The organism is Monashia sp. NPDC004114 (assembly GCF_053603855.1).
Genome location: NZ_JBSGGK010000003.1, coordinates 209,951 through 323,219 on the forward strand (window position 1 = coordinate 209,951; position 113,269 = coordinate 323,219).

The 113,269-nt window shown below is 71.4% G+C and carries 103 protein-coding genes and 2 pseudogenes (2 of these 105 cut by a window edge); 60 read left to right on the forward strand and 45 right to left on the reverse strand.

What is annotated here, in order from left to right; genetic code table 11:
* The 9 genes from ACWEOW_RS05825 to ACWEOW_RS05865 all read left to right on the forward strand — a co-directional run.
* Positions 1-612, forward strand: partial view of an NAD(P)/FAD-dependent oxidoreductase gene (locus ACWEOW_RS05825; protein ID WP_452268223.1) — the final stretch only. Its footprint begins 687 nt before the window's first position; the window shows 612 of its 1,299 coding nt (coding positions 688-1,299); its start codon lies off the left edge, out of view; its stop codon occupies positions 610-612.
* Positions 609-1,364: a DUF1365 domain-containing protein gene (locus ACWEOW_RS05830; protein WP_452268224.1), complete on the forward strand. Its 756-nt coding sequence runs from the start codon at positions 609-611 to the stop codon at positions 1,362-1,364. The genes ACWEOW_RS05825 and ACWEOW_RS05830 overlap by 4 nt, the downstream gene beginning before the upstream one ends.
* Entirely contained in the window at positions 1,361-2,647 is a 1,287-nt protein-coding gene (locus ACWEOW_RS05835) for a class I SAM-dependent methyltransferase (protein ID WP_452268225.1), read from the forward strand. The genes ACWEOW_RS05830 and ACWEOW_RS05835 overlap by 4 nt, the downstream gene beginning before the upstream one ends.
* The gene (locus ACWEOW_RS05840; RefSeq protein WP_452268226.1) at positions 2,644-4,026 is read left to right on the forward strand and encodes a cryptochrome/photolyase family protein; all 1,383 of its coding nucleotides are present in this window, start codon (positions 2,644-2,646) and stop codon (positions 4,024-4,026) included. The genes ACWEOW_RS05835 and ACWEOW_RS05840 overlap by 4 nt, the downstream gene beginning before the upstream one ends.
* Positions 4,027-4,663: 637 nt before the next feature.
* The gene (locus ACWEOW_RS05845) at positions 4,664-5,080 is read left to right on the forward strand and encodes a hypothetical protein (RefSeq protein WP_452268227.1); all 417 of its coding nucleotides are present in this window, start codon (positions 4,664-4,666) and stop codon (positions 5,078-5,080) included.
* Between the two features lie 150 nt (positions 5,081-5,230).
* The gene (locus ACWEOW_RS05850; protein WP_452268228.1) at positions 5,231-5,605 is read left to right on the forward strand and encodes a hypothetical protein; all 375 of its coding nucleotides are present in this window, start codon (positions 5,231-5,233) and stop codon (positions 5,603-5,605) included.
* A gap of 29 nt (positions 5,606-5,634) precedes the next feature.
* Positions 5,635-6,513, forward strand: a complete 879-nt coding sequence (locus ACWEOW_RS05855) for a hypothetical protein (protein WP_452268229.1) — start codon at positions 5,635-5,637, stop codon at positions 6,511-6,513.
* The gene (locus ACWEOW_RS05860) at positions 6,510-7,199 is read left to right on the forward strand and encodes an ABC transporter ATP-binding protein (protein WP_452268230.1); all 690 of its coding nucleotides are present in this window, start codon (positions 6,510-6,512) and stop codon (positions 7,197-7,199) included. The genes ACWEOW_RS05855 and ACWEOW_RS05860 overlap by 4 nt, the downstream gene beginning before the upstream one ends.
* Positions 7,200-7,231: 32 nt before the next feature.
* Positions 7,232-8,341: an ABC transporter permease gene (locus ACWEOW_RS05865; RefSeq protein WP_452268231.1), complete on the forward strand. Its 1,110-nt coding sequence runs from the start codon at positions 7,232-7,234 to the stop codon at positions 8,339-8,341.
* A gap of 5 nt (positions 8,342-8,346) precedes the next feature.
* Here ACWEOW_RS05865 and ACWEOW_RS05870 read toward each other — a convergent pair whose 3' ends face one another.
* A complete protein-coding gene (locus ACWEOW_RS05870; protein WP_452268232.1) occupies positions 8,347-9,306 on the reverse strand; it encodes a GlxA family transcriptional regulator in 960 nt (319 codons plus the stop codon).
* Positions 9,307-9,397: 91 nt separating this feature from the next.
* On the opposite strand from ACWEOW_RS05870, the gene ACWEOW_RS05875 reads away from it, so the two are divergent.
* Positions 9,398-9,559, forward strand: a complete 162-nt coding sequence (locus ACWEOW_RS05875; protein WP_452268233.1) for a hypothetical protein — start codon at positions 9,398-9,400, stop codon at positions 9,557-9,559.
* A 19-nt stretch (positions 9,560-9,578) separates the two neighbouring features.
* Here the strand turns inward: ACWEOW_RS05875 and ACWEOW_RS05880 are convergent, their stop codons facing one another.
* A complete protein-coding gene (locus ACWEOW_RS05880) occupies positions 9,579-10,670 on the reverse strand; it encodes a DMT family transporter (RefSeq protein WP_452268234.1) in 1,092 nt (363 codons plus the stop codon).
* Positions 10,671-10,679: 9 nt separating this feature from the next.
* Positions 10,680-13,397, reverse strand: a complete 2,718-nt coding sequence (locus ACWEOW_RS05885) for an AMP-binding protein (protein WP_452268235.1) — start codon at positions 13,395-13,397, stop codon at positions 10,680-10,682.
* A 358-nt stretch (positions 13,398-13,755) separates the two neighbouring features.
* Here ACWEOW_RS05885 and ACWEOW_RS05890 point away from each other — a divergent pair, with 358 nt between their 5' ends.
* Positions 13,756-14,253, forward strand: a complete 498-nt coding sequence (locus ACWEOW_RS05890; RefSeq protein ID WP_452268236.1) for a cysteine dioxygenase — start codon at positions 13,756-13,758, stop codon at positions 14,251-14,253.
* Positions 14,250-14,639 (forward strand): rhodanese-like domain-containing protein, encoded by a 390-nt coding sequence (locus ACWEOW_RS05895; protein WP_452268237.1) that lies wholly within the window; start codon positions 14,250-14,252, stop codon positions 14,637-14,639. The genes ACWEOW_RS05890 and ACWEOW_RS05895 overlap by 4 nt, the downstream gene beginning before the upstream one ends.
* Here ACWEOW_RS05895 and ACWEOW_RS05900 read toward each other — a convergent pair.
* On the reverse strand, positions 14,596-15,525 hold the full coding sequence (locus ACWEOW_RS05900; protein ID WP_452268238.1) for a LysR family transcriptional regulator ArgP: 930 nt from the start codon (positions 15,523-15,525) through the stop codon (positions 14,596-14,598). The two genes, ACWEOW_RS05895 and ACWEOW_RS05900, sit on opposite strands and share 44 nt — an antisense overlap.
* Positions 15,526-15,595: 70 nt before the next feature.
* Between ACWEOW_RS05900 and ACWEOW_RS05905 the strand changes: the two genes are divergently transcribed.
* From ACWEOW_RS05905 to ACWEOW_RS05925, 5 genes are all read left to right on the forward strand, one after another.
* The gene (locus tag ACWEOW_RS05905) at positions 15,596-16,192 is read left to right on the forward strand and encodes a LysE/ArgO family amino acid transporter (protein WP_452268239.1); all 597 of its coding nucleotides are present in this window, start codon (positions 15,596-15,598) and stop codon (positions 16,190-16,192) included.
* A gap of 146 nt (positions 16,193-16,338) precedes the next feature.
* Positions 16,339-16,500 (forward strand): hypothetical protein, encoded by a 162-nt coding sequence (locus tag ACWEOW_RS05910; protein WP_452268240.1) that lies wholly within the window; start codon positions 16,339-16,341, stop codon positions 16,498-16,500.
* An 84-nt stretch (positions 16,501-16,584) separates the two neighbouring features.
* Positions 16,585-19,533, forward strand: coding sequence for a helix-turn-helix transcriptional regulator (locus ACWEOW_RS05915; RefSeq protein ID WP_452268241.1), 2,949 nt, complete (start codon positions 16,585-16,587; stop codon positions 19,531-19,533).
* A 108-nt stretch (positions 19,534-19,641) separates the two neighbouring features.
* Positions 19,642-20,097 (forward strand): SRPBCC domain-containing protein, encoded by a 456-nt coding sequence (locus tag ACWEOW_RS05920; protein ID WP_452268242.1) that lies wholly within the window; start codon positions 19,642-19,644, stop codon positions 20,095-20,097.
* Positions 20,094-20,438, forward strand: a complete 345-nt coding sequence (locus tag ACWEOW_RS05925; RefSeq protein ID WP_452268243.1) for an ArsR/SmtB family transcription factor — start codon at positions 20,094-20,096, stop codon at positions 20,436-20,438. The genes ACWEOW_RS05920 and ACWEOW_RS05925 overlap by 4 nt, the downstream gene beginning before the upstream one ends.
* Here ACWEOW_RS05925 and ACWEOW_RS05930 read toward each other — a convergent pair.
* A complete protein-coding gene (locus ACWEOW_RS05930; RefSeq protein ID WP_452268244.1) occupies positions 20,435-21,637 on the reverse strand; it encodes an MFS transporter in 1,203 nt (400 codons plus the stop codon). The two genes, ACWEOW_RS05925 and ACWEOW_RS05930, sit on opposite strands and share 4 nt — an antisense overlap.
* A gap of 58 nt (positions 21,638-21,695) precedes the next feature.
* On the opposite strand from ACWEOW_RS05930, the gene ACWEOW_RS05935 reads away from it, so the two are divergent.
* The 11 genes from ACWEOW_RS05935 (at position 21,696) to ACWEOW_RS05985 (ending at position 34,544) form a co-directional block, all read left to right on the forward strand.
* Positions 21,696-22,682 carry an ArsR/SmtB family transcription factor gene (locus ACWEOW_RS05935; protein ID WP_452268245.1) on the forward strand — a complete coding sequence of 329 codons (987 nt, stop codon included), beginning with the start codon at positions 21,696-21,698 and terminating at the stop codon, positions 22,680-22,682.
* Positions 22,683-22,765: 83 nt separating this feature from the next.
* Positions 22,766-23,086, forward strand: a complete 321-nt coding sequence (locus tag ACWEOW_RS05940) for a DUF2853 family protein (protein ID WP_452268246.1) — start codon at positions 22,766-22,768, stop codon at positions 23,084-23,086.
* A gap of 133 nt (positions 23,087-23,219) precedes the next feature.
* On the forward strand, positions 23,220-24,203 hold the full coding sequence (locus ACWEOW_RS05945) for a hypothetical protein (RefSeq protein WP_452268247.1): 984 nt from the start codon (positions 23,220-23,222) through the stop codon (positions 24,201-24,203).
* 52 nt (positions 24,204-24,255) lie between these two features.
* A complete protein-coding gene (locus ACWEOW_RS05950) occupies positions 24,256-24,504 on the forward strand; it encodes a hypothetical protein (RefSeq protein ID WP_452268248.1) in 249 nt (82 codons plus the stop codon).
* 74 nt (positions 24,505-24,578) lie between these two features.
* Positions 24,579-24,794, forward strand: coding sequence for a hypothetical protein (locus tag ACWEOW_RS05955; protein WP_452268249.1), 216 nt, complete (start codon positions 24,579-24,581; stop codon positions 24,792-24,794).
* Between the two features lie 63 nt (positions 24,795-24,857).
* The gene (locus ACWEOW_RS05960) at positions 24,858-27,083 is read left to right on the forward strand and encodes an acyltransferase family protein (RefSeq protein ID WP_452268250.1); all 2,226 of its coding nucleotides are present in this window, start codon (positions 24,858-24,860) and stop codon (positions 27,081-27,083) included.
* A 61-nt stretch (positions 27,084-27,144) separates the two neighbouring features.
* Positions 27,145-28,461 (forward strand): SWIM zinc finger family protein, encoded by a 1,317-nt coding sequence (locus tag ACWEOW_RS05965; RefSeq protein ID WP_452268251.1) that lies wholly within the window; start codon positions 27,145-27,147, stop codon positions 28,459-28,461.
* The gene (locus ACWEOW_RS05970) at positions 28,458-29,975 is read left to right on the forward strand and encodes a DUF5691 domain-containing protein (protein ID WP_452268252.1); all 1,518 of its coding nucleotides are present in this window, start codon (positions 28,458-28,460) and stop codon (positions 29,973-29,975) included. Before ACWEOW_RS05965 ends, ACWEOW_RS05970 begins: the two co-directional genes overlap by 4 nt.
* Positions 29,972-31,069, forward strand: a complete 1,098-nt coding sequence (locus ACWEOW_RS05975; protein ID WP_452268253.1) for an ATP-binding protein — start codon at positions 29,972-29,974, stop codon at positions 31,067-31,069. The genes ACWEOW_RS05970 and ACWEOW_RS05975 overlap by 4 nt, the downstream gene beginning before the upstream one ends.
* A gap of 3 nt (positions 31,070-31,072) precedes the next feature.
* Complete coding sequence (locus ACWEOW_RS05980) at positions 31,073-33,370, forward strand: DUF5682 family protein (protein ID WP_452268254.1); 2,298 nt, start codon at positions 31,073-31,075, stop codon at positions 33,368-33,370.
* Complete coding sequence (locus ACWEOW_RS05985) at positions 33,360-34,544, forward strand: VWA domain-containing protein (RefSeq protein WP_452268255.1); 1,185 nt, start codon at positions 33,360-33,362, stop codon at positions 34,542-34,544. The genes ACWEOW_RS05980 and ACWEOW_RS05985 overlap by 11 nt, the downstream gene beginning before the upstream one ends.
* A 278-nt stretch (positions 34,545-34,822) precedes the next feature.
* Here the strand turns inward: ACWEOW_RS05985 and ACWEOW_RS05990 are convergent, their stop codons facing one another.
* Positions 34,823-35,236, reverse strand: coding sequence for a RidA family protein (locus ACWEOW_RS05990; protein ID WP_452268256.1), 414 nt, complete (start codon positions 35,234-35,236; stop codon positions 34,823-34,825).
* Positions 35,237-35,381: 145 nt separating this feature from the next.
* On the opposite strand from ACWEOW_RS05990, the pseudogene ACWEOW_RS05995 reads away from it, so the two are divergent.
* Positions 35,382-35,702, forward strand: a pseudogene (locus ACWEOW_RS05995) (DUF222 domain-containing protein); the annotation flags it as partial.
* Positions 35,703-36,135: 433 nt separating this feature from the next.
* On the forward strand, positions 36,136-37,167 hold the full coding sequence (locus ACWEOW_RS06000) for an HNH endonuclease signature motif containing protein (protein ID WP_452268257.1): 1,032 nt from the start codon (positions 36,136-36,138) through the stop codon (positions 37,165-37,167).
* A gap of 85 nt (positions 37,168-37,252) precedes the next feature.
* Here the strand turns inward: ACWEOW_RS06000 and ACWEOW_RS06005 are convergent, their stop codons facing one another.
* Positions 37,253-37,855 carry a thymidine kinase gene (locus ACWEOW_RS06005; RefSeq protein ID WP_452268258.1) on the reverse strand — a complete coding sequence of 201 codons (603 nt, stop codon included), beginning with the start codon at positions 37,853-37,855 and terminating at the stop codon, positions 37,253-37,255.
* Between the two features lie 304 nt (positions 37,856-38,159).
* Between ACWEOW_RS06005 and ACWEOW_RS06010 the strand changes: the two genes are divergently transcribed.
* A complete protein-coding gene (locus ACWEOW_RS06010) occupies positions 38,160-43,697 on the forward strand; it encodes an ATP-binding protein (RefSeq protein ID WP_452268259.1) in 5,538 nt (1,845 codons plus the stop codon).
* Between the two features lie 25 nt (positions 43,698-43,722).
* On the opposite strand, the gene ACWEOW_RS06015 is transcribed toward ACWEOW_RS06010, so the two are convergent.
* The gene (locus ACWEOW_RS06015; RefSeq protein ID WP_452268260.1) at positions 43,723-44,565 is read right to left on the reverse strand and encodes an SDR family oxidoreductase; all 843 of its coding nucleotides are present in this window, start codon (positions 44,563-44,565) and stop codon (positions 43,723-43,725) included.
* 93 nt (positions 44,566-44,658) lie between these two features.
* Between ACWEOW_RS06015 and sigJ the strand changes: the two genes are divergently transcribed.
* The 4 genes and pseudogenes from sigJ to ACWEOW_RS06035 all read left to right on the forward strand — a co-directional run bounded on the left by sigJ (position 44,659) and on the right by ACWEOW_RS06035 (position 48,460).
* Entirely contained in the window at positions 44,659-45,537 is an 879-nt protein-coding gene (sigJ, locus tag ACWEOW_RS06020) for an RNA polymerase sigma factor SigJ (RefSeq protein WP_452268261.1), read from the forward strand.
* 64 nt (positions 45,538-45,601) lie between these two features.
* Positions 45,602-46,242 (forward strand): annotated as a pseudogene (locus ACWEOW_RS06025) (enoyl-CoA hydratase/isomerase family protein); the annotation flags it as partial.
* An 83-nt stretch (positions 46,243-46,325) separates the two neighbouring features.
* Positions 46,326-47,849: a fatty acyl-CoA synthetase gene (locus ACWEOW_RS06030; RefSeq protein WP_452268262.1), complete on the forward strand. Its 1,524-nt coding sequence runs from the start codon at positions 46,326-46,328 to the stop codon at positions 47,847-47,849.
* Positions 47,850-47,899: 50 nt separating this feature from the next.
* Positions 47,900-48,460, forward strand: coding sequence for a YbhB/YbcL family Raf kinase inhibitor-like protein (locus ACWEOW_RS06035; RefSeq protein ID WP_452268263.1), 561 nt, complete (start codon positions 47,900-47,902; stop codon positions 48,458-48,460).
* Between the two features lie 17 nt (positions 48,461-48,477).
* On the opposite strand, the gene ACWEOW_RS06040 is transcribed toward ACWEOW_RS06035, so the two are convergent.
* Both ACWEOW_RS06040 and pdxY read right to left on the reverse strand, forming a co-directional pair.
* Complete coding sequence (locus ACWEOW_RS06040) at positions 48,478-49,740, reverse strand: ATP-binding protein (protein ID WP_452268264.1); 1,263 nt, start codon at positions 49,738-49,740, stop codon at positions 48,478-48,480.
* A 292-nt stretch (positions 49,741-50,032) separates the two neighbouring features.
* Positions 50,033-50,881, reverse strand: coding sequence for a pyridoxal kinase PdxY (gene pdxY / locus ACWEOW_RS06045; protein ID WP_452268265.1), 849 nt, complete (start codon positions 50,879-50,881; stop codon positions 50,033-50,035).
* A 72-nt stretch (positions 50,882-50,953) separates the two neighbouring features.
* Here pdxY and ACWEOW_RS06050 point away from each other — a divergent pair, with 72 nt between their 5' ends.
* Complete coding sequence (locus ACWEOW_RS06050) at positions 50,954-51,277, forward strand: rhodanese-like domain-containing protein (protein WP_452268266.1); 324 nt, start codon at positions 50,954-50,956, stop codon at positions 51,275-51,277.
* Between the two features lie 19 nt (positions 51,278-51,296).
* Positions 51,297-51,797: a CD225/dispanin family protein gene (locus ACWEOW_RS06055; RefSeq protein WP_452268267.1), complete on the forward strand. Its 501-nt coding sequence runs from the start codon at positions 51,297-51,299 to the stop codon at positions 51,795-51,797.
* A 46-nt stretch (positions 51,798-51,843) separates the two neighbouring features.
* Here the strand turns inward: ACWEOW_RS06055 and ACWEOW_RS06060 are convergent, their stop codons facing one another.
* The 4 genes from ACWEOW_RS06060 to ACWEOW_RS06075 all read right to left on the reverse strand — a co-directional run bounded on the left by ACWEOW_RS06060 (position 51,844) and on the right by ACWEOW_RS06075 (position 55,930).
* The gene (locus ACWEOW_RS06060; protein WP_452268268.1) at positions 51,844-53,172 is read right to left on the reverse strand and encodes an amidohydrolase family protein; all 1,329 of its coding nucleotides are present in this window, start codon (positions 53,170-53,172) and stop codon (positions 51,844-51,846) included.
* A 126-nt stretch (positions 53,173-53,298) separates the two neighbouring features.
* Positions 53,299-53,946 (reverse strand): hypothetical protein, encoded by a 648-nt coding sequence (locus ACWEOW_RS06065; protein ID WP_452268269.1) that lies wholly within the window; start codon positions 53,944-53,946, stop codon positions 53,299-53,301.
* Between the two features lie 7 nt (positions 53,947-53,953).
* Positions 53,954-54,814, reverse strand: coding sequence for an Fpg/Nei family DNA glycosylase (locus ACWEOW_RS06070; RefSeq protein WP_452268270.1), 861 nt, complete (start codon positions 54,812-54,814; stop codon positions 53,954-53,956).
* Between the two features lie 12 nt (positions 54,815-54,826).
* Positions 54,827-55,930: an App1 family protein gene (locus ACWEOW_RS06075; protein ID WP_452268271.1), complete on the reverse strand. Its 1,104-nt coding sequence runs from the start codon at positions 55,928-55,930 to the stop codon at positions 54,827-54,829.
* Positions 55,931-55,966: 36 nt separating this feature from the next.
* Here ACWEOW_RS06075 and ACWEOW_RS06080 point away from each other — a divergent pair, with 36 nt between their 5' ends.
* The 4 genes from ACWEOW_RS06080 to ACWEOW_RS06095 all read left to right on the forward strand — a co-directional run bounded on the left by ACWEOW_RS06080 (position 55,967) and on the right by ACWEOW_RS06095 (position 60,226).
* Positions 55,967-56,629 (forward strand): N-acetyltransferase, encoded by a 663-nt coding sequence (locus tag ACWEOW_RS06080; protein ID WP_452268272.1) that lies wholly within the window; start codon positions 55,967-55,969, stop codon positions 56,627-56,629.
* A gap of 48 nt (positions 56,630-56,677) precedes the next feature.
* Positions 56,678-57,619, forward strand: a complete 942-nt coding sequence (locus tag ACWEOW_RS06085) for a hypothetical protein (RefSeq protein ID WP_452268273.1) — start codon at positions 56,678-56,680, stop codon at positions 57,617-57,619.
* Between the two features lie 5 nt (positions 57,620-57,624).
* Complete coding sequence (locus ACWEOW_RS06090; RefSeq protein ID WP_452268274.1) at positions 57,625-59,550, forward strand: penicillin-binding transpeptidase domain-containing protein; 1,926 nt, start codon at positions 57,625-57,627, stop codon at positions 59,548-59,550.
* 76 nt (positions 59,551-59,626) lie between these two features.
* Positions 59,627-60,226 (forward strand): hypothetical protein, encoded by a 600-nt coding sequence (locus tag ACWEOW_RS06095; RefSeq protein ID WP_452268275.1) that lies wholly within the window; start codon positions 59,627-59,629, stop codon positions 60,224-60,226.
* A gap of 64 nt (positions 60,227-60,290) precedes the next feature.
* Here the strand turns inward: ACWEOW_RS06095 and ACWEOW_RS06100 are convergent, their stop codons facing one another.
* Together ACWEOW_RS06100 and mobA are read right to left on the reverse strand one after the other, a co-directional pair.
* Entirely contained in the window at positions 60,291-62,348 is a 2,058-nt protein-coding gene (locus ACWEOW_RS06100; protein WP_452268276.1) for a M4 family metallopeptidase, read from the reverse strand.
* 236 nt (positions 62,349-62,584) lie between these two features.
* A complete protein-coding gene (mobA, locus tag ACWEOW_RS06105; protein WP_452268277.1) occupies positions 62,585-63,247 on the reverse strand; it encodes a molybdenum cofactor guanylyltransferase in 663 nt (220 codons plus the stop codon).
* Between the two features lie 37 nt (positions 63,248-63,284).
* On the opposite strand from mobA, the gene fdhD reads away from it, so the two are divergent.
* From fdhD to ACWEOW_RS06120, 3 genes are all read left to right on the forward strand, one after another.
* On the forward strand, positions 63,285-64,133 hold the full coding sequence (gene fdhD / locus ACWEOW_RS06110; protein WP_452268278.1) for a formate dehydrogenase accessory sulfurtransferase FdhD: 849 nt from the start codon (positions 63,285-63,287) through the stop codon (positions 64,131-64,133).
* 68 nt (positions 64,134-64,201) lie between these two features.
* Entirely contained in the window at positions 64,202-64,540 is a 339-nt protein-coding gene (locus ACWEOW_RS06115) for a YciI family protein (protein ID WP_452268279.1), read from the forward strand.
* 15 nt (positions 64,541-64,555) lie between these two features.
* Positions 64,556-65,410 (forward strand): DMT family transporter, encoded by an 855-nt coding sequence (locus ACWEOW_RS06120; protein ID WP_452268280.1) that lies wholly within the window; start codon positions 64,556-64,558, stop codon positions 65,408-65,410.
* Positions 65,411-65,420: 10 nt separating this feature from the next.
* On the opposite strand, the gene ACWEOW_RS06125 is transcribed toward ACWEOW_RS06120, so the two are convergent.
* Entirely contained in the window at positions 65,421-66,614 is a 1,194-nt protein-coding gene (locus ACWEOW_RS06125; protein WP_452268281.1) for a molybdopterin molybdotransferase MoeA, read from the reverse strand.
* Positions 66,615-66,667: 53 nt separating this feature from the next.
* Between ACWEOW_RS06125 and ACWEOW_RS06130 the strand changes: the two genes are divergently transcribed.
* Positions 66,668-67,984 carry a glycoside hydrolase family 1 protein gene (locus tag ACWEOW_RS06130; protein ID WP_452268282.1) on the forward strand — a complete coding sequence of 439 codons (1,317 nt, stop codon included), beginning with the start codon at positions 66,668-66,670 and terminating at the stop codon, positions 67,982-67,984.
* A 21-nt stretch (positions 67,985-68,005) separates the two neighbouring features.
* Here the strand turns inward: ACWEOW_RS06130 and ACWEOW_RS06135 are convergent, their stop codons facing one another.
* The gene (locus ACWEOW_RS06135) at positions 68,006-69,379 is read right to left on the reverse strand and encodes an L-serine ammonia-lyase (protein ID WP_452268283.1); all 1,374 of its coding nucleotides are present in this window, start codon (positions 69,377-69,379) and stop codon (positions 68,006-68,008) included.
* A 259-nt stretch (positions 69,380-69,638) separates the two neighbouring features.
* Between ACWEOW_RS06135 and ACWEOW_RS06140 the strand changes: the two genes are divergently transcribed.
* Both ACWEOW_RS06140 and ACWEOW_RS06145 read left to right on the forward strand, forming a co-directional pair.
* Positions 69,639-70,295 carry a hypothetical protein gene (locus ACWEOW_RS06140; protein WP_452268284.1) on the forward strand — a complete coding sequence of 219 codons (657 nt, stop codon included), beginning with the start codon at positions 69,639-69,641 and terminating at the stop codon, positions 70,293-70,295.
* Positions 70,296-70,363: 68 nt separating this feature from the next.
* Positions 70,364-71,059 (forward strand): class F sortase, encoded by a 696-nt coding sequence (locus ACWEOW_RS06145; RefSeq protein WP_452268285.1) that lies wholly within the window; start codon positions 70,364-70,366, stop codon positions 71,057-71,059.
* A 147-nt stretch (positions 71,060-71,206) separates the two neighbouring features.
* Here the strand turns inward: ACWEOW_RS06145 and ACWEOW_RS06150 are convergent, their stop codons facing one another.
* From ACWEOW_RS06150 to ACWEOW_RS06165, 4 genes are read right to left on the reverse strand one after another with little or no spacing between them, the layout of a single operon-like run.
* Positions 71,207-71,950: an SRPBCC family protein gene (locus ACWEOW_RS06150; RefSeq protein ID WP_452268286.1), complete on the reverse strand. Its 744-nt coding sequence runs from the start codon at positions 71,948-71,950 to the stop codon at positions 71,207-71,209.
* Positions 71,951-71,957: 7 nt separating this feature from the next.
* The gene (locus ACWEOW_RS06155; protein ID WP_452268287.1) at positions 71,958-72,815 is read right to left on the reverse strand and encodes an FAD binding domain-containing protein; all 858 of its coding nucleotides are present in this window, start codon (positions 72,813-72,815) and stop codon (positions 71,958-71,960) included.
* Complete coding sequence (locus ACWEOW_RS06160; protein WP_452268288.1) at positions 72,812-75,259, reverse strand: xanthine dehydrogenase family protein molybdopterin-binding subunit; 2,448 nt, start codon at positions 75,257-75,259, stop codon at positions 72,812-72,814. The genes ACWEOW_RS06155 and ACWEOW_RS06160 overlap by 4 nt, the downstream gene beginning before the upstream one ends.
* The gene (locus ACWEOW_RS06165; protein WP_452268289.1) at positions 75,256-75,786 is read right to left on the reverse strand and encodes a (2Fe-2S)-binding protein; all 531 of its coding nucleotides are present in this window, start codon (positions 75,784-75,786) and stop codon (positions 75,256-75,258) included. Before ACWEOW_RS06165 ends, ACWEOW_RS06160 begins: the two co-directional genes overlap by 4 nt.
* 188 nt (positions 75,787-75,974) lie before the next feature.
* On the opposite strand from ACWEOW_RS06165, the gene mgrA reads away from it, so the two are divergent.
* A complete protein-coding gene (gene mgrA / locus ACWEOW_RS06170; protein WP_452268290.1) occupies positions 75,975-77,018 on the forward strand; it encodes an L-glyceraldehyde 3-phosphate reductase in 1,044 nt (347 codons plus the stop codon).
* Here the strand turns inward: mgrA and ACWEOW_RS06175 are convergent.
* Positions 76,987-77,721 carry a FadR/GntR family transcriptional regulator gene (locus tag ACWEOW_RS06175; RefSeq protein WP_452268291.1) on the reverse strand — a complete coding sequence of 245 codons (735 nt, stop codon included), beginning with the start codon at positions 77,719-77,721 and terminating at the stop codon, positions 76,987-76,989. The two genes, mgrA and ACWEOW_RS06175, sit on opposite strands and share 32 nt — an antisense overlap.
* Before the next feature lie 70 nt (positions 77,722-77,791).
* On the opposite strand from ACWEOW_RS06175, the gene ACWEOW_RS06180 reads away from it, so the two are divergent.
* Positions 77,792-78,205 (forward strand): nuclear transport factor 2 family protein, encoded by a 414-nt coding sequence (locus tag ACWEOW_RS06180; RefSeq protein WP_452268292.1) that lies wholly within the window; start codon positions 77,792-77,794, stop codon positions 78,203-78,205.
* Positions 78,206-78,229: 24 nt separating this feature from the next.
* On the opposite strand, the gene ACWEOW_RS06185 is transcribed toward ACWEOW_RS06180, so the two are convergent.
* The 7 genes from ACWEOW_RS06185 to ACWEOW_RS06215 all read right to left on the reverse strand — a co-directional run bounded on the left by ACWEOW_RS06185 (position 78,230) and on the right by ACWEOW_RS06215 (position 85,648).
* Positions 78,230-79,396, reverse strand: coding sequence for an XdhC family protein (locus tag ACWEOW_RS06185; protein WP_452268293.1), 1,167 nt, complete (start codon positions 79,394-79,396; stop codon positions 78,230-78,232).
* On the reverse strand, positions 79,389-80,516 hold the full coding sequence (locus tag ACWEOW_RS06190; RefSeq protein ID WP_452268294.1) for a vWA domain-containing protein: 1,128 nt from the start codon (positions 80,514-80,516) through the stop codon (positions 79,389-79,391). The genes ACWEOW_RS06185 and ACWEOW_RS06190 overlap by 8 nt, the downstream gene beginning before the upstream one ends.
* 11 nt (positions 80,517-80,527) lie before the next feature.
* Positions 80,528-81,415 (reverse strand): AAA family ATPase, encoded by an 888-nt coding sequence (locus ACWEOW_RS06195; protein WP_452268295.1) that lies wholly within the window; start codon positions 81,413-81,415, stop codon positions 80,528-80,530.
* A gap of 10 nt (positions 81,416-81,425) precedes the next feature.
* Positions 81,426-82,091 carry a nucleotidyltransferase family protein gene (locus ACWEOW_RS06200; RefSeq protein ID WP_452268296.1) on the reverse strand — a complete coding sequence of 222 codons (666 nt, stop codon included), beginning with the start codon at positions 82,089-82,091 and terminating at the stop codon, positions 81,426-81,428.
* A gap of 18 nt (positions 82,092-82,109) precedes the next feature.
* Complete coding sequence (locus ACWEOW_RS06205; RefSeq protein ID WP_452268297.1) at positions 82,110-83,879, reverse strand: ABC transporter substrate-binding protein; 1,770 nt, start codon at positions 83,877-83,879, stop codon at positions 82,110-82,112.
* A 70-nt stretch (positions 83,880-83,949) separates the two neighbouring features.
* On the reverse strand, positions 83,950-84,360 hold the full coding sequence (locus ACWEOW_RS06210) for a hypothetical protein (protein WP_452268298.1): 411 nt from the start codon (positions 84,358-84,360) through the stop codon (positions 83,950-83,952).
* An 88-nt stretch (positions 84,361-84,448) separates the two neighbouring features.
* Positions 84,449-85,648 carry a Gfo/Idh/MocA family protein gene (locus tag ACWEOW_RS06215; RefSeq protein ID WP_452268299.1) on the reverse strand — a complete coding sequence of 400 codons (1,200 nt, stop codon included), beginning with the start codon at positions 85,646-85,648 and terminating at the stop codon, positions 84,449-84,451.
* Between the two features lie 36 nt (positions 85,649-85,684).
* Here ACWEOW_RS06215 and ACWEOW_RS06220 point away from each other — a divergent pair, with 36 nt between their 5' ends.
* On the forward strand, positions 85,685-86,374 hold the full coding sequence (locus ACWEOW_RS06220) for a lysoplasmalogenase (RefSeq protein ID WP_452268300.1): 690 nt from the start codon (positions 85,685-85,687) through the stop codon (positions 86,372-86,374).
* Here ACWEOW_RS06220 and ACWEOW_RS06225 read toward each other — a convergent pair.
* Genes ACWEOW_RS06225 through ACWEOW_RS06250 form a run of 6 tightly spaced genes read right to left on the reverse strand, consistent with a single transcriptional unit; the run spans position 86,340 to position 92,542 of the window.
* Positions 86,340-87,083 (reverse strand): glutamine amidotransferase, encoded by a 744-nt coding sequence (locus ACWEOW_RS06225; RefSeq protein WP_452268301.1) that lies wholly within the window; start codon positions 87,081-87,083, stop codon positions 86,340-86,342. The genes ACWEOW_RS06220 and ACWEOW_RS06225 overlap by 35 nt on opposite strands.
* Complete coding sequence (locus tag ACWEOW_RS06230; RefSeq protein ID WP_452268302.1) at positions 87,080-88,492, reverse strand: M20/M25/M40 family metallo-hydrolase; 1,413 nt, start codon at positions 88,490-88,492, stop codon at positions 87,080-87,082. The genes ACWEOW_RS06225 and ACWEOW_RS06230 overlap by 4 nt, the downstream gene beginning before the upstream one ends.
* Positions 88,492-89,217, reverse strand: coding sequence for an esterase family protein (locus ACWEOW_RS06235; RefSeq protein ID WP_452268303.1), 726 nt, complete (start codon positions 89,215-89,217; stop codon positions 88,492-88,494). The genes ACWEOW_RS06230 and ACWEOW_RS06235 overlap by 1 nt, the downstream gene beginning before the upstream one ends.
* A 25-nt stretch (positions 89,218-89,242) precedes the next feature.
* A complete protein-coding gene (locus ACWEOW_RS06240; RefSeq protein WP_452268304.1) occupies positions 89,243-90,394 on the reverse strand; it encodes an alpha/beta hydrolase-fold protein in 1,152 nt (383 codons plus the stop codon).
* Entirely contained in the window at positions 90,391-91,314 is a 924-nt protein-coding gene (locus ACWEOW_RS06245; RefSeq protein ID WP_452268305.1) for a hypothetical protein, read from the reverse strand. The genes ACWEOW_RS06240 and ACWEOW_RS06245 overlap by 4 nt, the downstream gene beginning before the upstream one ends.
* 4 nt (positions 91,315-91,318) lie before the next feature.
* Positions 91,319-92,542 carry an ATP-grasp domain-containing protein gene (locus tag ACWEOW_RS06250; protein ID WP_452268306.1) on the reverse strand — a complete coding sequence of 408 codons (1,224 nt, stop codon included), beginning with the start codon at positions 92,540-92,542 and terminating at the stop codon, positions 91,319-91,321.
* Between the two features lie 132 nt (positions 92,543-92,674).
* On the opposite strand from ACWEOW_RS06250, the gene ACWEOW_RS06255 reads away from it, so the two are divergent.
* The gene (locus ACWEOW_RS06255) at positions 92,675-93,280 is read left to right on the forward strand and encodes an HdeD family acid-resistance protein (protein WP_452268307.1); all 606 of its coding nucleotides are present in this window, start codon (positions 92,675-92,677) and stop codon (positions 93,278-93,280) included.
* A gap of 85 nt (positions 93,281-93,365) precedes the next feature.
* Here the strand turns inward: ACWEOW_RS06255 and ACWEOW_RS06260 are convergent, their stop codons facing one another.
* A complete protein-coding gene (locus ACWEOW_RS06260) occupies positions 93,366-93,761 on the reverse strand; it encodes a YciI family protein (RefSeq protein ID WP_452268308.1) in 396 nt (131 codons plus the stop codon).
* A gap of 164 nt (positions 93,762-93,925) precedes the next feature.
* Positions 93,926-94,315 (reverse strand): DUF805 domain-containing protein, encoded by a 390-nt coding sequence (locus tag ACWEOW_RS06265; protein ID WP_452268309.1) that lies wholly within the window; start codon positions 94,313-94,315, stop codon positions 93,926-93,928.
* A 215-nt stretch (positions 94,316-94,530) separates the two neighbouring features.
* Here ACWEOW_RS06265 and ACWEOW_RS06270 point away from each other — a divergent pair, with 215 nt between their 5' ends.
* Genes ACWEOW_RS06270 through ACWEOW_RS06280 form a run of 3 tightly spaced genes read left to right on the forward strand, consistent with a single transcriptional unit; the run spans position 94,531 to position 100,849 of the window.
* Positions 94,531-96,180: an NAD(P)-binding protein gene (locus ACWEOW_RS06270; protein WP_452268310.1), complete on the forward strand. Its 1,650-nt coding sequence runs from the start codon at positions 94,531-94,533 to the stop codon at positions 96,178-96,180.
* The gene (gene nifJ, locus ACWEOW_RS06275) at positions 96,177-99,824 is read left to right on the forward strand and encodes a pyruvate:ferredoxin (flavodoxin) oxidoreductase (protein WP_452268311.1); all 3,648 of its coding nucleotides are present in this window, start codon (positions 96,177-96,179) and stop codon (positions 99,822-99,824) included. The genes ACWEOW_RS06270 and nifJ overlap by 4 nt, the downstream gene beginning before the upstream one ends.
* Positions 99,821-100,849: a dihydroorotate dehydrogenase-like protein gene (locus tag ACWEOW_RS06280; RefSeq protein ID WP_452268312.1), complete on the forward strand. Its 1,029-nt coding sequence runs from the start codon at positions 99,821-99,823 to the stop codon at positions 100,847-100,849. The genes nifJ and ACWEOW_RS06280 overlap by 4 nt, the downstream gene beginning before the upstream one ends.
* 3 nt (positions 100,850-100,852) lie before the next feature.
* Here the strand turns inward: ACWEOW_RS06280 and ACWEOW_RS06285 are convergent, their stop codons facing one another.
* Genes ACWEOW_RS06285 through ACWEOW_RS06300 form a run of 4 tightly spaced genes read right to left on the reverse strand, consistent with a single transcriptional unit; the run spans position 100,853 to position 104,317 of the window.
* The gene (locus ACWEOW_RS06285) at positions 100,853-101,467 is read right to left on the reverse strand and encodes a response regulator (RefSeq protein WP_452268313.1); all 615 of its coding nucleotides are present in this window, start codon (positions 101,465-101,467) and stop codon (positions 100,853-100,855) included.
* Complete coding sequence (locus ACWEOW_RS06290) at positions 101,464-102,612, reverse strand: sensor histidine kinase (protein ID WP_452268314.1); 1,149 nt, start codon at positions 102,610-102,612, stop codon at positions 101,464-101,466. The genes ACWEOW_RS06285 and ACWEOW_RS06290 overlap by 4 nt, the downstream gene beginning before the upstream one ends.
* Positions 102,609-103,355 carry an ABC transporter permease gene (locus ACWEOW_RS06295; protein ID WP_452268315.1) on the reverse strand — a complete coding sequence of 249 codons (747 nt, stop codon included), beginning with the start codon at positions 103,353-103,355 and terminating at the stop codon, positions 102,609-102,611. The genes ACWEOW_RS06290 and ACWEOW_RS06295 overlap by 4 nt, the downstream gene beginning before the upstream one ends.
* Positions 103,352-104,317: an ABC transporter ATP-binding protein gene (locus ACWEOW_RS06300; RefSeq protein ID WP_452268316.1), complete on the reverse strand. Its 966-nt coding sequence runs from the start codon at positions 104,315-104,317 to the stop codon at positions 103,352-103,354. Before ACWEOW_RS06300 ends, ACWEOW_RS06295 begins: the two co-directional genes overlap by 4 nt.
* Positions 104,318-104,333: 16 nt before the next feature.
* Between ACWEOW_RS06300 and ACWEOW_RS06305 the strand changes: the two genes are divergently transcribed.
* A complete protein-coding gene (locus tag ACWEOW_RS06305; RefSeq protein ID WP_452268317.1) occupies positions 104,334-104,858 on the forward strand; it encodes an SRPBCC family protein in 525 nt (174 codons plus the stop codon).
* A gap of 108 nt (positions 104,859-104,966) precedes the next feature.
* Here ACWEOW_RS06305 and ACWEOW_RS06310 read toward each other — a convergent pair whose 3' ends face one another.
* Complete coding sequence (locus ACWEOW_RS06310; RefSeq protein WP_452268318.1) at positions 104,967-105,986, reverse strand: LLM class flavin-dependent oxidoreductase; 1,020 nt, start codon at positions 105,984-105,986, stop codon at positions 104,967-104,969.
* A 191-nt stretch (positions 105,987-106,177) separates the two neighbouring features.
* Here ACWEOW_RS06310 and ACWEOW_RS06315 point away from each other — a divergent pair, with 191 nt between their 5' ends.
* From ACWEOW_RS06315 to ACWEOW_RS06335, 5 genes are read left to right on the forward strand one after another with little or no spacing between them, the layout of a single operon-like run.
* The gene (locus ACWEOW_RS06315) at positions 106,178-108,175 is read left to right on the forward strand and encodes an alpha/beta-hydrolase family protein (RefSeq protein ID WP_452268319.1); all 1,998 of its coding nucleotides are present in this window, start codon (positions 106,178-106,180) and stop codon (positions 108,173-108,175) included.
* 59 nt (positions 108,176-108,234) lie between these two features.
* The gene (locus tag ACWEOW_RS06320) at positions 108,235-108,705 is read left to right on the forward strand and encodes a hypothetical protein (protein ID WP_452268320.1); all 471 of its coding nucleotides are present in this window, start codon (positions 108,235-108,237) and stop codon (positions 108,703-108,705) included.
* Positions 108,706-108,718: 13 nt separating this feature from the next.
* Positions 108,719-109,372 carry a vWA domain-containing protein gene (locus ACWEOW_RS06325; protein ID WP_452268321.1) on the forward strand — a complete coding sequence of 218 codons (654 nt, stop codon included), beginning with the start codon at positions 108,719-108,721 and terminating at the stop codon, positions 109,370-109,372.
* Positions 109,373-109,399: 27 nt separating this feature from the next.
* Positions 109,400-109,921 carry a hypothetical protein gene (locus tag ACWEOW_RS06330; RefSeq protein WP_452268322.1) on the forward strand — a complete coding sequence of 174 codons (522 nt, stop codon included), beginning with the start codon at positions 109,400-109,402 and terminating at the stop codon, positions 109,919-109,921.
* A complete protein-coding gene (locus tag ACWEOW_RS06335; RefSeq protein WP_452268323.1) occupies positions 109,918-110,859 on the forward strand; it encodes a phosphotransferase enzyme family protein in 942 nt (313 codons plus the stop codon). Before ACWEOW_RS06330 ends, ACWEOW_RS06335 begins: the two co-directional genes overlap by 4 nt.
* 101 nt (positions 110,860-110,960) lie before the next feature.
* Here ACWEOW_RS06335 and cobA read toward each other — a convergent pair whose 3' ends face one another.
* Positions 110,961-112,172 carry a uroporphyrinogen-III C-methyltransferase gene (gene cobA / locus ACWEOW_RS06340; protein ID WP_452268324.1) on the reverse strand — a complete coding sequence of 404 codons (1,212 nt, stop codon included), beginning with the start codon at positions 112,170-112,172 and terminating at the stop codon, positions 110,961-110,963.
* A gap of 4 nt (positions 112,173-112,176) precedes the next feature.
* On the reverse strand, positions 112,177-113,269 hold the 3' portion of the coding sequence (locus tag ACWEOW_RS06345; protein ID WP_452268325.1) for a sulfate adenylyltransferase subunit 1. Its footprint extends 224 nt past the window's final position; 1,093 of the gene's 1,317 nt are visible here — the last part of the coding sequence; the start codon falls outside the window, past its right edge; it ends in the stop codon at positions 112,177-112,179.

Here is a 113,269-nt window from a genome sequence, read left to right on the forward strand (position 1 = left end):
CTGGCAGCCCGGCTCCCCGCGGTGCGCACCGTCAGCAGGGTCACCGCCCTCACCCGCCACGACGACGGTGTCGACCTCATGGTCGACGGCGCCTCCTGGCCCGGGCGCGCGACGACGTTCGACCGCGTGGTGGTCGCGACCCATGCCGACCAGGCGCTCGACCTGCTGGCCGACGCGACGCCCGAGGAGAAGCGCGATCTGGGAGCAGTCTCCTACTCCCGCAACGCGACCTGGCTGCATCGCGACACGTCGGTCCTGCCCCGGGCACGCCGTGCGAGGGCTTCGTGGAACGTCCGCCTGAGCACCTGCGACGCGCCCTCGCGCGACGTCGCCGTGACGTACTGGATGAACCGGCTGCACACCCTAGACGACACCGACAACCACCTCGTCACGCTCAACCCCGACGGGCAGGTCGACGAGTCGACGGTCACCGCGCGAATGACGTACGAGCACCCGGTCTTCACACGGGCTGCGGTGGAGGCGGCAGCCCGGCTGCGCGTCGCGGGCGGGAACCGACTGGCGTTCGCCGGCGCCTATCTGGGCTGGGGGTTCCACGAAGACGGCTGCCGTTCGGGCGTCGAGGCCGCCGCATCGTTCGGGGTGCGCTGGTGAGCACGTCCTACACACCACCGCCCCTCCCGGCGCTCGTCGAGGGCACCGTGACGCATGCGCGTGCCACGCCGGTCCGCCACCGGTTCACCGACCACCACTACCAGTGGCTCGTAGACGTCGACGATCTCCCGCGGTTCCGCTGGCCCACAAGCGCGTTCGCCAGGTTCAGCCCGCGCGACCATCTCGACGGCGGTCGGCTGGGCGGCGGCATCCGCGGCGACCTCGAGCGCTTCCTGCTGCGCCGCGGCGTCGCCCTCGCTCCCAGCGACCGTGTGCTGATGCTCGCCAACGCTCGTGTGCTCGGCTACACCTTCGACCCGCTGACGGTCTTCTGGTGCCTCCGTCCCGGCGGCACGCTCGTCGCCGCGGTCTTCGAGGTGCACAACACGTACGGCGAGCGCCACGCGTACCTCCTCGAGGTGGACGCCTCCGGCGCCGCAACCGTCGAGAAGGCCTTCTACGTCTCCCCGTTCAACGACGTCACCGGGACGTATGCCGTCCGCCTCGTCCTCGACGAACACACGGTCGGCGTGTGGGTGCGACTCGACCGGGACGGGCGGCGCGTGCTCACCGCAAGCACCTACGGCCGGCCGCTGCCCGCCACACCCCGAAACCTGCTGCGGCTCGTGCGACGCCACGGCCCGATGACCCAGCGCGTCACGGCGCTGATCCGGGTGCACGGCATACGGCTGTGGCTGCGTCGGCTTCCGGTGGTGCCGCGCCCCAGCCACCCGAAGGAGGCTGTCCGATGACCACCGTCCCGTCGAAGCTCGCCCGGCCGATCTGCCTCAGACGGCCTTCGCTGCGGCACTTCTGCCTGCGCGCGGCCATCGCGCGCCACCTCGTGACGGTGGCTGCCCGTCGGGTGCCGGTCGACATCGCCCTCCCGGACGGCACGCTGCTCGGCGGCGGCTCGCGCACCGCTGGCCGCCCCCTGCTCGAGATCGTCCGTCCTGCAATGTTTTTCGAGCGGGTCGCGCACTCGCCGAAGATCGGCATCGCGGAGGGATACATGGCCGGCGACTGGCGCGCGGGCGAGGGCACGGACCTGGCCGACGTCCTGCTGCCCTTCGCCGAGCGGGTGACGACCGCGCTGCCGCCGTGGCTGCTGGCCCTGCGCTCCGTGGCCGACCGCGCCATTCCCGACTCCCAGCGCAACTCACCCTCCGGTTCGCGACGCAACATCGAGGCGCACTACGACCTCTCGAACGACCTCTTCGCAACGTTCCTCGACGAGACGATGACCTACAGCTCGGCTATGTTCGACCGCACGCCCGGGGCGCCTCCGGTCAGCGACCAGGCACTGGCCACGGCCCAGCGCCGGAAGGTCCGGGCCATCCTCGACACCGCGGGGGTCACCGCGGGCACCCAGCTGCTCGAGATCGGCACCGGCTGGGGGGAGCTTGCGGTCGAGGCCGCGGGGCGAGGTGCGAGCGTGACGACGGTGACCCTCTCCACCGAGCAGGCGGCCTTCGCCCGGCACAGGGTCGCAACGGCAGGCCTCAGCGGCCTCGTCGACGTCCGGGTGCAGGACTACCGCGAGGTGCAGGGCCGCTACGACGCGATCGTCAGCGTCGAGATGCTGGAGGCGGTGGGCGAGGAGTTCTGGCCGACCTACTTCGCCGTGCTCGACGAGCGCCTCGCCCCCGGGGGGGTCGTCTCGATCCAGTCGATCCTCATGTCGCACGAGCGGTACCTCGCGACGCGCGGGTCCTACGGGTGGATCCAGAAGCACATCTTCCCCGGCGGGCTCATCCCCAGCCGGCGGGCGATCGACGACGTGACGGCCGCCCACACCACGCTGAGGGTGACCTCGGCCAACGCCTTCGGCCGGGACTACGCCACGACCCTGCGGCGCTGGCGCGAGGCTTTCGCCGAAGGGTGGCCGCAGGTGCGCGCCCTCGGCTTCGACGAGACGTTCCGCCGCATGTGGGAGCTCTACCTGGCGTACTCGGAGGCCGGGTTCGCCTCTGGCTACCTCGACGTCGCCCAGCTCCGCCTCGAGCGGCCGCGAGAGACGGCCCCCGGCCGGTGAGCGAAGGGACGACGACCCCAGGACGCCGCGTCGCGATCCTGTGGTTCCGGCGCGACCTGCGGCTCGGAGACCACCCGGCCCTGCTGGCGGCCGCCGAAGCCGCCGAGGCTGTCCTGCCACTGTTCGTGCTGGACCCGAGGCTGCTGGACCGCCCGAGTCCCAGGTCTCGACGGCTGATCGCCTCCGTCGCCGCACTGGGCAAGGACCTCGGCGGTGCCTTGGTCGTCCGCAGAGGTGACCCCTGCGAGGTGGTGCCGCGGCTGGCCGCCGAGGTCGGCGCCACCGAGGTCCACGTCACGCGCGAGACGACGCCCTACGGACGACGACGGGACGAAGCCGTCGCCACGTTGCTTGCGGCACAAGGCGGCCGGCTCGTCACAACAGGCACCCCGTATGCCGTCGGGCCGGGGACGGTCGTCACGCGCGGCGGGACACCCTTCCGGGTCTTCACACCCTTCGCTCGGGCCTGGCGTGAGCACGGCAGGCCGGCGCCGGCCCCACGCCCGGGACGTGTGTCGTGGTTCCGGGGTCGGGTCGAGTTCGATGCGCTCGAGCTGGAACCGCGCGATGGGGTCGGCGAGGCGTACGCGCTGAAGCGGTGGCGGGCGTTCCTCGAGACCGGACTGACGGCATACGACCGGGAGCGCGACCGGCCTGACCTCGACTCGACGAGTCGTCTCTCAGTGCCACTCAAGTGCGGCGAGCTCCACCCCCGTACCCTCCTCGCCGATATCGACACCCACCCGGATGCGCGGTCGCCCGGCGCTCGACGGTTCGTGACCGAGCTGGTGTGGCGCGAGTTCTACGCCGACGTGCTCTGGCACCGACCCGAGTCCGCTTGGCACGACTGGCGATCCGACCTGTCACGGCTCCCTTACGACACCGGCCCGGACGTCGCTCGGCTGGTCGACGCGTGGCGCAGCGGTCGCACCGGGTACCCCTTCGTCGACGCCGGCATGCGTCAGCTCGGCTCCGAGGGGTGGATGCACAACCGCCTCCGGATGGTCACGGCGAGCTTCCTCACCAAGGACCTTCACGTGTGGTGGCCGGTCGGCGCTCGGCACTTCCTGGACCGCCTGGTCGACGGGGACCTCGCGTCGAACAACCACGGGTGGCAGTGGGTCGCGGGCACCGGCACGGACGCGGCTCCCTACTTCCGCGTGTTCAATCCGGTGGCGCAAGGCCGGGCCTTCGACCCGGACGGCGACTACGTGCGTCGCTGGGTGCCCGAGCTCGCCCACCTGCCCGGTCCGGCCGTGCACGAGCCGTGGAGGCATCCGGACGGGTACGCGCGGGGGTACCCCGAGCGGGTCGTCGACCACGACGCCGAGCGTCGCGAGGCACTCGCCCGCTACCGCGCCGCCCGCGTGACGAGGTGACCTCGGGATCGCTGGGGGAGTATCGCGGAGGCTAGCGAAAACGCTAGACGGGTGGCCATGCTGTTGTGACGGAGCGCCCACTCGACCAGAAGGGTGCGACCCGCCCCGACCCCGCCACACCCACCCCCCGTCGAGTGGGCGCTCGGTCCCACCCGCCCCATGACGCGTGGCCGTGCCCCTGTGACGGAGCGCCCACGCGACCAGAGGGGTGTGACCCGCCAAGACCCCGCCACACCCACCCCCTCGTCGAGTGGGCGCTCGATCCCACCCGCCCCATGACCCGTGGCCGTGTCCCTGTGACGGAGCGCCCACTCGACCAGAGGGGTGCGACCCGCCCCGACCCCGCCACACCCACACCCCGCCACACCCACCCCCCGTCGAGTGGGCGCTCGGTCCCACCCGCCCCATGACCCGTGGCCGTGCCCCTGTGACGGAGCGCCCACTCGACGGGATGGGTGGGCGACCCAGGACTGCCATAGCGGCGAGTTGTCGCGGTAGCGGCAATTCGGCCATTTATAGCTAGCGTCGTTTAACGCCGCCGCTGTACTGAACGCGGGAGTTTCTTGCGTAGTCGCCAAAGGCGTCGTAGGTTCGACCCGCGATGGGCCAAGGGCCCGCACCCACGAGAGGAGACGTTGTGAGGATCTCGACGAGGACGCTGACCGCTGTGGCAGTCTCAGGAGCGCTCGCGCTCACCGTTGCTGTGGGACACGCGTCCGCAGCGAGCGCATCCCGGACGACCACGGTCAGCTGTGACGTGACGATCACGTCGAACCTGGTGACTCTGAACCAGTCGACCGCGACCCCGACTGGCGTCACGTTCAAGCAGAGCTCGACCTCACCTTCGATCAACTCGTACGTCTGGGCCACCGCCTCCACCGGCAACAGCCTGAGCGCAAAGGCCGTCACCAACGGTGGAACGGTCGCCTGGGCGGGCGTCAGGCCGTCGAACTACACCTTCAAGACGCACGTCGTCTCATCGACCAACTGCAACGGTGGTTGGCCCGGCGACGGCAACTCGACGATGTCGTACACGGCCTGGACCAACGTCTGACCGATGGCGGAAGGCTCTAGGGTTGGTCGCCCCGTTCGGGTGCTGGGATGGGTCCTGCTCACAGCACTACTGGCCGCGAGCTGCTCGCCGTCCCGGGAGGGCGAGATGTCCGCTGACGACCCGGTGTTCGCAGGCCTGGACCGAGGCGTCGTGCTGGAGGTGCTGGCCTCACCCGCTGCTCGGTCACGTGTTCAAGGCGACGATGCGGAGACCGCGAGTGCTCGCTATCAGAACATGGTTCGCAACTTCGTTGCGTGTCGCAGCGCACTCGCTGTCTACCAAGAATGGATCCGCGGTGGCGTGGCGCCGACGTTTCCGCGCCAGCCACAACCCGACCACCCAGCTCCCACCGCGCGCGACATGGACAGCGACATCGCCCAGTTCGTCAAAGAGGCCACCAGCGGCGACATCACGTTGCTGCGTGAGGAGCTCACGAGCAACTCAGGTTGCGGCGCCTGGATCCCCGCCCGGACGGGTGACGCCAATGGTCCGACGATCGCAGACGTCGTCAGGGGCAAGGGGTGAGGCTGGGGAGGTCGGCCCCTCCATTCGCGGTGCTTGTCGCCACGACGTTGTGCATCATGCTGGCTGCGTGCACAGCCGGCGACAGGTCGCCACAGCCGCCGCCCACCCAGCGTGACTCGAGCAGCAGCCTCGACGGACTCGCCGTCACGTGGAGCGCCTTCCGGGTGGTGTACCGCCTGGAGGGCGCCACGCAGGCCTCGTCCGAGGTAGGGATCGACGTCCCGACCGGACTGTCGCTGATCGCCTCCGCTCGACCCGGCCAGCAGGTGGCGCCGGGCGACGCTGTGGGTCTCTTTCGGGTCGCGCCGGCCGTGCTGCACGAGCTCGAAGGGGCAGCCGCGCGCGGGACGGTGGCCTCGTCCCGTCTCCAGGCTCTCGAGGCACGTCAAGGCACCGTCCGAGCCGGGGTTCGTGGAACCTTCTCGAAGCTCCCTGACGGCCAGCCAGGCATCCGCAGCCTCGGCCTGGATGCGACCGTGGCCCTCGCCCCGCTCCAGGAGCTGCGCTACCGGGGACTCACCTTCGTCGGCGAGGTCAGCGTGGAAACGGTGCTCGGCCAGCGGCGCGCTCCGTGTAGGGCCGTCTGGGTCGAGTCATCCAAGCCCGACCCGACAGCCTCCGGCGAAGGCAGTCGAAGCACGGTGCACTGCCGGCTGCCGGATGACGTCGAGTCGGTCCCCGGGCTGCCAGTGACGCTCACCCTGACGTCGCCCGAGCTCAAAGGAGTGGTCGCCCTCCCCTCCATCTACGTCGGCCTCGACCACGGCGGAGACAACTACGTCGTCCGGGTCAAGCGCGACACGGCGTGGGTCGAGCGGCCGGTCGTCGTGGGCGCGACCGACGGGGTGCGACGCGTCATCGTCTCAGGCGTGAAGCCCGGCGACATCGTGCTACCTCCGCCTTCATGACCAACCAGCCGGCCGCCGCTGTGCTGGACGAGGTGAGCGTCGAGTTCGACACTCGCCACGACACCTCCTGGGCTCTTCGCTCCCTGTCCCTGACAGTGCCCGCAGCATCATCGACGGCGATCGTGGGCCGGTCGGGCTCGGGCAAGTCGACCCTTGTCTCGGTGATCGCGCTCCTGAGGCGGCCGACCTCGGGCCGGGTGACGGTGTCGGGCAGGCCCACAGCGTCCCTTGGTGACACACAGCTCGCTCGCCTGCGGGCACATTTCGTCGGGACGGTCTTCCAGAGCTTCCACCTGGACCCCGCGATGACGGCGGCGGAGAACGTCATGCTGCCGTGGTACTTCGGCGGACGTGCGTCACGGAGAGATGCACGCTCACGCGCCGCCTTTCTCCTCGACTGTCTGGAGATCGGCGAGCTCGCCTCGCGACGTCCCACCGAGATGTCCGGCGGTCAACAGCAACGGGTCGCGATAGCTCGCGCGTTGTTTCCCGAGCCTCGACTCCTCATCGCCGACGAGCCCACGGGCAACCTCGACGAGCGGACAGCCGAGGTCATCGGCGACCAGATCTTCTCGCTGCCTGCCCTTCTGGGCACGGCGGTGGTCGTGGTGACACATGACGCAGGGATCGCGGCCCGCGCCTCGCGACAGCTGCACCTCTCAGGCGGCGAGCTGTGCACACCATGAGGCCACGCTGGTCCCTCACTCGCCTGGGCCGCATGGCCCTCGCCTCCAACTGGCATGCAAAGCTGAGGTTCACCCTCCTGACGGTGCTCATCGCCATCGGCGTCCTGGTGTTCCTCACGGTCGCCGAGCTGTCGCGCGCCTCCTCGGAAAGCCTCCACGACGCCATCGACAGCGACCTCGGAGCCGCCGGCACCTACCGGATCGAGCCGGCGCCACAGCTCGGCCTCTCGAGGCGTGAGCTCGTCGACAAGGTCGGTCGAGCCGTCGGCGGTCTCACCTCAGCGCCGATGGTCGTCATAGACGCCCTCCCACCCGTGCGGCCAGAGTGCCCGCCCTTCGACACCCTCGGCGACCTCGCCACCTTCGTGATCCGCGATGCGGATGGCGTTGCGAAAGTGCTCGACGCGATCAGCTCCCCCACACAGGCAGACCTGTGCCTGGCCGGCCTGACGGTCCCGCGTACCGCGCTGCGAGGCACCACCGACGAGGAGGCCCGGACCTTCGGCGCGGGCCTCGTGCTCGCGCCGGCCTACGAACACCTCGTCGGCCTGACCTCCACGGCACCTACCCGCAGCATCGTCGTCATCACGACAGGGCGCGTGGAGGACATGGGCGACGAGATCCTCACGGACCTGCGCGGCGCGCTGAGCGACGACGCGGGGCGCGCAGGGATCCCTGACGAGAGCGCCGTCACCGTCAGCCGAGTTGACTCGGGATCGCAGGTGCGGACCGCGTCTGACGGGATCGCGCTGGTATACCTCCTCATCGGATGGGGTGTCCTGCTGATCGGCGGGCTCGGCATCCTCGTGGCAGAGCTCATCGTGCTCCGGGACCGGATGTGGTTCCTCGGGCTGGCCCGAGCCGTCGGCGCGCGGCGGCAGGACATCGCGGTCCTCGTGCTCAGCGACATCGCGCTGGTGCTGGTCGCCGGTTTTGGCGCGGCGGTGCTCGTCGCCCTCGGCACCGGGCCGATCGTCGAGTCGTTCGGTCAGAGGTCTTTCGGCACGCCGTTGGTCCTGCTGCGGTGGGAGGTGACGCCGCGGCTGGTCGCCGGAGCAGCCCTCATGCTCGTCCTCGGCGGCGCCTACCCGGCCTGGCGCGCGACGCGGCTCGATCCACTGGAGGTGCTGGAGCGTCGTTGAGCCGGTCAGGCCACCGGCTGCCGAGCGAACGCTCGGCGGTACTGCACCGGCGGCAGCCCGATCTGCCGCTGGAAGTGGTGGCGCAGCACGGCCGCCGTCGCGAACCCGCTCTCGCGCGCGATCCGCTCGATGTCGAGGTCAGTCGACTCGAGCAGGTACCGTGCGCGCAGCACGCGCTGGCCGGTCAGCCACTTGTGCGGTGTGGTGCCGACCTCCGAGGCGAACCGGCGGGCGAAGGTGCGCTCGGACATGTTCGATCGCAGCGCCAGCGAGGGCACCGAGTGCTCTTCGTCGAGGTGCTCCGAGACCCAGTCGAGGACGTCCTGGAGGCTGTCGCACTGCTCGGCCGGCAGTGGCGTCTCGACATACTGCCGCTGCCCACCTGACCGATGCGGGGGCACGACCATGCGTCGCGCAATCCGGGTGGCGACCTCCGAGCCGAGCTCCTCGCGCACGATGTGGAGGCACGCGTCGATGCCGGCCGCGGTGCCTGCGCTGGTGAGGATCGGTCCGTCCTCGACGTAGAGCACGTCGAGGTCGACGCATGCCTTCGGGTAGCGGTCCTCCAGGAGCCCGGCATACCGCCAGTGCGTCGCACAGTCGCGCCCGTCGAGCAGACCGGCCTCCGCCAGCCAGAACGCGCCGCTGCACACCGACAGGACCCGCGCCCCCCGGTCGACGGCCTCGCGCAGGATCTCGAGCACCTCGGGGCGGAACGGCCCGTCGACCGAACCACCCGGGATGGCGATGAGGTCGGCATCGCGCGCCGCCTCCAGCGAGTGCGTCGCGACGATGCCCATGCCGGTCTTCGTCCGCAGCACCCGCTCCGGCTCGGCCGCGCACACCCGGAAGTCGAACGGTGGGACGCCGTCGTCGGTGCGGTCGATCCCGAAGACCTCGCAGAGCACGGCCAGCTCGAACGGGGCGACGGGCTCCTCGACGATGGCGGCGATGGTGTGCAACATCCCGTCAGTATGCCCACGTTGGCGGGATCTTGTCGAACATCGTCAGTTCTGCCACTCGTGGCTGCATCGTGACGAGCGCAGACTTTCTGCCATGGACATCATCTTCTTCATCCTCATGATCGCGGCCATCATCGCGGCCCTCAGCCCGCACCACCGCCGCACCTACTCCCTCCCGCACGCGCCCTTCGGCAGCGACGTGGAGTCCGACCGGGACCTCCCGCGGGTCCTGCACGACGCGCCACCCACCAAGTGACGCGCCACGCCCCGCCTGCTCACCCGGCCTTGGCACGAGACCTCCGCCGGGTGAGCAGCACACCGAGGATGCACAGCGCACCACCGGCGAACGTCAGCGGCGGCGGCACCTCGTCGAGCAGCGCCCACGCGATGAGCGTGGCGATGAACGGCACGAGGAACGTCGTCAGCGTCAGCTTCCCGGCGTCGCTTCGAGCGAGCGAGTAGGCCCACGTCGAGAAGGCGATGGCCGTCGGGAAGATGCCGAGGTAGGCGATCCAGAGCAGCGAGCTCGGCTCGCTCGTGCGCACGACGTCGACGAGGTCGCCGGCCCAGGGCAGGCACACGACCGCCCCGATGATGCACGCCAGCCAGGTCACCTCGAGCCCGGGCAACCGGCCGAGCAGCGGCTTCTGCGCGAGGACGCCCACGGCATACGTCACCGCCGCGAGCACCGCGAGCCACACCCCCACGGGGTCTCCGGAGCCGCCGGACGAGAAGCCCTGCGCGATGACGACCACGCCCGCGAACCCGACCACCATCCCGATGACGAGCCACCGCGTCATGGCCTCTCCGAGGAACACTGTCGCAAGCAGGGCGACGATGATGGGGCCGATCTGGACGATGAGCGCCGAGGTGCCGGCGTCGATGCGCCGCTCGGCCTCGTTGAGCGCGAGGTTGTAGATCCCGAACCAGGCCACGCCGCAGAGCAGCAGCAGCGGCCAGTCGCGCCGCGACGGCCACCGACGCGGGCGGCGGAACACGAAGACCCCGAGGGCGACGGACGCGATGAGCAGGCGGCCGAGCGAGAGGGCGCCCGGCGGGACGTTGTGGCCCAGGTGCCTGATCGCGACGAACGCCGAGGCCCAGAGCAGCAGGGTGACGGCCACCGCGCCGACCACGAGCCCGCGTGACCGGCGGCGAGCGGGCTCCCTCCCCTCAGGTGGCGCTGCCGCATCCGGCGTCGGGGCAGTGTCATGGATGTCGAAGGAGCGCGTCATGCCCGGTAGACGCGCGGGCGCGCCGTCGCGTGAGGTCGCGATGCCGGTGGCGATGTCGCTTGCGCTGTCGGTCACGGTGTCGGTCACGGTGCCGGTCGCGGTGTCCTTGGGGTCGCGGGCGTCGAGTGTCACCCGACGAACCTAGGTCGCGGGACCGACAGCCGCCGCCCTCATTCCGGTCAGACGTGACCGAATTGCCGCCACGAGCGGCGTGGCCACCTTGGTCCACAGGAACCAGTACGCGACCCCGGCCGCGAGCGAACCGGCGAACGCCGCGACCGGCCGTCCCCACAGCTGCTCGAGCACCTGCCAGTGGATGACGTAGACGAACAGCGAGCTCGCGGCCAGCACCTGGGTGGCGGGAACCAGCCCGCTCGGCATCCTCGTCGTGGGCAGCCAGATCAGCGCGAGCACGCTGGCCAGGGTCAACGCATCGCGGGCCGGGTTGCCGGAGAACGTCCCGACCATCCCCACGGCAGCCACGGTGACCAGCCACCGCTGGCGGCGCGTCTCCACCCGCGCGATGGCCCACCCGAGGAAGAAGAGGAAGAGGACGACCACGGCCGAGCCCTGCATCCTCGGTACCGGCAGCTGGAACAGGTCGAGCCGGAACGTGAAGGCCGCCAGCAGGAGGGCGACCGGCACCCCGAACGGCCAGCGCCGCTCGAGGCGCGCGAAGGCCGGCAGTGCGGTCAGCAGCATCGCGACGAGGAGGGCGAACACGAGAGCCTCGATGAACCAGAAGCGCCAGGGCGGCCCGAGCCGCGCGTCACCGAACACCCAGTTGGCGAGGAACAGGTTGCGCGTCTCGTAGTAGCCCCACACGACGTGAGCCGGCACGATCACCGCCAGGGTCGGTAGCACGACCCGCAGTGTCCCCCGCCCGAGCGCTCTGATGCGCCCGCGGCGACCCGGCGCGGCGAACGCGAAGCGCACCACGTTGAAGCCCACGAGCACGAGCAGCGCGTGGGCCGTGCCCTGGAGCGAGAAGAGGTCGGCATGCGTGCCGACGATGAGCAGGATCGCGACCGCCCTGAGCCACACCGAGGTCTCCACCGTCCGCGGGCGCGACCAGCGCCGGAGCCGGGTCTCGGTCACCCCGTCGACCGGAGCCGCTGCGTCGCTTCGTGGAGCGTGCGCTCTGCGCCGGTATGCCGTCTCGACCGTCCGGGATGAACGCGCGGTCGCCGCGTGGTCACGGCGCGCAACCTCGGCGTCGGCGAGTGCCTGTAGCTCCGCCACCGGTGTCACGTGCCACGACCGCGGAAGGCAGCCGATGAGGGCCTCCAGGCGCAGCGACACCTCGACGTAGGACAGGGAGTCTCCGCCCAGCGACGCGAAGGTGGACCCAGGCCGCACGGACGCGCGGTGGAGGGTGGCGGCATACATCGTCGCGACGGAGCTCGGCTCCGGCGCGGACGCGACGGTCACGGCTGCGGTGGACTCGGCGAGCGCGACGATCGCCGAGTGGTCGACCTTTCCGGTCGGCAGCACGGGATGGTCGTCGACCTGGACGACGGTGACGGCACCGAGGGGCGCGTTCGCGGCGGTGGCCGTCGCGCGCCGGAGGGCCCCGGCATCGAGCCCCCGGCCTCCCAGGCGCCGGCCTCCCACACCCCGTCGGGAGTCGGCACGGGCCGACACGGCGATGAGGCCCTCCCGGCCGGCGACCCTGACGTCACGTCCGCGTGCTCGCAGCGATGCCTCGACCCGGTCGAGGTCGACGCGGTGCCCGAGCACCTTCGCGTAGCGGCTGGTGCGCCCGGTCACCTCGAAGAGGCCGTCCTCGGCGAGCCGGCCCAGGTCACCCGTCCGGAGCCGGTGGACGGTGCGTCCCAGCGCGAGGTCGGCGGGCTTGGTCGCGTAGCCGAGCATGACGTTGGGCCCGGTGAAGACCAGCTCGCCGTCCTTGACCACCAGCTCGGCACCGGCGACGGGTCGCCCGATCGCGCTGGGCCGCGTGGCGGCCAGGTCCGGTGGGAGGTGGGCCATCCGGGCCGTCGCCTCGGTCTGGCCGTACATGACGTGGAAGTCCCACCCCCGGGCCTGCCCCAGCTCGGCCCAGCGGACGACCCGGTCCGGGTCGAGCCGCCCACCCGCCTGCGTCACATACCGCAGGCTCGGCAGGTCACGGTCGGCGAACCCGGCCCGGTCGAGCATCTCGAAGGTCCAGGGCACGCCCGCGAAGGACGTGGCACCGACGTCGGAGACGAGGTCCCAGAAGCACTCGTCGACGACGGAGAGGTCGGTCAGTGCAAGGCTCGCCCCGCGGGCCAGATGGCTGTGCAGGACCGAGAGGCCGTAGCAGTAGTGCATCGGCAGCGACGTTGCGGCACAGTCGGACTCGCGGATCTCGAGGAGGTCGGCGATCTGCGCGGCGTTGGCCGCGAGGTTGGCCCAGGAGAGGCGCACGAGCTTTGGCGACCCGGTGGACCCGCTGGTGCTGAGCAGGAGAGCCAGGTCGGGGTGCAGGTCGACCGCGGGCTCGCTCCGGTGGACGAGGACCCGGCCGTCCGCCGCGATCTCGATGTCGGGGTCGTAGGCCGTGCGCAGCGCGACGCCGGCCTGGCGGTTGCCGCCGTCGACGAGCAGGACGGCGTGGCCCTGGCGAAGTGCAGCGAGATACGCGACGACGGCCTCGAGCCGGTTCGCCCCCTCCACCATGACGAGACGGCGGGCACCGGCGAGCTCGGCGGCCGCCGCGTCGACCAGGTCGCGCAGCTCGCCGCGGGTGACCTCACGCCCGCCGGGCAGGGCGAGCGCGCGGCGCTCGGGGTCGCGGTCGAGGACGTCGAACCACGGCAGTCGCGGACGCAGGGGCGTGTCCGGCGAGGCGGGTGTGGTCGGCGCGAGAGTCACGCGCCTCATTAGATAGGTAAGCCTTACCTAATCGCAACCTCGGCGGACCCCTGCCCGCACTGTTGCGAGCGCGAAATCCATAAGTTACGGTTAGGTTTATGGCAACAAAGACTTATGTTTCTCGGTTGGACGCCGGCCGGTCGACGACCCTGGCCACCGAGAGCACGTCGCGCGCGATGTCCGTCGCGACCGAGGCATGTTGTCGTTGCCGCTGACGCGGACTGCCGCCGCGCGCTCCCACACCCGGTCAGTCTGAGACACCGGGCACCACTGCCTCACCCGCGCCCTGCCTGACGCACCACTGGCGTGCCAGGCGCTCGCTGCCGCCATTGCTCCCCCTTTGACGAAAGGAACTCCCATGTCCCGCGGCGCATCCCGCACCCCGGTCATGCTCGCCGAGACCGCGAGAAACCTGTCACGACAGCGTTCCCTGTGGCAGGGGTTGGTCGACTTCGACCCCGTCACCCGCTACTACGCCCGCCTGCTCGCCGACGCCGACCACGAGGCGTGGCTGCTGACCTGGCTGCCCGGGCAGGGCACCCCGTGGCACGACCACGGCGGCAGCGCCGGCTCGTTCGTCGTGATCCAGGGCGTGCTCACGGAGGAGGTCGCGGGATACCGCACCGCCGTCGACCTCGACGACGTGCGACGCGCGACCGGCCCTGGCATCAGGCTGACGACGGGTGACCAGCGCACCTTCGGGACACGCCACCTGCACCGCGTCACCAACCACGGTCCGGACCCGGCGGTGAGCCTGCACGTCTACGCCCCGAAGCTCACGGCGATGAGGAGCTATCACGACGTCGACGGCGTGCTCGAGCTCGTCGAGGAGTCGAAGGTCGGGGTCGACTGGTGAGCGAGGCGACCCCGACCCCGCACCGCACGATCGACGACGTGCTTGCCGAGGCCAGAGCGCGCCTGCGGCGCCTCACCCCGGAGGAGGCCGAGGCGGCATACGGCGACGGCGCCGTGATCGTGGACATCCGCCCGGCGGCACAGCGGGCGCACGAGGGAGAGCTGCCGATCGCGACCGTCGTCGAGCGCAACGTCCTGGAGTGGCGGTTCGACCCGACGAGCGCCGCGGCGCTCCCCACAGCCGACCATGACCTCCAGGTCATCGTGCTGTGCCAGGAGGGCTACACCTCGAGCCTCGCGGCAGCGTCCCTGCAGGACCTCGGCATCCACCGCGCGACCGATGTCATCGGAGGGTATGCCGCCTGGCGGGCTCGCGCGGGCTCCTGACCGCCCGGGTCGGCGGGTGCCCGGAGGCGGCCGCGCGCCTCACGATGTCGCCGAGGCGGTCGAGGTGCGCCGACTGAAGCCGCCAGCGCTGGAAGTAGAGCGGCACGTCGACACGGTCGCGCATGCCGATCCGGACCACCTCGCCCCGCTCCTCGGCGGGTGCGAGCTGCGTCGGCAGCAGCACGCCCCAGCCGAGCCCCGCGCGGACGGCAGCGACGAAACCCGTCGCGTCGGGGACCGTGTGGGTGGGTGGGGTCACCGTCACGCGGTGTCGGTCGAGGATCCGCTGCTGGAGGTCGTCCTTGTCGTTGAAGCGGACGAGCGGCATTGCAGCCCAGTCGATCCCGCGACGCGTCGTATGCCGCGCCAGCAGCTCCGGCGTCGCCGCGGGCAGGTAGCGCATCGTCACGAGCGGTTCGGTGGAGCAGCCCTGCACCGGCCCCGGGTCCGACGTCACCGCGCCGAGAACCTCGCCCGAGCGGAGCAGCCGCGCCGTGTGGTCCTGGTCCTCGACGTGCAGCCGAAGGGTCACCTCGTCCCAGGTCGCGCACTCGGCCAGCACTGCGGGGAACCAGGTCGCCATCGAGTCGGCGTTGACCGCGACCGGCAGGTCCACCCGTGCACTCGGATCGGGAGCCAGCTGCGCCACGGCCTCGGCTGCGAGGAGCTGCTGCTGCCGGGCGAGCCGGACGAGAGCCTCCCCGGCGGTCGTGGCCCGGCACGGTGTGGTGCGGACGACGACGACCTGGCCGACCTCCGCCTCGAGCGCCCGGATTCGCTGGCTGACCGCCGATGGCGTCAGGTGAAGCGCCCTGGCGGCGCCGTCGAAGGTCCCGGCCTCGACGATGGTCAGGAGCGTGGCGAGCTGTTCGCTGTCGAGCCGCATGAAGCGATGCTAACGATGCTGTAGGAACCTTCGCTTCCCTTATCGCGGGCGCCCGCCCTACCGTCGTGTGGTGACCTCGCTCCTTCCCGGCTTCCTCACCATGGCCTCGCTCATCGTCGCCATCGGTGCGCAGAACGCCTACGTCCTGCGCACCGGCCTGAGCCGCCACCACGTCGGGATGGTCGTGACGGTGTGCGCCCTCTCGGACGCGGTCCTCGTGGTCGCCGGGGTGCTCGGCGTCGGAGCCCTCGTCACGGCTCACCCGGGACTGCTCAGCTGGGCGCGGTGGCTGGGGGCGGCATACCTCGTCGGCTACGGCATCACCTGCCTCTGGAGCGCGCGACGCCCGCGAGTGCTCGAGGGGAGCGCCGCGACGCCGTCGCGCGGCGGCGTGCTGGCCACGGTGCTCGCCCTGACCTGGCTCAACCCGCACGTCTACCTCGACACCGTCCTGCTCATCGGCAGCCTTGCCAACCAGCACGGTGCGTCGGGCCGATGGTGGTTCGTGGCCGGCGCGATCACCGCGAGCGTGCTGTGGTTCAGCGGCCTCGGCTACGGGGCGCGCCTGCTCGCCCCCCTCTTCGCCCGCCCGGTGACCTGGCGTGTCCTCGACGTCCTCATCGCTCTCGTGATGTTCGCCGTCGCCGCGAGCCTCGCGCTGGGCTGAGGCACCTACCTCAGGCCCCCGCGCAGCCGCCCGGTGCCCGTCTGAGGTAGTCACGGGAGCACGAAATAGGGACCTCGTCCGATGTGGGGCGCTACCTCAGGAACCGAACCTTGAGGAGTCAGAGCAGCCCTCACGAAGGAACGGTCATGAACAGCAACTACCTCGACTTCCGAGCCGTCCAGGCTGAGATGGACGCCCGCTACGCCCGCCGTGGGCGCCGCGGTCCCCGCAACTCGTCTCTGGAAGTGATCCGGCGCACCATGTCACGCGCCGCTCGGGAGGAGCTCAGCCCGAACCGGCCCCGGTGAGCGTCCGCCATGTCGGCCGCCCGCCCGGTCCATCCCGAAAATATGTCCCTGCTGATGTCGGCGCCGTACGCGATGATTTCGCGTATGCCGCTCAGCACCGGCGCCCTCATCGGCAGGGACCCTGATCTCGCCCGACTCGCCGACGCCATCGGCCTGCGCACCCCGACGGGTGCCGACGCCGGTGGCGTCGTCGTGCTGTCCGGAGATGCCGGCATCGGCAAGTCACGGCTCATCGGCCAGACGCTCGCCGACGCCGACGGCGCCGGCTGGTTCACCGCCGTGGGCCACTGCGTCGGCCAGGCCGGCAGCAGCCTGGCGTACCTCCCCTTCGTCGAGCTCCTCGGCGCGATCGACGCGGCGCACCCCGAGGTCGTCGAGAAGGTGCTGGAGTCCCACCCGAGCCTCGGGCACCTGCTGCCCGGACGGCCCGAACTGCATGACGCCGACGCCGCCGGGCGTTCCACCGACCCCGGCCAGGTCGCCGAAGCCGTGCACGCGCTCCTGACGACCCTCGGTGCCGCCGTCCCGACACTCGTCGTCGTCGAGGACGTGCACTGGGCCGACCACTCCTCCAGGGACCTGCTCACGCTGCTGCTGACCCGGGGATTCACGACCACCGTCGGACTCGTCGTCACCTACCGCTCCGACGACCTGTACCGGCGCCACCCGCTGCACGAGACGCTGGCCATCTGGGCCCGCATCGCCGGTCTCGAGCACGTCGACCTCGCCCCGCTCACCGACGCCGCGGTTCGCGAGCTGGTGTCGGGCATCGAAGGCGCACCGACCGACACCCACACCACCGACGAGATCGCGCGGCGGGCCGAGGGCAACCCGTTCTTCGCCGAGGAGCTCGTCGCGAGCGCCGCGTCGGGCCAGACCGTCACCGGCGGCCTGAGCCGGGTGCTCCGCTCCCGCGTCGAGCAGCTCGACGACACCTCGCAGCGCGTGCTGCGAGCCATCGCGCTCAAGGGCGGCCAGTACATCGGGCACGAGCTGCTCTCCCGCGTCACCGGCCTGCCCGACGAGACGCTCGAGGCCGCTCTCGCGTCCGCGGTCGAGCATCACGTCCTCGAGACCCGCTGGCCGCCCGCGTACACCTTCCGTCACGCCCTGCTCGGCGAGACCGTCGCCGACAGCCTGCTGCCCGGCGAGCGGCTGAGGCTCCACCGGGCGTATGCCGCAGTGCTGTCCGAGCACCCCGAGCTGGCCTCCTCGTCCGAGCTCGCGCGTCATGCCGCCGCCATCGGCGACCTGCCCACCGCGGTGCGGGCGAGCCGCGCCGCTGCCGAGGCGGCGATGGCGGTCGGCGGGCCTCAGGACGCACTGATGCATTTCGAGCGGGCGCTGACCTGGCTCGACGAGAACGACCCCGAGCGCGACGAGGTGACGCTTCGAGCGTCGGCGGCGGCGATGGTCGCGGGCGAGCCGGTCCGGGCCATGGACCTGCTCCGTGACCGCCTCGACCACCCCGGCACCGCTCAGGCGCCCGGAGCGCGAGCCGACCTGCTGGCCACGCTCGTCAGCCGGTCCCGCATCCTCGACCTCCCGGTCGACTCCATCGCCCTGACCGACGAGGCGGTCTCCCTCATCGGTGAGGAGGCCGACGAGCTGCGGGTGCGAGTTCTCGTGGCCCGGGTGCAGGCGCTCGTCGACAACGGCGCCTTCGTCGAGGCCGCCGTCGTCGGCAACGAGGTCTCGATCCTGGCCGAGCGCCTCGGGCTCGGTGGTTCGCTCGCCGAGCTTCGCACGATCCTGGCCAGGGTGCTCGAGGCCAACGAGGACCTCGACTCGGTCGAGGAGCACCTGCGCGGCATCGTCGCCGACATCGACCGGGACGACCCGTTGCTGTTGCGAGTCCTGCACCAGCTCGCGGCGATCCGGCACCGTCGCGGCGACCTTCCGGGCGCCCTCGCACAGTACGACGCGGGCGCCGAGGTCGCCCGGCGAATGCACCGTGAATGGGCGCCGTGGGGTCAGGAGTGCCGCTACCTCGGCGGCCTCACGGCCTACGAGCTGGGCGACTGGGACGGCGCGGTGCGGCGGCTCGACCTGGGCGGGCGGCCGGCGCCGCAGCCCGGCCGGTCCATCTTCACGGCCGCGATGCTGCATGTGCAGGCCGGGCGCGGCGAGCCGGTCAACCGCGACGTCTTCGGCGAGCTGCGGCTGTGGTGGCACGTCGACGGGCTCTGTGTGGTGCTGACGGTCATGCCGGGCATCGACCTGCTCGGCGACACCGGGGACATGGAAGCGACCCTCGACCTCGTCGAGGCGGCGGTCGCCACCCTGGACCGCGCCTGGGGCGAGTACCACGCGATCGTGCGCATCGCGGCGCTCGTGGCCGGACAGGCCGCGACGTGGGCGCCGCGCGTCGACCCCGCTCTCCGGGGCCGGCTCGTGCGCCTCGTCGGGACGCTCGCCGACCGCGCGCACGAGATCGGGATCCTGCGTCCTGCGGTCGAGAAGGCCAGCCGGCCCAAGTTCGAGCGGGCCGCGGCCGAGTCCCTCGAGGACACCAGCCGGGAGACATGGGCGTGGATCGCCCGGCTGGACGCGGAGCTGCTGCGCCTGCGGCATACGGCCGACCTCGACGACCCGCCGGAGGCGAGCGAGCTCGTCGAAGCCTGGCGTGCCAGCGTGGCGGCTTTCGACCGCTACGGCCACGTCTTCGAGAGCGCGCGGTCCGGAGCGCGCCTGGCGTCCGCGCTACGGGCCGCCGGCGACACCGCGGGATCGCGCGCGGCGGCCGAGCGGGCCCGTGAGGTCGCCGTCCGGCTCGAGGCGAAGCCCCTGCTCGCGGAGCTCGACTCGGTGCAACCGGGTCCGGGCGCCGCCGCGGCCGTCGACCTCACGCCGCGCGAGCTCGAGGTGCTCCAGCTGGTCGCGCGAGGACTCACCAACGGCCAGGCCGGCAAGCAGCTCTACATCTCGACCAAGACCGTCAGCGTCCACGTGTCCAACGTGCTGGCCAAGCTCGGCGCCTCGAGCCGCACGGAGGCCGCGGCGATCGCCCGGCAACGCGGCCTGGTGCCCTGACGGCATGAGATCATCGGCCATGTGCAACTGAGGGGTTGCAGGTTCCGGATCAACGTGCAACCATTGAGTTGCACGTTGACCCCATGAGCCACGTAGAAGGAGACCCTCATGACCGAGGACAGGATCGAACGCGAGACCCTCATATCCGCCCCGCTGGAGCGCGTCTGGTCGCTCGTCGCCGCACCCGGTTTCTGGGTGTACGACAAGGCACCGCAGTCCGCTGATGACACCGTCGTGGCGGCCGAGGGCCAGTCCGTCGTCGTCAACCACCCCGAGTACGGCAACTTCCCGGTCGAGGTCGTCAAGGTCGAGCCGCAGACCTACCTCGCCTACCGGTGGGCCAGCGCTTTCCCGGGCGAGCCGGTCCGCGACGACAACAGCACCCTCATCGAGTTCACGCTCGCGTCCGAGGGGGACCAGACCCGGCTCAAGGTCGTGGAGAGCGGGTTCGCAGCGCTGGTCGGCGGCGAGCAGGTGGGCGCCAAGGCCCACGCGGACAACACCGGCGGCTGGAAGCAGGTCATCGACGACCTCGTCGCCCGGGCCGAACGAGCCTCCGTGTGACGGACCACCCATCCGACCCGGCGGATGCGGTCGACGGCGTCCTCGTCGCCCTCGCCGACCCCACCCGGAGGCAGCTGCTCGACCTGCTGGCGGCCCTGGGTGAGGTCACGGCGACGACGCTCGCCGAGCGCCTGCCGGTGTCTCGGCAGGCCATCGTCAAGCACCTGGCGGTGCTCGAGTCCGCGGGACTGGTCTCGCGGGGCAAGGTCGGGCGCGAGGTGCTGTATGCCGTCCGGCCCGATGCGCTGAACGTCACCGCCCGCTGGATGTCGGCCCTCGCCGCCGACTGGGACCGCCGCCTGGCGACCATCAAGCGGATCGCCGAGAGCAGCGAGCTCTAGCCCCCCGCGCCTGCGAAGACCGTGGGCCGCGAGCGGCGCAGACCGGGCGTCAGGGCCACCGTCGTCACGAGCGACAGGGCCGCCATGACCGTCATCGCGAGCGCGACGTCCTCGTGGGTCGGCCCGAGCAGCTGGGCGACGACGCCACCGACGAAGGCCCCGACGGCCTGGCCGACCATGAGCCCCGTGCTGTTGAGCCCGAACACCTGCCCGCGCACCTCTCCGGACGTGTGCTGCACGAGCCGCTCCTGCAGCGGGAGGCTCGCGGCGAACCCGGCCGAGGCCACGAAGCCGAGCGCCATCGCGACCGGCAGCGATGGCACAAGGAGGAAGCCGAGGTAGGGCACCGCGAGGAGCACCCGCAGCGGCTCGATGAGCCGCTCACGGACCGGCTCGCTGACGAACCGGCCGACCACGATGTCGCCGATGAGCATCCCGGAGGCTGCGGCCGCGAAGAGGTACCCGGCCCGCTCGCCGGCATACGGCACGAAGAGCGCCTCACACCCGACGACGAGGCCGTTGGGCACCCAGAGGGTGAGGAAGACCGGGCGGAGCAGCCGCGACCCGAGGAGGCGGCGGTTCACCTCGCGCGTGCGTCCGACGACCTTCGCCCCGGTGACCCGAGGCGGGTGGTCGCGCAGCCCGAACCGCACCATGACAAGGGTGACGAGGCTCGCGACGGCTGCGCCGAGGAACAGCTGGGTGGTCGTGAAACGCAGCAGCAGGATCCCGCCGAGGCCGTAGCCGACGATCTGCATGACTCCGACGGCGATGTTGATGGTCGAGCGCCCGAGGATGAACGCGTCGGGCGGCAGGATGTCGGACATCAGCGCGATCATCGACCCGCCCGTCGCGGACATGACGAGCCAGGGGATCGCCAGGAGCGCGAACCGCCAGCCCCACGGCATACCCGGGATCGCCTGGAGCAGGTCGGCGGTGAGGCCGGCGAGCGCCACGACGAGCAGTGCCGTGCGCGGCCGGATGATGTCGGCGATCGCACCGAGGAACGCGGTCCCGAGGAGCCGGACGAGCGGGCCGCCGAACATGCTCAGCGCCGTGAGGATCGGCGATCCCGTGGCCTGGTACGTGATGGTGCCGAGCGCGAGGGACGCGACCGAGTGCGCGGCGAGGGTGAGGCACTGGGAGAGGAACAGCACCCGGAACTCGCCGACGGCGAACAGCTGGCGGTACGTCTTCACCGGCTCCACTATGGCCACAGCCGACGACAGTGCCTAATCTTTCGGCTGGAGGCGAAAGATGGGGACCTGGCGGATCTCGGCCGACCTGCTCGCGCGGAGCAGGTTCGTCGTGTCACCACGCATCGAGACCGTCGGGGCCCTCAACGACCTGGTGCGGCCCTCCGACCCGGCCGGCCGCGCATTCGCCGCGACGCACCGGGAGGCGTTCGAGGCGATGCTCGAGGCGCATCCGGTGCGCCGAGCGGTGCTCGACCACTCATGGCGTCCGGGGTGGATCTCCGACTGGCTGTGCCTGCCCCCGACCGGCGACCGGATGACGTTCCCGGACGAGCTCGAGGACGTCCGGCGCCTCGGCGACCGTCGCATCCGCGCCCTCCTGCGCGAGAGCTCGCCCGAGGCGGCGCTGCCTCGTGTCCTGACCCGGCCCGGCACGGCGGACGCCGCCGCCGAGCTGCTCGACTGGGTCTGGGTGCACACCATCGCGACCGACTGGGCCCGCCGTGAGCGGATCCTGCGCGCCGACATCGTCGCCCGCACGACGCGCCTCGCCAGCCACGGCTGGGCAGCCGTCCTGCGCGACCTCGGCCGTGACCGCGAGTGGCTCGGCGACGGACAGCTGCGGATCAACAACTACGACCTGCCGTCGCGGACCCTCGCCGACGACGCCGACCTCTTCTTCGTGCCGGTCCACCACCGTGCCCGCTGGGTCGGGTGGGACATCCCGCACCGGTATGCCGTCTACTACCCGGTCACGGGTGCTCTCGCGCAGGTGGACGGCCAGGCTGCTGGGGGCCTCGACCGGCTGGTTGGAGCGCCCCGGGCACGCCTGCTGCGGGCTCTGTCCGCGCCGGCGAGCACCTCGGCACTGGTGGCGACGACGGGTATGCCGCTCGGCTCGGTGGGCGACCACCTCAAGGTCCTGCTCGACTCCGGGACCGTGCTGCGCCGCAGGTCCGGGCGCGAGGTCCTCTACTGGCGGACGGCGCTCGGCGATGCCCTCGTCGCCTCGAGCGGGCGCGCGGAAACCGACCCGCTGCGGCCGTGAGTCGCTCTTCCGCAGCGGCACGATCAGTCGTTAGCGTCGCACCTGTTGTGACCATCAATCTCACACTTGGAGAGGCAAGAGACATGGCAGAAGACTGGGCAGCAGACGTCAAGATCTACGCGCCTGACGCCGACGACGCAGCGATCGCGGGGATCGTGAAGCACTGCGGCATCGCCCTGCAGAAGCGTGACTCGTCGCTGGTGTCGTTCACGGATCGCTCGGAGCTCGACCGCGTCCGCGAGAGCTTCATGAAGAAGAAGCTCGGCCTGACCGACTGCGACGCCGATCTCGATGCGGCCCTGGCCGACGTCGGCCAGACGCTCAAGGGCGACCGCACGAAGAACCGCGTGACCGTCTACTACCTTCTCGCCGACAAGTACAACAAGCTGGACCTCTTCCGCTGACCCGCGGCAAGCACGAGTCATCCTGAACCACAGTCAAACCCAGCCGTATGCCGCTCACCCAGGTGGGCGGCATACGGCTGCGGTGCGCCCGACAGGGGTCGACTGAGCGGCCGGCGCGTGCGCAGAGTGGAGCATGGACACTCACGCTCCACACCCTTCGCGCAGGACCGTACTCACGACAGCGGCCGCCTCGGCGGCCATCGCCATCAGCGCCCCTTCAGCGGCGTCGGCCTCCTCGAGGCGCCAGTCACCGGCGCCCGAGACCGTCGACCTGCCGGTCGGCTACCGGCCTGAGGGCATCACGTCCGGACCGGGCACGACGTTCTACGTCGGCTCCCTGGCCGACGGCCGGATCGTCACGGGCGACCTCATCGCGGGCGGGCTCGCGACCCTGCTCCCCGGCGCTTCCGGCCGGTCGCTGCGCGGCCTGTTCTGGGACCGGCAGTGCCGGGTGGTCTGGGCCGTCGGCGGCGTCACGACCGGGCCGGTCACGGTCGGCCACGTCTGGTGCGTCGATGACACGTCTGGTGCCGTCATGCACGACGTCGTCGTCCCCGGCTCGGGCTTCCTCAACGACCTCGTCGTCACCGAGGACGCCGTGTGGGTCACCGACTCGTTCGTCGACCGGCTCACCGTCATTCCACACGACCACACGACGAACTCAGCCGGGGCTCCCTCGTTCGTGGCCCTCTCCGGAGCCTGGCCAGCCGGCAACGGAACCTTCATCAACGCCAACGGGATTCGCCTCCTGCCCGACGGCGACATCGTGCTCAACAACAGCCAGTTCGGCGGCCTGTGGCAGGTCGCCCCCGCCACCGGCGTGACGAGGTCGATCCCCGTCACCGGCGGCCCGGGCGTCACCTCCGGCGACGGGCTGCTCGTCGACGGCGATGTCCTCTACAACGTCCGCGGCAGCGGGCTGAACGAGGTGTCGGTCCTTGTGCTGCGACCGGGCGGAAGCGGCTGGACCGCGAAGTGGCAGGGCGCGCGCAGCGACCCATCACTCGACTTCCCGTCGACCGCGACCCTCGCAGGGGGCTGGCTCTGGGCGGTCAACGCCCGGTTCTCCACGCCGGGAACCGTGCCGTACTGGGTCACCAGGCTTCCCGCCGTCTGACGAGCGTCGCGACCACATGGACGTGCGGACGATCCCGGCGCAGACTGGATGGATGGACATGCGCCGACATGGCTTCACCCGCCGCAGCGCGCTGACTGCAGCGGCCGTCACGGGCCTACTCGCCCTCACCACGATGGCCGGCACGGCGGCCGTCGCCTCACCCCGCTCCGCACCCCACGTGGAGCGGTCAGCCACCACGTCGATCGCAGACGTGCGCCTGCCCGCCGCCCCGGGCGTCTCCGACCACGTCATGAAGGTGATGCGCTACGGGTCGTGCGACCCGAGCATGGTCGACCTCTGACAACCACCCATACGAGACATCAAGCCGACAGGTCGCTAGGCTCGACAGCCGTGCCGACACCCCAAGGAGGCCCGATGTCCGCCGCCAACGAGACGCACGTCGACCACACGGAGCACCCGACCGACCCTGAGCTGGCTGACATCGTGCAGTGGGACACCGCGTCGCCTGCCGATCCGATGACCCCCCGCGGCGGCCGGGACCGCAGCGTGGGCCTCGCCGTCGCCGGCATCACCCTGGCCGCTCTTCTCGTCGGCGGGCTCGTCGCCTTCGTCATCTCGCTCTCCGGCTGACCTGGCCGAACCGTGACCCGGGAACCCGCGCGCAGCTGAGGCTCGCGGTGCATGCTGTTCCGCATGACTGACGGCCAGGTGGGCACGCCACGCTCCGCACGCAGGGCGGACATCCAGGGCCTGCGTGCCGTCGCGGTCATCGGGGTCATCGCCTTCCACCTGACCGGCTGGCCGCACGGTGGCTACCTCGGCGTGGACGCGTTCTTCGTCGTCTCCGGCTTCGTCATCACCGGGCTGCTGCTCCGGGAGCGGGAGCGCACCGGCCGCACGTCGCTGCGGGGGTTCTGGGCCCGGCGAGCGCGCCGCATCCTCCCGCTCGCCCTCATCGTCATCGCGGCCGTCGTCGCGGTCTCGTCCTGGGCGTACGCACCCGCGAAGGCGGCGTCGGTCAGAGTCGACGCCCTGTGGGCCACCTTCTTCGCCGCGAACTGGCACTACGCCGAGCAGGCCGACGACTACTTCGACCTCGGCGCGGCGCCATCGCCGCTCCAGCACTACTGGTCGCTCGGGGTCGAGGAGCAGTTCTACCTGGCGTGGCCCCTGCTCGTCGTGCTCGCGTGCGTCCTCGTGGGCGCCGTCCGCCGCCAGCGGGCCGCCATCGCCATGCTCGCCGCCGTGGTCGGCATCGCGTCCGTGACGTGGGCCGTGGTGCAGGGGGTGTCCGACCCGACGACCGCCTACTACTCGACCTTGACGCGCGAGTGGGAGCTGGCCGCGGGCGCCGCTCTCGCCGCGATCCCGCTCAGTGCCGTCCGGCTGGGGCCCGCGACCCGGGCCGCGCTCTCCTGGGCCGGCCTCGCGACGCTGCTCACGGCATACGTGCTGGTCGGGCCCGGCGCAGGTGTGCCCTACCCGGCGGCGATCGCAGCCCTCCTCGGCACGGCCCTCGTGCTCGTCGCCGGCATCGGCGAACCCGTGCGCGGCTCCGTCGCGCTCACCAACCGCGCCAGCGGCTACGTCGGCGACATCTCGTACGGGCTCTACCTGTGGCACTTCCCCCTCATCGTCATGGCGCCGGTCATCCTCTCGACGACGACCTGGGTCACGCGCAGCGTGGTCCTCGCACTCACCGTGCTGCTCGCCGTGGTGAGCCATCACCTCGTCGAGCGGCCGATCCTCGACGCACCGCGGCTCGGTGGGGCCGGCGCCCCGGGCCGCTCGTGGCGCGCCTGGTGGGTGGCCAAGCGGCGCGGGATGCTCGCCGCGGCCCTGGCGCTCGTGCTCCTGGTCGCTGGTGTCTCCGGGGTCGCCTCCGCGCGGCCAGACCTGTTCTCCGGCTCCTCCGACGTCGTCGCGGGCGACCTCGACGGCGGTGGCGTGCCGCCACCCGCGTCCGACGCCCTGCCGACCGAGGAGGCGCCTTCGCCGACTCCGACCCCGGCGACCGGCTCACCCAGCGCGACCAAGACTGCCGCACCCGAGCCGACCTGGCAGCCGATTCCCTTGGGCGCCACGGGAACCTACGTCCAGCAAGGTCTGCGTGGCGCCCTCGCGTCCTCGTCGTGGCCTGCCGACCTCAACCCTTCCCCGTCCGAGTGGCAGACGACGGCGGACCAACGGACGGCGATGCAGGCGTGCGCCGCAACCGACGCGTTCGACCCCAGCTCCTGCACCTTCGGCAACCGCAACGGCCCCGAGATCATCGTCTACGGCGACTCTCTCGGCTTCCCGCTCCTCGCGACGGTGGAGAAGGCGTACGGGAAGAAGTACAAGATCCGCGGGATGACCAAGATCGCCTGCGCGGTCAACGGTGTCAACGCCGACTTCGGCCGCGACGAGTGGGCCATCCCGTGCGTCAACCACCGGAAGATGACCCTCGACTACATCCGCAAGTCCAAGCCCGCCGTCTTCATCATGATCGAGACCTACGCCTGGGCCGTCCGGCTCAAGTCCGACGCCAAGGGCCAGGCGTCGGCCAGGGAGTGGCTCGCGGCCGACCAGAAGTTCGTCGACCAGATCAAGGGGAGCGTCGGCAAGGTCGTGCTCATGGGGCCCTCGATGCCCGGCGTCGCGTTCCTCGACTGCTACCGGCCCGGCGGGTCCCCCCGCCGGTGCGTCACCGGCATACCCTCCTGGTGGGCGCGCACGCGGGACACCGAAAAGAAGGTGCAGGGTGCGACGTTCATCGACACGACGCACTGGTACTGCGTGGACGGCAGCTGCCCGATCTTCACCACCAACACCGGCACCGTGCTCAAGGGGGACTACCTCCACACGTCGGTGCAGTACGCCCGCCAGCTCGCTCCGGACCTCAAGTACATGATGAGGGCCGCCGGGGTCATTCCCTGAGGCTGACGATGCGGACGCGGGGCCGCTCGCTGTGGGCCCCGTGGGTCATGATGTGCCAGTCATGAGCCCACGGATCCGCTGGACCTCAGCCCAGGTCGCCGACCTCGCGCCCGACGCGTCGGCGCTGGCGTCCGCGCGTCGGCTCGCGCGGCCCGGCCCGTGGTCCGACACGGGCTCGACCGACACGCTCGTCTGGGGCAAGTGCCAGGGGTCGGGCCGCGTGCCCTACCAGGTGAGCGTGGACCTCACGGGGCCCGCGTTCCGCTGCTCGTGCCCGAGCCGCAAGTTCCCGTGCAAGCACGGTCTTGCCTTGCTGCTGCTGTGGGTCGACGGGTCCGGGTCGGTCGCCGATGTCGAGCAGGCCGCCGGGTTCGCGGCCGACTGGGCCGCCGAACGCCACGCCCGCGAGGCCGCCCGCGCTGCGTCCGCGTCATCGCGAGGCACGAGGACGCCCGACCCCGCTGCGGCTGCGAAGCGTCTCGAGGATCGCCTGGCGCTCATGGACGCCGGGATGGAGGACTTCGCGCGCTGGCTCACCGACCTCGTCCGGTCCGGCACGGCGTCGGCGCGGCACCAGCCCTATGCCTGGTGGGACGGGACGGCCGCCAGGCTCGTCGACGCACAGCTGCCGGGTCTCGCCGACGACGTGCGGTCGGTCGGCGCGGACGTCAGCTGGCGGCCGGACTGGTCGGACCGGCTGCTCGTCGCGCTGGGGCGGTGGTGGACCGCCACCCGGGCGTGGGCCGCCCGAGCGTCACTGTCGGACGCACAGGTCGGCGACCTGCGGGCCTACCTCGGCTGGTCCTTCGCCACCGAGGCCGTCCGCTCCCAGGACGCGTTGCGCGACCGGTGGACCGTGCTCGGCGCGCACCGCACCGACGACGGGCGCCTCCAGCAGCAGCGCACCTGGCTGCTCGGTGCGGAGTCGGGCGAGACGGTCCAGGTGCTGGACTTCGCCATGTCGGGCCAGGTCCTGCCCGTTGCGCGGGTCGTCGGCTCGACCCTCGACGCGACCGTCGCGCGCTATCCCGGTGCCGCGGTGCGGCGGGCGCTGTTCGCCGACGAGCCGGCGGTCGTGCCCGAGCGAGGCGGTATGCCGTCCGGATCCACGCTGCTCGATGCCCAGCGGGCCGCCGCGGCGACGTTGGGGCTCAACCCGTGGACCCGGCGAGTGCCCGTCGTCGTCGAGGCGGCCCGCGCGTCGACGGGAGCGGTGGTCGACACGGACGGCGCGACGATGCGGCTGACCGACGACACCGACGTGTGGATGCTGCTCGCGCGGACCGGCGGCCACCCGGCGCGCCTGTTCGGCGAGGTCGAGGGCGACTGGATCCGCGTGCTGACCGTGGTCGTCGACGGCGAGGCGGTGTCCCTGTGAGCGGCGTCGCCTCAGGAACGGACTTCGAGCGCTGGTGGCGTGAGGTCGGCAACGCCGCCCTGGTCGGCACGGCGCGACGGCCGGTCCCGGGGCTCCCACGTCTCGGTGGCGCCGGCGTGCTCGGGCGAGCCGGCGACCCGCCGCCGCGTGAGGAGGCGCTGCTCGACGCGGTCGCGCTGGGCGCCACAGCGCTGCGCGCCGGGTCCCGGCTCGAGCACGGCGACCCGCCGGACCGTTCCCCGGCCGACGAACGGCCCGAGGCCGGGCGTCTCGCCATCCAGCTCCTCGAGCTCGTGCTGAGCCAGCCGCCCGCCGGCCCGCAGCAGCGTTCGGCCCTGCTGGCGCACTGGCTTCGCACCGCCGCCGGAGCCGGGCGGCGGGTGCCGTACGGGCTGATGCCGGGACTGCTCGACCTCGCGACCAGCCATCGCGACCTGCGTCGCCTCGCCGCGGCCGTGCTCGACCGGCGCGGGCTGTGGCTCGCGTCCCAGCGCGACGACTGGCGGTGGGCGCTCGACGCTGCTGCCGGGGTCGACGTCTCCGCCGAGCCGACCGTGCCGGCCGACGAGTGGGCGCGCCTGCGCTCGACGGACCGGTTGGCGGTCGTGTCCTCCCTCCGAGCGCGTGACCCGGCTGCGGCCCGTTCTCTCGTCATGTCTACCTGGAGCTCCGACGCGGCCCGGGACCGCCGCGCCTTCCTCGAAGCCCTCCGCATCGGGCTGGGACCGGACGACGAACCGCTCCTCGAGGAGGCCCTCGACGACCGGGCCCAGACCGTCCGTGAGGTCGCCTGGGAGCTGCTCGACGGCCTCCCCGGTTCCGCCCGGGCCGATCGCCTGGCGGCACGGCTGCGTCCGCTCGTCCAGGCCACGGGCGTGCTCAAGCGCGCCCTCGACGTCCGCATGCCCGACGAGCCCGACCGAGCCGGCGTCCGCGACGGCCTGGGCAAGCCACCCCCGCGACGATCCGCGCGGGGCTGGTGGCTCGAACAGATCAGCGCCGGCGCGCCGCTCGAGGTCTGGACCGAGGCCAGCGGCGCAGACCCCGACACCACGGCACGCCGGCTGTCCGACGACGACGCGCTGGCCGGCATACGGCGCGCGGTGCGGGCCCGGCGGGACGGTGAGTGGGCCTTCGCGCTGCTCCAGCTCCGCTGGGACGCGAGCCTCGTCGGGGCGCTGCCCCGTCACCAGCGCGAGAGTGTCGTGCTCGCGCGCGTCGAGTCCAGCCCCGACCGGCCGCTCGAGACGGCGGCGCTGCTCGGCGCTCTGGACCCGCCCTGGTCCCCTCAGCTCAGCGCGGCCCTCGTGGCGCGCCTGCGGGCGTCCAAGACGGGCTCGTTCGTCGTCGCGCACGCGATGCCACATCTGGTCGCCGGGCTGCACCCCACCGCGCTCGCCGCGCTCGAGTCGTGGCTCAGCCAGAGCGGAGCCGACCGCGCCCTCGCGACCAACCTCCGGCACCTCCTTCAGTTCCACTCCGTCAAGCGATCGATCACCGAGGCCTTCACATGAGCGAGACCCCTTCCGCCACAACGGTTCTGCGCGCCCACGCCGAGGACGCCAACTCCACCGAGCTGGCTGCCCTCGAGGCCACGGACGACCGGCCTCGCCCGCCACACTGGCGGCTGTCGCCGTGGGCGGTGACGACCTACCTGCTCGGCGGCACCCTCGACGACGGCACGGAGATCACGCCGAAGTACCTCGGCTCGCGTCGTCTCATGGAGATCGCCGTGGCATCGCTCGCGACCGACCGCGCGCTGCTGCTGCTCGGCGTGCCCGGCACCGCGAAGACGTGGGTCAGCGAGCACCTCGCTGCGGCGATCAGCGGCTCCTCGACACTCGTCGTGCAAGGGACGGCTGGGACGCCCGAGGAGTCGCTGCGCTACGGCTGGAACTACGCGCGGCTGCTCGCCGAGGGGCCCACCCGTGCAGCACTGGTGCCCAGCCCGGTGATGCGCGCCATGGAGACGGGGGCCCTCGTGCGCATCGAAGAGCTGACCCGCATCCCCGCCGACGTGCAGGACTCGCTGATCACGATCCTGTCCGAGAAGCACCTGCCCATCCCCGAGCTCGACGACGAGGTCCAGGCGCTCTCGGGCTTCAACGTCATCGCGACCGCGAACAACCGCGACAAGGGCGTCAACGACCTGTCCTCGGCGCTCAAGCGGCGGTTCAACACCGTGGTCCTGCCGCTGCCCGACTCCCTCGACCAGGAGGTCGAGATCGTGCGCACCCGGGTCGAGTCGCTCGGCCGCAGCCTCCAGCTTCCGGCCGGCCTCGAGTCCGTTCACGAGATCGAGCGGGTCGTCACCGTCTTCCGCGAGCTGCGTTCAGGAGTCACGGCCGACCAGCGCACGACGGTGAAGTCGCCCTCGGCCACGCTGTCCACGGCCGAGGCGATCTCGGTCATGACCAACGGCGTCTCCCTCGCCGCCCATTTCGGCGACGGGACGGTGCGGGCCGAGGACGTCGCGGCCGCACTCGTGGGCGCGGTCGTCAAGGACCCGGTGCAGGACCGGATCGTCTGGCAGGAGTATCTCGAGACCGTCGTCAAGGACCGCACCGCCTGGACCGACCTCTACCGCGCCTGCCGCGAGCTCGGCTGAGCGATGAGCGCGGTCGCAGTCCCCGTCGAGGAGGCCCCGCGGGCCGGGCCGCGCGTCGAGGTGCTCGGCATCCGGCATCACGGCCCGGGCTCGGCCCGATCGGTCGGGCGTGCGCTCGAGGAGCTGCGGCCCGACGTCGTGGTCATCGAGGGACCGCCCGAGCTCGATGCACTCATCCCGCTCGCGGCCGATCCTGACCTCGTCCCGCCCGTCGCCGGGCTCGTGTATGCCGTCGAGTCGCCCAGGCGCGCCGCGTTCTACCCGTTCGCCGTCTTCTCACCGGAGTGGGTAGCGTTGCGCTGGGCGCTCGAGCACCGCGTCGACGTCCGCTTCGCCGACCTGCCCGCGACGCACTTCCTCGCCGACGCGGAGGACGACGACCGCGGGGTCAGGTCGCGGCGAGTCGACCCGATCGGAGAGCTGGCTCGCGCCGCGGGCTACGACGACCCGGAACGCTGGTGGGAGGACGCCGTCGAGCACCGGCGCACCTCCTCGCTCGAGCACTTCGCACACCTCCGCCACGCCATGCACGCAGTCCGGGGCTCGCTCGAGGTCGACGACGATGCCAAGCGAGAAGCCTTCATGCGCAAGGTGATTCGATCCGAGATGCGCTCGGGTCGAGACCGCATCGCGGTCGTGTGCGGGGCGTACCATGCCCCGGCTCTCGACCCAGCGGCATACCCTCCGGCGACCCGCGACAACGCGCTGCTCAGCAAGCTGCCGCGGGTCAAGGTCGCCGCGACGTGGGCGCCGTGGACGTCGCAGCGGCTGTCCTACGCCAGCGGGTACGGCGCCGGCGTCCGCTCGCCGGGGTGGTACCAGCACCTGTTCGTCACGCCCGACGACGAGGTCGTCCCCTCGTGGTTCGTCCGCGTCGCCCGGGCCCTGCGGAGCGAGAGCCTCGACGCCTCGACCGCGTCCGCCGTCGAGGCGGCCCGGCTGGCCGAGGCTCTGGCGGCCGTCCGCGGCCGCCCTTCCGTGGGACTGAGCGAGCTGACCGACGCCGCTCAGGCGGTCCTGGCCGAAGGGTCCGACCTGCCGCTGAGGCTCATCGACCGCACGCTGGTCATCGGCGAGCAGCTCGGTCAGGTGCCCGACTCGACGCCGATGGTTCCCCTGGCGAGCGACCTCGCGCGGCAGCAGAGGTCCTTGCGGCTCAAGGTGTCGCCGACCTCGGCGGTCATCCAGCTCGACCTACGTCGCGAGGCGCAGCTGGCGCGGTCGGTGCTGCTGCACCGGCTGAGCATCCTCGACGTCCGCTGGGGCACGCAGACCGACGCCGGCGCCACGACCGGCACGTTCAAGGAGGCATGGGAGCTCGAGTGGACCCCCGAGCTCGCCGTCGCCCTCATCGAGGCGAGCCTCTACGGCACGACCGTCAAGAGCGCCGCCGAGGCCCGGGTGACCGAGGAGGCCGAGAAGGCCACCGAGCTCGGACCTCTCGGCTCGCTGATCGAGCAGTGTCTGCTCGCCGACCTCCCTGCCGGGCTCCGCGCCGTCGTCGCCTCGCTCGCCGACCGCACCGCGCGGCAGCACGACACCCAGGCCCTGCTCGAGACCGTCGAACCGCTCGCCCGAACCTGCCGCTACGGCGACGTGCGCGGCGTGGACGTCGCCGACGTCGCGCATGTGCTCCAGACCGTCGTCGTGCGCGCCGCCGTCGGGCTCCGGCCGGCCTGCGCCAGTCTCGACGACGACAGCGCAGACGCGATGCGGCGTGCCGTCGAGGCCGCCCACCGCGGGATCGCGCTCGTCGACCGTCCGGAGCTCCGTGACCCGTGGCATGAGGCGCTGGCCGTCGTCGCGCGCGACGAGGCGATCCACGGGTCGGTCTCCGGACGCGTCAACCGGCTGCTCCTCGACGGCGCCCTGCTGTCGCGCGATGACGCCGCGGCCCGCCTCAGCCGCCGGCTCTCGCCCCATGCCGGAGGTCCGGCGGCCGCAGCCTGGCTCGACGGGTTCCTCACCGGTGAGGCGTTGCTGCTCGTCCATGACGACGACCTCCTGTCGACCATCGACGAGTGGCTCGCCGGCACGACCGACGAGACCTTCGAGGATCTCCTGCCTCTCGTGCGGCGCACGTTCTCGCGGTTCCAGCCTCCCGAGCGCCGGCTCATCGGCGAGCACCTGCGCGAGCTGGGGGGCAGCGGTCGGCGCGATCGGGACGACCCGGCATACGGCCGCAGCGGTCCGGCATCGGTCGACCTCGACCGCGCGGCACCCGCCGTGCTGGCCGTCGCGCGGCTGCTCGGGCTTTCGGGTGTGTTGGGTTCGCGGGAGGTGATCTCGGGTGGCGGATGAGGCATCGACGGTGGGGCGCGACCGGCTCACCCGGTGGCGGCTGGTGCTCGGCGGCGAGCAGGCCGACGGCATCGGCGACGCGGCCGTCCTCGACGGCGACGACACCAAGCGCGACGAGGCGCTCCGCCAGCTCTACGACAGCGACCGCAAGGGCGGGCTCAGCGCCTCGGCGCCCCGGGTCGCGCGGTGGCTCGGCGACATCCGCGGGTACTTCCCCTCCTCCGTCGTGCAGGTCATGCAGGCCGACGCCATGGACCGGCTCGGCCTGACCCAGCTGCTGCTCGAGCCCGAGCTCATGGAAGCCGTCCAGCCGGACATCAACCTCGTCTCGACTCTCGTCGGGCTGAACCGCGTCATCCCGGAACGCTCGCGTGCCACCGCCCGGTCCGTCGTCAGGGTCGTCACCGACGAGCTGGAGGAGCGGCTCCGTGCCGAGACGGTGCAGGCCGTCACCGGCGCCCTCAACCGCGCCGCACGCACCCGCCGACCCCGGCAGTCCGACATCGACTGGCAGCGCACCATCGCCGCGAACCTCAAGCACTACCAGCCTGAACACGGCACCGTCATCCCGGAGCGGCTGGTCGGGTACGCCCGCCGCGCCACCCGGGTCGAGCGCCAGATCATCCTCTGCATCGACCAGTCCGGCTCGATGGCCGAGTCAGTCGTCTACTCCAGCGTCTTCGGGGCGGTGCTCGCGTCCATGCGCTCCGTGTCGACCCGCCTCGTCGTCTTCGACACCAGCGTCGTCGACCTCACCGACGAGCTCGACGACCCCGTCGACGTCCTCTTCGGCGTGCAGCTCGGCGGTGGCACCGACATCAACCGCGCCCTCGCCTACTGCGAAAGCCTCATCGACCAGCCCGCTGAGACGATCCTCGTGCTCATCAGCGACCTGTACGAAGGTGGGATCGCCGAGGAGATGGTGCGCCGCGCCCAGTCGATCGTCGCGTCCGGGGCCACGATGGTCGCACTCCTCGCGCTGAGCGACTCCGGCCGGCCGAGCTTCGACCCGAACCACGCCGCCGCGCTCGCCGCCGTCGGGGTCCCCGCCTTCGCGTGCACCCCGGACCAGTTCCCCGAGCTCATGGCGACCGCGATCGAGCGACGCGACATCACTGCCTGGGCGGCCGCCAACGACATCGTCACGACGCACGAGCCCGACCCACCAGCCTGACCCCGCTACGCCGCCCGTATGCCGCTCCGTCTGCCGCCCCGTCTGCCGCCCCGTCTGCCGCCCCGTATGCCGGCCGCACCCTCTGCTGTCGACCTTCCCATTCGACGCGGTCCCTCCAGTCGAGTGGGCGCTCAGTAACAAGGCAGGCATCACGCGTCGACCGCCACCAAGGCCACCCCGGCGCATCGAACCCACCACCCGACGTGGTCCCTCCAGTCGAGTGAGCGCTCAGTCACAGGTCGGCAGGACCAGCGACCGTGGAGCCCCACTCATGTGGCTCAGGCGAGCGCCGCGACCGCTTCGATCTCCACCAGCTGGTCCGGATAACCCAGCACGGTCACGCCGTGAAGTGTGCTCGGCACCTCGTGGTCCCCGAACGCGTCGTGCACGACCGTCCACGCGCTGACGAGGTCCTCGCGAACCGTGGTTGCGACCAGGACACGCGTGTAGATCACGTCAGCCAACGTCGCGCGGGACGCCTCGAGGGCCGCGACGAGGTTGCGGACACAACGCCGCGCCTGCTCCTCGATGTCCCCGGGGGCCACGGTCGCGCCGTTCTCGTCGAGCGGACAGGCCCCCGCGGCGAAGACGAGGCGCGCAGGCTCGGCCGTTGTCGCGGCGTAGGCATACGGTGCGGTGTCCGTGAGCGCGTCGGACCGGATGAGGCGCACGGCCGAGTCGGGTGAGGTCATGTCCGGACGGTAACAAGTTGGTGCGCGGCTCGTCCCTGAGTTCTGTCGCCTACCGGTCCCCAAGCACGGATCGCACCATCTGGACGGTAACACTGTCTTCCACAGGCAAACGTGCATCACCGTTCGAACAGGTGTACGATGAAGCATGGCGACCGAGACGCAGATCGAGCAGGACTGGGAGCTCGTCGCGGCCCTGGCCGCGGACCTGCACGACGCCCACGCACGCCTGGTCCAGCTGGTCACCCGAGCCCTGGCCGAGGACACGTGGGCGGCCCCCGGGATCCGCTCGCCCGAGCATTGGCTGATGGTGCGGGCCGGTCTGTCGCGCGGGCAGGCGGCCGCTGTCGTGCTGCTGGCCCGCCGCCAGGACGAGCTGCCCGCCACCGCGGCCGCGCTCCAGCAGGGCGCGATCAGCCTGGACCAGGCCGCTGTCGTGGCCCGGCACACCCCGGCCGAGTTCGATGCGACCGTGGCAGAGTTCGCCCGGCACGCCACCGTCACGCAGCTTCATCGCACCGTCAGCCGGTATGACTTCACCCTCGAGCCGGACAGCCACGACTCCGAGGGGCGGCTGCTGCCGGCCCAGCGTCCCGACCCGAACACCGGCCCTGACGGGCTGCCCACCCTGATCGCCCCGGCCGCCCTGAGCATGGGCTTCGACGCCGACGGCCGGTTCCGGCTGCGGTACGACGCCCCACCCGAGCAGGGCGCCCTCGTCCAGGCCGCCCTCACCGAGGCCAAGGACCACCTCTTCCACGCCAGCACCGACGCCAACACCGACATCGGCCACGAGATCGGCCCCGAGATCGGCCCCGGCAGCGACCCCGGCAGCGACCACAACGGCGACGGCACCGGAGCTGGCAGCGAGCACGGCACCGACGACGCGGCTAGGTCAGCCGGTGAGGCCTCTGACCCTGCGACTGGCCCTGCGTCTGACCGGCCGTGTGAGGGCGCGTGCGGCGGTCTCGCTCGGGGCGGCCTCGATGACCGCACCGGCCCGGACGGGTTCGACGGCGCCGGCGCCAGCAGCGTTGGGGGCCAGCAGCGTTGGGGGCCAGCCGCGGGTCACCTGGGCCGACGCGTTCACCCTGATCGCCACCCGCTCGATGCACGCGGCGGCCACCCCGGCGCGGCGGTCGCGGTACCGGGTCAACGTGTTCCTGGACACCGACGGCGGCTGGCTCACCGGAACACCGCGTCTGCCCCGGCACCTCATCGACGGCCTGACCTGCGAGGGCACACTGACCCCGGTCTGGACGACGAACGGGCACCCGGTCAACGTCGGCGACACCCAACGGGTCGTGCCGAACCGGTCCCGGGTCCTGGTCCTGGACCGCGACCGCGGCTGCCGGTTCCCCGGCTGCGGGGCCGGCAGCTACCTCGAGGTCCACCACCTGAGGCACTGGCGCGACGGCGGCCCCACCGACCTGCCCAACCTGCTGTCGCTGTGCCCGCACCACCACGACGGGCACCACCGCGGCGACTACACGATCACCGGCGATCCCACCCGCCCCGACGGCCTGCACTTCCACACCCGCACCGGGCTGCGCATCAGCCCACCCGGGCACTCGCCCGGCCGTGAGCCCGACCGAACGCCCGGCCCCGCGCCGGAGGGCTTGACCACCACCCACCCGAGGCAGGAGCAACCGCCACCATTCGACCCACCCCGTCCCGACCGGCGCGACCCCGCCGGACTCCGCCTCCTGCCGCTTCACACCGAACATCACGCCACCATGCCCACCGACACCATCACCAACGACGACCCCAGCCTCGGCGCACGCGGAGACCTGCACTCGTCCGCCGGCCCGTCACGGGCAGACCGGACCCGCCCACGCCCACGCCTGGGCCGCACCTACCCCGCACCAACCGGCGGCACCCTGCACCTCAGCCTCGTCGACTTCACCCCACCCCGCCAACGCCGGGACCAGTAGCGGCTCCGTGGCCCCGCGACATGGTCCGCGCCTGCCGCGGCGGCGACGCGCCAGATCGGCGCTCGCTGGACCGAGGCACATGCCCCTATGCAGCAGGGAACGCGAAGCAGGTGCGGCAGCGGGCCTCGTAGCTGAAGGTGCCGTCATCGGGGAGCGCCTGGCCGCCGAGGTCGTCGAGGAACGGAACGTCGGAGCGGAGCACCTGGGTGTGCGTGGCGCGATACTCGTGGCAGACGTCGCAGACGGCACGCCGATAGGTCACGGCGTCGGGAGCCAGCTCGAGCAGGGACCGCACCGTGCTGAACAGCTCGCCGCGGTGGTCCAGGTCGATCCCGGCGACGACGACGCGTGTGCCGCGCCGGAGCAGCTCGTTGACCACGGCGACATCCGCGACGTCGAACATGTGGATCTCGTCGACAGCGACGACATCGAGCTCCTCGTCGAGGGCCGCTGCCAGACTCGCCACCTTCGTCGTCGTGAGCACGCCTCCGCTGCGCGACGTGACCCCGGTGTCGCGGACGTGCCGCGCTGACTGGAAGACGCGGTGACGCACCCGAGTGAACTGGAGCGGCGACAGCATCGAGATGAGCTCGAGGCTCTTGCCGGACTTCATCGGACCGAGCACTACATCGAGCGACACCTCCGACGCGGTGCGGACTGCCTGCCTGACGTCGTCGATCGTGGTCACCCGGAGAACCTATCTACCGGCACCGACACGACGCCGTACGCCCCGCCGACGACAAAGACGATCCCGGCCACCTCCTCGGGGCGGGGCGCGCACCCGACCGCGGCCGACTCGGACACCGCGGACACCGCGGACCCAGGCCGCTCGGGACACGGCTCGGGACGGCATACCCCGCTCATTCGGTGGGCGTGACCCGACAAAGTCCCCTGTCTACTCGCGGGTCAGCCAGAAGGAGTGGAAGGCTGCGCATGTGGCGTGACGTGCGCCACGCACCCCGACCGGGTGCGACGTGAAGGAGAACTGCTCGATGATCTCGCGCATCGCGATCGTCAACCGAGGCGAGGCCGCCATGCGCCTCATCCACGCCGTACGAGACCTCAACGCCGAGGCCGGGCCCGGGGGCCACCGCATCGAGACGATCGCCCTGCACACCGAGGGCGAGCGCCGCGCGATGTTCGTCCGCGAGAGCGACCACGCGTACGACCTGGGTCCTGCGTCGGCGCGGCCCTACCTCGACCACGCGGTGCTCGAGCGGGCGCTGCGCGAGACCGGGGCGGACGCGGCGTGGGTCGGGTGGGGGTTCGTGGCCGAGGACCCGACCTTCGCGGAGCTGTGCGGACGGATCGGCGTCACCTTCATCGGCCCCAGCCCTGAGGCGATGCGCAAGCTCGGGGACAAGATCGGCTCGAAGCTCATCGCGGAAGAGGTCGGCGTGCCCGTCGCGCCGTGGAGCCGCGGCGGGGTCGACACCCTCGAGGACGCCAAGGCCGCGGCCGCACGCATCGGCTATCCGCTCATGCTCAAGGCCACCGCGGGTGGTGGCGGGCGCGGCATCCGCCGGGTCGACTCGGACGCCGACCTCACCGACGCCTACGAGCGCACCCGCGACGAGGCTCAGCGGGCCTTCGGCTCCGGCGTCGTCTTCCTCGAGAAGCTCGTGACCGGTGCACGCCACATCGAGGTCCAGGTGATCGCCGACGGGCAGGGCACGGCGTGGGCGGTCGGCGTCCGCGACTGCTCGGTGCAGCGGCGCAACCAGAAGGTCATCGAGGAGTCGGCGTCACCGGTGCTCTCGAGCGAGCAGGCCGCCGAGGTGAAGGCGAGCGCCGAGCGCCTCGCCGTCGCGGTCGGCTATGCCGGGGCCGGGACCGTGGAGTTCCTCTACCACCCCGGGGAGAAGTTCTTCGCGTTCCTCGAGGTCAACACCCGCCTTCAGGTCGAGCACCCGATCACCGAGGTCGTCACCGACACGGACCTCGTCAAGCTCCAGATCTTCGTCGCCAACGGCGGCCGTCTCGACACGCTGCCGCAGGGGCGGCCGACCGAGCGCGGCCACGCGGTCGAGGCGCGGCTCAACGCCGAGGACCCGGACCGTGACTTCGCGCCGTCGCCCGGGAAGATCACGCTGCTCGACTTCCCGGCCGGGCCGGGCATCCGCGTCGACACCGGCGTCGGTGAGGGCGACTCCATCCCGGCCGACTTCGACTCGATGATCGCCAAGATCATCGCCTACGGCCGCGACCGGGACGAGGCCCTGGCGCGGTTGCGCCGGGCCATGTCAGAGACGACCGTGGTCATCGAGGGCGGCTCCACGAACAAGAGCTTCATCCTCGACCTGCTCGACCAGCCGGAGATCATCGACGGCTCGGCCGACACCGGCTGGATCGACCGCGTCCGTGGCGAAGGACGCCTCGTGTCGCACCGCCACTCCGGCGTCGCGCTCGTCGCCGCCGGCATCGAGGCGTACGAGGACGCCGAGGCCATCGAGCGAGCGCGCCTCTTCGAGTCCGCCCGCGGGGGACGCCCGCAGGTCCAGCACACCGTCGGCCGCGCCATCGACCTCAAGCTGCGCGGGACGGCATACAAGGTCATGGTGCTGCGCACCGCCTCCCACCGCTACCGCGTGTCGATCCAGAACGGCGGGGACAGTCATGTGGTCGACGCTCAGGTCGACCGCATCGACGAGTATGCCGGCCGGATCACGGTCGAGGGACGCCCCCACCGCCTCGTGACCGCCACGCACGGGCCTGTGCACCTTGTCGAGGTCGACGGTGTGACCCATCGGGTCTCCCGGGACGAGGGCGGTGTGGTCCGTTCGCCCGCACCGGCACTCGTCGTCGCGACCCCGGTCGAGGTCGGTGCCGAGGTGGCCGCTGGTGCCCCGGTGCTCGTGCTCGAGTCGATGAAAATGGAGACGGTGCTGCCGGCACCGTTCCCGGCCCGCGTGCGTGAGCTGCTCGTCGCCGTCGGGAGCCAGGTCGAGACCGGGGCGCCGCTGGTGCGGCTCGAGCCCACGGGTGACGAGGCGGATTCCGCGGAGGTCGCGCCGGAGAGCACTGTCGACCTCGACCTGCCCGAGTCGGGGTCGCGTGAGACGACCTCCGCGGAGCGTGCCCAGCGGGGCATCGAGGACCTCTCGGCCACGATCCTCGGCTTCGACGGCGACCCGAACGACGACCGAGGCACCCTTGCCGGCTACCTCGCGGCCCGCGACGAGCTCGCCGCGGCCGGCACCGTGCCCCTCGGCGAGGAGATCGCGGTCCTGCAGCTGCTCACGGACTTCGCCGAGCTCAGCCGCAACCGACCCGCCGCCGAAGAGCGCCACACCGAGCTGCTCGTGCACAGCCCGAAAGAGCACTTCCACGCCTACCTGCAGAGCCTCGACCCCGACCGGGCCGCCCTGCCGGCCGACTTCCGCGACAAGCTCGCCCGCGTCCTGGAGCACTACGGTGTGCCCGACTTCGAGCGCACGCCGGACCTCGAGGAGGCCGTCTTCCGGATCTTCCTCGCGCAGCAGCGCTCCGCGCCCGAGGTGCTCCTGGCTACGTCGCTGCTCCAGCGATGGCTGGCCGAGCCGGCCCCGGAGCCGTCGCTCTACGTCGAGGGGCGCGAGACGCTCGACCGGCTGGTCGTGGCGACGCAGCTGCGCTTCCCTGTCGTCGGCGACCTCGCCCGGAGCGTGCGTTTCCGGTGGTTCGACCAGCCGCTCGTCGATCTCGAGCGGCAGAGCGTCCTCGCCGGGGTCGGTGACAAGCTCACCGCCCTCGCGGCGACCCCCGATGCGCCCGACCACTCCGCCCGCGTCGACGAGCTCGCGGCGATCCCCGAGCAGATCGTGCGGTTCCTCGCCGAGCGCCTGCACGACCCGGTGACGGGAGACCTCCCCGAGCACGAGCCGATGCTCGAGGTGCTGATCAAGCGTCACTATCGCGAGCACGAGCTGCACGGCCTGCACACGTTCCTCGGCGGCGGGCGGCCGTTTGCGGTCGCCGACTACACGCTCGACGGGCGCCCCACGCACCTGACCACCACGATCGGACGCGTCGAGGAGCTGGCCTCGGGCAGCGCCCTGGACCAGGCCGTGTCGAACGATGTGTGGGGCCGTCCTGAAGAGCATCAGGCGGTCGTCGACCTGTACCTCAGCTGGCCCGAGGAGCCCGAGTCGCCCGACGAGGCGAGCGCCCGGCTGGCCGCGCTGCTCAGCGACCTCGACTTCACCAAAGAGGTGCGCCGGGTCGCCGTCGCCGTCAGCCCGGGCAACGGTCGCCCGGTCGGGTACTTCACGTTCCGGCCCGGTGCCGACGGCCTGGCCGAGGACCGCCTGGTCCGCGGTGTGCACCCGATGGTCGGTCGCCGTCTCAACCTCTGGCGGCTCATCACCTTCGACGTGACCCGGCTCGAGGCACCCGAGGACGTGCTGCTCTACGAGTGCGTCGCCAAGGACAACCCCGACGACCGGAGGCTCGTTGCCCTCGCGCAGGTGCGCCAGGTCGTCGTCGTGCGCGACGAGTCCGGCATGGTTTCCGGATTGCCGCACGTGGAGCGGGCGATCGCGAACTGCCTCGAGGCGATCCGGCACGTCCGGACCAGCCGCGGGCCCGGCGCGACCAAGCTGGACATGAACCACGTCTGGATCTCGGTCTGGCCGACGATCGACGCCGACGTCAACCAGCTGACCGCCCTGCAGTCGAAGATCGCTCCGGTCACGGCGGGCGCCGGGATCGAGGAGGTCCTCATCCAGGGCAGCGTCGCGGGTGGTCCCGGCGACGCGCCGATCCCGATGGCTGCACGGTTCGGATACCAGCCGGGCTCCGGTGTCGTGGCGAGCCTCGCCGCGCCTCCCACCGAGCCCCTCAAGCCGCTCGACGACTACGCGTCGAAGGTCGTGCGGGCCCGCCGACGCGGCCTGGTCTACCCGTACGAGCTCCAGGCGATGATCGCCGGCGCCAGTGGCACGGTCCAGGAGCACGACCTCGACGACTCGGGCGCACTCGTCCCCGTCGACCGGCCGCTCGGTCTCAACAAGGCCGGGATCATCGTCGCCGTCGTCACGTCGCCGACGACTCGGCACCCCGAGGGGGTGACCCGCGTCGCGCTGTCGGGCGACCCGCTGCGCTCGCTCGGCTCGGTCGCGGAGGCCGAGTGCGCACGGATCATCGCCGCCATCGACCTGGCCGAGAGCATGCGGGTGCCGGTGGAGTGGTACTCGCTGTCGGCCGGCGCGCGCATCTCGATGGACTCCGGAACCGAGAACATGGACTGGGTGGCCAAGGCCCTCAAGCGGATCATCGAGTTCACGCAGGCGGGCGGCGAGATCAACATCGTCGTCGCGGGCATCAACGTGGGCGCCCAGCCCTACTGGAATGCCGAGGCCACGATGCTCATGCACACCAAGGGCATCCTCGTCATGACGCCCGACAGCGCCATGGTGCTGACCGGCAAGCAGTCGCTCGACTTCTCCGGCGGCGTGTCCGCCGAGGACAACTTCGGGATCGGCGGCTACGACCGCGTCATGGGCCCGAACGGTCAGGCGCAGTACTGGGCCAAGGACCTCGCCGGTGCGCGGGCCATCCTCATGGCGCACTACGACCATGCCTACGTCGCGCCGGGCGAGTCGGGCCCGCGCCGCGTGCCGACCAGCGACCCGTCGCATCGCGACGTGACGCTCTTCCCCCACGACGTGCCCGACTCGGGCTTCACCACGGTCGGTGACATCTTCTCGTCGCTGACCAACCCGGACCGCAAGAAGCCGTTCGACATCCGCACCATGATGCGCGCGGTGAGCGACCAGGACCACGAGCCGCTCGAGCGCTGGGCGGGCATGGCCGACGCGGAGACGGCTGTGGTGCAGGACGCGCACCTCGCCGGCATCCCCGTGTGCCTCATCGGCATCGAGTCGAAGTCCGTTGCGCGCCGGGGATTCCCGCCCACCGACGGTCCGGACACGTACACCGCGGGCACGTTGTTCCCGCGGTCGTCGAAGAAGGTCGCCCGGGCCATCAACGCCGCGAGCGGCAACCGACCGGTCGTCGTGCTGGCGAACCTGTCGGGCTTCGACGGGTCGCCGGAGTCGATGCGCAACCTCCAGCTCGAGTACGGCGCCGAGATCGGCCGGGCCATCGTCAACTTCGACGGTCCGATCGTGTTCACCGTCGTCTCGCGCTACCACGGTGGCGCGTTCGTCGTGTTCTCCAAGGCGCTCAACCCGCGCATGACCGTCCTCGCCGTCGAGGGCTCCTTCGCGTCGGTCATCGGAGGTGCGCCGGCGGCCGCGGTGGTGTTCTCCCGCGACGTCGACGCGCGGACCGCATCCGACCCGAGGGTCACCGACCTCGACGCGAGGGTGGCTGCGGCCTCGGGTGTGGAGCGGGCCCGCCTCGCCACGGAGCTGGCCGAGCTACGCAGCACGGTGCGGGCCGAGAAGCTCGGCGAGGTCGCGTCCGAGTTCGACGGCGTCCACAGCATCCACCGGGCCGTCTCGGTCGGGTCGGTCGACGCGGTCATCGGGGCTCACGAGCTGCGTCCCCGCATCATCGAGGCGCTCGAGGCGGGCTTGCGGGACTGAGTCGTCGACCGAGATCTCTGTGGGGTCAGGCGGGTGACCGCTGCGCCGAGGTGCCGTCGCTCGGCGCAGCGTGGTGCCCGACCCGCTCGGCCAGGAAGTCCTCCCAGGTGCGGCGCCCGACCGCGTGGGCCGGCGTGAGGTTGGCGCCGGCCCGGATGGCCCGGCCGGCCTGCCCGCCGGCACGCAGCGGCACGAGCAGCCGACGCTTGCCGGTGGCGGCGAGATAGCTGCGGGCCAGGTCCTTCATCTCGTAGACGGTCGGGCCACCCATCTCGTCCACCAGGCCGGCGGGCGCCGCGCACGCGAGCGCGGCGAGCCGCGCCGCGACCTCGCCGGTGTCGACCGGCTGGAACCGGGTCCCGGAGAAGTACGGCATGAGCGGCGACTTCGCCAGGCCCTGGAGGGTCAGCAGGGCGAGGTCGTGGAACTGGGTGGCGCGCAGCGTGGTCCACGGCAGCCCCGACTGCTCGACGACCTGCTCGGCGGCGCGCTTGGACGCGAAGTACGCGAACATCATCCGGTCCACCCGGCTGACGACCGGGACCCGTTCGGCCCCGACGACGGAGATGAACACCAGGTGCGGCAAGGACGCACCGGCGGTCGCGCGCACTGCACGCACGAGGTTGGCGGTCTTGACCTCGTCGCCCTGCTGCGTTCCCGCACAGTGGACGATGGTGTCGACCCCGGCCACCGCAGACTCGGCGCCCACTCCGGTGGTCAGGTCGCCGACGACGTACTCAACGCCGTCCACGGTGCCGCGACGGGTTCGGCTGAGAATGCGCAGGTCGGCGCCCGCGGCGCGAAGGAGCGGGGCGACCTGCTTCCCGAGGGTGCCGGTACCGCCGGTCAGGAGGATGCGTGATGTCATGAGCTTTCGGCCTCTCTTCGGATCTCGGTCACGTCTGGTGTCTTTCGTGGGTCTACCCAGTGCGACACCTGCGAGGAAGGGAATGTGACACCAGTGCCTGACGACCTGCTGGAGATGGAGTTCGAGCGGCAGCGGCCGCGGCTGCGCGCCGTGGCCTACCGCATGCTCGGCTCGCTGAGCGAGGCCGACGACGCCGTGCAGGAGACGTGGATCCGGATGGGCCGGGCCGACACCGGGTCGATCGACAACCTCGCGGCCTGGCTGACGACCGTGGTGACGCGGGTCTGCCTCAACCTGCTCAGGGCGCGGGACCACCGCCGTGAGGTGCCGCTGGACGTACACGTCCCAGAACCGCTCATCAGCTCGGCCGAGGGCCTCGACCCGGAGCAGGAGGTGCTGCTCGCCGACTCGGTTGGCCTCGCGCTCATGGTGGTGCTCGACACGCTCGGGCCGGCCGAGCGGGTGTCCTTCGTGCTGCACGACCTGTTCGCGGTGCCGTTCGACGAGATCGCCGAGGTGCTCGACCGCACGCCGGCCGCGGTGCGGCAGCTCGCGAGCCGGGCGCGCCGGCGTGTGCAGGGCGAGGCGCCACGGCCCGACCCGGACCTCGCCCGGCAGCGTGAGGTCGTCGACGCGTTCTTCGCCGCAGCGCGCAGCGGGGACTTCGATGCCCTGGTTGCCGTGCTCGACCCGGAGATCGTGCTGCGCGCCGACGGTGGTGGGTCGAGGAGCCGGCCGACCATCGAGCTGCGCACGCCTCGGGAGGTGGCTGCGCAGGCGACGATGGCCAGCAAGCTCGCACCATACGCGCGCCCGGCCCTCGTCAACGGCACACCCGGTGTGGTCGTGGTCGTCAACGGCAAGCCGTTCTCGATCATGGCGTTCACGGTCACCAACGGCCGGATCGTCGAGATCGACGTGCTCTACGACCCGGAGCGCCTGGCCCGCGTGGACCTTTCTGCGGTCGAGTGACTGGGGGCAGGATGGCCTGGTGACGACGGCCCCCCTCATCGACGTAGTGGGCGACGTGGCGACGGTGCGGCTCAGCCGGCCGGACGCCGGCAACGCGCTCGACCTGGCGACCGCGCTCGACCTGCGGGACGGCATACGCCGGCTCGCATCGGAGCGGCCGCGAGTGGTCGTGGTGCGGGCGGAAGGGCGGATGTTCTGTGCGGGCGGGGACGTGCGCGCGATGGCGACGGCCGCGGACCGTGGGTCGTTCGTGGCCGAGCTCGCGGGTGTGCTCCATGAGGCGCTGGTGACGCTGCGCGAGCTGCCCGCGGTCGTCGTGGCGGTCGTCCAGGGCACCGCCGCCGGTGCAGGGGTGGGGCTCGTCCTGGCTGCCGACATCGTGCTCGCCTCGGAGCGGGCGCGTTCCTGGCGGCATATCCCGGGGTCGGGCTGTCGCCCGACTGTGGCGTGTCCGCCCTGCTTCCGGATGCCGTCGGACCCCGCCGCGCCGCCCTGTTCGCGCTGACCGGTCTTCGGCTGGACGCCGCGGCGGCCCTCGACTGGGGACTCGTCAGCGAGGTCTGTCCACCCGACGCGCTGGAGGCGCGTGCCGAGGCGGTCGTCGAGGCCCTCGGTGCGGTCCCGGCGGGCGCGGTCCGCGAGGCGGCGCGGCTGCTGCGCGCCGCCCCACGGCGCTCGTATGCCGACCACCTGGCCGACGAGGCCGTCACCATTGCGCGTCTGGCCGCCACCCCGGAAGCGGGCGAGCTGATCCGCGCCTTCGCCACGCCCACCCCCGAAGGAGACTCGTGACCATCCACAGCAGCACCGTCGACGACATCGTCGGCCGTAGCGCGACCCGCTACCCGGACCGGACCGCGCTCATCTTCGAGGACCGCACCTGGACCTATGCCGAGCTCGACGCGGGGGTGTCCCGCGCCGCCGCTCACCTGATCTCCTTGGGGCTCGAGGCCGGTGACCGGGTCGCCACGGTCGGCGTCAACTCCGACGCGTACCTGCTGGCCTACCTCGGCTGCGCTCGCGCCGGGCTGGTGCACGTTCCGGTGAACTATGCCCTGACCGGTCCGGAGCTGACCTATCTCCTGCAGAACTCCGGCAGCCGGGTCGCGCTCGTCGACCAGGCGCTGCGCGAGGGCGTCGAGTCCGTCCGTGCGGACACCTCGGTCGAGCAGGTGCTCGTCCTGCATGGAACGGACGACGCCGTGCTGCCGGTGTGGAGCCACGGCGACGTGCCCCTGGTGGAGGTCGAGCGGTCCGACACGGACCTCGTCCAGCTGCTCTACACGTCCGGGACGACCTCACTGCCCAAGGGCGCGATGATGACGCACCGAGCGCTCGTGCACGAGTACGTGTCGGCGATCGTCGCGCTGGAGCTGGCCGAGGGCGACGCGCCGCTGCACTGTATGCCGCTCTACCACTCCGCCCAGATGCACGTGTTCCTCATGCCGTACCTCGCGATCGGCGCGACGAACCACCTCATGGCCCGTCCCGACGTCGCCGAGATCCTCGAGCAGGTGCCGGCGAACCGCAACGGCGCGCTCTTCCTCGCCCCGACCGTGTGGGTGCCGCTGGCGAACCACCCGGCCCTCGACGGTGCGGACCTGTCGTCACTGCGCAAGGCGTACTACGGCGCGTCGATCATGCCGGTGCCCGTGCGGGAGCGGCTCCAGCAGCGGCTGCCCGAGCTCGGCTTCTACAACTGCTTCGGCCAGTCGGAGATCGGCCCCTTGGCAACGGTGCTCCTGCCTTCCGAGCATGCCGACCGGCCGAGCTCGTGCGGGCGCACCGTGCTGTTCGTCGAGGCTCGCGTCGTCGACCCCGAGGGAGTCGACGTCGAGCCCGGCACGCCCGGCGAGCTGCTCTACCGGTCGCCACAGCTCTGCACCGGATACTGGGACAAGCCCGAGGCGACCGAGGAGGCCTTCCGCGACGGATGGTTCCACTCCGGTGACCTCGTGAGCCGTGACGACCACGGATATGTCACGGTGGTCGACCGCATCAAGGACGTCATCAACACCGGCGGGGTCATGGTCGCCTCGCGTGAGGTCGAGGACGCGATCTACACCCATCCCGCGGTCGCGGAGGTCGCCGTCATCGCTACGGCGCACGAGCGCTGGATCGAGGCGATCACCGCAGTGGTCGTGCTCAAGGAGGGCCAGACGGTGTCGGAGACCGAGCTCGTCGACCACGCGCGTGGGCGCCTGGCGCCGTTCAAGCTCCCGAAGGCCGTGCACTTCGTCGACGAGCTGCCGCGCAACCAGAGCGGCAAGCTCCTCAAGCGGGTCCTGCGCGACGACCTCGCCGCCCAGTGACGTGCCGGCCCCCTGGACCGGCGGCCGGGCCAGGGCGGATGCTGGAGAACGTGCCGAGGAGCCGGGTCGCCGGGGTCGTCCTGCTTGTTCTGCTCGTCGTGCTCGTCGAGGCGCTCGCGGCATGTGGAGGCACGCAACCACAGGAGGTGCAGAGCGTGACCGTCTCACCGTCGATCACCGTCACCAGCAACGCGTTCCAGGATGGCAAGCCGATGCCCGTGGACTACACCTGCAACGGCGCGGGCAGGATCCCGCCGCTCGCGTGGTCAGGCACACCGTCGGATGCCGCCGCGCTGGCCCTTGTCGTCGATGACCCCGACGCGCCGAGCGGCACGTTCACCCACTGGGTCGTGCTTGATCTTCCTTCTGGGACAATCAAGCTCGACGGGGACGTGCTCCCGACGGGTGCCGTCCAGGCGAAGAACTCAGGCGGCCGCGTGGGGTGGTACCCACCGTGCCCGCCGAGCGGCATCCATCGTTACCGGTTCACCGTCTATGCGCTCTCCAAGGCGACAGGGCTCCCGAACGGCGTCGGGCTCGACCAGGCGCTGGGTGCGGTCGGCGACAATGCCGTCGCCCAGGGCCGGCTCGTCGGTACGTACGGCCGTTAGCCGCCAGGCGCCGGGGGTCAGGCCTGGGCGCGGAGGTAGCGGCCGAAATGGGGGACGGTGAACGCGATCTGGCCGCGCTCGCTGGAGTAGATGAGGCCCTTCTTGATCAGCGCATCCCTTGCGGGAGAAAGGGACTGGGGCTTGCGCCTGAGCACGTCGGCGACAGCCGCGGTCGGCACGGCGTCGCGCTCGACGACCCCGTCGTATGCCGTGTGGCCCGGTTCTGCGTCGCCGTGGCCGACGGCGTCGGCTGGGGCCTCGGTCGAGTCCACGATGGCGGCGTCGGCCATGGCGCGGAGGTACTCGCGCTCGGCAGGGGTGGCGCGCTCGAAGCGAGACCCGAAGAAGCCGACCGCCAGCTCCGACTCGGCCTCGGGCACGGCGACCCGGATGTCCTCGGCGGTGACCGGGGAGGTGGGTGCGACGTCCCACACGACCTTGCCGTACGCCTGGATGAAGTAGGGGTAGCCGGCGGTGACGGCATACATCGCGTCGAGGGCCTCGCCGGTGAACTCGCAGCCCTCCTCGGCGGCGGGACCGACCAGCGCCTGGTCGGCCGCGTCGCGCGGCAGCCGGTCGATACGGGAGTAGCGGAACAGCCTCTCGGAGTACGACTTCGACGCTGAGAGCACGGCAGGCAGATGTGGCAGCCCGGCGCCGACGACGATGACGGGCAGTCCCGACTGCGAGATCTCGTGACATGCCGCGCACAGCGCCGAGACGTCCTCCGGGTCGAGGTCCTGCATCTCGTCGATGAAGAAGGCGACGCCCTTCCCGACGTCCGCAGCGAGCCCGCCGATGTCCGTGAAGAGCTCGACGAGGTCGATCTCGATGTCGCCGGAGTCGGCGCGGCCAGGCACGGCCGCGACGTCGATGCCCGGCTGCCACCGGTCCCGCAGCTTGGAGCCGGTCGGTGCATCGCGCAGCGCGAACGACTTGACGATGCCGAGGACCTGGTCGACATCCTCGCCCCGCGGGTGACCGAGCTCTCGGACCGCCTGGTGCGCCGCCGCCGCAAGAGGCCGTCGCAGCCGCTGGTCCGGGCGTGCCTCGAACTTGCCGGTCCCCCAGTCGGCGCGCACCGCCGAAGAACGCAGTGCGTTGAGCAGCACCGTCTTGCCGACCCCTCGCAGACCGGTCAGCACGATCGAGCGCTCCGAGCGCCCCCGCGCGATCCGCTCGAGCACCACGTCGAACGTGCGCAGCTGCTCGTCGCGACCGGCGAGCTCGGGTGGCCGCTGCCCGGCCCCGGGGGCGTACGGGTTCGTGATGGGGTCCACGCTCGGAGGCTATACGCGTGTCTATCGAAAACCTGAGACATCCGAATAGCGGGAGATCGTGTCGCGGTGTTCTTGGCGCCTCGCTTCGCTGCGGCGCGTGCCACGGCGCCGCTGAGGCGTTGCCATGCTGGTTGGCGGCTCGCTTCCGCTACCCACCGACTCAACGCAAGGTCTGCTTCATTTGATTCGGATTCCACTGAATTCAGGCACAAAAAAGCGCCGTTCCGCACGGTCAGGGGTGGTCATGCGGAACGGCGCGCTTGCGACTATAACCGGTTCGCGGGCCAAACGGTCAACTGATCGGCTCAATTTCAAAAAGTTGGTGCGGATTCGCAATGGAGTCCTGCTCGGCGACCAGCAGCATCTCCTCGGACCCGCTCGCGTGCGTGCGCTCGAGCACGGAGTACATGGTCGCGGCGGTCCGCGCGAGCGCGACCTGCGCACCGTCGGTCAGGTAGTGCGCGAGGAACACGGCCGCGGTGACGTCACCGCCGCCACGGACCGTCATCGGCAGCATCGGCGTGGTCACGACCCACGCGCCCTCCCCGGTCACGCACGCCATCTGGATCGAGCCCTGGGGGGTGTCCGTCGTCAGCGCGCTCGTGACGAGCACGACCTGCGGCCCGCGGGTGCGGAGCTCGGCGGCAGCGGCCAGCAGGTCCGCCTGCGTCGTCACGGTCCGGCCGACGAGGAACTCCAGCTCGAACTGGTTCGGCGTGACGATGTCGGCCTTGGGCACGACATGGTCGCGGAGGTACTCCGGGATGCCCTCGCGGACGAAGAAGCCGCGGCCGACGTCGCCCATGACGGGGTCGCAGCAGTAGATCGCGTCGGGATTCGCGGCCTTGACCCTGGCGACCGCGTCGAGGACGACCTCGCCGACCGCCTCGGCGCCCTGGTAGCCCGACAGGACCGCGTCGATGCTCGGGAAGGCGCCGCGGTCTTCGACCCCGTTGATCACCTCGGCCACATCCGCCGGCGCGATGAGCGGCCCTCGCGTCGCGCCGTAGCCGGTGTGGTTCGAGAACGTCACCGTCAGCACCGGGTAGACGTCGTGCCCGAGCCGCTGCAGCGGGAACACCGCAGCAGAGTTGCCGGCGTGCCCGTAGGCGACGTGGGACTGGATCGACAGGATCTTCACGAGAGGCCACGCTAGCGCCCCGTGCCGGATGCTCTGCCCGCGCTCCTGCGCGGGCCGTGCGAGGATTGGTGTATGAGCGTGATCCCGACGACAACCGTCTCCGAGCTGGCCGACGACGTCGTCATGGTCGACGTCCGCGAGGACGACGAGTGGGCCGCCGGCCACGCTCCGAACGCCATCCACATCCCCCTCGGTGAGCTTCCCTCGCGCCTCGGGGATCTGCCCGAGACCGACGACACCGTGCCGGTCGTATGCCGCATGGGCGGGCGGTCGGCGCGTGCGGTGATGTGGCTGGTACAGCAGGGCTTCGACGTCGCGAACGTCGAAGGCGGCATGCTCGCGTGGCAGCGCGCCGGCAAGCGAATGGCTGCCGACAGCGAGCCGCAGATCATCTAGGCCGGAAGATGCCCCTCGAATGAACGACGACCGACGAGACGACCGCTCCGGAGCACCCGACCCGAGCCAGGACTCGTGGTCGGCGTGGCTGCCCGAGCTCGACCCGACGCGGGACCGGACGCAGCCTCTCGACGAGCCGGCACAGCCGCCCCCACCACCGCCCCCACCACCGCTCCCTCAGGCTCCCGCACCGGTCTCGGCGCCACGGACGCGGCGCCTGCCGTACCGGGCCTTGACCCCGGCCGCGACGGGACGGGCGCCGGCATACGCCCGACGGCCCAAGAGCTACCTGGGGCTCGCGATCCTCGTGACGATCTTCTGCTTCTGGCCGTTCGGGATCGTCTCGATCATCATGGCGGCGACCGTCGGCTCACGCTGGTCTCGAGGTGACGCGCATGGCGCCTACCGCGCGTCGCGGGCGGCTCGCGCGTGGGCCGTGGCCGCGGTGGTGGCGATGTTGATGCTGTTCCTGCTCTTCTACGTCGTCGTCGGGACGATGTGGTCGATGGGCCGGCACTGAGGGGAGTGAAGGGGTGCACGCGCCGGCCCATCGACGATCGGTCCGGTCAGGCGTCCTGGCGCACCACGGCACCCTGGGCGACGACGACCTTCACCTGCTCACAAGCGTCACCCTGCTCGAGAGGGTTGGCGTCGATCACGACGAGGTCGGCGAAGCCGCCGGGGACGAGGCGTCCCGCCTCGCGCGACCAGCCGAGCAGGCGGGCCGCGCTGGTGGTCGCGGCCCGTAGGGCGTCGAGCGGCGTGAGTCCGGCCTCGACGAGCAGCCGCACCTCGGAGCCGATCGGGTCGACGTCGGTGCCGAACGAGTCCGTGCCGGCGACGATGGTGACGCCGCGCGCGTGGGCCTCGCGCACGGCCTTCATGAGGATCGGGGTGTACTCACGTCCGCGGGCGTCGAGGATCGGGTTGCTCGAGCCGATCATCCCGCTGATGGCCGCCAGGGTCGGCGTGAAGTGGGTGCCCCGGCGGGCCATCTCGGCGATGGTCGCGTCACCGACGAAGACCCCGTGCTCGATGCTCCGGACGCCCGCGCGGACGGCGCCGTCGATGCCGACCTCGCTGTAGGCGTGGCACAGCACCGGACGGCCGGCAGCCGCCTGGACGACGGCCGAGAGCTGCTCCCGGTCGTAGACGAGCTCGAGAGGGTCCTGCTCGGGCAGGCCGGCGCGGGGGTTGGCGCGGGTCTTGACGACGTCGACGCCGCGGGACACGTTCACCTTCGTCAGGTAGGCCAGGTCGGTCGTGCTCGTGACGCCGTTCTTCAACGCGGCGAGGGGGGCGAGGTCGGGGTCGGCGAGCACCGAGTCTCCGAGCTGCGGAGACACGAACAGCCCGGCGGCCCGCATCCGCGGGGCGAGCCCGGGAGCCCACTGTGACAGTGGGCGCATCGCGACGTCCTGGAAGAAGGACGACGAGCCGCTGCGCACCGAGGTGGCGCCCGCGTGCACCAGGGCCTTGACGTCGGCGACCGCGTTGGCGTGCACGTGGACGTCGATGAGCCCGGGCACGACCCAGCGACCTGACGCGTCGATGCGCTGTGCGGCACTGCCCACCGCGGCGACGGCCCTGCGGGTCGTGTCGCGGGAGCCCACTGCGAGCACGGCACCGTCGCGCAGGACGACGACGGCGTCCTCGATGACGTGACCGGTGAGCGGGTCGACGACCGAACCGCCCTCGACGACGAGCGGCGGAGCGGGCGTCTCGGTGACCGACCCGCGCCGGGAGCCGCCGGTCGTGGAGGCGGCGGCGGACGAGGCGCTGGCGATGCCGGCGGCGGTGACCCCGGCGAGGACGGCGGCGCCCGCGAGGACGTTGCGGCGGGAGACTGACGAGGGGGGCAGGGTCGGCGTGGCGTCGTGGTCATGCAGGCACATCGGGGTCCTCCTGGAGCTGGGTTCGTCGCCAGCAGATTTGGTATACCAAATAGTGGTATACCAAATGCCAGGCAGCGTCAATGGTTACTCGGGAGGAACATGCCGGCGAGGCTCGGTGGAATGCGGCTACGCCGGCGTGCCGCAGACCAGGTCGCCCGGGCCCGGTGCGACGACCGGGGCTTCCAGGACGCCCGGGAGCGCGGGTGACTGCCGCATCTGCGCGGTCCGCTCGCCGACCTGGAGGCAGAGCTGCAGACGCGTCGCGGCCGGGGTTATCGGGTCGCGTGGCGCGACGAAGTCGGGACCGGGCACATCGAGCGTCGGAGGCGTGACGGCATACGTCCGGCCGGTGACGGTCGCCCCCGGCTCCAGCGCGCGGGCGCCGATCACCGGAGCGGCGACGAACCGTACGCCGGGGGCCGTGGCGAAGCCCTGCCCGCTCAGCCGGACCACCCCGCCGGCCATGTACACCCATCCGTGCTCGGGGTTGAGGTCGGGAGGCAGCGTGGCCGAGCCGAGCGTGTCGGGGATCCGGTCGTAGACCACGAGCTGCCGCGTGCCGGTGTTCGTCACGGAGTAGTCGATGACCGTCCCCGGCTTGCGACGGACACCGGGGTCGGCCGGGAACTGCGAGAAGCCGACGGAGACCGTGTAGCGAAGCGTCACCTCACCCTGCGAGGCGCCGCCCGATGAGTCACTGGACCCACACCCGGTCGCCGACACCACGAGACCGCCGAGCGCTAGAGCGGCGAGCAGACGCGGCAGTCGTCGCATGCCGGGATCACTTGAGCAGCCTGGACATCCGGCGGTCGGCGAGCGGCTTGCCCCCGGTCTGGCAGGTCGCGCAGTACTGCAGAGACGTGTCGGCGAACGACACCTCGCGAACGATGTCGCCGCACACCGGGCAGGCCTCGCCGGTCCGGGCGTGCACGCGCATGCCGGCACGCTTGGCGTCCTTGAGCTCCTTCGCCGGCTTGCCGGACGCGGCGAGGACTGCGCTGGTCAGCGTGTCGCGCATCGCGGCATACAGCCGCTCGACGACGTCGGGCGCGAGCGAGCCGGCGATCGCGAACGGGCTGAGCTTGGCGACGTGCAGGATCTCGTCGGAGTAGGCGTTGCCGACGCCGGCGATGACCTCCTGGTCGCGCAGCAGCCCCTTGATCTGGGTGCGGCGCCCCGCCAGCAGCTCACTGAACTTCTCGAGCGTGAAGTCGTCGGCGAGCGGGTCGGGCCCGAGCCGGGCGATGCCCGGCACCTCTCGAGGGTCGTTGACGATGTATGCCGCCAGCGACTTCTTCGTGCCGGCCTCCGTGAGGTCGAAGCCGGAGCCGTCGGACAACCGGACGCGCAGGGCGATCGGCGACTTGCCGGGCCGCAGGATGGTCGTCGGCAGCTGGTCGGACCAGCGGAGCCAGCCGGCCCGCGCGAGGTGGAAGACCAGGTGCGTCCCGTCGGCGTCGATGTCGAGGAACTTGCCGTGCCGGTGCACGCCGTCGATCGGTGAGCCCTCGAGGGCCTGCGGCGGCGGGTTGAACGTCTTGAGCACGCTGAACGAGGCGAGCTCGACCGTGGTGATGGCGAGCCCGTCGGTGCGCTCGGCGAGGAAGTCCACGAGCGCCTGCACCTCGGGCAGCTCAGGCATGGCCCAAGTCTGTCATCCCGGCACCACAGTCCGCCCCGGTCGCGACGGCTGCTCGTCGGCAGCGACCGGCTCGCCGACCTTGCCATGCTCCTCGAGGATCCGGAGCAGCCCGTAGCCGTCAGGGGCAGAGAACGTCTGCACCGTCCGGGCGGCCCAGGGGCGCAGTGGCGGGTCGAGCTTGATCGGGTTGGACAGCACCTGCTCGGTGGGGGACAGGTGCCGGATGCAGACCCCGTCGACATGGCTGGGTCGGGCCTCGGCGAACTCCGAGTAGAGCATCGGGTCGTGCTGGCCGTCGTCGCCGACGAGCAGCCAGGTGATCTGCGGGAAGTCGCGTGCCAGGCGGTTGAGGCTGGAGCGCTTGTGGTCCTGCCCGCTCCGGAACCAGCCCGTGTTGGTCGGGCCCCAGTCGGTCATGAGCAACGGTCCCAGCGGAAAACCGTTCTCGAGCAGGAAGCGGGTCAGTGTCGACGTCGTGTTCCACGCGCCGGTCGAGACGTAGACGATCGGTGCCCCGCGGTGCGCCGACAGGATGCGGCGGTACATCGGAGCCATGCCCGTGACCGCCCGCCGGGTCTTGCCGCGCAGCACGAAGGTGTTCCAGGCGGCGATCATCGGCCGGGGGAGCATCGTCGTGATGACCGTGTCGTCGATGTCGCTGACGATGCCGTAGGTCACGTCGTCGGCGACGATGAACACGTCGGCCGGCACCGGCTCGGTGCCCTGTGCCTGGACGACGACCTGCTGCCAGCCCGGTTCGAGGCCGTGGTCATGGGCGACGAAGTCGACATAGCCTCCCCGGTCGGAACGGCCGTAGACCTCCCGGTCGCCGATCGTCACGGTCACCGGCACTCCGCTCGCGTGGGCGGTGACGAACACCCGCCAGCCGCGGTCGTAGTGCGCCGGGGCGAGCGCTCCCGTCGCGTCCTGGCGGCTCGGCGGGCCCGGCTCGCCCTTGCGGTGCAGCACGACTCGTGCGAACACGCGGACGAACGAGGTCGACCCGTAGCCGATGTGGGTCACGACCTTGTTGCTCCAGCCACGCCCACGCAGCACACGCTCGACCTCCCGGTTGAGGTTGTCCTCGATGATGGCGGCCGCGTGCGGTCGTGACATGACCCAAACCTACCCGGCGGCCGTCGGTGATGTTTGATGGACGACGTGCACCCCATTGCCGAAGCACTCAGCAGCGCAGCGACCGGCGACTTCCCCTCCGTCGACGGCACCTGGCAGCGGGTCGAGCCGTGGAGACCGGGCGTCGAGGGTGTGCTCGCCTTCACCGGTCACGCCTTCCTCGCCCTCGAGCCGGACGTGCGAGACAGCGACGTCGAGGCGCTCGGAGCCGACGGCTTCGGAGGCGCGAGCAACCCACGCCTCGTCTCCCGGCTGGCCAGCGGCGGCTGGATCGACTCGCTCGACGTCGTCCTCGTCGCCCGCGGGCGCGGCGGCGACGCGGCCCTCGTGCCGCGCAGCGACCTGCGGAACCATCCGCGCGCCGAGCACGCGACGGCGGTCCGCAGCTCGGTCACGACCTATGGGTATGCCGTCCACGACGACCGCACGCTCGTGACCTTGTCGACGGGACTGGGCGGGCTGCCCGAGATCGGCGTGGAGACGGACCCCGCCAAGGACCATGCCGGCTCGGCTGTGGTGCGCGACGCGCTGACCCTCGTCTCGAAGGAGGAGGTCGTCGTCGCGGCGTGTGCGCCCGGCAACGCACGGGCCCTGCGCGCCTTCATGTCGGCCGGGTTCGAGCCCGTCGCGTCCGTGCAGCTGTGGAGGCCCGAGCGCGTCAGGGATGCGCAGCACTCTTGACATTCTGACCGTTTGGCGAATATCGCCCCTTCATGATCGGATCTGCGGGTGGACAACGCCGTTGGCCTCGGCAGCGAGGCACCATCTGGATCCGCCCGGACGCGCAGCTGGCCGATCCTGCCGATCGCCGCTGTCCTCTGGTGGCTGGTCGGTGCTCTTCCCTGGATCCTGTCTGGCCTCGGCGACGAGGTCAGGGGCGGCGGCGGGTACCTCTCGCTCCTGCCGTTCCAGGCGTCACTGCTGCCCCAGCTGCTGACGATCACGCTCTGCGGAGGTACGGCGGCCGGGCTCGCCACCCTGTGGCTGCGCGACCGGTCGCGCCACCGGGTCGCCTCGTGCCTCGCTGCCGTCGGCGGGTCGTTCGTGGCGACCGCCTACACCGTCGCCCAGGCGACCGGAGCCACCCGTTCGCTCGGCGCGGACTTCGACAGCGACCGTCGCGTCCTGGCCGGAGTCGTCGGCGTCGCCATCCTGGGCAGCGTCGTGGGCACGCTCCTTGGCCTGCTTGTCGCGCTCGGCGGCCCGGTCACGAGAGCCATCGCCGCGGCGCCGCTCGCCGCCGCGGCCGGCGGCTGGGCCGCCGGAGTCCTGGTGGCCGCCGTCGGGATCGACAGGGCCCTGCCGTTCCTGCCGTGGGGGCGCTATGTCATCGGCGCCCTCATGGGCCTTGCCCTCGCAACCCTCGGCCTGCGACCGGCCCGCCGGCTGGTGGCCTGGGTCGTCGCCCTCGTGCTCCTCGCGGTCACCCAGGCGGCGATGACCGCCTTCACCTATGTGACGCCGCAGCTGCGACCCGGCGCCGGCCTGCCCGCCGGGCTCGCCGACCTGGTCGACGCCGGTCGCGACGTGTTCTTCCTTGCCCTGCAGCCCGAGCACCAGCCGTGGGTCGTCTATGTCATAGCCCTGGCCGGTGGGCTCGCCGGGGCCCTCGTCCTCTGGCGACGACCCGACGGCACGGAAGGCGCCACCCCGGCGCTCGCGGGAGGCTGAGCACCATGCCACGACACACGCGAGGCCTGCAGGCGGCGGCCACCCTCGTGTCAGCCGCGCTCATCGGGACGCTCGCGGCCGGATGCTCCCTCTTCTCCCAGGCACCGGCGCCCGAGGACGCGGCGCGCGCCCTGGCTGCGGGGCTCGCGAAGGGCGACCTGTCCGGCGTCAGCCTCAAGGGCACGACTGCAGCCAAGGCCAGTGCGTTCGTGCAGCAGGCCTACAAGGGCATGGGCGGCATGCATCCCGCGGTCTCGATGACCGACATCTCGCACGCCGAGGACTCCGACCGCGCGACTGCCACCATCTCGACGCGCTGGGACGTGTCCGCCTCGCCGACCGACTGGACATACCAGACGAAGGTCAGCATGTCCCTGGTGGACGGGCAGTGGCAGGTCGCCTGGACGCCCCGGATCGTCGCGCCGGGCCTCGCCTCCGACGAGACGCTCACCCTGAGCCATCGGTGGCCCAAGCGCGCCGACATCCTCGACGCCTCGGGCGGCAAGCTCATGACCGAGCGCGAGGTGTCCGTCATCGGGATCGACAAGACGAAGGTGTCCGGGGCCGACGCCACCGCAGCGGCACGCAGGCTCGCCGCGCTCCTCGACATCGACCCGGCGAAGTATGCCGCCAAGGTGTCCGCCGCTGGGCCGAAGGCCTTCGTCCAGGCCCTGACGGTGCGGCAGACCGACCCCATCCTCGACGCACACGGCGCGGCCATCGCCGCCCTCGAGGGCGCCCTCACGGTGCCCGCCCTCGAGGTGCTCGGTCCCACGCGCACCTGGGCGGCGCCGATCCTCGGCTCGGTCGGCGAGGCGACGGCCGAGCAGGTCGCCAAGTCCAACGGGCGTCTCGAGGCCGGCGACGACGTCGGCCAGAACGGCCTCGAGTACCGCTACGACGAGCAGCTGCGCGGCAAGCCCGGCCTGTCCGTGCAGGCCGTCCGCCATGGTGCCGACGGGAGCGTCATCGACAAGCGCGAGGTCTACGCCGAGGTGTCGACCGACGGCGAGCCGCTGCGCCTCACTCTCGACCCGTTGGCCCAGACGGCCGCCGAGGCCGCCCTGGCGAAACAGACCAAGCACCCGACCGCACTCGTCGTCCTGCGGGTGTCGACCGGCGAGATCCTCGCAGCCGCAGTCGGACCCGGCGCCAACGGGTCGACGCTGGCGCTCGCCGGCAAGAACGCGCCGGGGTCGACGTTCAAGATCGCCAGCTCTCTCGCCCTGGTGCGCAAGGGCGCGACCGCGGACACCCCCCTGCCCTGCACGAGCACGCTCGTCGTCAACGGCCGGCGCTTCAGCAACTACTCCAGCTATCCGAGCGACAAGCTCGGGAACATCCCGATGCGGACGGCGCTGGCCTACTCGTGCAACACGGCCTTCATCAGCCAGCACGACGCCGTGAGCCAGGACGACCTCATCAAGGCCGCGCAGTCGCTCGGGGTCGGGGAGAAGCTCGACCTGCCGTTCACCGGATTCCTCGGCTCGGTGCCGACGACCGACGACGAGGTGGAGCATGCCGCGTCGTTCATCGGCCAGGGCCGGGTCGAGGCGTCCCCGCTGACCATGGCCGTCGTGGTCGCGTCGGTGATGAAGGGCCAGACCGTGCGCCCCAAGCTCATCGCATCCGATGCTGCCCTGCCGCCGCCGGCCACGCCGCTGCAGGCCCGCGAGGCCGAGGTGCTGCGGCAGGAGATGCGGGCGGTGGTCGACGAGGGCTCGGGCACGATCCTCAAGCAGGTCGGCGTCGAGTACGCCAAGACCGGCACCGCAGAGTTCGGCACCGCGTCCCCGCCCCAGACCCACGCCTGGATGATCGCCGGCCGCGGAGACATCGCCATCGCCGCCTATAACGAGGAGGGCGAGAACGGTGTCACGGGCGCCGCACCCTTCATCCTCAGCTTCCTCAGGTCCTACGACATCCGGTGAAATGTTCATCCAAGCGTTGTCAGGATCGACCGGATCCGACGTGCGATCGGTGACACAAGAGCGCACTATGGTGCGCATGAGGCGCGCAGGCCTGGTGGTGGGGGTGGCCGTCGCAGCTTTCTTGATGGGGGGTTGCGGCGCCGACCCATACCCGGAGGACCCCGTCACGCCCCGCGCGACCGGGGCCTCGCCGTCGTCGACGGAGGTGTTCGGGATCGGTGGCGACGACTCGCTCTCCTCGTCGACCGGGCCCGAGTTCCCGCTCACCCTGCACCGCACCGGAGGCATCGCCGGGTTCGACGACCGCATCGTCCTCGAGGCCAGCGGCAAGGTGCTCGTCGAGACGCGCTCGGTGCACGGCCGGGTCTGCACCCTCGAGCGAGGCCAGCAGCGCCAGCTCGTCTCGGTGCTCGCCACGCTGCGTCTGGGCCCGGCCTCGAGCGACACCCCGTCGGACGACTTCACCGGCGTCGACCCGGGTGTCGCGCCGGAGAGCGACCCGATCACGATCTCGGTCACCGACGACAAGTCCCGCCAGATCGACCTTGGCGACCCGTCGCTCGGCGAGATCGCGAGCCTCGTCGGGTCACTGGTGTCGGACGTGACGCTGTCCGTTCCGGCAACCACCCGGTGCACGACGCCGACGACGCCGGCCTCCCAGCCCGCCGCCCCGTGAACGCAGGTATGCCGCCGGGCCCGGCCCGGCGGCATACCGTTCGTGCTGCGTCGGCGGGGTCAGCTCAGAAGCTGGTTGCCACGTCGTCGATGACAAAGCTCGTCTGGAGCGACGAGTCCTCGGTCATCGCGAACTTCAGGGTCACGTTGGTGCCCTTGTAGGCGGTCAGGTCGATCGACTTCTGGACCCAGGTCGACTTGGGCGTCGACAGGTTCGAGTAGCTGTGGACCGTCGCGCCGTTGATCGACACCGTGGCCTTGTCGTACTGGGTCGTGGTCGTCGTCTCGGACGTGTCGATCCGGATCCAGTACGTCAGCGTCGGCGACGTCGCCGTCGACGGGACCGCGAAGGTCTGCGACTCGTTCTCCGAAGCGGTGGTGCCGTTCCCGCCGAGCCACAGCTTCCACGAGCCGGTGTGCGCCGGACGGCCCGTGTTGTTGGTGATCGGCCCGGCCGAGCCGGTCCAGCCGGTCTGACCGGACTCGAAGCCGCCGTTGGTCAGGGCGCCGCCGGTGGGCGGAGGCGTCGTGCCGCCACAGGTCTCCGTGCTGGCCGGGACCGAGATCGCAGCCATCGCATTGTCGACCGCGCTGCACTCGGCTGAGCCGGCGCCGTAGAGGTCCTTGGCCGCCTTGATGACACCGGTGCGGGCCGCCGCATAGTTGCTGCCCGACGTCAGGTACGTGGCGAGGGTGCGGTACCAGATCTTCTCGACCTTGAGGTGGCCGATGCCGGTCACTGTCGCGCCGTTGCAGGTCGGGCTGCTGTAGCTGACGCCGTTGATGGTCTTGGCGCCCGAGCCCTCCGAGGCGAGGTAGTACCAGTGGTTGAGCGGGCCGGAGGAGTAGTGCGGGTCGAGGCCGCCGAGCGTGGAGCTCCAGCAGTCTCGCGATGCGCCGTCCTTGCTCGGCTTGTCCATGTAGCGCAGCGGCGTGCCGTTGCCGTTGATGTTGATCTTCTCGCCGATGAGGTAGTCCGGCACGTCGCTCGGGTTGTTCGCGTACCACTCGACACCGGTGCCGAAGATGTCGGAGGTCGCCTCGTTGAGGCCGCCCGCGTCGCCCGAGTAGTTGAGGTTCGCCGTGTTCTCCGTGACACCGTGGCTCATCTCGTGGCCGGCAACGTCGAGCTCGACGAGCGGGGCGGCGTTGTTGGCGCCGTCGCCGTAGGTCATCTGCGTCCCGTCCCAGAACGCGTTGACGTAGCTGTTGCCGTAGTGCACGCGGCTGCGTGCGCCGGTGCCGTTGTTCCAGATGCCGGCCCGGCCGAGCTGGGTGTTGTAGTAGTCGTAGGTCTTGCCGGCGCCGTAGTGCGCGTCGACGGCCGCGGACTGCCGGTTGCTCTGCAGCCCGTTGCCCCAGACGTCGTCGGCATCGGTGAAGGTGGTCCCGGTGCCCGACGTGGCCTGGTTGAGGTCGGTCGTGTAGTTGCCGTGAGTGTCCCGCATCGTGTACGACGTGCCGGCAGTGGTCGCGAGCGTCACGGTGCCGACGAAGATGCCGTTGCCCGTGCCCGACTTGACCTCGTCCCAGCCGGCCAGCGTCGTGCCGTTGCTCGCGTCGACGACCGTGTGCAGTCGGCTCGGGGTCTGGTCGGCCTTGACCCCCTCGGTGACGACGTCGTAGGCCAGCTTCGGCCCGGACTCCGTCTGGAACACGACGAGCTCACCCCCGGCGGACTTCTCGTGGTTCGCCTTCGACGCTGTGAGCCCGGCCTGCTCTGCGGTGCTCTTGGCCACCTTGGGCGTGAAGGATGCCGGGGTCACGTCCTTGTGCAGGTTCCAGGTGACGCTCGTGACGGCGCCGGAGGCGTCGTTGTGGCTCACGAAGTCGCCCCCGATGACGCGCAGGCCGTTCACGGTCCGCTCGTAGCGGACGTGCGAGGCACCGTTCGGGTCCTCGATGACGGACTTCACGGTCAGCCGCTCGTCCGCCCCGAGCCCCAGGGCACGTGCGGTCGCCGGCGCCTTGGCCTGTTCTTTGGCCTTGAGGCTCTGCGACTCCGGAGCCGGCTGCTTGTCATGTCCCGTGCTACCTGCTGCTCCCGCCGGGATCGCCGGCGAGAAGGCGACCGCGAGGGCGAGTAGGCCCCCGGTCACCAGTCCAGACTTCACTCGATTCACTGGTTGCTCCTTGTCAGGATGCGGCGCGCGGGCCGCCTGGAGGACGTCCCGAGGTCAAGCCGTAGATCCGCACCGCCGATCTCAGACTGTGAGATAACCATCGGAACGAGCGCGACGCTCGCAGCAGCCGAGAATCCCGGTCAACGGACTTTCCAAGTCTTTGCCAAACACATCCCAAACGCTGAGTAACGCTTGGTGTCAATAAGATTCGCGGATTGACAGGTCTTGGCGATTGGTCAGGGGCGGCTGTCGTCAGCGCACTGAGCGGCAGCCTCCCGACGGCGCGCGGCCTCGAGCTCCTCCGGAGTATCGACGTCCGCTGCGAGGTCGGTCTGGTCGACGATCTCCACGCGCGGTACGCCCGTGGCCAGCCCACGCACGCTCCGGCCCGTGACGTGTCCACCGGCTGCTGCATGAGCGTGGGCCACATCCTCGAGCCGCCGGACGAGGGTCGGGAAGCGCCACGCGGCGCACAGCCAGTTCGGGTGTCCCGCACGGTCGGTGGTGAGTGCGAGCCCGGCGTCGGGGGTCCGGTCGAGCGCGTCGATGAGGCGGTCGAGGTGGCCGCTCGTGACGAAGGGCAGGTCGGCGGCCAGCACCGCCACGAGCCGCGGCGCCGGCGGGGTCGCACTCAGGTGCTCGACCGCTGCGGCCAGCGCCGCGACCGGCCCACCGCCGGGTGGGTCCTCACGGATGACGGGTATGCCGTCCGGCACGTCGTCAGGGAGCCCGACCACGAGCGTGGGGTGCGGATGGGCGGCATCGAGGACGCGGACCACGAGGGCTCGCCCACCGACCGGCAGCGACGGCTTGTGGGCCCCCATGCGCCGCGAGCCACCGCCGGTCAGGACGATGACGGTCACGGGTCGCGCGGCCCGGTCGTCTGCGCCCTGCGTCACCCTCGGAGTCTGGCACGGTCTCTGGCAGGCTTGGACCATGGGACGGGTCACGGTGCGCCGCAGAGTCACCACGATCGACGTCGGGACGCCCTCGATGACGACCCGGGCCGACACGCTCACCGTCGAGGAACCGCTCGAGCTCCGGGTCGGGAACGTGCCGCTCACCGTGACGATGCGCACCCCGGGCCACGACATCGAGCTCGTCCACGGCTTCCTGATGACCGAGGGGCTCATCCGTTCGGTCGACGACATCGCGATGGCGCGCTACTGCGAGGGTGCGGTCACCTCGGGCGAGAGCGGGTTCGACGAGAACACCTACAACGTCATCGACGTCACGCTGGCGGCCGGCGTCGCCGCGCCCACCGCTTCGGCGACGCGCGCCTTCTTCACGTCCTCCTCCTGCGGCGTGTGCGGCAAGGCCAGCATCGAGCAGCTGCGTGCCAGCTCGGTGTTCGACGTGCGCTCCGACCCGGCAGAGTTCGCTGCGAAGGTCGTGGCGGAGCTGCCCGAGGCGCTGCGCGCCGAGCAGCGGTCGTTCGCGAAGACGGGCGGCCTGCACGCTGCCGGGCTCTTCACCGCAGACGGTGAGACGCTGGTCGTCCGCGAGGACGTCGGCCGCCACAACGCGGTCGACAAGGTCGTGGGCTGGGCGCTGCTCAACGGGCACATGCCCGCCAGCGGGTGTGTGCTCGTGGTGTCGGGGCGCGCGTCGTTCGAGCTGACCCAGAAGGCCATCATGGCCGGGATCCCTTGTCTTGCAGCAGTCTCCGCTCCATCATCGCTTGCGGTCGAGTGTGCCGAGGACGCCGGGCTGACCCTCATCGGCTTCGTGCGCGGCATGCGCCTCAACGTCTACGCAGGGGGCGAGCGGGTGACGACCAGCTGACCACCCGGCATACCGGCGCCCACGACGTGACCCGACCCCGACGACCCCGACGAGCCCTGGAGGACAGCGTGCCCATCTTCGCGATCCACTACACCTACCCCGACGACGCCACCGAGATGCTGACCATCCGGCCGGAGCACCGCGAGTGGCTGACCTCGCTGCCCGGTCTGCTCGTCGGCGGGATGTACAAGGACGGGGTCGACGAGGTGAGCGAGGGCGAGCCCACCGACCAGGAGGCCTCCAACGCGGCGCTCATCGTGGTGTCCGGGGAGTCCGTCGAGGACGTGACTGCGGTCTTCGACCAGGACCCCTACTGGCTCGGCGGCTACGTCCTGCGCCGGGTGATCCGGCTGTGGGACCCGCCCCTCGGCCCCTGGGTCGCCGACCCGACCAACTCGCCTGCCTGACGCGGCTCACGAGGCGTGTCTCTCGGAGTCGCACTGCCCTGTGCGGTGATGTCCGCGGTCGCCTACGGAACCGCCACCGCGGTGCAGCACCGCGCGGCCCACCGTGACACCGGCCGGGCCGATGCCCGCGGTGTCCTGCGGCTCGCCCGCGACCCGCGGTGGCTGGCGTCCGTCGGCGGCGACACCGTCGGGCTGGGCCTGCAGGTCGTCGCGCTGGCGACCGGGCCGGTCCTGCTGGTCCAGCCGCTGCTCGTCCTCGCCCTCCCCATAGCCCTGCCGGTCGGGCGCCTGCTCGGTGGCCCCGCCCCCACCTGGCGGGACTACGCCGCCTGCGCGGGCATCCTCGGATCACTCCTCGTCTTCTTCGCCCTGGTCGGGGACCCCGGCCAGGCATCCGCCCTTCCGGCCGCCCACGCCGCTTGGGCCCTGGTGGCCGCCGCGTCGGTCGGCGCCGTCCTGCTGATCTCGGTGCGCACGGCATCCTCGACCGTCCGGGCGGCGGTCTACGGCGCGGTGGCCGGCGCCGGGTTCGGCCTCGTCGGAGTGCTGCTCGACGCCGTGGCCACGACCTGGCAGCGCTCCGGCCCCGCGGGGCTCACCGAACCGGACGGGTGGGTCGCCCTCGGGTGCCTCCTGCTGGTCGGCGCGGCCGCGCTGGTCCTGACCCAGGTCTCCTTCCAGGTGGGCTCCCTTGCGGCGAGCTTCCCGGCCAACGAGGCAACGGCCCCCGTCGTCGCGGTCGTGCTCGGCGCGGCCCTGCTGCACGAGCGGCTGCCCCTCTCACCTGGGCATGTCGCGGCATACCTGCTCTGTGTCGCGGTGGTGGTGGGCGGCGCGGTCCAGCTCGCCCGGGGGCTGTCGCCCGCGTGAGCGGGCCGGCTCACACCTCGTGCACGACGACCCGGTCACCGTCGAGGAGCTCGTCGACACCCTCGGGCACCTCGATGAGGGCGTTGCCGGCGGCGAACGCCGTCAGGTGCCGCGCATCGGGTACGGTCACGGTGCCGTCGTCGTGCAGCACCCCGGTGAGGAACTGCACCTTTCCCGCTCGGGTCCGCCTGCGAGCGCCGCGGTATGCCGCTGAGCGCGCCGGTCGCGCCAGCGCGCCGTGCCGCGCGTCGAGCGCCGGTCGAACCAGAACGTGGAAGGCCACGAAGGCACCGACCGGGGTGCCAGGCAGGCACACCACGGGGGTTGAGCCGTAGCGGCCCAGCCCCTGCGGGCCACCGGGCTGCATCGCGAGATGGACGAAGCAGAACGACTCGAGCGGCTCGCACACCTGGCGGACCACCTCGTGAGCCCCGGCGCTCACACCGCCGGTGGTGACGACGACGTCGATCGAAGGGTCCGCGTCGAGTGCGTCGAGCAGCGCGCGCAGCCGGTCGGGCTCGTCGGTGCACGACTCGATGCGGGCGACCACACATCCCGCGGCCTCGGCGAGCGCGGCGACCATGTGTGAGTTCGACTCGTGGATGCCGCCCGGGCCCGGGTCGACGCCGGGCGCGGTGAGCTCGGCGCCGGTCGCGACGACGGCGAGCCGGCTCGGTACGTACACCTGGGCGGTGGTGCAGCCGGCCGACCGCGCGAGCGCGATGAGCGCGGGGGTGACCTCGGTGCCGGCAGGCGCGATGACGCTCCCGGCCGACACGTCCTCGCCGCGACGGCGGATGTGCCGTCCCGGCTCCACCTCGCCCGCGACGACGACCTGCGCCGGCGTCGGTCCTGTCGGTGAGGCATCGGTCTGCTCGACCGGGACGACCGCCACGGTCCCCTCGGGGACGCGGGCCCCGGTCATCACCCGGCAGGCCTCACCCGGCTGGAGCGGGCGTTCCGGCGCCGAGCCGGCCGGCACGTCCCCGACCACCGGGAAAGCCCGCTGGCCCGGCTCGTCCGGGCGGACGGCATACCCGTCCATGGCGCTGGAGTCGAAGCGGGGGAGGTCGTCGGCGGCGACGAGGTCGACGGCGACGCGCCGGGTGCGGGCTGCTCGGTCGATCGCGACCCGCTCGACGGCTGACGACCCGACCAGGGCCGCCACCGCTGCGCGGTGGTCGGCGACGGAGACGTGTGGCACGCGGCCCAGTGTGCCGCAGGAAGAACGCACGCGAGACGGCAGGATGGACCACCATGACGACGGAGGACTTCAGGCTGGACGGCCTGTTGCTCGGGGTGGCCACGGCGGCGACGCAGATCGAGGGCGGCGACGTCGCGAGCACCTGGACGGCGTGGGCGCAGCAGCCCGGCCGGATCAAGGACGGGTCGAGCCCGGTCCGGGCCACCGACCACTGGCGGCGCTGGCGTGAGGACACCGAGCTCATGGGGTCGCTGGAGGTGCGCATCTACCGGATGGGTGTCGAGTGGGCCCGGCTTGAGCCGAGCCCCGGCGGCTTCGACGAGGAGGCCTTCGCGCGCTACCGCGAGGAGCTGGAGCTGCTGCACAGCCTGGGTGTCCGTCCGCTGCTGACCCTGCACCACTTCAGCGCGCCGACGTGGTTCGAGCAGCGCGGCGGGTGGCTCGCGACCGACGCGGTCGAGGTGTTCCTCCGCTTCGTCGACCGGGTCGTGTCGGCTTTCGGTGACCTGGTCAGCGAGTACGTCACGGTCAACGAGCCCAACGTCTATGTCACGAGCGCCTATGTCTTCGGCGACTTTCCACCCGGCCGGCGCAGCCTTCCGCAGGCGATGCGCGTCTACGCCGCCCTCGCCGAGGCGCACATCCGCGCCTACACCCTCATCCACGACCGCCTGCCGGGGCTCGCGACAAAGGTAGGGGTCGCGCACCACCTTCGCCCGTTCCAGCCGGGCAACCCCCGCAACCCGTGGCACCGCGCGCTCACTCCCGCCATGCGTCATCTCTTCCAGGGCGCGATCACCCGGGCCATGACGACCGGGGAGTTCCGGGCACCGCTGCGCCGCCCACGCGGCATCAGGCGGGGACGGTACGCCGACTTCTTCGGCCTCAACTACTACTCACGCACGACCGTCACGCGCTTCGACGACGGCACGCCTGCCGGCGTCCCCGTCAACGACCTCGGCTGGGAGGTGTATGCCGCGGGGCTGGGCGATACGGCCACGTGGGCCTGGGAGGAGTTCGGCCTGCCTGTCTGGGTCACCGAGAACGGCACGTGCGACAACACCGACGCGTTCCGCTCGCGCTATCTGCACGAGCACCTGGCCGTCGTGTCCGGGCTGCGCGCACGGGGTGTGCCCGTCGAGCGGTACTACCACTGGTGCTTCGTCGACAACTGGGAGTGGACCGACGGCGAGGTGCCGCGGTTCGGCCTCGTCGCGCTCGACTACGAGACCCAGGAACGCACGGTGAAGGCGTCGGGCCGCTTCTTCGCCGAGCTCGCGCGCGAGGGCGGCGTCACGCGCGAGATGTACGCGAAATACGTTGCGGGACAGACGTATCCGGTGAGCCGCGAGACGGGCCACCATCGCTGATGGGGAGGACCCGGTCCCGCCTCAGCACTCGATGACGTTGACGGCGAGGCCGCCGCGGGCCGTCTCCTTGTACTTCACCTTCATGTCCCGGCCGGTCTCACGCATCGTCTTGACGACCTTGTCGAGCGAGACGACGTGCGAGCCGTCGCCCCGCAGGGCCGTGCGTGCAGCGGTGACGGCCTTCACCGACGCGATGGCGTTGCGCTCGATGCAGGGGATCTGGACCAGGCCGCCGACCGGGTCGCAGGTCAGCCCGAGGTTGTGCTCCATGCCGATCTCGGCGGCGTTCTCCACCTGCTCGGGCGTCCCGCCGAGCACGGCGGCCATGGCGCCCGCGGCCATCGAGCAGGCCGACCCGACCTCCCCCTGGCACCCGACCTCGGCCCCCGAGATCGAGGCGGTCTCCTTGTAGATCACCCCGATGGCACCCGCCGTGAGCAGGAAGCGGACGATCCCGTCGCGGTTGGCCCCCGGCACGAAGTTCACGTAGTAGTGCAGGACCGCAGGGATGATGCCGGCCGCTCCGTTCGTCGGGGCCGTCACGACGCGTCCGCCGGAAGCGTTCTCCTCGTTCACGGCGAGGGCGTAGAGCGTGATCCAGTCCATGCCGCGCAGCGGGTCGTCGCTCGACCCCTCCACGGCCAGGCGGCGGGCCAGCTCAGGCGCGCGGCGGCGCACCTTGAGGCCCCCGGGCAGAACGCCCTCGGTCTCGCTGCCGTTGCGGACGCACTCCTTCATCACGCGCCAGATGTCGAGCAGCCCGTCACGCACCTGCTGCTCGCTGCGCCACGACAGCTCGTTCTCGAGCATGATCCGGGCGATCGACTTGCCGGTCTCGCGGCAGTGCGCAAGCAGCTCGTCGCCGGTGCGGAACGGGTGGGCCACGGGCGTGGAGTCCTCGACGATCTTCGTCGACCCGTCGGCGCCCTCCCCGACGACGAAACCGCCGCCGACGGAGTAGTACGTGTGCTCGGAGAGGACCTCGCCGTCGACGTCGAAGGCCGTGAACGTCATGCCGTTCGGGTGCAACGGCAGCGACTTGCGGCGGTGCATGACGAGGTCCTCGCCCTCGTTGAACGCGATCTCGTGCTCGCCGAGGACCGCGATCCGGCCCTGCTCTCGGATCTGCGCCAGACGGCCCTCGACAGCGCGGGGGTCGCAGAGCTCGGGCCGCTCGCCGGTCAGGCCGAGCAGGACCGCCTTGTCGCTGCCGTGGCCGTGCCCGGTGGCGCCCAGTGAGCCGAAGAGCTCGGCGCGCACTCGAGCGACCTCTCCGAGCTTTCCCTCGTCCCGCAGCCGCTCGGCGAACAGCACCGCAGCCCGCATGGGCCCCACGGTGTGCGAGCTCGACGGCCCGATGCCGATCGAGAAGAGGTCGAAAACGCTGAGCGCCATGGTGTCCTGACTTCGTGTCGTCGCTGACAGCGACCGCCCTGGGGTGTGGACGATCCGATCGAGCCTACGTCCCGCGGAGCCCCCGATGCACACCCCCGCGTTTCTGCTCGTTTCCTGCAGGGTTTATGTCAAATGCTCCGCAAGCCCCCTCGGGGCCGATCCGGGAGGAATATCGTCGCTGATGGAGGGTCCTACAGGGGCTGCTCGGGGGCTCTGGTGCCGCGCTACGGCGCCAACTCGACTCAGAGTGGATACCAAGATGACCGAGAGTTCCTTCCAGATACCCAAACGTGCTGTGACCCTGGTCAGTGCGGCGGCACTGGCACTCGCAGGCATGGTCACGCTCGCGACCGGCATGACCGCACACGCCACTCCCGGCGACCCCCACCAGGTCTGGGTGTGCAAGTTCGTGCAGAAACCGCACCAGAACGAGATCCTCAAGTCGGGCAAGAACCCGATCTTCGTCGACTGGGCCTCACTGACCGGCAAGAGCTCCGCGCCCCATGTCGGCGACACGTTCTCCGACGCCCAGGACAAGTCGGTCGTCGTGCAGATCGGTGGCTCGGACCCGGGCATCGCCGCGTGCGGCGTCTCGACGCCGCCGACCTCGACACCGCCCACCTCGACACCGCCCACCACGCCGCCGACCTCGACTCCGCCGACCACCACACCACCGACGTCGACTCCGGCGACCAGCACGGTGCCACCCACGACGACACCGCCGACGACGGTGCCGCCCACGACACCCAGTGGCGGTGGCGGTGGCGAGACGCCTGGTGCGGGGGCGCCGGCAACCGGTGGAGCCGGTGACACCAACCCGCTCAACGGCATCGTCGGAACCGGGCTGCTGCTTGCCAGCGCCGGTCTCGTCGCCGGTGACCTGACCCGTCGGCGCCGTCACGCCGACCACGGCTGACCCGAGCGTCCCGACCGGTCGCCACATCTCGGGGGAGCGACCGGTCGGACCCGTGGGGACAATGAGTCATGCCCGGTAGGAGACCCGTTCTCGTCGCTCTCGCAGCGATCCTGCTGGTGGCGGGCCTCGGGTTCCTCGTCCTGCGACCGATCCCACCGGCGAGCGTCGCCGAAGCCTCGCCAGGCACGAGCGGCGGATCGTCGTCATCGCCGCAGCACCCGGCGCCGTCCACGACGGCCACCCTCACTCGGCCGTCGTCGACGTGCCGGGTCGGAGACCCGAAGCGCCTCGTCATCCGCGCGCTCGACGTCAATGCCCCGTTCGAACGGATCGGGCTCGACGAGAAGGCGGCGCCCGACGCCCAGGGGCGCCAGCCGCTCGGAACACCCAAGGACCGGACCAAGGCAGGCTGGTATGCCGCCGGCCCGCGTCCCGGTTCGGGCACCGGCACCGTGCTGACCAACGGACACACGTTCCGCAACGACTCGGCCATCTTCAAGGAGGACTTCGCCGCCCGGGTCGCGGTCGGACAACGCATCGACATACGGATGGACAACGGCTCCGTGTGCTCGTATGCCGTCTCGAGGGTGTGGCGGGACGTCCCGAAGACCGACTACCCGCACCTCGTGACGTCGCAGAACCTCTACGACTTCAGCGGCCCCGAGCGCCTCTTCCTGACGACGTGCGGTGGTAGCTGGAACTCCCTGGCCCAGAACTACGACGACAACAGCCTCGTCATCGCCACCCCGGTCAACCGCACCTAGTCGGAGCCTCGGCGCCCGAGTCTCCGTCACCACCCGTCCCCGTGCCGCCCCGAAGGCAACACACCGAGCAGCCGCAAACTGTGATGGTTATTTCCGTCGATGTTTCCGAGTGCTCGGTGTGTTGCGGTGGGGGTGGTTGGGTTCGGGCTAGTCGGAGCCGCGGCGCCCGATGAGCCAGCCGACGAGGATGCCGACGGCCGCGGCTGCGGCGTAGCCGGCATACCGCTGGATGAGGACGGGCAGGACGGCCGAGCCGAGGTCGAGCGCGTCGTCCTCCGACTCGGTCGGGGCCGGCCGCGACGACGTCGGCGCGCGCGGCGACGACGTCTCCTCAGCTCCGAACACCGGACTCGCCTCGCCCGCCGTGGCGGCGGGCGAGGCGACGCTGGCGGGTTCGGCGGACGTGGACGCGGCCAGCGCTTCGGCGGGGGCACCAGCGGTGGCTGCTCCCGCCGTCAGCTGGGTCTCGATGCAGGCGACGAAGGACTGGAGCAGCTTGTCGCTCACGTCCTGCATCACCCCGCGGCCGAACTGCGCGGGCTTGCCCGTCACCGCGAGGTCCGTGACCACCTCGGCCTTGGCGCCGTCGCCGTCGGGCGACAGCTGGACCGTCACCGTCGCGCCCGCCGTGCCGTTGCCGCGCTTGTCCTTGCCCTTGGCCTCGATGACGGCCCGGTGCGCCGCGTCGTCGCGTTCGACGAAGGAGCCCGAACCGGCATACAGCAGCGCGATGGGCCCGAGCTTGACCTTGACCGTGCCCGAGAAGCCGTCGTCGGTCGCCTCGGTCACGGTGGCGCCCGGGAAGCATCCGCCGACGCGCTCGAGGTCCATGAACAGGGCCCACGCGTCGTCGACCGAGGTCGGCACCGTGAACGAGTGGGTCAGCTCCATCAGCCGCTCACGCCCCTGCCGCGGCCAGCACCGCGCGCCGGGTCAGCACCGTGGCCAGGTGCCTGCGGTAGTCCGCGTCGCCGTTGAGGTCGGACGGCGGGTTGGTGCCCTCGGCGACGGATGCCACGGCCGCCCGCACTGCCGCGTCGGTCGCGGGCTGCCCGACGAGTGCCGCCTCGACGGCCTTGGCCCGCAAGGGAGTCGAGCCCATGTTCGTCAGGCCGACCCGTGCCTCTGCGATCGAGCCGCCCTCGCTGCGCACCGTGGCCGCGATCCCGACGATGGACCACTGGTGGCTGACCCGCACGAACTTCTCGTAGTGCGCTCCCCACCCGGTGTGCTTCGGGATCCGGATCTGCGTGAGCAGCTCGCCGTCACCGACAGCCGTGGTGAAGAGGTCCTCGAAGAAGTCCTCCGCAGCCACCGTCCGGGTCGACCCGCCGGCTCCGGCGATGACGAGCTCAGCCTCGAGCGCGAGGGCGGGCGCCCCGACGTCTCCGGCCGGGTCGGCGTGCACGAGCGCGCCGCCCACCGTGCCGCGGTGCCGGATCTGCGGGTCCGCCACGGTCGCGACCGCCTTGGACAGCAGCGCCGCGTGGGTCGCCACGGCCTCGGAGGCCAGCAGCGCGGCATACGTCGTCATGGCGCCGATCACCAGGTGGTCGCCATCCTCGGAGATCCCCTGGAGCTCGGGGATGCGGCCGAGGTCGACGACGACCGATGGCGCGTTGAGACGCATCCTCAGGATGGGCAGCAGCGACTGGCCGCCGGCGAGCACCTTGGCCTCGTCGCCGTGCTCGGCGAGTGCGGCGACGGCGTCCTGAACGGTCGTCGGCGCGACGTAGTCGAACGTTGCCGGGATCACTGGGCACCTCCTTGCTCGAAGTGTGGCGCGGCATCGCGCTCGCCCTCGGTGCTGACCGGGGCTCCGGCCTGAATCGCCTTCCACACACGCTCCGGTGTGCACGGCATGGCGATGTCGCTCACCCCGAGATGCCGGACCGCGTCGACGATCGCCCCGACCACGGCGGGCGTCGCGGCGATCGTGCCTGCCTCGCCGACTCCCTTGGTGCCCAACGTGTTCGACGTCGAGGGCGAAGTCGTGTGGTCGGTCACGAGGCTGATCGTGTCGGCCGCCGTCGGCAGCGTGTAGTCCACGAAGGAGCCGGTCACGAGGGTGCCCTGGTCGTCGAACTCGGCACCCTCCCAGAGCGCCTGGGCGATGCCCTGGACGATCCCGCCGTGCTCCTGTCCCTGGACGATGAGCGGGTTGACGATGACGCCGATGTCGTCGACGGCGACGTACTTGCGCATCGTCGTCGCCCCCGTCTCGGTGTCGACCTCCATCGCGCACAGGTGGGTGCCGTGCGGGAAGGAGAACGTGTTCGGGTCGAACGTCGCATCCGCGTCGATGCTCGCCTCCACACCCTCCGGCAGGTCGTGGCAGGTCCACGTCTCGAGCATGACCTCGGGCATCGTGACGCCGCGGTCGGTGCCCTTGACGCCGAAGCGTCCGGCGTTGAACTCGATGTCGTCGACGCTCGCCTCGAGCATGTGAGCCGCGATCGGCTTCGCCTTCTCGATCACCTTGTCGGCGGCACGGACGACCGCCTCGGCCCCGACCACGAGCGAGCGCGAGCCGTAGGTGTCCATGCCCTTCGGGGCGATCTGAGTGTCGCCGTGGAGGACCTCGATGTCCTCGAACGGGATCCCCAGGCGGTCGGCGGCGATCTGGCTCCACGCCGTCTCGTGCCCCTGCCCGTGCGCTGAGGCGCCCGTGATGACCTCGACCTTGCCCGTGGCGAGCATCCGGATGCTGGCGCTCTCCCAGCCGCCCGCACCGTAGCTGAGCACGCCGAGGACCCGAGACGGGGCCAGGCCGCACATCTCGGTGAACGTCGAGATGCCGATGCCGAGCTGGACCGGGTCGCCGGACTCACGGCGCTGCTTCTGCTCGGCCCGCAGGCCGTCGTAGTCGAACAGCTCCTTCGCGCGTGCCGTGGCCGCCTCGTAGTTGCCGGAGTCGTACTGCATCCCGGCGACGCTGTCGAAGGGGAACTCGTCGTGCTTGATCCAGTTCTTCTCCCGGATCTCGAGGGGGTCGACGCCGACCTCGACGGCCAGCTCGTCCATGAGCCGTTCGATGGCGTACGTCGCCTCGGGGCGGCCGGCGCCGCGGTACGCATCCACCCAGGTCTTGTTGGTCAGGACCGTCTGGACGTTGAAGCGGTATGCCGGGAACTTGTAGATCGAGTTGTACATCCAGGCGCCGAGCACCGGCACCCCGCCGCCGACGAGAGCGACATAGGCCCCCATGTCGGCAAGCAGCTCGACCTTGAGGGCTGTGACCGTGCCGTCCTTCTCCGCGGAGAGGGTCAGCTTCTGCCACTGGTCGCGGCCGTGGTGGCCGGACAGGAGCGACTCGGACCTGGTCTCGGTGTACTTGACGGGCTTGCCGACCCGCCGGGCTACCGCGATGGTCGCGAACTCCTCGGGCGTCGTCTGGAGCTTGCCGCCGAAGCCGCCGCCCACGTCCGGGGCGATGATCCGCAGCTTGGACTCGGGGAAACCGGTCGTCGCCGCGACGAGGAACCGCAGGATGTGCGGGACCTGCGTCGAGGACCAGACCGCCATCTGCTCCCCGGTGGGGTCGACCACCGTCGACCGCGGCTCCATGAAGGAGGGGATGAGGCGCTGCTGGCGGTACTCGCGCTCGATGACGATGCCGTCGGTGCGAGCCTTGGCGATCGCCTCGTCGACGTCACCTCCGGAGCCCTGCGCGGCCGAGTCGAGCTGCCAGAAGGCGGACTTGTTCGTCCCGAGATCGGGGTGTGCGAGGACCGTGTCCGCGGCCGCCTCCTTGAGGTCGAGGACGGCGGGCAGCTCCTCGTAGTCGACATCGACGAGCTCGACGGCGTCGCGGGCCTGAGCTGCCGTGCGGGCCACGACCACCGCGACGATCTCCCCGGCGCACGCGACGTGGTCGACGACGATGGGAAGGTGCGTCGGAGCCTTCTGCTCGGCGCTGATCGGCCAGGCGTTCGCGACGACGCCCTGGAAGTCCTTGACGTCCGCGCCCGTGACGACATCGACGACACCCGGTGCCGACTTGGCCTGCGTCACGTCGATGGACCTGATGTTCGCGTGGGCGAACGGGCTGCGCACCATGGCGAGGTGCAGCATGCCGGGGAGGCTGATGTTGTCGGTCCACCGGGTGCGGCCGGTGATGAGTCGCTGGTCCTCCTTGCGGCGCCTGGCCTTGCCGACCTCGGCGGCCGGAGCGGCCGCACGGTCCTCGGTGATGGTCATGACGCCACCCCCGCAGGTGCCGGCGCCTCGGCCTGTTCGGCGTCAGCGGTCTCCTGCGCTGGTGCGGCCATGGCGTCGGCAGCGGCGCGCACCGCCTTGACGATGTTGTGGTAGCCCGTGCAGCGGCACAGGTTGCCCTCGAGCCCCTCGCGGATCTCCTGCTCGCTCGGGTCCGGGTTGTTCTTGAGCAGGTCACAGGCCTGCATGATCATGCCCGGCGTGCAGTACCCGCACTGGAGGGCGTGGTTCTCGTGGAAGGCCTGTTGCATCGGGTGGAGCCGGCCGTTGCTCGCCAGCCCCTCGATGGTGGTCACCTCGTGGCCGTCGGCCTGCACGGCGAGGACGTTGCAGGACTTCACGCTCTCCCCGTCCAGATGGACGGTGCACGCCCCGCAGTTGCTGGTGTCGCACCCGACGACGGTCCCGGTCTTGCCGAGCGTCTCGCGTAGGTAGTGGACCAGGAGAGTCCTGGGCTCGACCTCGTCGGTATAGCTGATTCCGTCGACGGTCACGGTGATACGAGTCATTGCTCTTTGTCCTCCTGCCGCGCTGCAGTTGACTTCCCCTCGCTGAGTCTTGCTCGGGCTCGACTGCCTGACAAGGGTTACGGCATACCTTGCGCGTCGTCCCTGGGCACGGGCCGTATGCCGGGGGCGCGCGTTCCCAGGGCGCCCCGACTTCCGTGGTGGTCGCGGTTCCGGCAAGACTGTGGGTCATGACGTTCCACGCCGACGACTACCAGGCCCAGCGTTCCCGCTACGACTCGATGACCTACCGGCGCACCGGTCGCTCGGGGCTCGATCTGCCCGCCGTGTCGCTCGGGCTGTGGCACAACTTCGGTGACGACGTGCCGATCGACCGGCAGCGGGCGACCCTGCGACGCGCGTTCGACCTCGGCGTCACGCACTTCGACCTGGCCAACAACTACGGCCCGCCCTACGGGTCGGCCGAGCGCAACTTCGGCACGATCTTCGCCCAGGACTTCAAGCGCTACCGCGACGAGCTGGTCCTGTCGACGAAGGCGGGCTACGACATGTGGCCGGGGCCGTACGGCCAGGGCGGCGGAAGCCGGAAGTACCTGCTGTCCTCGCTCGACCAGTCGCTCGCCCGGATGGGCGTCGACTACGTCGACATCTTCTACAGCCACCGCTTCGACGAGACGACTCCTCTCGAGGAGACGATGGGCGCGCTGGACTCCGCTGTGCGACAAGGGAAGGCGCTCTACGCGGGCATCTCGTCCTACTCCGGGACGCGCACCCGCGAGGCGATCGCGATGCTGCGTGAGATGGGCACCCCGCTGCTCATCCACCAGCCGAGCTACTCGATGCTGAACCGCTGGGTCGAGGAGGACCTGCTCGACGTGCTCGGCGAGGAGGGGGTCGGGTGCATCGCGTTCTCGCCGCTTGCCCAGGGCATGCTCACGGACAAGTACCTCAAGGGCATTCCGGCGGGATCCCGTGCGGCACAAGGGAAGTCGCTGTCTCCGAAGCTCCTCGACGAGCAGACGATGAAGCACGTCAGGGCCCTGAACCGGATCGCCCGCTCGAGGGGCCAGTCGCTCGCGCAGCTCGCCCTCGCGTGGGTGCTGCGCGACGCCCGGGTCACGTCGGTGCTCATCGGCGCGTCGTCCGTGGCCCAGCTCGAGGACAGCCTCGGAGCCCTGCAGAACCTCCACTTCGACGACGCCGAGCTCGACCGCATCGACAAGCACGCGGTCGAGGGCGGGATCAATCTGTGGAAGAGGTCGAGCTCTGGTTGAGCAGCATCGACCACACGTCGACCGCCTGGGTCAGGATCTGGTCGGCGAGCCGGATCGCGAGGTCGGCGTCCCGCGCGGCGATGGCCTCCGCGAGGGGGGCGTGGGAGAGCAGGTCCGCGCGGTCCCCGGCCAGGACGGCATCCATCGAGTCGGGGCTGTTGTCGATGGCTTGGACGAGTGAGTTGAGGGCCAGGCGGAAGGCGAAGTTGCCGCTGGCCTCCACGACCTCGTCCCAGAACGCCCGGTCCGCGTCGAGGTACTCGTTGGCCGCGTAGCCCCGCGCCGCGTCGAGGATGCGGGCATGGGCGGCGGCCGTTCCGCGGGTGGCGGCGAGGCGGGCCGCCTCCATGCCGATGCAGCGGCGCATCTCGAGGCCGTCGCGCAGCACGAGAGGGTCGAGCTCGCCGGACCGTGCGATGTGCGCGAGGAGGTCGAGCCCGGCGCTGCGCCGGATGTCGAGCACCCAGGTGCCCCCACCGTGGACGATGCGGACGAAACCGGCGATCTGGAGGCGTTGGAGCGCCTCGCGCACCGCGTGGCGGTTGACGGCGAAGGAGGTGGCGAGCTCCCGCTCCGGCGGCAGCAGGTCGCCGGCGGCGAACCGGTTCGTCAGGATGGCGTCGCGCAGCTCGGCGAAGACCCCGTCGGCGACCGAGCGCCGCGGCACCGGGGTGAAGCCGCCGGACGGATGGGTGTCGGGCACGAAGGACCACGTTGCCACCCGCAGCCCGACTCATCAAGAGGTTGGACCACGGCGGGGCTAGGGTGAGCCGATGGAGCGTGAGCGTGCCCAAGCCTGGCTCGACCGTTACGTCGCCGCCTGGCTGTCCTACGACCCCGGCGACATCGGGGAGCTGTTCAGCCAGGACGTCGCCTACCGGTACCACCCCAACGACGATCCGGTGACGGGTCGCGACGCCGTCGTCGCGTCCTGGCTCGGCGACTCCGACTCGGACGACGCCTCGACGCGCGATGCGCCTGGGACGTACGAGGCGGCATACGCCCCGGTCGCGGTCGACGGCGACACCGTCGTGGCCACGGGCACGTCGCGGTACCGCGAGACGCCCGAGGGGCCGATCGTCCGGACCTACGACAACTGCTTCGTCATGCGCTTCGACGACGAGGGACGGTGCCGCGACTTCACGGAGTACTACGTCCGCCGCAGGGACGGCGACCAGGGCCCGTGACGCCCCGGTCGCCGACATCAAGGCTCACGGCTCGGGATGCTCGTGGGCGGGGTGATGGTGGTGGATCGGACCCTCGAGGGACCCGAGCCGTTCGCCGCGGCCGCCCCAGCGCTGGGCGATGATCTCCGCCGCGATCGACACGGCGGTCTCCTCCGGCGTCCTGGCACCCAGGTCGAGCCCGATCGGTGAGCTCATCCGATCCAGCTCGGCATCGGTGAGACCGGCCTCCCGCAGCCGCTCCAGCCGGTCCTCGTGGGTCCGGCGCGACCCCATGGCCCCGATGTACGCGACCTCGGGCAGCCGCAGGGCGACCTCGAGCAGCGGGACGTCGAACTTCGGGTCGTGGGTCAGCACGGCGATGACCGTGCGCGCGTCGACGCGGCCCTCGTCGACCTCGTGCTGGAGGTAGTCGTGCGGCCACTTGACGATGACCTCGTCGGCGCCGGGGAAGCGTGACTTCGTCGCGAAGACCGGACGCGCGTCGCACACCGTGACGTGATACCCGAGGAACGATCCGACCCGAGCCACGGCGGCCGCGAAGTCGATCGCGCCGAACACGAGCATCCGCGGCTTGGGGGCATGGGACGCGACGAACACACGCATGCCCTCGCCGCGTCGCTCACCGTCGGGGCCATAGGTGAGTATGCCGGTGCTGCCCTGGGCCAGCATCCCGCGGGCGTCGTCGCGCACCGCGTCGTCGACGCGTCCGCTGCCCAGCGAGCCCTGGGCGGTCGCAGCGACGTCGTCGTCGTCCTCGGGACGGATGACGAGGCGACGCCCGAGCCACGTCGGCTCCGGATGCTCGATGACGGTGGCGACCGCGACGGGCCGCCCGCCCTCGATGTCGGCGGCGACGTCGCCGAGCTCGGGGAAGGTCTCGCGTGAGACCTTCTCGACGAACACGTCGAGGATGCCCCCGCAGGTCAGCCCGACGGCATACGCGTCGTCGTCGCTGACGCCGTAGCGCTGCAGCACCGGCCGACCGCTGTCGACGACCTCCTGGCCCAGCTCGTAGACGGCGCCCTCGACGCAGCCGCCCGAGACGGACCCGACGGCCTCGCCGCCAGGGCCGACGAGCATCGAGGCACCCGGCTGCCGCGGCGCCGAGCGCCACGTGCCGACCACGGTCCCGACGGCGACGGTCTCGCCGGCCGACCACCACTGCATCAGCTCGGTCAGCACCTCACGCACGGGCTACCACCTCGATCAGCTCCTCGAACGCCGCGATCGAGTGACCTGCGACGAAGTCGTCGATGTAGGGCAGGGCCGCGACGATGCCCTGCTGGACGGGTTCGTACCCGACCTTCCCGCGATGCGGGTTGGCCCAGACGACCCGGTGCGCGAGCGCCGCGAGACGTCGCATCTGCTCACCGAGCACCTCCGGTCCCTCACGCTCCCAGCCGTCTGAGAAGACAACAACGACCGCACCGCGCGCCATGCCCCGTCGCCCCCAGCGGTCCAGGAACGCACCGATGACCTCGCCCAGCCGGGTTCCCCCGGACCAGTCGGGCACGACCTTGCCGGCCGCGGCGAGCGCTCGGTCCGGGTCGCGCTCGTCCAGTGCCTTCGTCACGTGCGTCAGGCGTGTGCCCATGGTGAACACCTCGACCTGCGGCGTCGCCCGCACGAAGGTGTGGGCCAGGCGCAGGAGGCTGTCGGCATACGGGCTCATGGACCCAGACACGTCGATGAGCAGGACGACCCGCCGCGCTCGAACTCCCTTGCGACGGTGATGGATCCGTCCGGGCTCACCCATGCGGCGCAGGTGCTCCCGCAGCGTCGCGGTGCCGTCGACCGGGCCCGTCGACGACCGCACGTGCCGACGCGCCCGGCGCACCGGCGAGCGGGGCTGCAGGGTTGCGAACATCCGCGCCGCCCGCGCCCGCTCGGTCGCGCTCAGGCTGGCGACGTCGCGGTGCCGCAGCACCTCCTGGGTGCTCGCCTGGACCTGGAGCCGTTCGGCGTCGTCGTCGCCCCCGGCCTCGCCCTCGCCGCTGTCGAGAGGAGCCTGCACGACGGGCGGTCGGAAGATGTCGACGCGCTGGCCCGGCTTGATGTCCTCGTCGCCGAACCAGCGCTCGAACACCTCGTCGTAGATCGGGAAGTCCGCTGGTACCGAGGTGAGCGTCGCCCGCCCGGCCCAGTAGACGTGGCCGCGCTCACCGATCCCCACGGTTGCAGCGGCCGACAGGAAGGTTCGTTCGCGGTCCGCCGTGACGCGCAGGCCGGCCGCACGCAGGGCGCGAGCGAAGCCGAGCAGGAGGCCGACCTCCTGGTCGCCGCGCTCGGGGCCGGGCCAACCGTCGTCCATGGAGCCTTGCCTCACGCGGTGAGGAGCTTGTCGAGCGACGCGCGGATCCGCTCGGAGTCCTCGCGGTACTTCAGGGCGGCGCCCAGGGTCGCGGCGGCGACCTCCGGGTCGAGGCGGGTCGCTCCGACCGTCTCGAGCGCCCGCGCCCAGTCGAGCGTCTCGGCCACGCCTGGTGGCTTGATGAGGTCGCCGGACGTGCGGAGCAGCTGCACGAGCCGGACGACCTGCTCGGCGAGCGCGTCCGGCACCTCGGGCAGGCGGGTGCGCACGATCTCGAGCTCGCGGGCCAGGCTCGGGTGGTCGATCCAGTGGTAGAGACAACGCCGCTTGAGCGCGTCGTGCAGCTCGCGGGTCCGGTTGGAGGTGAGCACGACGAGGGGTGGCGTCGGGGCGCTGACCGTGCCGAGCTCCGGGATCGTCACCTGCCACGTCGAGAGCACCTCGAGCAGGAACGCCTCGAACTCGTCGTCGGCCCGGTCGATCTCGTCGATGAGCAGCACGCACGGCGCCGAGCGCAGCGCCTCGAGCACGGGTCTCGCGAGCAGGAACCGCTCGTCGAACAGCTCGGCCTCGAGCTCGGTCGCGTCACGGCGCTCGTCCTTGGCCAGTGCTTCCACGGCGCGCAGGTGCAGGATCTGGCGGGGAAAGTCCCAGTCGTAGAGGGCCTGGGTGGCGTCGATGCCCTCGTAGCACTGGAGCCGGATCAGGCGCAGGTCGAGCGCCAGCGCGAGCGCTTCGGCCAGGGCGGTCTTGCCGGTCCCCGGCTCGCCCTCCAGCAGCAGCGGGCGGTCGAGGCGGGATGCCAGGAACGTGACGGTCGCGAGCGCGTCGTCGGTCAGGTACCCGGTGCCACCGAGGGCTGCGCTGACGTCACCGGGGCTCGCGAACACGTGGTCCATGCCCCGAGCATTACCGAGAATCGGCGCCGGTGGAAGCGCCGGCCGCCCGGTCCAGGTCGGCGGGGGTGTCGACGTCGCGGCCGGTGGCGAGGTCGCCGCACTCGACGAGGTCGTGCTCGTGGGTCCGGAAGTAGTCGCGGGCGCCGCGGTCGCCGGCCGCCGACTCGCTGACGCCCACCCAATGGTCGCGGCCGACCTGGGCCGGGTGCCCCGGCACGCCGTCGTATGCCGCCCGGACCAGGCTCGCCCGCAGTGGACCCCGCGACCCGGCCAGGACCCGGGCGACGACCTCGGAGGTGACGTCCGGCAGATCGACGAGGGTGACGAGGGCGGCGTCGACCGCTCCCTCTCCCTCGTGGGTCGTCCTGGCGAGGGCGCTGAGGCCGGCCCGCAGGGAGGCGCCCATGCCCTCGTCCCAGTCGGGGCACGGCACGACGTCGACGTCCCGGCCGAGATGGCCCACGACCGCCGCGACCTCCTCGCCCGCCGCGCCGACGACGACGGTCACACCGGTGCAGCCGCCGTGGTGCAGGACGGTCACGGCGCGCTCCACGAGCGTCGCGGCCTCCGCACTCGGCCGGACCAGCGCCTTCGGACCGCCCATGCGACGGCCCGCTCCGGCGGCCAGCACCAGCCCGCGTACGTGCGGGGCTCGCGGACGAGGGATCTCGCTCATCCCCCGGACGCTACCGGGTCAGCGGACGCGGGCGAGGTCGAGCGGCCAGACCGGGTTTCCAGGCAGGTCGTGGACCCGCTCGACGCTCGCGGAGTGCGAGTAGGGCTGGATGAGCGGCACGAACGGGCTCCGCTGGTTCATCGCGATCTGCCAGGCGGCATACGCCGAGGCCCGGTCGTCACCGAGCGACGCGCTCGCGGCGGCCGTGAGGTCGTCGATGTCGGGGTCGGCACCCAGCGCCCAGCCGGCCCTGGCGCCGACGAGCTCGCTCGGCGCGAAGGCGAGGTAGTTCTCCGGGTCGGGGTAGTCGGGGCTCCAGCTCCAGATGCTGAGCGCGCTGCGGCCGGCGCGATAGTCGGCCAGCGCCTGGGCGGCGGGCTTGGGCGCGAGGGTCACCGTGATCCCGATCTCGGCCAGCTGCTTCTTGACGAGGGTGGCGAGGGTGGCCGGCGGGATTCCCTCGATCGGCAGGTCTGCGGCATACGACAGCGGGATCGGCTGGCCGTGGTAACCGGACCGCCTCAGGGCCGCCTTGGCGGCGGGCACGTCTCGCTCGGGAACCAGCGGCAGCTCGGTCGTGCCGACCGTCGGTGGGGCAGGCGTTCCTGTGCCGGTGCCGGTCGTGCCGCTCGTGCCGGTGGTCGCATCGGGAGCGGGGGTCCCCGTCGTCGCGCCCGGGTCGGCCGCGGTCGCGGGCGGTGGCGAGGTGGGCACGACGCCGTTCTCGAGAGCTCCGACGATCCCAGCCGGGATCAGCCCGGCAGCCGGGGTCGCGTCGCCGGATGCCAGAGCCAGAGCCTCGCGGTCGATCCCGAGACGCACTGCCTCGTCGAAGTCGCGGTTGGGCGTCCACTGGTTGACGGCCTTGTTGCGGTTGAGCATGAGGAAGGCGAGCGTCGAGGACCGCATCGTCGTCACGGTGACCGGCGTCTGCTGCGGCCGGCTCCCGATGGCGGCGGCCTGCATCGGCGACAGGTCGAGTGCCACATCGGCGGTGCCTGCGGTGACGTCGGCCAGCTGCTGCTGGGGGGTGGCGTCCCGCACCACGACGCGCGGGAAGGCCGGCGCATCGCCCGACCAGTTCGGGTTGGCCTCGAGGGTCAGCTCGCCGCGGGCCGAGACTCCCGAGAGGACATAGGGCCCCGAGCCTGCGGAGTGCGTCGCGAAGTACGTGCCGGACGTGTCGCCCGGGCCGATCGCGCCGCCGTTGGCCTTGACCGTCGCCGAGTTGAGGATGCCGTATGCCGGGTTGGCCAGGATGGCCGGGAGGGCGAAGTTGGCGCCGGGCGAGGCGATCGTGAACGTCCGGTCGTCGACCTTGGTGACGTTCACCGTGCCGAGGATCGACGCGGCGTTGCCACCGCGGCCCTTCGAGCGCTCGAGCGTGAAGATGACGTCGTCGGAGGTGATCGGCGTGCCGTCGGCGAAGACGAGACCCTTGCGCAGGCGCATGGTGAGCCACTTGCCCTCGGGGGACAGGGTGTACTCGGCGAGGCCGGGCACGACCTTCGTCGGGTCGGAGGGGTCGAGCGTCGTCAGGGTCTGGTAAAGAGCCTTGGACAGCATCGCGCCGCTGCGGTTGAAGGTGCGGCTGGGGTCGAGCGAGGTGTGGTCGAAGACGGTCTCGACGACGAGCGGGCTCGGCGCGGGCTTGAGCGGGGTGCTCACGCCGGCAGCGGTCTCCGAGCCGACCGGAGCCGACCCGTCAGGGGTCGTGCAGCCCGCGGCGACGAGGGCGAGCATGCCGAAGGCGGCCACGACCACAGGGCGGGCGACACGTCGGCGCATACGAGGATCCTTCGGGCGGGGGCGGCAGGAGTCGCCGCCGCTGCCGCGGCTCACCCCAACCTGCCGAAGTCTATCCGGACCCACTGGCAGCGGCGCCCGCCGTCGTGGCTGACGGACCGAGCACGAGATACGCCTGGGCGACGAGCACGACGCCGATGGCGACCCACTTGCCAGGCGGCAGCGCCACGCCGTACCGCCACGTGTCGATGAGGACGAGCCCCACCTGGAGCATGACCACCCAGCCCATCGTGACGAGCGACAGCTCGGCGTACTTCAGCGACGACGCGTACACCCAGAACAGGACCAGAAAGGTCCCGGCCCCGAGGACGAGCGCGCGGATGCCGCCGTGCGTGGCCCACTCCTTGGCCAGGAGCGCGCCGACCAGGTCGAGCCCGGCGAGGCACACCATCGCGATCGTGGCGACGACGGGCACGGGCCAGGCATCCGGTGCCTTGAGGAGGGGGATGTCGCCGACGCTCATGCTGGGGTCCTTGCCGGAGGTTCGGTGCCACGCTCGCGCGCGGCTGTCCCAGTCAGAGCCCCTCCGGAGCCCGCTGATACGACGCTACCTACTCCTGGCCGCCGGCGAACCACGCGGCGAGCTCGGGGGCGAGCAAAGGCACGTCCACCGCGTCCCCGCCGGAGCGCAGCGAGGTCGTCGCGGCGAAGGCGGCCGCCACTGCCTCGCGGGCCGCCACGGGCGAGGTCATCGTCGGGCCGCCGTCGCGGACGAACCGGACGAACTCGGCGATGAGCAGCGGGTCGGCCCCGCCGTGCCCGGAGGTGTCCGCGGGCGGGACCTGCACGACCTCGTCGGCGTCCTCACGGTAGGCGTCGCTGCGAGTCGTCCAGACCTTGATGACCGCCCCGGGGCCGTCGCCGAAGTTCTCGAGACGGCCCCTGGTGCCGATCACGGTGTAGTTGCGCCAGTAGTCCGGTGTGAAGTGGCACTGCTGGTACGACGCGAGAACGCCCCCGTCGAGCACGAGGTTGGCCATCGAGATGTCCTCGACGTCGACGACCGGGTGCAGGTCGCGCTGCTCGGTGGGCGGCCAGGCTTCGAGCGAGTACCAGTCGGCCATCCGTCGGTCGGAGTTGTCGCGGCGCTCGGGGATGTCGCCGTAGACGGCGAGCGCGCCGACGGCGCTGACGCGCCGGGTGTAGGCGCCGGCGAGCCAGTGGATGACGTCGATGTCGTGCGCGCCCTTCTGCAGCAGCAGGCCGGTCGTCATCGACCGGTCCGCGTGCCAGTCCTTGAAGTAGAAGTCGCCGCCGGCCGAGACGAAATGCCGGCACCAGATCGCCTTGACATCGCCGATCGTTCCCGCCTCGACGATGTCCCGCATCGCCCGCACGACCGGCATGTGCCGCATGTTGTGCCCGACGTAGAGGCGGGTCCCCGTGCGGTGTGCTGCGGCGAGGATCCGGTCGGCGTCGTCGACCGTCGTCGCGAGCGGCTTCTCCACGAAAGTAGGTATGCCGGCCGAGAGAGTGGCCGTCGCATGTTCAGCGTGCACGTGGTCAGGCGTGAGGACGAGCACGGCGTCGAGCGAGCACGTGCCGTCGGCCGAGTCGCGCAGCATCGCCGCCAGGTCGGCGGTGATGCGCGCATCGGGCAGCGCGGCCGCAGCGTCACGACGTCCGCGCTCGGAGGTGTCGCAGACGGCCACGACACGCGAGCCCTCGCCGGGCTGGTGAGCCCACCGGGCGAGGCTGGCGCGCAGGCCGAAGCCGATGATCCCGATCCGGACGTCGTCTTCGGAGGTCATGCGCCACAGTCGACCACACCGGCATACGGTGTGCGCATGAGCCTCGCCCCAGCCGAGACTGCCGTCGGCCGCGCCCCGGTCGCCTTCGGCGCTCTCGCCCTCGTCACCGTCGTGCATCTGGCGACCCAGCTCGGTGACGTCACGGGTCCCCTCGCTGAGGTCACCCAGGACCTGCTCATGCCGCTGCTGGCCCTTGCCCTCGCGCTCGCGGTGCCCACGCCGCGCGGACGGCTGGTCAACGGAACGCTCGTGGCGCTGGGCTTCTCGTTCCTCGGCGACGCGGCCCCCGACCTCGCTCCGGACGACTCCTCGTTCCTCGTCATGGTGGGCTTCTTCCTGGTGGCCCAGGTCGCCTACGTCGTGACCTTCTGGCCGCTGCGCCGGGAGAGCGTGGCCGGGCGCTCGTGGCTCTATGTCGTCCCGTATGCCGTCGCGTTCGTCGCGCTCGTGGTCGCCTGCCGGGCGGGAGCCGGGTCGCTGTTCGTGCCGGTCGTCGTCTACGGGCTCGCGCTGAGCTCGATGGCCGTCCTGTCGACCGGCGTCTCGACCCTGGCGGGCGTCGGGGGCGCGGTCTTCATGGCGTCCGACGCCCTCATCGCGCTCGGCGAGTTCACCGGCCTCGACCTGCCGCAACACGCCTTCTGGGTGATGCTCACCTACGTCGTCGGGCAGACCCTCATCGTGCGCGGCGTCATGACGCGGCGAACTCGCGAACGAACCCTCTGAGCATGCCGTGGGCGGCCGACACGTCGGCCGTCATCGCCTGCTCGATGAGAGCGTCCTTCTCCTCCGGACGGAAGTAGCCGAGGTGGGCGTAGGCATGGATCCGGTTGACGAACGTCTCGATCTCCAGCTCGGGATGGAACTGTGTCACGTAGCCGGTCTCACCGAGCCGGTAGGCCTGGACGGGACACGCCTCGCTCGTGGCCAGGACGACGGCGCCCGGCGGGGGCTCGGTGCACGCCTCCTTGTGACCGACGAACGCCGTGAACTCCTGTGGCAGCGAGCCCGTCACACGGTCGGCTCGCCCGGCGTCGTTGAGGCACACGGTCGTCGTCCCGACCGGCTCGCCGAACTGTCGGTCCACGACGCCGCCCAGCGCGAGGCTCGTGGCTCCGATGCCGTAGCAGAGCCCGAGATAGGGCACGCCCTGCTCGACGAGCTCGCGGATGAAGACGGTCAGCTCGTCCTCGACCCGACGCTGGTCGGGCGACTTCGACTCCTGCGGGTCGGTCACGGTGAACGGGCTGCCCCCGAGCACCACGCCGGCGTAGGCTCGCGCGTCGAGCGGGGTGAACGGTCCCTGCTCGATGCGCAGGTGCACGACCTCGGACGCGTCCAGCCCGGTGATCCGCAGGAAGCCATCTCGCTCCTGCTGCGCCAGGTGGTCGTCGGCACGCGAGGTCAGCAGCAGGAACGGCAGCCGCGTCGTCACCGGGCCTCCCCGAGAATGGCGAGCAGGAGCGCCTGCGTCAGAGCAGTCCGCTGGAGCTCGTCGGGGTGCATCGACTCGTTCGGCGCGTGGATGCGGCAGCCCGGCTCCTCCACTCCGATGAGGAGCAGCTCGGCGTCAGGGTGCAGCTGGGTGAGGGTGTTGGCCAGAGCGATCGAGCCGCCCTGGCCGGTCGTCACCATGGGCCGGCCGTATGCCGTGTGCATCGCCTGTGCCAGGGCGGCGTACGCGGGCCCGTCCGTGCGCGCCCGGAACGGCTGGCTCGACGAGACCGGGTGCACCTCGACCTGCGCTCCCCACGGCGTGTGCGAGCGCAGGTGCTCGGCGAGGGCGTGCTGCGCGTGGACTGCGTCCATCCCGGCGGGGACCCGGAGTGCCACCAGGGCGCGGGCAGTCGGCTGGATCGCGGCCGTCGCGCCCGACACCGACGGTGCGTCGATGGCCACGACCGTCGCGTTGGCGCGCGCCCACAGCATCTCGGCGATCCCGCCGTGCGCGCCCGTGAGGACCTCGACCCCGTCGAGCACGCGGGCGTCGGCACGGAAGTCGTCCGCGGCATACGGGTTGCCGTCCCACAGGGCGGTGTTGTCGAGACCGTCGATGACCGTGTCGCCACGCTCGTCGCGGAGCGAGGCGAGCGTGGCCACGAGCGCCGCGAGCGCGTCGGGTGCTGCACCCCCGAACATGCCGGAGTGGGCAGGGCCCTCCATGGTGCGCACCGTCACGGTGACGCTGCCGGTGCCTCGCAGCGTTGTCGTCACTGTCGGCACTCCGAGCGCCACGTTGCCGGTGTCGGCCACGACCATGACGTCGGCGGCCACGAGGTCGGGCCGGTCGGGCAGCAGGTGCTCGATGCCCGGGCTCGACTGCTCCTCGGACCCCTCGCAGACCAGCACGATGCCGCACGGCCAGCCGCCCTGGACGGCCTTCACCGCGCGCAGGGCCACGAGCGTCGCCACGAGGTTGCCCTTGCAGTCGGCCGAGCCGCGACCGAACCACCGGCCGTCGCGCTCGGTGAGGACCCACGGGTCGGACGTCCACGCCTCGGGGTCTCCGGCGGGCTGGACGTCGTAGTGGGAGTAGAGCAGCACCGTCGGCGCCCCCGGCGGACCCTCGGCCCGGCCGTGCACGAGCAGGGCCCCGTTCGGCGCCGGGATCAGGTCGACGGCCAGACCCAGCTCCCGCACGAGGTCGGCGACGTGCTCCGCGGCGGCCCGGCACTCGCTCTCGGCCTCGACCGCGGGGTCGGCGACGGAGCGATGCGCGACCAGAGCTGCGAGGTCGACCAGGGCACGCGGCATACCCTCGTCCACCCCGGAGCGGAGCGCCGCGACGAGGTCGACAGGTAGGGGGGTCGCCGGGGCCGGCTCGGGGACAGGTGGGACGTCCATCACGGCAGCAGGTCGTCGAGGTAGGTCGGCAGCATCGCCCACCAGGTCGGCCAGTCGTGGCTGTAGGCGGGCCCCCAGTCGTCGACACGGTTGGGAATTCCTTTGGCGCCCAAGATATTCGCCGCTGCCCAGGACTCGCCGACGTCCTCCCACTGCCCGCTGCCCGACGCGAGGATGATCATCCGGCGCCGGAGCAGGTCGAGGTCCGGACCGTGGAGGTCGGGCAGGAAGTGCAAGGGCGAGCTGAAGTACATGTCGTCGGTGAACCGGCCGCCGATGAACTTCTCGATCGCATACGTGCCGCTCATGCAGACGGCCGCATCGACCAGGCTCGGGTAGCGGCACGCGATGGCCAGCGAGTTGAAGGCACCGATCGAGGCGCCGGCGACGACCACCGGCAGGTGACCTCCCACGTCCGAATGGATGGCCGGGATGACCTCCTGTGCGACCGCGTCGTGGAAGGCGTTGAACAACGCCATGCGGTATTCCGTGGACCCGACGTTCTCGGCCATCGCCTTGCCCGCGACGCTGTCGCACGAGTAGACCTTGGCGCGGCCGGCGTCGATGAGCGGCATGAGGTGGCGGATGAGCTTGTGCCGCTCGACCTCCTCCGCGTCGCCCCCGGCGGTGGGGAAGAGCAGGACGGGCATCCCGTAGGTGCCCCACCGGGCCACGGTGATGTCCTGCCCGAGTCGGTCGGAGTACCAACGGTCGGTCACCTTCATCGGTCCCTGCCTCCTTGCGCGCACATCATTCGTAGACGAACTTCTGTGGTCCGGGGAAGAGCCAGGAGAGGCCGTCGCCGAGCCGGTCTCGCCAGTTCTCCCAGTTGTGTCCGTCTCGAGCCTCGGTGTAGCGCACCCGCATCCCGGACTGGCGGAAGACGGGCACCATCGACCGGTTCGGCGTGATGAGCGGCTCGTACACCCCGCACGTCATGTAGATCTGGTCGACGACCTGGGTCGGCTTCTCACGGTAGCGGTTGACGAACTTCACGACCGGGTCGAACGCGGGACCGCCGCCATGGTCGAAGCCGATGTCCGTGAACACGAGCGAGGCCGACTGGAGCATGAGCGAGCCGAACAGGCCCGGATAGCGCACCGCCGTCGACAAGGACGCGATGCCGCCGAACGACGAGCCCATCAGACACCGCGCCTCGGGGGTGTCGATCACCGGCAGCCGCTCCGTCACGAGCGGCAGGAGCTCGCGCGCGACGAACCGGGCGTGCGGCGCGTAGTTGGGGTACTCCTTGAGCCGGTCGCGCGGCGGCACGAAGACGGCGATGAGCGGGTCGACGTCGAGCCGGTGGATGAGGTTGTCGAGCACCGTCTTCATCGCGGCGAACTCGAGGTAGTCGGTGCCGTCGTGGACGATGAGGAGCGGGTAGCGCTGCGCGCGGTTGAACCGGGCGGGCAGGTAGATCTGCACCTGCTGGTCCCGGCGCAGCGCCCGGCTGCGGACCTGCTGCTCGACCAGCGTGCCCGGCCGCGCCTCGGGGTCGTACATCGTCCACTCCGGCACGCGGTAGCCGATCGCGGCACACACCGACGACGAGCCCAGCGGGCTGTGTGCGAGCCGGGGGTTGAGGGGGTCGTTGAACCGCTCGTAGTGCTCCCCCTTGCGGATCTCGATCTGGTACTCCACCCGCGAGCCCTCGGGCAGCACCGTCGTCACGGCCCACAGGTCCGAGTCGCCGAGCCGGCGCATCGGCAGCGGGTCGGGCAGGCCCACGACGCGGTGCCGGACCCGGACCTCGTCGACATCGCCGCGGTAGAGGAACGTGGCGCGTTCACCTTCGATGACCGGGCAGCCGAACCGCGTGATGAACCGGTCGATCGTCGGTCCGTCGACGGGCAGCCGCTCGCGCAGCCGGTTGATGGCGAGGCGCTCGGGCGGGCTCACGGCGCACCCACCACGCTCACCCGTCCGTCGGGGTCGACGACCCGCGCGCCCGCGGGCAGGTCCGTCGCACCGTCGGCGAACCGCACGACCGCGCCGTCGTCGAGCAGGGTCAGCCGGTGGTCGGGGAAGCGTCGTGCGAGCACCGACATCCGCTCCTGGTCCTCCAGCTGGAGGCGCCGTCTCGCGTGGGGCAGCGCGATGATCCCCGGCAGGCGGCCCGTGCCGGTGTCGTGGACCTCGGCCGCGGTCACCCCGTGCGGGGTGAAGTCGTGGAACAGGACGACCTGGTCGGTGAGCGCCATCGCGCCGGCCGACCACGCCACGACGGGCAGCTCGGGCGGGATCGTCACGTCGAACACGCGCATCGCCCGCAGCAGCGTGCGCACGTTCCCGCCGGCGATGACCACACCGACACAGTCGCCGAGGATGGCCGCGATCTCACCCATGTGCCAGCCGATCGTGCCGCTCTCGACGCGTGGTGCCGTGGCACCCACCGCGCCGTACAGCTCGGCGAGCTCGGCGGCATACCACCGGTCGACCTCACGCACCGCCTCGATGGCGTCGAGCTCCGCGACCGGCCCGAGTCCGTGGATGGACGTGCGGTGGTGGACCGCGTGGACGGCATCGATGGCGCTCTGCAGGCGTATGCCGTAGAACGCGCGCAGCTCGTCCTGCCGGTCGCGGAAGCTGATCGCGGCAGCGGCGAAATGGTCGTCCTTGGCCAGCACGTCCATCATCCGGTGGTGCAGGCGCAGGTTCACCCCGCGCCCGTCGAGATGGCCGTTCAGCTCGCCGTCGTCGGCCTCGCGCTCCTCCCAGCCGGCGTTGATCATGGCGATCCGTCCGTTCAGCTCGAGCGAGCGGACCGTGGAGCCGACCGTCGTTGTGAACCGTTGCGGCCCAAGCAGAGTCGTCGTCATCCGGTCAGGAGGCGTACACGTGGATCGTGCGGCCGACGTCGTCGAGCATCGCGCGGGCGGTGTCGTAGTCCGGGTGGCGCAGGCGCACCCACGCGTTGGCCATGTAGCCCGCCTCGACCGCCTGGGTGCCGTGGCCCTCGGGCGGGAAGTGGCCGTCGATGATCCACTCGCCGTAGCGGCGCTGGATCTCGTCGATGCCGCTGTAGCCCTGGATCTGGCCGTCACGGTCGGGACGGAGCGCGACGATGCCGGCGGCATACGTCCGCTTCATCGGCTGCTCCGGCGCGCGGTGCGTGATGACGTGCGCCCACTCGCGGTAGACGTCGACCTCGTTCGCGGCGGAGTACAGGTCCCACGCCCCGACACCCGGCGGGCGGCAGCCGATCTCGCTGAACTTCAGGCCCTTCGGGCCGTAGAACCACTCCATGTGGGTCGCCGACGTCTCGATGCCGAGGGCGTCGATGACGCGGCGGCCGAGCTCGCGCACCTGGCTGTAGAAGTCGTTGCCGTCGAGGCGGTTCGTCGTGACGAACTGCGGCGAGATCCACCGGTGCCGCATCGCCTCGAGGACGTTGGGGTAGTAGTGCGTGGCCCAGTCGTGCACGACGCGCCCATCGAGCGTGATGGTGTCGTAGAAGCCTTCGTGGCCCTCGACGAACTCCTCGATCGCGATCGACGTCGCGCCCTCGGCGCCGAAGGCGGCCAGCGCACGGCTCAGGTCCTCGTCGCTGTCGACCCGCACGGTCCCCTGGGCCCCGGCACCGCTGCGGGGCTTGAGGATCAGCGGGTAGCCGACTTGCCTCGCGAAGTCCCGCGCCTGCGCGGCCGTGTCGACCGCCGCGCTCGCCGCCGTCGGCACGCCGGCCTGGCGCAACGCCTCCTTCATCGACGGCTTGTCGCGGCACAGCCAGGTCGTGCGCACGCTGGTGCCCGGGATGCCGGTCGCCTCGCGGACGTATGCCGCAGGCATGGTGTGCGCCTCGACGGTGGCCTCGAGCGCGTCGACCCACACCCGGTCCTGGAAGTGACGCACGCCCTCGACCATCTGGCCGACGTCGGTGACGGACCCGACGCGGTAGTAGCCGCGCAGCGCGCCGAGGATGTCGTCGCCGAGGTGGGCCTCGTCGGACTCACCGATCCCGTAGACGTTCGCGCCGACCGAGGCGAGGGCGTGCACGAAGCGACGCTGGTTCGCGGGGAACGACGGCTCCACGAAGATGATGTTCACGGATCGACGCTATCGGTCCGCAGGGTGAGGCGCCACGAACGGCGAGCCGTGTGGCGAAAGCGCCCACATGGTCGGCCGCGGGTCCACACTGGCCTCCTCGGATCCGTGCACCACGACCGCCACGGAGGCACCATGTCGTCCCCTCAGTCGTACTCCTCCTCGCCCGGCACGCCGTCGGACGAGGACGTCCTCGCCTCGACCCTCGGCCGCGCGGCGATCATCACCGGTGTCGTGTCGATCGTCATCGGCGTCATCGCGCTCGTCTGGCCCAAGGCCACCCTGCTCGTCGTCGCGATCCTCTTCGCGATCGAGCTGATCGTCCTCGGCATCCTGCGGCTCACGTCGCTGGGCGCCCTGCCGCCGCAGCCCGGCTGGCTCAAGCCGCTGACGATCGCGCTCGGCGTGATCACTCTCATCGCCGGCATCGTCTGCCTGTTCCGGCCGAACGCCTCGCTCGTGATCATCGCGATCCTGCTTGCCGTCGGGTGGATCGCCGAGGGCATCAGCTCGTTCGTGGCGGGCTTCTCGTCCGGGATGTCGGGCGGGATGCGGACCTACCTGATCATCGTCGGCATCGTGCTGCTCGTCGGCGGTCTGCTCGTCGCGATCTTCCCCGGGTCCACGCTCGTGTTCCTGACGCGCTTCTCCGGGATCCTGTTCATCCTCGTCGGGCTCGTCCTCGTCGTGACCGCGATGCTCGCGCGCCGTGAGCTGCGCAAGCTCGCCGACACACCCTGACGCTCCGGCCCGGTATGCCGTGCGACTGGTGCAACGGCCCGGCGGCAGATCCGCACGGGGTGACGCCAGGCGCACGGCCGGGTCGTCAGGATGCGGTGCCGGCCTGCTCCTGCTCCGCCTGGTAGGCCGCGAGGTCTTCCTCCTCGAAGACGCGGCGGACCTCGACGGAGACCTCGCTGAACATGTCGGCGAAGCGCTTGGCGAGGTCGAGCGCCTGGTCCTTGTTCTCCACGTTGATGAGCGCGAACCCGCCGATGACCTCACGGGCCTCGCTGAACGGGCCGTCGGTGACGGACAGCCCGCCAGCGGCCTTGCGGACGATGGCGCCCTCGTCGCTCTTGTGCACGCCCTCGGCCGCGAGCAGAACCCCCGACGAGGCGACCTCGCCCATGAACGCGCCCATCGCCTCGATGAACTCGGGGCTCGGGTTCCAGGCCTCGGGCAGGGACTCGTCGAGCTTGTGGATCAGCAGGTAACGCATGTGTGGCTCCTTCGGGTCGTGGCCGGGTCGGTCCCAGCCTTCACCACCACGTCGAGCCGCGGGAGCCCGGCTCGACACCGGGTTCGGTTCGATCTTCGAAAGACGGGCAGACGCGGCGCGGCACCGCCCACTCGGGGTGGGCGGTGCCGGGCGAGCAGACGGACTCAGGCCACCGCGGGGGTGCCGGCCTCGACGGCCTTCGGGTCGCCGCCGAACCGGTTGTCGCCGGTCGTGCCGGCGGTCGCGAGGAACACGAGGAGGACGATCCCGCCGACGAACGGGACAAGGGCGATGAGCCACCACCACGCGCTGCGGTCGGTGTCGTGAAGACGGCGGAACGTGACCGCCAGGCCCGGGACGAAGACGACGACGGCATACGCCCAGTAGAGAACCGTGAAGAGCGAGCCGATCGCGCCGCCGTTGAAGGCTGCGCCGATGCCATAGATGACGGCCGCGATGATGACGTTGATCAGCGTGAACATCCAGTACTCGGTGCGACGCGCACGACCCGAGAAGGTCGAGTAGCTCTTGAGCACCTTGAGGTACCAGTCCATGTGATGACTCCGTGTGTTAGGTAGTGCGCGTGGTCCGCGCCGCGCGGAATCTATTGCTCGCGGAGCCGCGGTGTCCTCGGTTCGAGGCCACAATTCAGACACGATGCGCGGCCGGTGGTGACCGGAAACACTGACCGTGCATCTACTACGCGCCGTAGTATTTAGGAGACGAGCAACCCAGCCTCGGCCACCGAGGCCGTCTTCAGGAGCCGCAGGTGTCCGGAACGCAGCGTGACCTCACCCCGCCGGCCCCGCTCGGGCAGGGCCGGCTCCGCTCCGGGCCGGTCCGGGTGCGGCGACCCGTCTATGTCGACCTGCTGCCCCCGTGCAACGCCGGGTGCCCTGCGGGCGAGAACATCCAGGCCTGGCTCGCCGACCTCAAGGCCGGCCGCACCGAGGCCGCCTGGCGCACCCTGACTGCGGACAACCCGCTCCCGGCGATCCACGGACGAGTGTGCTATCACCCGTGCGAGTCGGCTTGCAACAGAACGAGACTCGACGAGCCGGTGTCGATCCACGCCGTCGAGCGCTTCCTCGGGGACCTGGCGATCGAGCAGGAGTGGTCCTTCACACCGCCTCTCATCAGCTCGGGCCGCTCCGTGCTCGTCGTCGGGAGCGGACCGAGCGGGCTGTCAGCGGCATATCACCTGAGGAGGCTCGGCCACGACGTGACCGTGCGTGACGCGGCCGACCTACCAGGCGGCATGATGCGCTACGGCATCCCGGCGTACCGGCTCCCACGCGAGGTGCTCGATGCGGAGATCGACCGGATCCGCCGCCTCGGGGTGACGTTCGAGCAGGGGCACCGAGTCCACGATCTCGAGCGGGAGCGCCGCGAAGGTGGCTTCGACGCCGCGTTCGTCGCCGTCGGCGCGCACCTGTCCAAGCGGGTGGACATCCCGAACCAGGACACCGGCCGGGTCCTCGACGCGCTGTCGTTCCTGCGCGGTGTGGAGACCGGAGAGCGGTCGAGCATCGCAGGCCGGGTCGCCGTGTACGGCGGTGGGAATACCGCGATGGACGCCGCGCGGGTGGCCCGGCGCCTCGGCGCCGAGGACACGGTCATCGTGTACCGGCGCACCCGCGAGCAGATGCCGGCGCACGAGGAGGAGGCCCGCGAGGCCGAGGACGAGGGGATCCGCATCAGCTGGCTGCGAACCATCTCCGCCATGGGTGCTGACGACCTCACGGTCGAGGTCCAGGAGCTCGACGAGCACGGAAGACCCCACGGCACCGGACAGTTCGAGACTCTCGAGGCAGACACCGTCATCCTCGCGCTGGGACAGGACAGCGACACCGGGCTCGTGCAGGACATCCCCGGCGTCGACGTCCGCGACGACACGGTCCAGGTCGACAAGCTGACGCTCATGAGCGGGGCACCAGGCATCTTCGCCGGCGGCGACGCCGTGCCGAGCCAGCGCACCGTGACGGTCGCCGTAGGGCATGGGAAGCGCGCCGCGCGAAGCATCGACGCGTGGCTGCGCGGCCAGGCGCTCGACTCCGCGCCGAAGCACCCTCGCGCCGACTTCGACCTGCTCAACCTCTGGTACTTCGGTGCCAACGACCGTCGCGAACAGGTCGAGCTCGAGCCCGCCAGCCGGGTCTTCTCCTTCGACGAGGTGCGGGCCGGGCTCACGTCCCACGAGGCGACCTACGAGGCCGGCCGATGCCTGTCGTGCGGCAACTGCTTCGAGTGCGACGGGTGCCTCGGCGCGTGCCCCGAGGGCGCCGTCGTCAAGCTCGGCCCTGGCCAGCGATACCGCTTCGACTACGACACGTGCACCGGGTGCAGCGCATGCGCTCGCCAGTGCCCGGTCCACGCGATCGAGATGGTCACCGAGCCGGCTCCCGGAGGTGTCGCATGAGGACCACCATCGACGGCAACCAGGCCGCGGTCGACGTCGCCTACCGCCTGTCCGAGCTCTGCGCGATCTACCCGATCACGCCGTCCTCACTCATGGCCGAGCTGGCTGACGAGTGGTCGACCCACGCTCGGCAGAACATCTGGGGCACGGTGCCGACGGTCGTCGAGATGCAGAGCGAGGGCGGCGCCGCCGGAGCGATCCACGGCGCGCTCCAGGGCGGCGCACTGAGCACGACCTTCACCGCGTCGCAGGGCCTGCTGCTCATGATCCCGAACATGTACAAGATCGCCGGTGAGCTCACTTCCACGGTGTTCCACGTCGCGGCGAGATCCATTGCCGCGCAAGGCCTGTCGATCTTCGGCGACCACTCCGACGTCATGGCTGTACGCCAGACCGGCTTCGCCCTGCTCGCGTCGGGGTCGGTGCAGGAGGCACACGACCTCGCAGCGGTGGCCCACGCCGCGACGCTGCGCAGCCGAGTTCCGTTCCTGCACTTCTTCGACGGCTTCCGCACGTCGCACGAGCTCAACACGGTCGAGCTGCTCGACGACGACACGCTGCGCGCCCTGGTACCGGAGGAGCTCGTCCGCGCGCACCGGCTGCGTTCGCTCTCGCCCGAGCGGCCGTTCGTCCGGGGCACGGCACAGAACCCCGACGTCTACTTCCAGGCACGCGAGACCGTCAACCCCTTCTATGCTGCGACGCCCGACATCGTCCAGGAGGCCATGGACGAGCTCGCGCTCCTCACCGGCCGCCGCCTGGACCTCGTCTCGTATGCGGGCCACCCGGCCGCCGACCGCGTCGTCGTCGTCATGGGATCGGCCTCGCAGACCCTGCGGACCGCCGTGGACCACCTCATCACGCGGGGCCAGCGAGTCGGCATGGTGCAGGTGCGTCTCTACCGGCCGTTCCCCGCAGCCCAGCTCCTCGCGGCCCTCCCGCGCACCGTCGAGCGGGTCGCCGTGCTCGACCGCACCAAGGAGCCGGGCTCCCACGGCGAGCCGCTCTTCCTCGACGTCGCCAGCGCGCTCGCCGAAGCACACCAGCAGGGGGCTGTCGACCGTGTCCCACAGGTGACGGGTGGCCGGTTCGGCTTGTCCTCCAAGGAGTTCACGCCTGCAATGGCGATCGGTGTCTTCGACGAGCTGTCCCGGCCACAGCCGCGGCGACGCTTCACGGTCGGCATCGTCGACGACGTCGGCGGGACGAGCCTGCCGTGGCGGCAGGACCTCGACCTCGAGGACCCCGACACGACACGTGCCGTCTTCTTCGGCATCGGCTCGGACGGCACGGTCGGCGCGAACAAGAACACCATCAAGATCCTCGGCGAGAACCCCGACATCCATGCCCAGGGCTACTTCGTCTACGACTCGAAGAAGTCAGGGGGCCTCACCGTCTCGCACCTGCGCTTCGGCCCCCACGAGATCCGGGCGCCCTACCTCGTCACCGGAGCCGGCTTCGTCGGCTGCCACGACCTCGGCATCCTCGAGAAGGTCGACGTGCTGGGGTGCGCCCGGCCCGGCGCCACGGTGCTGCTCAACGCCCCCCAGGAACCTGGAGCCATCTGGGACGCGCTGCCGCGACCGGTGCAGGACGAGGTCATCGCGAAGCGGCTGCGGCTCTTCGCCATCGACGCCGACCGGGTCGCACGGGAGTCGGGCCTGCCGGGCCGGACCAACACCGTGCTCCAGACCTGCTTCTTCGCGATCTCGGGCGTCCTGCCTCACGACGTCGCGATCGAGCGGGTCAAGACCGCGGTTCGCAAGACCTACAGCCGTCGTGGCTCCGAGGTCGTCAGGCGCAACGAGGACGCCGTCGACGCGACCATCGCCGCGATCCACGAGGTCCCGGTGCCGGCCGCCCCGACGACCCTCCGCCGGCCCCGCCCCCTCGTGCCGGCCGGCGCACCGGAGTTCGTGCGATCGGTGACCGGACCGATGATGGCGGGCGCGGGCGACACCATTCCGGTCAGCGCCCTGCCTGTGGACGGCACCTACCCCAGCGGCACAGCGGCATACGAGAAGCGGCGGATCTCGGACGTCGTGGCGGACTGGGACCCGGACGCCTGCATCCAGTGCGGCACCTGCGCGTTCGTCTGCCCGCACAGCGTCCTGCGCGCGAAGTACTACCCCGAGTCCGAGCTCGAGAGTGCCCCGACCGGCTTCCGCTCGGCCCCTCTCAACGCGGCCGGTCTGCCGGACACGAGGTACACGCTGCAGGTCTACGCCGAGGACTGCACCGGCTGTGGCCTCTGCGTCGAGGCCTGTCCCGTCGAGGTCCTCGCGCCCATCGGTGCGCCGGCCCGCAAGGCCGTCAATCTCGTGCCGCTCGACACCGTGGTCGAGCGGGAGTCTCGCAACGTCGACTTCTTCGAGAGCCTCCCCGACACGGACCGCTCCCGGGTCGACTTCGGGACGGTCCGGGGCACGCAGTTCCTCGAGCCGCTCTTCGAGTTCTCCGGTGCGTGCGCCGGGTGCGGCGAGACGCCGTACCTCAAGCTGCTGACGCAGCTCTTCGGCGACCGGGCGACGGTCGCGAACGCGACGGGCTGCTCGTCGATCTATGGCGGCAACCTGCCGACCACTCCCTGGGCCAAGAACGCGGCCGGCCGTGGCCCCGCCTGGTCCAACTCGCTCTTCGAGGACAACGCGGAGTTCGGGCTCGGCCTCCGGCTCGCCGCCGACCTCCACACGAGGCTGGCGCGGGAGCGGCTGGAGCAGCTGCGCGACGCGGTCGGGTCCGAGCTTGCGGACGCGCTGCTCGGCGCGGACCAGGTGCGCGAGTTCGAGCTCGCGGCGCAGCGCGAGCGGCTGGACGAGCTCGACCGGCGGCTGGCGGGCCTCACCGGCCCGGCGGCGGACGACCTGCGCAGCGTCGCCGACCACCTGCTGCGCCGCAGCATCTGGATCGTCGGCGGGGACGGCTGGGCCTACGACATCGGAGCCGGCGGGCTCGACCACGTGCTCGCGTCCGGCCGAGACGTCAACGTGCTCGTGCTCGACACTGAGGTCTACTCGAACACCGGTGGCCAGGCCTCGAAGGCGACACCGCTCGCGGCCGTCGCGAAGTTCGCCGCCGGCGGCAAGTCCATGGCCAAGAAGGACCTTGCCCTGCAGGCGATCGCCTACGGGAACGTCTACGTGGCCCGAGTCGCGATGGGCGCCGATCCCCACCAGACGCTGACGGCGTTTCGCGAGGCGGAGGCGTATGCCGGCCCGTCCCTCATCATCGCCTACAGCCACTGCATCGCCCACGGGATCGAGATGCGACGCGGACTCGACCAGCAGTACCTTGCCGTCGCCTCCGGACACTGGCCGCTCCTGCGCTACGACCCGGCGGGACGTGCGGATGGCCTCAACCCGTTCCAGCTCGACTCGCCGCGACCACGCATCCCGCTCGCCGACTACGCCTACACCGAGCTGCGCTACCGGATGCTCCGTGACGCCGATCCCGACGAGGCCGACCGTCTGCTGGCCCTCGCGCAGGAGGCCGTCGACCAGCGCTGGACGACCTACGAGGAGATGGCCACGCGTGGACCAAGCCGGTTCGCCGCCGATGCGCGCCGGGACGGGCGCAGGACCTCACCGCGCGAGATCCGCCCCCACGCGGTGTCCGTCCCGGCCTCACCAGGAGGAGAGCCATGACCGACTACACGACCCGCTACCTCGGCCTGACCTTGCGCAACCCGCTCGTCGCGAGCGCCTCGCCTCTCACGGCCCACCTCGACGGCGTGCGCTCTCTCGCGGACGCCGGGATCGGCGCCGTGGTGCTGCCGTCCCTCTTCGAGGAGGAGATCCACCAGCAGGAGCTTCGTGACCTGCATCTCGTCGAAGGGACCGACCACCGCGCAGGCGAGGCCAGCTCGTACTTCCCCACACTGGCGTCGGACGAGCCGGCCCGAGCCAAGCGCTACCTCATGCACCTCGAGCGAGCTGTGGCCGCGGTCGACGTCCCCGTGATGGCGAGCCTGAACGGCAGCTCCCGCGGCGGCTGGGTCCGGTATGCGCGGGCCATGCAGGAGTGCGGCGCCGCGGCGGTCGAGCTCAACATCCACCCCGAGCCGACCGACCCACACACGTCGGGCAGAGCCGTCGAGGACCGGCATGTCGAGATCGTCGAGGCGGTCAAGGAGAGCGTCGACATCCCCGTCGCCGTGAAGCTCAGCCCGTGGTTCAGCTCCGTCGGCGAGATGGCCCTCCGGCTGGACCGGGCCGGCGCGGACGGCCTCGTCCTGTTCAACCGGTTCCTCCACCCGGACGTCGACGCCGAGCGGTTGACCGTCGAGCCCGGTGTCGCCCTGTCGTCCCCGATCGAGGCCCGGATGCCACGCGCGTGGATCGCCATCCTCCGCGGCCACGTGGCTGGGTCCATCGGCGCCACGACCGGGGTGGAGACAAGCCGGGACGTCGCCGCCTACCTGCTCGCCGGGGCGGACGTCGTCATGACGGCGTCGGCGTTGATGCGGCACGGGATCCACCGCACCACGGTGCTGCTGGAAGGGCTTGACCTGTGGATGCGGACCCATCGCCTCACGTCCCTCGACGACATCCGCGGCCGGCTGGCCGTCCCCAGCGAGACCGACACGGCGGCCTACGAGCGAGCCGGCTACGTCGCGGCCCTCCGCCGCGGACGTGCGATGTGGGCCGCCGCTGGCCTGCACTGGGACTGACCGTCAGAGCCAGCCGCGGTTCTGCGCGACGCGTGCGGCCTCGGCGCGGGTCGAGGTCCCGGTCTTGCCGATCGCGGAGCTGAGATGGTTGCGGACCGTGCCGGGAGACAGGTGCACGACGGTGGCGATGCTGGCAACGGTGCCGCCCTGCAGGGCCACGAGCAGGACCTCGCGCTCCCGCTCGGTGAGCGGGTTGGCGCCTTCGACGAGCGACTCGGTGGCCAGCGACGGGTCGACGACCCGCAGCCCGGCGTGGACCTTGCGCACGGCATCGGCCAGCTGTCGCGCCGGCGTGTCCTTGACGACGAACCCTGACGCGCCCGCCTCCAGTGCGCGCCGGAGGTATCCGGGTCGGCCGAACGTCGTGACGATGAGACTGCGCACCCCGGGCAGCGAGTCGCGCACCGCAGCGGCGGCGGCGATGCCGTCCAGCCCGGGCATCTCGATGTCGAGCAGGCAGACGTCCGCGCGTGACTCGCGCGCCCGAGCGACGACCTCGTCGCCACGCCCCACCTCGGCGACGACCTCGAGGTCGGACTCCAGTGCGAGCAGCGCCGCCAGCGCCCCGCGCACCAGCGCCTGGTCGTCGGCGAGCAGCACCCTGATCGTGTCGCTCACAGCGTCACCTCCAGCACGGTCCCGTGGCCCTCCGGGCCGGTGGCGATGGTGAGGAGACCACCGGCGGCCTCGACCCTCTCACGAAGCCCGCGTATGCCGTTGCCCTCGGGGCGGCCCTCGACGCCGCGGCCGTCGTCGCGGACGGTCAGGCGGTTCGAGTCGAGCTCGACCCAGCACTCGTCGGCGTCGCTGTGGCGGATCACGTTGGTCGTGGCCTCGCGCAGCACCCAGGCCAGCACGATGCGGTGCCGTGGGTCCACGGCCGTCGGGTCGTCGGGCACGTGCGCCTCGATGCCAGCACCTGCGAGCGCCATTGTCGCAGAAGCCAGCTCGTCGTCGAGCCGGGCCGCGCGCAGGCCGCCGACAGTGGCCCTGATCTCGGCGAGTGCCTGCCTGCTGAGTGCCTGGATCTCCACCAGCTCCTCCTTGGCCCGGTCCGGGTCCAGGTCGACCAGGCGCTCGGCGAGCTCGGCCTTGACCGTGACGACGGTGAGCGAGTGGCCGAGCACGTCGTGGACGTCTCGGGCAACCCGCTCCCGCTCGGCCACGAGCGCCAGCTCACGGGACATGGCCTCGTACTGCTCGCCCCGGTCGGTTGCGAGCCGGATCACCGCGGTCATCGCACTGACGGCGAAGACGATCACCGCGACCACCCACGTGCCCTCGTCGAGCTCCACGAAGATCGCGCAGAACAGGGCCGAGAGGATGCAGAGGCCACCCACGGTGAAGGCCCAGAACAACGGCAGGGCGAACATCCCGAAAGACACGACGAACGGCAGGAAGCTGAGGGCCCCGACGCCGAGGAGCGGTATCGACGCGAGCGTGCAGGCGATGAGGCCGCCGACATAGACCGCCCCCCGCCCGTAGCGCGGGACGCAGCGCTTCTCGAGTCGCTGGAGGTGCTGTGCACCGAGCGAGTAGAGGAGCCCGAAGGCGACGATGAGGGTGAACCCGACAGCCTTCTGCCAGGCCGCCAGGTCGGTGTCGAGGAGCGCGATAACGGGGAAGACCAGGAAGACCAGCCAGACCGACTGGATGATCCAGCTGTAGCGCTCCCACGGGTTGCGGTCGGGCACGCCATGGCGCGTCGCGAGGCCCGTGGCATCCTGCGTGCCATGGACCTCGCGACCCTGCGTCTGGCTCACTGACGCTCCCGGCCGCGACGGACGAGCACGGTCGCGAGCACCCCGAAGATGACGACGTAGGCGAGGACGTTGGCGATCGGGAGCCACAGCGGGTCCTTCGTCCCGTCGGGCAGGTAGCCCTCGGTGAGCGGGTAGCGGGCCAGGGCGGCATACCCGTAGAGCGGGGTGAACTTCGCGAACGTCAGCAGCGCGCCCGACAGCGGGATGAAGAGGTTGCCGAGGAAGGCGAAGATCACGAGCGTGCCTGCGGCGGCGCCCACGGCGGCCTCGGAGCGGAAGGCGGTGCCGATGAGCAGGCCGTAGAGGGCGAAGACCGACGAGCCGGCGAGCACCAGGACGGCACTCAGCGCCCACGCCGAGGCCGAGCCCTGCGCCCCGGTGACCGCGCCGAGGAAGTAGGTCAGCAGGACCGGCACCGCGGCAACGGTCATGGCGATGAGGGCCTTCATCGCGATGTAGGACCCGTCGGCGAGCGGCGTGAGTCCGAGCTGGCGACCCCAGCCCTGAACCCGCTCGACGGCGGCGTTGCCACCGATGCTCGTCGTCGCGGTGACGGCACCGTAGGCCGCCATGCTGATCATCACGTACATCGCGACGTTGCCGTTGCCGATCGTCTCGCCCTTGGCTGCGACGGTGGAGCCGAAGATGAGGTAGAAGAAGGCCGGCAGCACGGCCGTGAAGAACATGCCGGCGTAGTCGCGAGTGATGCGGCGCATCTCGAGCAGGGTGAAGGTGGCGTTCATCGCACGAGCTCCTCAGTGGTGTCGTAGAGAGTGTCGTCGTCGGCGCCGGTGAGGGCCATGAAGGCCTCCTCGAGCCCGGCCGTGACGATCTCGAGGTCGGTGCCGCCGAGCTCGTTGAGCAGCAGGCGGGCGACGGAGTCGGAGTCGACGGCGGAGACGACGACGCGGGCGCCGCGCTCCTCGATGCTCCGCACGCCCTCGCAGGCGCGGAGCTTCTCCATCGCCACGGTCGCACCGAGGACCGGCAGGGTGGCCGAGACGGTCCGCCCGCTCGCGCGGGCCTTGATCTCGGCGGTGGTCCCGTCGGCGACGATCCTGCCGCCGGCGATGAGGACGATCCGGTCGGCGAAGGCGTCGGCTTCCTCGAGGTAGTGAGTGGCGAAGACCACGGTCCGTCCGGCGCTGGCGTCCTGGTGCATCGTGTCCCAGAAGTCGCGGCGGGCGCTGACGTCCATCCCGGCCGTCGGCTCGTCGAGGATGAGCAGGCGCGGGTCGGGCAGCAGGGCGAGCGCGAAACGGAGGCGCTGCTGCTCACCGCCTGAGCACTTGGACACGCGGCGGTTGGCGAGCGCGCTCAGCCCGGCGCGGGCGATGACGTCGTCGACCGGGGAGTGGACGGCATACGTGGAGGCGATCATGACGACCGTCTCGCGAACGGTGAGGTCACGCAGAAGCCCACCGGTCTGCAGGACGGCGGAGACCTGGCCGGCGACGACGGCGGCGCGGGCGCCGTTGCCGTAGACGCGGACCGTGCCGCTCGTCGGCTCCGTCAGCCCGAGCACCATGTCGAGGGTCGTCGTCTTGCCGGCCCCGTTGGGGCCAAGGAAGGCGACGACCTCGCCGGGCTCGATGGTCAGGTCGATGCCGTCCACGGCGCGGACCTTGGCGTCGTGCGAGCCGCGTTGCGGGGCGAAGGTCTTGACAAGCTCGTGGAGCTCGATGGCGGGGGTTTCCCTGTTCATGGCTCAACTGTGCATCGTGGCGCAACCCCCCGCCCCGGGCGTAGGTCACGAGATCTGCGTGACAGGTGTCACGGCGCGATGCATGCTCGGGATCATGTCGCAGTTCTGCGTCGTCCTCGAGTCGGACCTCGCTGCCGCGGACGCGTGGCGGCGCGTCCTCGACCTGCGGATGCACTCCCGGGTCATCCCGCTCACGACCGTGCGCGGGAGCGCCCTGTCGGCGGACTCCCTGACCGCAGGGTCGCAGTTCGTGGCGCGGACGGCTGTGGGGCCGGTCGGGTTCGACGACGCGATGACGGTTGACGAGATCACTGCACCGCGGGATAGCAGTCCCGGGGTGGCCCGGATCCGCAAGGAGGGCAAAGTGATCCGCGGGTCCATCGTGCTGCGCGTCTCACCCGTGGCCGCGGGGTCGCGGGTCGAGTGGCGCCAGGAGATCACGGTGTGGCGCATCCCGACGCTCCTCGAGCCCCTCGTGGCCCGCGTCGCCGAGCAGGCGTATGCCGCTGCCCTCCGCCGCCTCCTGGCCCGGGACTCGTGACCGTGCGCGCCGACCCGAGCCCCCGACCCGCAACACACCGAACAACCGCAAGCTTCGACGGTAATAACCATCGAAGTCTGCGACTGCTCGGTGTGTTGCCGAGGTCTGCTAGCGCCAGCCGAGCGCCGGGGCCACCTGCGTGAGGACCGACTCGATGACGTGCGCGTTGTAGTCGACGCCGAGCTGGTTCGGCACGGTCAGCAGCAGGGTGTCGGCAGCGGCGATGGCCTCGTCCTCGGCCAGGGAACGGACCAGCTCGTCCGGCTCACCGGCATACGACTTGCCGAACCGCGCGAGGCCCCCGTCGAGGTAGCCGACCTGGTCCTGGCTGGCCGACTCGCGGCCGAAGTACGCGCGGTCGAGGTCGCTGACGATGGGGAACACGCTCCGGCTCACCGACACCCGCGGCTCGCGCTCGTGGCCGGCCGCCGTCCACGCGTCGCGGAAGCGCTGGATCTGCTCGGCCTGCAGCTGGTGGAACGGCACGCCGGTGTCCTCGGTGAGCAGGGTGGAGCTCATGAGGTTCATGCCCTGCTCGGCCGTCCACTCGGCGGTCGCGCGCGACCCGGCACCCCACCAGATCCGGTCCCGAAGGCCGGGTGAGAACGGCTCGAGGCGGAGCAGGCCGGGCGGGTTCGGGAACATCGGCCGAGGGTTCGGCTCGGCGAAGCCCTCGCCGCGCAGCAGGTCGAGAAGCACCTGCGTGTGCTCCCGCGCCATCGCCGCATGGTCCGAGCCCTCGGCCGGGATGTGGCCGAAGTAGCGGAACCCGTCGATGACCTGCTCGGGTGACCCGCGACTGATGCCGAGCTGGAGCCGGCCGCCTGCGATGAGGTCCGCGGCGCCCGCGTCCTCCGCCATGTAGAGCGGGTTCTCGTAGCGCATGTCGATCACGCCCGTGCCGATCTCGATCTGGCTGGTGCGGGCGCCGACGGCCGCCAGCAGGGGGAACGGTGACGCGAGCTGGCGCGCGAAGTGATGCACCCGGAAGTAGGCGCCGTCGGCGCCGAGCTCCTCGGCGGCCACGGCGAGGTCGATGGACTGGAGCAACGCGTCCGACGCGGAGCGCGTCTGCGACTGCGGCGACGGCGTCCAGTGCCCGAACGACAGGAACCCGATCTTCTTCACATGCCCTCCAACGTTGCGAGGCTCCCAACGCTTCCACAGGCCCGCGCGCATGGGGAAGCGCCGCAGGCCTGGGCGGCTCACCCGGATGGTGTGAAATACCCGAGGTCCCACCGATGCCGGGCCCGATCCGGTTACCGTGAGGACGCGCCACGGAGCTGTCGGAGCCCGTGGCATGTCTGCGGGAGCCCAACATGCGGACGTTCGAAGAGATCGTGAGCCAGGCCATCACGGAGACGGGCTGGTCAGAGCCCCTGGCTACCGCGGCCCAGACCGGCCTGGTCATGGCGAGCGCGTCGGCGCCCGGCACGTTCGAGCCCTCGCTCGTGCCCCGGTCGACGAGGGACCAGGCGATCATCACAGGCCTGACGACGACGCTGAACTACGGCTTCTCCACCGCGACGCAGGACGCCCTGGCCGCCGTCGCCGCCCTCGTGGCCCCGGCCCTGCCCGGACGCGACCTGGCGCGCAAGCAGGCCCTGGCCACCCTGGCCCTCGACCTGGTCGCGGTCCCGGTCGGCTACGGCCTCTGGCGGTTCGTGTCGCGACGCCCCAACGAGGCGATGCTCCGGGGCGGGATCCGTCAGGTCGGCTGGCGGCTCATGGCCACCGGGATCGGCGGGGCTGTGCTGGGCACCGCCCGGGCCGGCCTCATCGCGGTCGACGATGCCGTCGACGCCAACGGCCGCCTTGCCCGGATCCCGGTCGCGATACCCGTGGGCCTCGCCGTCGGTGGGGCGGTCCTGCGCCGGCAGGTTCGCGACGTCCGGGACCTCCCGGCCGGCGAGCAGGACCAGGAAGAGGTGAGCACCGTCCGCTCGGCCGCGCTGGGAGTGGTGCTGGCGGGCGGACTCACCGGAGCGGCATACGGGGAGATGTGGCTCGCTGAACAGGCGGGCGAGGTTCTGTCACAACGGCTTCCGGGACCGCCTGCGCTCTACCGCCTATCCGGACACGCCCTCTGCCTGACGGGCGTGGTCGCCGGGGTCAACCTGCTCTGGCAGCGAGCGATGACCAAGGTCGAGGCCGGGGCGTCCGACGTCGACCCGTTCTTCGACGACCCCGAAGGCGGCAAGCACTGGGTCGAGCCGGCGGTCAGCGGGTCAGGCGAGAGCCTGGTGCCCTGGTCCACGCTGGGCCGGGAAGGTCGGCGCCACGCGCTGCTGTCCGTGCGCACCAGGCCCCCGGTGGACCGTCCCGGCAGCTACGGCGACTTCTCCATCCCCGCGGTCATGGGTGAGCCGGCCGTCGCCGAGCCGGTGCAGGTGTACGTCGGTCTCGACAGCGCACCGACGGCGGGTGAGCGGGTCGAGCTCGCGATCGCCGAGCTCGACCGGACCGGCGCCTGGGACCGGTCCGTGCTCATGCTCATCTCGCCGACCGGGAGCGGCTACGTCAACTACTGCGCCAGCGGGGCCGCGACCTATCTCGCGCGGGGCGACATCGCGATGGTGACGATGCAGTACTCCAAGCGGCCCTCGCCCTTGTCACTCATGAAGGTCAAGCAGGCGCGTGAGCAGAACCGCCTTCTGTGGCTGCGGCTGAGCGCCCGGCTGCGCGAGCTCAACGGCACGGGGCCGCGGATCGTGCTCTTCGGCGAGAGCCTCGGCGCCCACACGAGCCAGGACGTCCTGCTGCACTGGGGCACGCTCGGCCCGCAGGCACTCGGCCTCGATCGTGCCCTCTGGATCGGTACGCCCTACGGCTCTGGCTGGATGCACCAGGTCACCGGGGCGCCTCGGCCGGATGTCGACCCCTCGCTGGTGTCGGTCGTCAACGACTACGAGCAGCTCGCCGCGATGTCGGAGCAGGCGCGGGCGAGGTTGCGCTACGTCATGCTGACGCACGACAACGACGGGGTCGCGCGGTTCGGGCTGGACCTGCTCAGCAGCAGGCCCGCGTGGCTCGCGCCCGGCCGGCCGCTGCCCGAGCCGGTGCCCGGCGCCAGCCCTCGCGGGATCTCGCCCCGGCTGCGCTGGAGGCCGGTCACGACCTTCTTCCAGACGCTTGTCGACATGAAGAACGCACAGCTCCCCGGCGCCTACAAGGCCTGGGCGCACGACTATCGGCCGGAGCTGCCGCGGTTCATCTCAGCGGTGTTCGACCTGCCGGCGACCGAGGAGCAGCTCACCCGGATCGAGCAGGCGCTGGAGCAGCGCGAGACGGCGAGGGAGCAGATCTTCAAGGACTGACCCCGTCCGGACCAGCCGCTAGTATTGCGTTGCCGCAGTTACTGCGGCACGATGGGGAGATGACACCACCCGGCACGACACACTCCGACCCCGCCGGAGATCCGATCGACGGCCAGACTCCGCCGGCGCGCGCCGACGCGGTCCTCACCTCGATCCACGCCTCGATCCACGCCGCGGCAGCGGCCCTGGCACAGGCAGACGCGACGCCGCCGAGCGCCGCCCTGCCCCTGTTGCGCGCCGCGCAGGAGCACGTCACGACGGCCATCGACGAGGCCATGGCCGCGGTCCTCGTGACCGAGGGCGGCACGATCCGCACCGCCGGGGCCCTGGCCGGCCTCTCGGAGAACGCCGTCGGCCCGCGCCTTGCCCGCACGAAGCTGCTCGCGGCATACGGCTCGGAGGCCGGACGGGTCACCGCCGCGGGCGTGGAGCGCGCCCGCTACGACCTCGAGGAGGGGCGGCACCGCGACGCCGCCGACCTCGCCGAGCAGCCCAGGCCGCTGCGCTTCCGCGCACGGCGCACCACCTGACGAAGGGCATGACATGACGAACGCGAACCTCACCCACCTCTACTTCCTGCTGGACCGCAGCGGGTCGATGCAGTCGATCAAGGACGACACCGAAGGCGGCTTCAACGCCTTCATCGAGGAGCAGCGCAAGCAGCCCGGGGACTGTCGGGTCACGCTCGCCCAGTTCGACGACCAGTACGAAGAGGTCTATCGCGACCTCCCGCTGGCCGCTGTGCCGCCCCTGCAGCTGCAGCCGCGCGGCAGCACAGCCCTGCTCGACTCCATCGGGCGGCTCGTCGGCGAGGCCGGCTCGCGGCTCGCCGCCCTGCCCGAGGAGCAGCGCCCCGGGATCGTCGTCGTGGGCATCATGACCGACGGCCACGAGAACGCCTCCCGCGAGCTCACGCATCCCCAGGTCAAGCAGATGATCGAGCGGCAGTCCAAGGACTACAGCTGGCAGTTCCTCTACCTGGGCGCCGACCAGGACGCCATCGAGGTCGGCTCGAGCATCGGTGTCTCGGCTGCGCACTCCATGACGTACGGCCGCGGGCGGGTGGCGGCGGCGATGGCCGCCACGTCACGCAACATCGGGCGCACCCGATCCGCCGTCGCGGCGGGGGCTTCCTTGCAGGAAGCGGCGATCCACATGGCGTTCGACGACGAACAGCGCGCCGCTGCTGCTGAGTGAGACCCCCTCCGGGGGTACGTTGTCGCCATGAGCAACGACTCGGGCGACTCGGGCGACACGCCCGGACCGACCGCCCCTGACGAGGCGCAGGGGCGGTCGACGCAGCAGTTCACGGTGCCGTTGCCGCCCACGACGGCGACGCAGCCGGTCCCCCAGCAGGAACTGACGCGAGCGCTGCCCCTCACGCCTGCGAACCCGTATGCCGCCCAGCCGGGGCCGTATGCCGCCCAGCCGGATTCGCCCGAGCAGGTCGACCCGCTCCTGGAGAAGGTCGGCATCGCGCTGTTCTGGGTCACCGTCGGCTGGTGGGTCTTCTTCCTCGTGCGGGTGCTCGGCTACTTCGTGCGCTTCGGCGGCGACGCGACCATCATCATCCGCACGATCGACCGCGGCGCGGAGGAGACGGTCATCGCCGCGGTGCTGTCCGTGCTCGCGGCGGTCCTGTTGCTCTTCGGCCGAGGCAGCAAGGGCCGCACGCCTCTCGGGTATGCGGCCGGCGTCCTCGCAGTGGTGACCGTCGCGGTGGCGGTCTGGCGCATCGTGCCGTGATCGAGGCATCCGAGGCCCTCGCGATCGCCGACGCGTACGACCTCCCCCGCCCTGCCCGTCTTGAGGGACCAGTCGCACGCGGCCAGCTCGGACGGGTGTGGCGGCTGCGCACGCGGGTCCGCGACTACGCCGTCAAGGAGTGGTACGCCCAGCCTGACCTCGACGAGGTGGGCGGCGACCTCGATCTGGTCGAGTCCGCCCGTGCCGCAGGGGTTTTCACTCCCGCCATCGTTCGGACCCCGGGCGGAGACGTCGCCACGCTCGTCGACGGCTCTGCTGTCAGGGTGTTCGAGTGGGTCGACCTGCGACCCCGCAGCCGCCTGCTCGACCCCGCAGAGGTGGGGCGGACGGTCGCACGGCTCCACATCGCGTCCCGGCCCTCGGAGGAGTCGGTCGACAACTGGTTCGCCACCGGCTTCGGTGAGCGGAGCTGGCGAGACCTGCACGCCCGACTCGTGGTCGAGCAGGCGCCCTTCGCGGACGAGCTGGGTGCCCTCCTTGACGAGCTCATCGCGGTCGAGGCGGTCATCGAGCCGCACGGGCCGCGCATCCTCTGCCACCGGGACCTCTGGGCCGACAACGTGCTCGCGTCCGCAGACGGGCGGGTCTGCGTCATCGACTTCGAGAACCTCGGACCAGCCGACCCGAGCATGGAGCTGGCGATGGTGCTGTTCGAGTTCGGCGCGGACGACCCGGCGCGAGCGCGACGGATCCACACGGCATACCGGCAGGAGGGGGGTCCTGGGCGCGTGACGCGCCGCGCTCACTTCTCGATGGTCGTCGCAGAGCAGGCGCACATCGGCCAGCTCGCGTGCTCGCGGTGGGTGGGTGCGTCCGACCAGGGTGAGCGGGACCGGCTCGCGGCGTGGTTCCGCGAGATCCCGGCCGACCCCGTGACGCTCGCACGGATCGACCGGATCCTCGCCGCAGTCACCTGACCTGTGGCCTTCCTGAGGGAACACGCCGAGACACACCGGGCAATCGCCAACATCGACGGTTATTTCCGCCGATGTTCGCAGTTGTTCGGTGTGTTGCGTGCTCAGGCGGGCCAGGCGGGGGAGAGCCGGACCACATCGCCGACGACGATCACCGCCGGCGACTCGACACCGACGTCGGCCGCCAGCGCCGCGATGGTGTCTACCGTGCCGACAGTGGTGCGCTGGGTGGGCAGGAACCCGCGCTCGACGATGGCGACCGGGCAGTCGCCCGAGCGGCCATGTGCGACAAGCAGATCCATCGTGCGCGAGAGCTGCGTGACACCCATCAGCAGGACCAACGTGTGGTCGGCCCCGGTCGGCATCACCGGGATGTCCTCGTGGCCGGTCACGACCGAGAAGCCACGAGCTACCCCGCGGTGCGTCACCGGGATGCCGGCGGCCGCCGGAACGGCGACCGCGCTGGTCACGCCGGGAACGACCTCGACGGGTATGCCGTGTGCCTCGCATGCGCGCCGCTCCTCACCTCCGCGCCCGAGCACGTAGGGGTCGCCGCCCTTGAGCCGCACCACGCCCAGCCCGCGCCGGGCCTCCTCGACGAGGATGTCGTTGATCCGGGACTGAGGCACCGGATGGTTGCCGGGGGTCTTGCCGACGTCGATGACGCGGACCGAGGCCGGCAACCGGTCCACGACAGCGCGCGGGGCGAGCCGGTCCACGACGACGACGTCCGCCGAGGCCAGCAGCTCGTGCCCGCGGGCCGTGAGGAGGCCATCCGCACCTGGCCCGCCGCCGACCAGTGCGACCCAGCCAAGGCCGTCGCGCGCCCGGGTGCGACGAAGGTCGAGCGCGCCGGAGGCGATCACCTGCTCGACGCCGTCGCGGACGGTCACGGCCAGACCGGGGTCGCCCGCGGCATACGCGGCCACGGTGACCCGGCCGTCCCGGGTGGTCACGTCGGCGCGGGCGGCGATGCTCGCAGAGGTGGCGGCGGCATCGGTCGCGTCGACGCACCAGACCCGCAGCGCGGCGGCGTCCTGCGCGACCCGCCGGTCCACGCCCGGCTCGCCGGTCGCGGTGTGGACCAGCCACGCGCCGGCGAGGTCCGCAGGGCCGGCGTAGTCCCGACCGACCCACTCCGCGTGGCCCTCCGTGACGAGATCGCGCAGGTCCTCGCAGACCCACGGCGACACGACCCGCACCACAGCGCCCTCGTCGACGAACGCCCGCACGCGCCGTGCGGACACCGGCCCACCGCCGACCGCCACGACAAGCTTGCCGTCGAGGTCGAGCACGATGGGCAGGGCCGACTTCATGAGCTCAGATGTCCCATTCCTCGTCGCCCTTCGGCGACGACGGCGCGGGCTCGGCGGTGGGCAGCGTGGCACCGACCATCCCCGCCGCGAGGGTGCGCCCGTCGTGGGCGTCGATGAGCAGGAACGCTCCGCCACGACGGGAGGTCGAGTAGTTCTCCACGGGGATGGGCGACGCCAGGCGCAGCGTCACCCGGCCGATGTCGTTGAGCGACAGGGCTTCGGTCGGCACGGCGTGCAGGTCATCGAGGTCGAGGGCGCCGTCGAGGGCCCGCACGGCGGTCTGCACCGTGCGCGAACCGTGCTTGAGCAGGAGCCGCTGGCCGGGCCGCAGCGGGGCGTCGCCGAGCCAGCAGACGACCGCCTCGATGTCCTGCTTCGGAGCCGGTGCGGCGTCCGCCGCGGCGATGACGTCACCGCGCGAGATGTCGATCTCGTCGGCCAGGCGCAGCGTCACCGACTGCGGGGCGAACGCCTCCTGGAGGGGGCGCTGGCCGAGGTCGATCCCGGCGACGGTCGTGCGGCGACCCGACGGGAGCGCCACCACCTCGTCCCCCACACGGACGACGCCCGAGGCCACCTGGCCGGCATACCCGCGGTAGTCGCGCTGCCCGGGGTCGATGGCCGCTGCCTGCGGGCGGATGACGAGCTGGACGGGCAGGCGGAACGACTCGTGGCTCGGGTCGTCGGAGGGCGGCAGCGCCTCGAGGAGCTCGAGCAGGCTGGGCCCGGTGTACCACGGCGTGCGGGCCGAGCGCTCGACGATGTTGTCGCCGTCGAGCGCACTGACCGGGATCGCGATGGCGTCCTCGACGCCGAGCTCCCGGGCCACGGCCTGGACCTGCGCGTGGACCCGGTCGAAGACCTCTTCCGAGAAGTCGACGAGGTCGATCTTGTTGACGGCGACGACGACGTGCGGCACGCGCAGCAGTGCGGTCACCGCGAGGTGCCGGCGAGTCTGCTCCAGCACCCCCTTGCGAGCGTCGACGAGGAGGACGACGACGTCGGCCGTCGACGACCCGGTCACGGTGTTTCGGGTGTACTGCACATGGCCCGGGCAGTCCGCGAGGACGAAAGACCTTGTCGCAGTGGCGAAGTAG

Bases quoted from the DNA above. Each gene is read 5' to 3' on its own strand.
- ACWEOW_RS05990 (WP_452268256.1), bottom strand. From the start codon at position 35,236: ATGACCTCACCCGACTCGGCCGTGCGCCTCATCCGGTCCGACGCGCTC.
- ACWEOW_RS06230 (WP_452268302.1), bottom strand. From the start codon at position 88,492: ATGGACGTCCCACCTGTCCCCGAGCCGGCCCCGGCGACCCCCCTACCT.
- ACWEOW_RS05955 (WP_452268249.1), top strand. From the start codon at position 24,579: ATGTCCGCCGCCAACGAGACGCACGTCGACCACACGGAGCACCCGACC.
- ACWEOW_RS05945 (WP_452268247.1), top strand. From the start codon at position 23,220: ATGGACACTCACGCTCCACACCCTTCGCGCAGGACCGTACTCACGACA.
- ACWEOW_RS06165 (WP_452268289.1), bottom strand. From the start codon at position 75,786: ATGACTCGTATCACCGTGACCGTCGACGGAATCAGCTATACCGACGAG.
- ACWEOW_RS05920 (WP_452268242.1), top strand. From the start codon at position 19,642: ATGACCGAGGACAGGATCGAACGCGAGACCCTCATATCCGCCCCGCTG.
- ACWEOW_RS06295 (WP_452268315.1), bottom strand. From the start codon at position 103,355: ATGAACGCCACCTTCACCCTGCTCGAGATGCGCCGCATCACTCGCGAC.
- ACWEOW_RS06145 (WP_452268285.1), top strand. From the start codon at position 70,364: ATGCCCGGTAGGAGACCCGTTCTCGTCGCTCTCGCAGCGATCCTGCTG.
- ACWEOW_RS05900 (WP_452268238.1), bottom strand. From the start codon at position 15,525: ATGCGGCTCGACAGCGAACAGCTCGCCACGCTCCTGACCATCGTCGAG.
- ACWEOW_RS06080 (WP_452268272.1), top strand. From the start codon at position 55,967: ATGGACGACGTGCACCCCATTGCCGAAGCACTCAGCAGCGCAGCGACC.
- ACWEOW_RS06070 (WP_452268270.1), bottom strand. From the start codon at position 54,814: ATGCCTGAGCTGCCCGAGGTGCAGGCGCTCGTGGACTTCCTCGCCGAG.
- ACWEOW_RS05935 (WP_452268245.1), top strand. From the start codon at position 21,696: ATGGGGACCTGGCGGATCTCGGCCGACCTGCTCGCGCGGAGCAGGTTC.
- ACWEOW_RS06135 (WP_452268283.1), bottom strand. From the start codon at position 69,379: ATGGCGCTCAGCGTTTTCGACCTCTTCTCGATCGGCATCGGGCCGTCG.
- ACWEOW_RS06055 (WP_452268267.1), top strand. From the start codon at position 51,297: ATGAACGACGACCGACGAGACGACCGCTCCGGAGCACCCGACCCGAGC.
- ACWEOW_RS06130 (WP_452268282.1), top strand. From the start codon at position 66,668: ATGACGACGGAGGACTTCAGGCTGGACGGCCTGTTGCTCGGGGTGGCC.
- ACWEOW_RS06300 (WP_452268316.1), bottom strand. From the start codon at position 104,317: ATGAACAGGGAAACCCCCGCCATCGAGCTCCACGAGCTTGTCAAGACC.
- ACWEOW_RS05965 (WP_452268251.1), top strand. From the start codon at position 27,145: ATGAGCCCACGGATCCGCTGGACCTCAGCCCAGGTCGCCGACCTCGCG.
- fdhD (WP_452268278.1), top strand. From the start codon at position 63,285: ATGGGACGGGTCACGGTGCGCCGCAGAGTCACCACGATCGACGTCGGG.
- mgrA (WP_452268290.1), top strand. From the start codon at position 75,975: ATGACGTTCCACGCCGACGACTACCAGGCCCAGCGTTCCCGCTACGAC.
- ACWEOW_RS06190 (WP_452268294.1), bottom strand. From the start codon at position 80,516: ATGGACGACGGTTGGCCCGGCCCCGAGCGCGGCGACCAGGAGGTCGGC.
- ACWEOW_RS05835 (WP_452268225.1), top strand. From the start codon at position 1,361: ATGACCACCGTCCCGTCGAAGCTCGCCCGGCCGATCTGCCTCAGACGG.
- ACWEOW_RS06280 (WP_452268312.1), top strand. From the start codon at position 99,821: ATGACCGACTACACGACCCGCTACCTCGGCCTGACCTTGCGCAACCCG.
- ACWEOW_RS05910 (WP_452268240.1), top strand. From the start codon at position 16,339: ATGAACAGCAACTACCTCGACTTCCGAGCCGTCCAGGCTGAGATGGAC.
- ACWEOW_RS05875 (WP_452268233.1), top strand. From the start codon at position 9,398: ATGGACATCATCTTCTTCATCCTCATGATCGCGGCCATCATCGCGGCC.
- ACWEOW_RS05960 (WP_452268250.1), top strand. From the start codon at position 24,858: ATGACTGACGGCCAGGTGGGCACGCCACGCTCCGCACGCAGGGCGGAC.
- ACWEOW_RS06180 (WP_452268292.1), top strand. From the start codon at position 77,792: ATGGAGCGTGAGCGTGCCCAAGCCTGGCTCGACCGTTACGTCGCCGCC.
- ACWEOW_RS06245 (WP_452268305.1), bottom strand. From the start codon at position 91,314: ATGACGACGACTCTGCTTGGGCCGCAACGGTTCACAACGACGGTCGGC.
- ACWEOW_RS06205 (WP_452268297.1), bottom strand. From the start codon at position 83,879: ATGCGCCGACGTGTCGCCCGCCCTGTGGTCGTGGCCGCCTTCGGCATG.
- ACWEOW_RS05890 (WP_452268236.1), top strand. From the start codon at position 13,756: ATGTCCCGCGGCGCATCCCGCACCCCGGTCATGCTCGCCGAGACCGCG.
- ACWEOW_RS06050 (WP_452268266.1), top strand. From the start codon at position 50,954: ATGAGCGTGATCCCGACGACAACCGTCTCCGAGCTGGCCGACGACGTC.
- ACWEOW_RS06235 (WP_452268303.1), bottom strand. From the start codon at position 89,217: ATGAAGGTGACCGACCGTTGGTACTCCGACCGACTCGGGCAGGACATC.
- ACWEOW_RS05940 (WP_452268246.1), top strand. From the start codon at position 22,766: ATGGCAGAAGACTGGGCAGCAGACGTCAAGATCTACGCGCCTGACGCC.
- ACWEOW_RS06065 (WP_452268269.1), bottom strand. From the start codon at position 53,946: ATGCGACGACTGCCGCGTCTGCTCGCCGCTCTAGCGCTCGGCGGTCTC.
- ACWEOW_RS05980 (WP_452268254.1), top strand. From the start codon at position 31,073: ATGAGCGCGGTCGCAGTCCCCGTCGAGGAGGCCCCGCGGGCCGGGCCG.
- ACWEOW_RS05865 (WP_452268231.1), top strand. From the start codon at position 7,232: ATGGCCCTCGCCTCCAACTGGCATGCAAAGCTGAGGTTCACCCTCCTG.
- ACWEOW_RS06150 (WP_452268286.1), bottom strand. From the start codon at position 71,950: ATGGAGCTGACCCACTCGTTCACGGTGCCGACCTCGGTCGACGACGCG.
- ACWEOW_RS06090 (WP_452268274.1), top strand. From the start codon at position 57,625: ATGCCACGACACACGCGAGGCCTGCAGGCGGCGGCCACCCTCGTGTCA.
- ACWEOW_RS06260 (WP_452268308.1), bottom strand. From the start codon at position 93,761: ATGCGTTACCTGCTGATCCACAAGCTCGACGAGTCCCTGCCCGAGGCC.
- ACWEOW_RS05915 (WP_452268241.1), top strand. From the start codon at position 16,585: ATGCCGCTCAGCACCGGCGCCCTCATCGGCAGGGACCCTGATCTCGCC.
- ACWEOW_RS06315 (WP_452268319.1), top strand. From the start codon at position 106,178: ATGCGGACGTTCGAAGAGATCGTGAGCCAGGCCATCACGGAGACGGGC.
- ACWEOW_RS06320 (WP_452268320.1), top strand. From the start codon at position 108,235: ATGACACCACCCGGCACGACACACTCCGACCCCGCCGGAGATCCGATC.
- ACWEOW_RS06215 (WP_452268299.1), bottom strand. From the start codon at position 85,648: ATGACCTCCGAAGACGACGTCCGGATCGGGATCATCGGCTTCGGCCTG.
- ACWEOW_RS06330 (WP_452268322.1), top strand. From the start codon at position 109,400: ATGAGCAACGACTCGGGCGACTCGGGCGACACGCCCGGACCGACCGCC.
- ACWEOW_RS05870 (WP_452268232.1), bottom strand. From the start codon at position 9,306: ATGTTGCACACCATCGCCGCCATCGTCGAGGAGCCCGTCGCCCCGTTC.
- ACWEOW_RS06140 (WP_452268284.1), top strand. From the start codon at position 69,639: ATGACCGAGAGTTCCTTCCAGATACCCAAACGTGCTGTGACCCTGGTC.
- ACWEOW_RS06095 (WP_452268275.1), top strand. From the start codon at position 59,627: ATGAGGCGCGCAGGCCTGGTGGTGGGGGTGGCCGTCGCAGCTTTCTTG.
- ACWEOW_RS05860 (WP_452268230.1), top strand. From the start codon at position 6,510: ATGACCAACCAGCCGGCCGCCGCTGTGCTGGACGAGGTGAGCGTCGAG.
- ACWEOW_RS06220 (WP_452268300.1), top strand. From the start codon at position 85,685: ATGAGCCTCGCCCCAGCCGAGACTGCCGTCGGCCGCGCCCCGGTCGCC.
- ACWEOW_RS05975 (WP_452268253.1), top strand. From the start codon at position 29,972: ATGAGCGAGACCCCTTCCGCCACAACGGTTCTGCGCGCCCACGCCGAG.
- ACWEOW_RS06325 (WP_452268321.1), top strand. From the start codon at position 108,719: ATGACGAACGCGAACCTCACCCACCTCTACTTCCTGCTGGACCGCAGC.
- ACWEOW_RS06195 (WP_452268295.1), bottom strand. From the start codon at position 81,415: ATGGACCACGTGTTCGCGAGCCCCGGTGACGTCAGCGCAGCCCTCGGT.
- ACWEOW_RS06010 (WP_452268259.1), top strand. From the start codon at position 38,160: ATGATCTCGCGCATCGCGATCGTCAACCGAGGCGAGGCCGCCATGCGC.
- ACWEOW_RS06210 (WP_452268298.1), bottom strand. From the start codon at position 84,360: ATGAGCGTCGGCGACATCCCCCTCCTCAAGGCACCGGATGCCTGGCCC.
- cobA (WP_452268324.1), bottom strand. From the start codon at position 112,172: ATGAAGTCGGCCCTGCCCATCGTGCTCGACCTCGACGGCAAGCTTGTC.
- ACWEOW_RS06160 (WP_452268288.1), bottom strand. From the start codon at position 75,259: ATGACCATCACCGAGGACCGTGCGGCCGCTCCGGCCGCCGAGGTCGGC.
- ACWEOW_RS06075 (WP_452268271.1), bottom strand. From the start codon at position 55,930: ATGTCACGACCGCACGCGGCCGCCATCATCGAGGACAACCTCAACCGG.
- nifJ (WP_452268311.1), top strand. From the start codon at position 96,177: ATGAGGACCACCATCGACGGCAACCAGGCCGCGGTCGACGTCGCCTAC.
- ACWEOW_RS06060 (WP_452268268.1), bottom strand. From the start codon at position 53,172: ATGTGCCTGCATGACCACGACGCCACGCCGACCCTGCCCCCCTCGTCA.
- ACWEOW_RS05950 (WP_452268248.1), top strand. From the start codon at position 24,256: ATGGACATGCGCCGACATGGCTTCACCCGCCGCAGCGCGCTGACTGCA.
- ACWEOW_RS06015 (WP_452268260.1), bottom strand. From the start codon at position 44,565: ATGACATCACGCATCCTCCTGACCGGCGGTACCGGCACCCTCGGGAAG.
- ACWEOW_RS06265 (WP_452268309.1), bottom strand. From the start codon at position 94,315: ATGGACTGGTACCTCAAGGTGCTCAAGAGCTACTCGACCTTCTCGGGT.
- ACWEOW_RS06255 (WP_452268307.1), top strand. From the start codon at position 92,675: ATGTCGTCCCCTCAGTCGTACTCCTCCTCGCCCGGCACGCCGTCGGAC.
- ACWEOW_RS06200 (WP_452268296.1), bottom strand. From the start codon at position 82,091: ATGAGCGAGATCCCTCGTCCGCGAGCCCCGCACGTACGCGGGCTGGTG.